The sequence below is a fragment of the Microbacterium oryzae genome, from assembly GCF_030406385.1.
GTDB lineage: Bacteria > Actinomycetota > Actinomycetes > Actinomycetales > Microbacteriaceae > Microbacterium > Microbacterium oryzae_A.
Genome location: NZ_JAUEPM010000006.1, coordinates 1 through 112,781, shown reverse-complemented (window position 1 = coordinate 112,781; position 112,781 = coordinate 1). Strand labels below are relative to the sequence as shown.

The following is a 112,781-nucleotide window of genomic DNA, read 5'->3' as shown; positions in this document are numbered from 1 at the left end:
GCGGGTCCCGGGTGTCGCCGTCGACTCGGCGGATCTCGAGGCCGCCGGCATTCCCGCGACCGTGAGCGACGCGCTGCTGCGGAAGTCCGCGCTGCCGGACGACCTCGGTGACGTCGAGGTGGTCGGCTCGCACCGCACCGGCGACGTCGTGGAGGTGACTGTCACATACCGTGCGGAGGGGGCGGACGGGCGCTCGACGTTCCGCGTCGAGCAGGACGGCTGGTCGGGGGTCGTGCCCGCCTGGCGCTTCGAGACCACGCCGCTCGCCGTCGTCGACGTCACCGTCCGCGGCTCCATGCGCTTCACGGTCAACCGCTTCGAGCTCGACAAGCGGCAGGTGTCGGCCGACGGGGTGGAAGCTCAGCCGCTGGATCCGGTGCCGCTGCTCGTCTTCACCCCCGGCGCCTACCAGGTGTCGGTGGACACGGCGGCTGCGGAGGCGGAGCCGGTGCGCGTGCTGGCCGAGGTGCCGCTGCGGCCGGTGCCCGTCGAGGTGCAGGCGAGCCCCACCCCCGAGTTCAACGACATCATCACGGAGCAGGTGCACGCGTTCCTCGACCGCTGCGCGGAGCAGCAGGTGCTGAAGCCCGCGGGATGCCCGTTCGGCTACGAGACGTACGAGCGCGTCCTCACGCCGCCGGTCTGGTCGATCGTGACCCAGCCGAACGTCTCGGTCGTGCCCCATGAGGCCTACTGGGCGATCGCGCCGGCCGGCGCGATCGCGCGCATCGAGATGGACGTGGCGTCGATCTACGACGGCTCGGTGTTCCACATCAGCCAGGACGTGACGTTCACCGTCGACGGGACGATCGACGTCCTCGCCGACGGGTCAGCGGCCATCCGCATCGGCTCGCCGGACCGCTGACCGACCTCAGAGGCCGCGGGCGCGGTCCCGCTCGGCGATCTTCGCGAGCCGCGCGTTGTACTGCTCGAGCTCCGCGTCGCCGGTGCGATCGGCGTGCCGATCCGCACGGCGCTGCGTGCGCTCGTCGCTGCGGCTCCACTGGATGGCGACGACCACGGCCGTGATGAGCGTGGGGATCTCGCCGATCGACCACGCGATGCCGCCGCCGGTGTACTGGTCGTCGAGGGGCGATGCGCCCCACGTGCGGCCGAGCGATCCGAACCACTCTGCGGCCATGAGCCCGGAGTGGCTCATGATCGAGATGCCGAAGAAGGCGTGCATCGCCATCGTCACGATGAGGATCACGAGCCGACCCGCGTACGGCAGTCGGTACGGAACCGGGTCGATGCCGACGAGGATCATCACGAACAGATACCCCGACAGCAGGAAGTGGACGATCATCCACTCGTGCCCCAGGTGGTCGTAGAGCGACCAGCGGAACAGGTCGGAGTAGTAGAACAGCCAGAGCGATCCGATGAAGATGCCCGCCGCGACGAGCGGGTGCGTGATCACGCGCGCGAAGGGGCTGTGGACGGCCCAGAGGATCCACTCGCGCCCGCCGCGGGTGCCGTCGTCGCGCTTGCGGATGGCCCGCGCGGCCAGGGTGACGGGGGCTCCCGGCACGAGAAGCAGCGGGATGGCCATGCTCAGCAGCATGTGGCCCAGCATGTGCATGCTGAAGAGGTAGTCGCCGTAAGCGGTGAGCGGCCCGCAGGTCACCCACACCAGGAGCAGCAGACCCACCACCCACAGGATCGTGCGATGGATCGGCCAGCTGTCGCCGCGGCGGCGCAGGCGCACCACGCCCGCGACGTAGAAGAAGATGCCGAACCCGGCCACGAAGACCCAGAGCAGGTCGATGTCCCATGCCGTGAACCAGCGGCCGATGGTGAGCTCGGGCGGCAGCGGCGCGTCGGTGAGGATCTCGGCCGGCGTCGTCTGCGGGGCCGCGAGCTCGCCCTCCGGCGGGGCGGTGCGGGCGAGGGCGGCGGCGGCTCCGCTGGCGATGCCCATGAAGACGAGCTCCACCGCGACCAGTCCCCAGAAGGCGCTCCGGCCATCCGACGCCTTCGCGAGAAGACGCCGCCGGTAGAGGGCGCCGAGCGCGCCCATCGCGACCAGCGCGACGATCTTCGCGGCGAGGATCGCGCCGTACGGGGTCAGCAGCTGATCCCACTGCCCGATGGAGGCGAGCGTGCGCGCGTAGCCCGACACGGCGACGACGATGAACGCCGCGAGTGCGAGCGACGAGTAGCGCAGCAGGAGCGCATGGAGGCGGTCCGCCGGCAGCGCGGGGCGGACCATCACGAGGAGGAGGAGCCCGCCCAGCCACACCGCGGCGCCGACGAGGTGCAGCAGGAGCGCGGTGACGGTCGCGTTGTGGTCGGCGAGGTCGCCGGAGTGACCCTGCGTCGCCATGGGCACGAGCGTCACGGCGGCCAGGACCGCCGTGAGCAGAGTGGGCGTCCATGAGCGGATGGCGAACGCCAGCACCGTGACGATGGCGGCGAGGACGGTGGTGAGGAGCCAGGCGCTGCCGAGCTCGGTGTCGACGAGGAAGCGGCCGAGTTGCGCGCCGAACTCCGCGCCGAGGCTCAGCTGCGGGTTGAATGACGACAGGAAGGTGAGGAAGCCGACCGTGCCGCTGGCGAGGGTCAGGACGGCCGCGCCGATCGACGCCATGTCGAGCGCGACGTCGAACTCCTTCTCCTGCGCGCGCAGGCCGAACAGCGCCAGGACGAGGGCGCCGAGCATGGCTGCGGCGGAGAGGTTCACGACGAGCTTCGCGACCGGGAGTCCCCAGCGGACGAAGGCGCCGGGGTCGGCGCTGAAGCGGGGGGCCGCACCGCCGCCGACGGCCAGGCCCACGATCACCGCGATGACGGCGGCGGCCATGAGGATGAGGGGCCCTGCGGCCCGCAGCGCGCGCGCGTTCACCCTTCAACCCTAGGCGCGCGGTGCTGGGTGCTTCCCCGACGCGGAGCAGGGAGCCCCATGTCTCACTCCGCGCGGCTAAACCCCGGCCTACCCCACAAGAAGTGAGACACCACCGAGCCCCATGTCTCACTCCGCGCGACTAAATCCCGGCCTATCCCACAAGAAGTGAGACACCACCGAGCCCCATGTCTCACTCCGCGCGGCTAAACCCCGGCCTATCCCACAAGAAGTGAGACACGGCCCGCCGGGCGGATGGCGGTGGCGCGAGACCGAGCCGAACGCCGAGAGGGGACCGCCCGGATGGACGGCCCCCTCTCACGGCAGGCGTCTTACTTGACGGCGGCCTTCAGCTTCGAGCCGGCGGTCACCTTGACGCGCTTGCCGGCGGGGATGGCGATCTCGTCGCCGGTCTGCGGGTTGCGGCCCGTGCGTGCGGCGGTGTCGACCTGCTCGAACGCGATCCAGCCGGGGATCGAGACCTTCGCGCCCTTGGCGACGGACTCGGAGACCGAGGTGAACAGGGCGTCGAGCACGCCGGAGACGGCGGACTGGCTCTGGCCCGTGGCGCTGGCGATGCTCGCGACGAGCTCGGTCTTGGTGATGGTCTTGTCGGCCATGTCATCCTCCAGCGGCGTGAGGACGCCGCGACGTTCATGTGGACCGGCGACGATTGCCTCCGGTGGTCTAGCGACCGTGTCGAATGTACCAACGACCCGCGTGATTCCGCGGATTCTCGGGCGGATGGGCCGGATCCCCGCGGCGTGTCGTGTGATCGGAGTGACGGATGGGGCGGATGTGACGGTTGCCGCGGCTCCGGCCCGTGCGCCACGCGGCGAAGCCCCGGGAGATGCGAAAGAGGGCGGAACTCCCGAAGGAGTCCCGCCCTCTTCTCGAAGCGAGTGCTTACCAGCTCGACTTGGTCACGCCAGGCAGCTCGCCCCGGTGCGCCATGTCGCGGAAGCGGACACGCGAGATGCCGAACTTCGTCAGCACGCCACGGGGGCGGCCGTCGATGACGTCGCGCGAACGCAGACGCACGGGCGACGCGTTGCGGGGCAGCTTCTGCAGGCCCACGCGCGCGGCCTCGCGGACCTCGTCCGACGCGTTCGGGTCGACGAGCTGCTTCTTCAGCTCGAGGCGCTTCGCCGCGTAGCGGTCGACGATCACCTTGCGCTGCTCGTTGCGAGCGATCTTGCTCTTCTTCGCCATGATTAACGCTCCTCGCGGAAGTCGACGTGCTTGCGCACGACCGGGTCGTACTTCTTCAGCACGAGGCGGTCGGGGTTGTTGCGGCGGTTCTTCTTGGTCACGTACGTGTAGCCCGTGCCCGCGGTCGAACGCAGCTTGATGATGGGACGGACGTCCTGAGCCTTCTTCGCCATTAGAGCTTCACACCCTTCGCGAGGAGGTCCTTCACGACCGATTCGATGCCACGGGCGTCGATGGTCTTGATGCCCTTGGCGGACACGTTCAGCGTGACCTTACGGCCCAGCGACGCGACGTAGTACGTCTTCTTCTGCACGTTCGGGTCGAAGCGACGCTTCGTCCGTCGGTGCGAGTGCGAGACATTGTGACCGAAGCCGGGAACGGCACCGGTCACCTGGCACACAGCAGCCATGGTTCACTCCTTCACTACCGTGGAGCCGGACGGCCCCACCCAAGATCTCTTGTCTGCGCGACCGTCATCCACCCGGAGACCGGGCTGTGTACGAATGGGGCCGCACGAACTGCACGCAGGAGTGCGCGCAGACAAACGACGAGCCTAGCACACCCGGGCGTGTCGGCCGAACCGGCTCAGGGGCGCAGCAGCACCTTGCCCGACCGGCCCGGCTGCGCGCTGGCTGCCGCGGCGTCCCGCGCATCGTCGAAGGAGAACACGGCCTCGACCGGCAGCTCGACCTCGCCCGAACCCGCGCGCTGGAGGAGCTCGCCCATGAGCGCGCGGCGCTTCTCCGGCGCCATGCTCGCGCTCACGCGGTTGCCCCAGAAACCGCGCACGGTGGCCTGCTTGAAGATGAGGTCCCCGGAGGAGAGCTCGAGCGACCCCGAGCCCATCGCGCCGAACGACACCAGCGTGCCGCCCTCGCCGAGCAGCGAGAGGAGGTCGTTCGCCGACGTGCCGCCCACCGAGTCGACGGCGGCCCTGGGCGTCGCACCGGCGAGGATGGCCTCCGCGCGCTCGCGCCATTCCTCGTCCTGCGTGGAGACGACATCGCGGATGCCGATGGCCGCGAGCTCGTCGACGCCCGCGTCACGCCGCACGAGACCCAGCACGCGCACGCCGCGTGCCTTCGCGAACTGCGCGACGAGGCGTCCGACGGCGCCGTTGGCGGTGTTCTGAGCGATCCAGTCGCCATCCTGCACCTCGAGGAAGTCCAGCAGGCTCAGGGCGCTGAACGGCATCGCCACGAGCTGCGCGGCGGTCTCGTCGGCGATCGCGTCCGGTACCGGGATCAGCCCGCCTGCGTCGGCGACGAAGGCCTCGGCCCAGACGCCGAAGGTCCCGCCTGTCACCACTCGCTGACCGACCGCGAGGGAGTCGACGCCCTCGCCGAGCGCGTCGACGACGCCGAGCGCCTCGGTGCCGGCGCGGGCGGGCAGCTCGGGCTTGAAGCCGTAGGTGCCGCGGATGGTCCACAGGTCGTGGTTGTGGATGGGTGAGAGCACGGTGCGCACGCGCACCTGCCCGGCGCCGGGCTCGGGGAGGGGAGCCTCGGTCACCTCGAGGACGTCGGTCGCCTCGCCGAAGGAGGAGTGGGTGAGTGCGCGCATGGTGGCACCTTTCTGCCGGGCGGGCGGATGGCCCGGATGGCTAGGACGTGAGGATGTCGGTGGTGAGGAGGGCGGATCGGAAGCGCTCGCCGTCGCGCGGAGGATCTCCTGCAGGCCCAGGCCGATGACGCCCTTGTCGCGCATGAGGTCCTCGCCGGCGCCGGTCGTCTAGAAGCGGTTCGAGCGCTCAGCATCCGCGGCGCCCCGCCCGAACCGGAAGGGCGAGACGGTGGGATCGCCGGGGATCCAGAACCGCCAGGGGAAGGCGCTCGAGCCGGCCATGCCCGCGACGCCGACGCGCGGACCCGCTTCGCAGGCCGGCGGGACGTCGAGGAGCCGCAGACGCGCGACTGCTCCCGCCTGCGGGGCGCCGCCGACGAGGTCGATGCCGTTGTGCACCGCATGACGCAGGCCGATCGCGTCGCCGAGGCGGCCGGGGCCGCGGGCGAGGTCGCGGTCGGTGCGCGCGACACCGCGCTCCTCCCGTCGACGTCGGGCGATGTCCGCCCCCCGCATGATCTCGCCTGCACGCAGCAGCACTCCGCCGGCGGTGCCCGCCGCGCCGCAGACGACATTGGCGCAGCTGTGGATCCCGTGGCTGAGGTAGACGTAGAGGTGCCCGGGCTCGCCCCACATCGCGGCGTTGCGGGCGGTCGGGCCCATCCGCGCATGCGATCCGGCGTCGGGGACGTCACCCGTGCCACGGCCGTGGTACGCCTCCACCTCGGTGATGCGCACCGTCACCTCGTCGCCGTCGACGACCGTGGTGAGCAGGCCCCCGAGGAGTCGCGGCGCGACCTCGACCGGCAGCGCGAGCAGCTCCTCGCGGCTCACGTCGTGGAAGTCGCTCATCCCATCGCCCCGTCCCACGGACCGACGTCGCACCAGCTGATGCCGAATCCGGAGAGCACGGAGACCTCCTCGCCCGTCGCGATCTCGACGATGTGCGTGCGCAGTTCGCCCGGCAACGGCTGCAGCGACTCACTGTCATACGGATTCGTCCGGAGATCCGGCGCCACGAGCGCCGCCGCATACCGGCCGCTCGGCGAGACGCACGTCTGCAGCAGGCCGTCGCTTCCCGTCGCCTCGAACAGGGGCGTCACACCGCCCTCGTCGTCGATGTGAGCCGCCCCCTGGGCCTCCGGCAGCTGGTCGTCGCCGAAGCGCACGTACTGCCGGAGGGTGCCTCCGCCCGGCACCGGAAGCACCCGTCCGAGCTGGCCGAGATCCTCATCCGGCGCGACGAGCGCCGTCTCCTCGCCCGTGGTGAGGTCGAGCTGAACGCCGCCGGCGGCGTCGAGGCGCTCGACGAACGCCGTGTACGTGCCGCGGCTCACCGCGTCGATCGCGAATGCCGTGCCGAGCGCGGTGGGTGCGGGCTCCGAGGCCGCAGGGTCGTAGACGATGAGGTCGCCGGCGAAGTCGACGAAGAGCAGCGCCGAGGCGTCGGGTACGAAGCGCCAGCTCGCGATGCTCGGCTGCTCGTCTCCGACGAGGAGCGGCTGCGGGTCGGCCTCCGGATCGCGGAGGTCCGCGGTGAAGAGCACGCTCGCGCGGCCCTCCGTCTCACTGAGCGCCAGGTCCGTGTAGGTGTAGCCGACGAGCTCGCCGCGCGTGGAGACCTGCAGGCCGGTGACAGTGCCCTCGCCCGGGAGAGCCATCTCACGCGCGTCCGTCCCGTCGCGGTCCGCGACATAGAGAGCCGACGCGTCGCCCTCGCGGACGGAGACGACGAGATGCTCTCCGGAGACGCGGAAGTCGTCGATCACGGGGGCGCTGTACACGGGCACGGCCTCGTCGCCCGACAGACCGCTGCGAAATACGGTGTCGTCGCCGTCGGGGTTCCGCTGCAGCAGGAAGATCTCGGCCGCGGGGGTCGTGAACGACGCCTCGAGCGTCGCCGCCGGGCCGCCGCCGATGCTCTCGGCGTCATCGATGGTCACGGTGTAGTCGGTGGCGTCGTCGAGGGGCACTGTGAACCGCACCCCGACCATCCGCCCCACCGCGTCGATCGTGAACGGCGTCTCCGGGGTGACGGTCACCTGCGCGGGGTCGATCTCCGACAGCGCCTGGTCTGCCGTGAGCACGAGGCGCGTGCCGGACGCCTCCACAGCGGCGTCCGGATCCACTTCGACGGAGGTCACGCGGGGTCCCTGCGTGAGGCTGACCGCGGCTCCGCCGGCGGCCAGGACCGCGAGGACGCCGATCACCGCGAGCAACGCGCCCGCGAAACGGCGGGAGTGGCGCCGAGGTGCGCGCTCGCGCCGGGGTCCATCAGTACTCATACGGGTCTTCCGGCGCGTCGATGGGCGTGATGGTGGTCGGCTCGACGGACAGCGCCCCTGCGGCGTCGGCTGTGATGGTCCCCTCGACCTCGATCCACTGCCCGACCTCGAGATCCGCCTCGTCCGCGCCGACTCCCGCCGCACCGGAGGCGACGGGGATCGAGGCTGGCTGCGCGTCGATGACGCAGTGCGTGATCACGAGCCGCCCCAGCCGCACGCCCGAGGTCTCGTCGTCGGGGGTGACGAAGCCGGTCAGCGTCACCTCCTGGCCCGTGTACGCGTCGGGGTTGGTGGCGGTGGCGAACACGGTCGCCCACTCGCCGATCCCGAAGGAGCCGGTGTCGCCGCTCGCGGCGAGGGTGACGGTGTCCGCGCCGCCGAAGAGCGGCGGTGTGCCGGTGTCGCGGTCCATCGCGAGGTCGACCGACAGCGATGCGGGCGGGAGGACGAGCGCGGCGACCGTGACCGCCGAGGCGATCACGCCGCCCGTCACGACCAGCGCGCCGCCCGCGAGACGGCGGGGCGCCCGCCGGCGCCCGCGCGTGGGGAGCGCGTGGCCGGCGGCGTCGTCGTGGTCGTGAGCCGCGCCGTGATCGTGGCCGTGGTCGTTCTCGGTGCCGAGGGGCAGCGTGCACGACCAGACCGCTCCCGCCAGCGCGAGCACGGCCATCCCGACCGCGAACCACGCCTGCGCGGGGTTGATGTAGAGCTGCAGGCGACCGGTGACGGCGAGGCCCAGCGTGACCACCGCGAGCACCGCCGCAAGGCCCACGCCCAGCCAGCGCGCTCCCGCCATCCGGGCCGTGGCCATCCGCTCGGTCGTCTCGTCAGGCAAGGAGGTTCACCCCGACTCCGATGACGAACGCCGACAGCAGGACGACGGCGACGATGCCCGCGAGCACACGACCGGTGAAGGTGGTGCGCATGAGCGCGAGCATCTTCACGTCGACGAGCGGGCCGACGAGGAGGAAGGCGACGAGCGAGCCCGAGGAGAACGTCGAGGCGAACGACAGCGCGAAGAACGAGTCGACGTTCGAGCAGATCGCCACCGTCATCGCCAGCAGCATCATCGCGACGATCGACAGCACCGGATTGGATCCGACGGCCACGAGCACGCTGCGCGGGATCAGCACCTGCACCGCCCCGGCGAGCGCGGAGCCGATGACGAGCGCCGGCATGACCGCGCGCAGCTCGACGACGAACTGCGCGAGGCTCCGCCGAGCCCGATCGCCCTGCTCGCCGGCGACGACCTCGCACGTCTCGCGGAAGCGGTCGGTGAGGATCCGCTCGGGATCGGGGTGGCGGCTGTAGAGCCAGCCGATGAGGTTCGCGACGAGGTAGCCGCCGAGCAGGCGGGCAACGAGGATGCCGCCGTCCCAGCCGAAGGCCTGGTGCGTGGTGAGGATGACGATCGGGTTCACGATCGGCGCGGCCACGAGGAAGGTCAGCGCGTCGGCCGGGGTCAGTCCGCGCATGAGGAGACCGCGCGCGAACGGCACATTCCCGCATTCGCATACAGGGATGAGCATGCCGAGCAGCGACAGCACGGCGCGCCGCGCCCACCCTCGCTGCGGCAGCACTCGCTCGATGACCCTCGCCGGCACCCACACCTGCACGGCGATGGACAGCAGCACGCCGAGCACGACGAACGGCAGCGACTCGATGAGCACGCTGAGCGCGAGGGTCAGGCCGTCCTGCGCACGGGTGGGGAGCGAGTCGGGGAAGAGCGCGGGTGCGAGGGCGTCGATGAGGAACAGCGCGACGACCGCTACGGCGCCCAGCGCGAGGCCGACCGCCATCCGGGGCGGTCGCTGCTGCGCGGTGCGCTCGCGGGCGGGGGCGGAGGTCACGCCGACGCGTCGTCCTTCGTCGCAGCGTGCGCGGAATCCTTCGCGGCGCACTCGGCGCAGACGCCGAAGATGTCGACCATGTGCTCGGCGTCGCGGAACCCGTGCTGCGCGGCCGTCTCCTGCGCCCAGCGCTCGACGGGCGGCGCCTCGATCTCGACGGCGCGGCCGCAGCGGCGGCAGATCAGGTGGTGGTGATGCCCCTGCGAGCAGGCGCGGTAGAGGGCCTCGCCGTCCGGGCTCTGCAGGGTGTCCGCCTCGCCCGTGGCGGTGAGTCCGGCGAGCGCGCGGTACACGGTGGCGAGGCCGATGCCGGTCTCCTCCGCGCGGAGGGAGGCATGCAGCGCCTGCGCGCTGACGAACCCCTCGGCGCCGCTGAGGGCATCGCGGACGCGCTCGCGCTGCCAGGTGTTCCGCTGAGCCATGTGTCGATTCTAGGCGGCGTGCCTATGCGGCGGCCGGGACCGGCCTGTCGACGTCCGCTTCCTCGACGCTCCGCAGCGCCCGGTCGCGCCGCCACGAGATGAGGCGGCAGACGCCCCAGATCGCGAACGAGATCGTCGTGATGTACGGGCTCACCGGGAGCGTGCCCGCGATGGCGAGGAGGATGCCCCCCACCGCGGAGACGAGGCCGAACAGCGCCGACAGCAGCGGCACCGCGAGCGGCCCGTGGCTGACGCGCATGGCGGCGGCCGCCGGCGTGACGAGCAGCGCCATGACGAGGAGCGCGCCGATGATGTGCACGGCCACGGCGACGATGAGCCCGAGGAGCAGCATGAACAGGATGCTCACGCCGCGGGTGGGGACGCCCCGCGCCTCCGCCGACTGCGGATCGAGCGAGTCGAACCGGAGCGGGTTCCAGATGAGGAGCAGCCCGAGGAACACGACCGAGCTGATGACGATGAGCCAGCCGAGGTCGGGGTTCGACACCGAGACGATCTGACCGGTCAGCAGGCTGAACCGGTTCGCGCTGCGGCCCTCGTAGAGCGACAGGAAGAGGATCCCGAGGCCCAGGCCGAAGGGCATGAGCACGCCGACGACGGAGTTGCGGTCGCGAGCACGCGACCCCAGCGCCCCGATGATCAGCGCCGCGGCGACCGCGCCGAGCAGGGACCCCACGACGACGCTGCCGCCGAAGAGGAGCGCCGCGGCGGCGCCGGCGAAGGAGAGCTCGCTCACGCCGTGCACGGCGAAGGCCATGTCGCGCTGCATGATGAAGACGCCGATCAGGCCGCCGACGATGCCGAGCGCGGCGGCGGCGATGACGGAGTTCGACACCAGCTGCAGCAGGGCGCCGTAGTCGTCAAACGAGAACACGTCGCTCCAGGCGAAGCCGGGCACCCTCATGCGCGCGCCTCCGCGTCGTCGTGGTGATCGTGGTCGTGGTGCTCGTGGGGATGGTGCGGCTCGGCGTCGGGGATCCCGACGACCACGAGTCGGCCGCCCGCGCGAAGCACCTCGACGGGGGCGCCGTACAGCTCGCTCAGCACCTCGGTGCGCAGCACCTCCGCGGGCGATCCGAATGTGAAGCGCCCGCCCGCGATGTAGAGGATGCGGTCGACGGATTCGAGGATCGGGTTCACGTCGTGCGTCACGAACAGCACCGCGGCGCCGTGCTCGCGCCGCTCTCGGTCGATGATCGCGGTCACCGCGCGCTGGTTGGCGAGGTCGAGGCTCGACAGCGGCTCATCGCACAGCAGCAGGCCGGGGGCGTCGGCGAGCGCCTGCCCGACCCGCAGCCGCTGCTGCTCGCCGCCGGAGAGGGACCCCACCGGGTCGTCGGCGTAGCGAGCGGCGCCGACCGCCTCGAGCAGCGCGTCCACGCGCGCGTGGTCGCCACGGCGCGGAATCGGGAAGCCGAAGCGCGCGCCGTTGACGCCGAGCGCGACGAGGTCGCGCGCGCGCAGGCTGGTCCCCGGCGTGAAGGGCCGCTGCTGCGGGATGTACCCGATGCGGCGGTTGCCCTTCCGCACCGGCTTCCCCTCGACGCGGATGGTGCCGGCGCTCAGTTCACGGAGACCTAGGATGGCGCGCAGCAGGGTCGTCTTGCCGGAGCCGCTGGGTCCCAGCACGGCGACGAACTCCCCGGGCTGGATGGCTAGGTCGAGTCCCGACCAGAGCTCGCGCCCGCGCAGACGCAGGGCCGCGCCGGAGATCTCGAGGACGGGTGCGGACATGCTCCTCACCCTATCCCCTACTGATAATCGTTCTCCGAGTTCGGGGCGAAGGTCGAGCGCCCTCACTCCGCTGACGTCAGCGCGTCCTGGAGCGCTGACACGTTCGACGCCATCCACGACACGTAGGTCTCGTCCTCGGGAAGCGTCTCCGCGTACTCCACCACGGGCACCCCCGCGCCCTCCGCGGTCTCGATGATGCGCGTGGTCTCGGCGCCGCCGGTCTGCGCGTTGGCGACGACCACGTCGACGTCGCCGCCCTCGATGGCCTCGGTGGCGGCGAGCAGGGTCGCGGGGGCGACGTCCTGGCCCTCCTCGACGGCCTCGGCGAATCCCTCGGTCGTCACGTCCTCGAGGCCGGCGGCCTCGGCGAGGTAGCCGCCAACCGGCTCCGTGAAGAACACGTGCGACCCCTGCGCCTCGTCCGCGACGGTCTGCAGCGACGCCTCGAGACCCTCGATGTCGGCGAGCAGCGCCTCCTCGTTGGCGGCGATGTCGTCGGCCGCGTCGGGGAGCAGCTCCTCGAGCTCGCCGGCGAGGCTCTCGACGAAGTGCGCGACCGTGTGCGGGTCGTACCAGACGTGCTCGTTGAAGCCCTCGATGTGATCGTGACCCTCGTGCGCGTCCGCCGACTCCTCGTGGTCGTGCTCGGCGTCGTCGCCCTCCTCGTGCCCTTCGTTCCCCGGGTACGCGTGGGAGAACTCGACGACGGTGAGCACGTGCTCGGTGCCGGCGGCCTCGACGAGCTCCTCCATGAAGTGGTCGTAGCCGCCGCCGTTGAGGATGGCCAGATCGGCGCCGTCCACGGCGAGCTGATCGCGGGCGGTCGCCTCGTAGGAGTGCGGGTCCTGGGTGGGCGAGTCGACGATCGCGCTCACGGCGGCCGCATCGCCGACCAGCTGCTCCGCGAGCGACGCGTAGACGCTCGTCGACGCGACGACGGTGACGCCGGCGTCCTCGCCCGAATCGCCCTCGCCCGCAGCGCCGCCCCCCGAGGCGCACCCCGCGAGCGCGAGGGCGGGGACGGCGAGGACGGCAGGAAGGAGCAGGCGGCGTGCGGTCATGACACCACCATATCTTGAATGAGAATCATTCTCGAATCGCGGAGGCGACCGCGGGCGACGAAGCGGGGCCCGGCGTCACCGGGCCCCGCTATGAGGTGGGGTGCGTCAGGCGAGCTCGGCGCGCAGAGCCGCAGCTGCCGCGCCGACGTCCGGGGCGCCGTAGATGGCACCCCCGACGACTGCGACGCGCGCGCCGGACTCGGCCACCGCGCCGATGGTGCTGACGTTCACGCCGCCTGCGACCGAGAAGGGCACGCCGGATGCCTTGCCGTCTTCGAGGAGCGTCGCGAAGGTGAAGCCCTCCTCCGCCTGCTCGTCGAGGCCCGCATGCATCTCGACGAACTCGGCGCCGAGTGCGACGACCTCCTTCGCGCGCGCCGGCTTGTCGGCGACGCCGATGAGGTCGACGACGACGCCCTTGCCGTGCTTCTTCGCGGCCGTGACGGCGCCCGCGATCGTGCTGTCGCCCGCCGTGCCGAGCACGGTGACGAGGTCGGCGCCCGCGGCGAAGGCGATGTCGGCCTCCAGCTCGCCGGCGTCCATCGTCTTGAGGTCGGCGAACACGATCTTGTCGGGGTGCGCCTCCTTCACGGCGGTGATGGCGGAGAGGCCGACGCTCTTGATGAGCGGGGTTCCGAGCTCGAGGATGTCGACGTGCGGCGCGGCGGCCGCGGCCAAGTCGAGAGCGGCCTCGGTGGTCAGGGTGTCCATGGCGAACTGCAGCTTCATCGTGTTCCTTCGGTGTTCATCGGTGGACGCGGCTCGGCGGAGCCGCGGACGTCATTCGAGATTCGCGTGGCGCGGCCAGATCTCGTCGGCCGTCGCGCCGGATCGCTGCCAGAGCGCGTGGAAGAGCGCATCGCCCAGCAGCACGACCGACTGCTCGAACAGGCTGCCCGCATACTGCGCGGAGGCGACGCCCGAGCGGTCGAGCTTCTCGGCCGCCGGCACGACGATCACGGCCTGAGCGAGGTCGGCGAGCGGCGAAGCGGCCGCCGTGGTGATCGCGGCGACCCGCGCGCCGACGGAGACCGCGGTCTGCGCGGCGCGGACGACGCCGCCGGTCGTCCCCGACCCGCTCGCGGTGAGCAGCAGGTCGCCGGGGCGGATGGCCGGGGCCGTCGTCTCCCCCACGACATGGACGTCGAGGCCGAGGTGCATCAGGCGCATGGCGACCATCCGCAGCGCGAGGCCGGAGCGGCCCGCCCCGTGCACGAACACGCGCTCCGCATCGGCGACGGCGCCGAGAAACGCCTCGAGCTCCTCGGCCGGGGCCTCGGACAGGCCGCCCAGGACGCCGTGCACCTCGTCGCGGATGCGGCGGATGGCCGGGCCCAGCGCGTCTGCTGTCGTCATGCTCTCCATCGTGCGCGGCTGCGCACGTCGTCGCGGCCCGCCGGTCGGGTGGTCCGCCTACCCGAAGGAGTAGGCGGGGAGCAGACGTATAGTCGCGGGGGTGACCGACCTCCTCCCCGACTCCGTCTCGCCGGCGTCGCGTCAGCGCCTGCTCGAGCAGGCCCGCGCGATCGCCGAGCAGTCCGACCGCCATGCCGTCACCCTCGAGTCGATCCTGGCCATCCTGCGCTCGTCGCGTCTCGACGACCGGGCGGCGCGCACGGCCGCGATCGACGTGGCCACCACCGCGCTCGTGCAGCTGCGGACGGCGGGCGACGAGCGGCAGGAGGCGCTGTTCGAGCCGGTGACCGGGGCCTTCGCGCGGGTGCGCGACGATCTCCGTCCGCTGGTGCGGCACAGCGATCTCGAGGTGCAGTTCGTCGAGCCGCCCGCCACCGGTCGCGCGCTGCCCGGCGACGTGGCTCATGCCGCGCGGGCGATCGTGCGCCGGGCCGTGCTGACCCTGGTCGATCAGGAGGACACCCGGCGCGTGCGGATCCAATGGGACTGCGATGGCCTCAACCTGCTCATCGCGATCCGCGACGACGGGCAGGGCACGCTGAGCGCCCACGATGACTCGCTGCGGCCGATGGTCGAGCGCGTGGCGGCGCTCGACGGGACCCTCTCGGTGTCGTCGACGCCGGGCTGGGGCTCCGAGCTCGCGGTGCGGCTGCCGCTCGACCCGCCGCCCCTCCCCGAGCCGCTGGATCAGGCGGTGCCGCTCAGCGCCCGCGAGCGGGAGGTGCTGAAGCTCGTCGCGGCGGGCGGCCGGAACCGGGCGATCGCGCGCGAGCTCGGCATCAGCGAGAACACCGTGAAGTTCCACGTCTCCAACCTCCTGAAGAAGGCCGGAGTCGACTCGCGGGCCGAACTCGCGGTCCTCGCCAAGGGCTGAGGCGGGGGCCCGCCGGCAGATCAGTCGAGCAGGAGCGCGGGCTCCTCGAGCACCGACGCGATGTCGGCGATGAAGCGGCTGATCTTGTCGCCGTCGATGATCCGGTGGTCGAATGACCCGGAGACGGTCGTCACCCAGCGCGGCCGCACCTCGCCATCCACCACCCACGGCTTCTGGCGGATGGCGCCCATCGCGATGATGCCGGCCTCTCCCGGATTGATGATCGGGGTGCCGGCATCCATCCCGAACACGCCGATGTTCGTGATCGTGATCGTGCCGGCGCGCTGGTCCTCGGGCGTCGTCTTGCCGTCGCGCGCGGTCACCGTGAGGTTCTCGAGCGCGCGGGCGAGGTCGCGCATGGAGAGGTCTTGCGCGTCTTTGATATTGGGGACGAGCAGCCCGCGGGGCGTCGCCGCCGCGATGCCGAGGTTGACGTAGTGCCGCACGTGGATCTTCGCGCCGTCCTCCTCCTCGACCCAGGCGGCGTTGATCATCGGCGTGCGGCGCACAGCCCAGATGACCGCGCGCGCCATGATGAGCAGCGGCGAGACCTTGACGTCGGCGAAATCGGGCGACGCCTTCAGCCGCTTGACGTACTCCATGGTCCGCGTGGCGTCGACGTCGGTCCAGACCGAGACGTGCGGGGCCGTGTAGGCGGAGCCGACCATCGCATTCGCGGTGGCCTTCCGCACGCCCTTCACGGGGATGGACTCCACGCGTGCGGGGTCCATCTCCCACAGGGCGTCGACCGCGGGAGCGGCCTCGGCGACGGGGATCTTCTCCTCGCGCACGGCCGGCCACTCGGGCGTCGAGACGTTGCGGAACACCGATGCCTGCTCCGCGTGCCGCACGACGTCGTCGCGGGTGACCTCGCCCGCGCTCCCCGTCGCGCGCACGTCGGCGAGCTCGACGCCGAGGTCCCGGGCGAGCTTGCGCACCGGCGGCTTCGCGAGGACGCCGCCGGGCTTGCCGCCCGCGGGCTCCGGGCGCTTGCGCCGACGGCGGGTGGCGGCGTCGCCGCCGGACCCGTAGCCCACGAGGACCGATCCGCTGCGCTCGGGCTCCGCCGGCTTGGCGGTGGCCTGCGCGGCGGGGGCGGATGGGGCTTCCGACGCCGCCTTCGGCTCGCCGGCGGGCTCCGTCTGGCCGGGCTGCGACACCGGCGCCGGCGCGTCGTCGGCGATGGTGATGATCGCCGTGCCGACATCCACCGTCTCGCCCTCGGTCACGAGGAGCTCGCCGACGACGCCCGCGTACGGCGACGGCAGCTCGACGACCGACTTCGCGGTCTCGATGTCGGCGACGACGTCGTTCACGGCGAGGGCGTCGCCGGGCTTCACGCGCCAGGCGACGAGCTCGGCCTCGGTGAGGCCCTCGCCGACGTCGGGGAGGTGGAAGGTCTGCATCGGTCGATCCTCTCAGTACGCGAGCGCGCGGTCGACGGCCTCGAGGACGCGGTCGGCGTCGGGGAGGTAGGCGCCCTCGAGCTTCGCGGGCGGGAAGGGCACGTCGAAGCCGGAGACCCGCAGCACGGGCGCCTCGAGCGAGTAGAAGGCGCGCTCGGCCACGGTCGCCGCGATCTCGCTGCCGACGCTCGTCGATCCGGGCGCCTCCTGGGCGTAGACCATCCGGCCCGTCGAGCGGACGGAGTCGAGGATCGGCCCGTAGTCGATAGGCGAGAGCGAGCGCACGTCGACGACCTCGCAGCTCACGCCCTCGGCCTCGGCGAGCGCCGCGGCCTGCAGCAGCGTCGTGACCATGGCGCCGTGGCCGACGAGCGTCACGTCGGAGCCGCGCCGGACGACGCGGCTGGCATGGAGCGGCGCGGACCGCGTCTCGCGGTCGAGCTCGCCCTTCGCCCAGTAGCGGCTCTTCGGCTCGAGGAAGATCACCGGGTCGTTCGACCGGATGGCATCCTGGATCATCCAGTACGCGTCACCCGGCGTCGAGGGGCTCACCACGCGGAGGCCGGCCGTGTGCGTGAAGTACGCCTCGGGGCTCTCCTGGTGGTGCTCGATCGCGCCGATGTGCCCGCCGTAGGGGATGCGGATGACGACGGGCAGCGAGAGCGCGCCCTCGTGGCGGTTCGTCAGCTTGGCGAGCTGCGTGGTGATCTGGTCGAAGGCCGGGAAGACGAAGCCGTCGAACTGGATCTCGACAACGGGCCGGAACCCGTTCATCGCGAGCCCGATCGCGGTGCCGACGATGCCCGACTCCGCCAGCGGGGTGTCGAGCACGCGCTGCTCGCCGAACTCGGCCAGCAGGCCCTCCGTGATGCGGAAGACGCCGCCGAGGCGGCCGATGTCCTCGCCCATCATCAGCACGCGGGGGTCGTCGGTCATCGCCTGGCGGAGGCCCGCGTTCAGCGCCTTCGCGAAGGTGGAGGTCTCGAGAGTCATGCCGTGCCCTCCTCGAACGAGGCCTCGTAGTCGGCGAGCCAGCGGCGCTGCTCGTCCATCATCGGGTGCGGATCCGCGTAGACGTGCGCGAACATGCCGTCCGACGTGGGCACGGGGAGCTCGACCGTGCGCTTGCGGACGTCGGCGGCGACATCCGCCCCCTCCGCGTCGACGTCCGCGAAGAACTCCTCCGAGGCGCCCCGCGCGGTGAGGTACGCGCGCATCCGGGCGATCGGGTCGCGCTGCGCCCAGAGCTCCTCCTCGTCCTTCGTGCGGTACTTCGTCGGGTCGTCGCTCGTCGTATGCGCACCGCGTCGATACGTGACGGCCTCGATGGCCTGCGGGCCTCGGCCATCCCGCGACTCGTCCATCGCGAGGCGCGTGACGGCGTAGCTCGCGAGCACGTCGTTGCCGTCGATCCGGACGGAATCGATGCCGTAACCGGCGGCGCGCGCCGCGAAGGACGCGCTCGCCTGCGTGGCGACGGGGACCGAGATGGCCCACTGGTTGTTCTGCAGGAAGAAGACCGTGGGGCTCCGGTAGGAGGCCGCGAACACCATCGCCTCGTGCACGTCGCCCTCACTGGAGGCACCGTCGCCGTAGTAGACGATGACGGCCTCGTCCTTCTCGGGGTCGCCCGACCCGGTCTTGCCGTCGAAGGCGAGACCCATGCCGAAGCCGGTCGCGTGCAGGGTCTGCGACGCGAGCACGAGGGTGTAGATGTGCGTGTTGCCGTTGCGCGGGTCGGTGGGATCCCAGCCGCCGTGGCTGAGGCCTCGCATCACGCGGATGATGTCGATGGAGTCCACCCCGCGGATACGCGTCACGGCGTGCTCGCGGTACGACGGGAAGATGTGATCCTGCGGGCGGGCGGCACGCGCCGAGCCGACCTGGGCGGCCTCCTGCCCGAAGGACGGCGGCCACAGCGCAAGCTGACCCTGCCGCTGCAGCAGCGTCGCCTGCTGGTCGAAGGCGCGCGTCACCGCCATATCGCGGTAGAGCTGCTCGAGCTCGGCGTCGCCGAGGGCCTCGATGAGGGGCAGGTACCGCTCGGCCGCCGGGGACGGCGCGAACGTGCCGTCCGGTGCGAGGACGCGCACCGTCGCCGGGTCGGTCAGGAAGTCGGGCGAAGTCACCACTCCACGCTAATCGCGTCGGCGTCCGAGCGGCGGGGAACACGGCGGACAACGGATCGCGGATTTCATGGTCCGGACCCCACAGTCGTATGCGCGCGGGCGGATGGACGGGGGTCGGCGGTCGCGCCGGACGGGTTCCCGGCCGCGAGACGATGTCGTCTCGCCGCCGGGACACGATGGGGCGGTTCCCTGGCCGCCAGGCGATGTCGTCTCGCCGCCGGGACACGATAATCTCCAGTCTTCCGTGTCGCGTCGATGAGACGACATCGTCTGGCGGGGGGGCGGATGGCCCGAGCCCGCGCGCCGAGGGACGTCGCGTCAGGCGGGAGAGGCGACGGCCGCCGCCACCTCGAGGATGCGCGCAATGGCCTCGGGCTCGCCCACCGAGATGCGGATGCCCTCGGGGAACGGGCGGACGATGATCCCCGCCTCCTCGAAGGCGTCGGCCGTCGTCTGGCCCGCGCCGTCCAGCCAGACGAAGTTCCCCTGGGCGTCGGGCACGCGCCATCCGAGTTCGCGCAGCGCGGCGGCGAGCGTGTCGCGCTGGGCGGCGATCTCCGCCACGCGCTCCGCCAGCTCGGGAGCGTGGTCGAGGCTCGCCAGCGCAGCGACCTCCGCATGCGCGGTCACCGAGAGCGGGATGGCCGTGCTGCGGGCCGCGTCGAGCACGCGCGGGTGCCCGATCCCGTACCCCACGCGCAGAGCGGCCAGCCCGTAGGCCTTGGAGAAGGTGCGCAGCACGACCACGTTCGGGTGCGCTTCGAAGACCCGCTCGCGCAGACCGTCCACGGCGCCGGAGGCGAACTCGACGTACGCCTCGTCGAGGAGGACCAGCACGTCGGCGGGCACCCGCGCGAGGAACGCGTGGAACTCCTCCGACGTGATGACCGGACCGGTGGGGTTGTTCGGCGTGCAGAGGAGGATCACGCGCGTGCGCTCGGTCACCGCCGCGGCCATCGCGTCGAGATCGTGTCGGCCGTCGGGCAGGAGCGGCACCTGCACGTTCTCCGCCCCCGCGACGAGCACGAGTCCGGGGTACGCCTCGAACGAGCGCCACGCGTACACGACCTCGTCGCCCGCGCCCGCCGCGGCCTGGATGAACGCGGCGAGGAGCGACACGCTGCCGGCGCCGACGATCACGGCGTCGGCGCTCACGCCGTAGCGCTCGCCGAGTCGCTCGCGCAGGCGCGCGGCGGTCGCGTCGGGGTACCGGTTCAGCTCGCCGGCCGCCTGCACGGCCTCGACGACCCCGGGAAGCGGGGGGAAGGGGTTCTCGTTGCTCGAGACCTTGAACCCGCCCGCACCGGCGGCCTTGCCCTGTCGATACGGCGGGAGGGCCGCGATCTCGGGGCGGATGCGCGGAAGGACGGGTTCGGGAGCGCTCACGGGACGAGTCTAGGACGGGCGATCTCGTGCCCTTTCCGGGCGAGGGTGCGAGACTGCCCGCATGCGCTTCCTCGTCCGCGTCGTCGTGAACGCGTTCGCGATCTGGGTCGTGAGCCTCATCTCCGCACTGCAGGTGACCATCACGCCGTTCGCCCCGGGCGGCGACCTGCAGGTCGTGCTGACGCTGCTGGCCGTCGCCGCCGTGTTCGCGGTCGTCAACGCCATCGTGGGCACCGCCATCCGGATCGTGGCCTTCCCCCTGTTCGTGCTGACGCTGGGGCTCGCCTCGCTCCTCCTCAACGGCATCCTGCTGTGGGTGACGTCGTGGGTGACGGGCTTCTGGGACTGGGGGCTGGAGCTCGGGGGCTTCTGGTCGGCAGTGCTCGCCGGCATCCTCATCAGCATCATCAACTGGGTGTTCGGAATCGTCCTGCGGCCCCAGCGCAGGAAGCGCCGCTGAACCGTCCTCAGAAGACACCGCCGCCCCTGCGGTCAGCGCGCTCGAGCGACTTCTCCGGCCGGAAGTCGAAGACCTCCACCGCGGACGCGTCCTGCAGCACGGCGAGGCGCTCCCGGATGCCGGCCACGCGCGGATCGCCGGACCCCTCGAACGTGCGCAGCGTCTCCTGGTACGCGGGCAGGCGGTGCGCGGGGATGACGAGGTCGCGCGGCGTGCTCATCGGGTGGAACGTGCCCTGCACGAGCACGCTCTCGTCCGACCCCAGCGAGTGGGGCGCCGCGCCGCCGACGAGGAGGGGCACCGGGTCGTCGTCGTGCCGCACGGTGACGACGAGGGTGCGGGGCCGCGCCTCCACCTCGGCGGGCGCCCCGAGGGTGACCAGGGTGCGCACGTCGTAGCGCCCTTCGGCGGCCAGCCAGCCGACGATCATGCCGCCCTGCGAGAACCCCACCGCGTGCAGCACGTCGCCGGGAGCCGCGCCCGCCTCGCGCAGCGCGAGCTCGACGGCCTCCGATGCCTGCGAGCGGCGGCCGCTGTACAGCCTGAGGTTCGACTCCCAGTCCAGCACCGTCGTGCCGCCGCCCTGCGTGCCCGCGACGTATACGGCGAACTCGCGCCGGCCATCCGCCATCGTGTACCGCTCGACGCGGATCGTCGCCTCGGCGCCGTCGGGCACCCGGTCCCCGAGGTCGCTCAGCGAGTCGGGCGAGCGCCCCGGCCCTCCCCGCACGCCGGGATGCAGCTCGGGCCGGTGCGCGCGGCCGCGCAGGTGCGCACCCTCGCGGATGCGCCCGGTGCCCGCGCGGCGCAGCCCCTCGACGAGGAAGGGCACGGGCGCGAGCATGAGCGGCGAGGACAGGCCGAACATCGCCAGCAGCCGCCCCGGCCCGCCCTGCAGCTGGCGCGCGAACTCGTCGCCGTGCTCGTCGCGCCACTCCGCGAGCAGGCGCTCGGCCTCGGCCCCGGCGCCCGGGCTCCGCTCCTCCAGCTGCCCGGCGCGCAGCCGCAGCATCTCGACGAGCGCGTCGTCCTGCTCGTCCATGAGCGCTCGAGCTCGCAGCTCGACCAGCTCGTACGCGTCGGCGGTGAAGCGCATCGCCCGCGCGAGGTCCGCCGCGCCCGACGCGTGAGCGGTGACGAGCACGGCGCACGCATACATCCCGTCGAGACCGACGACCGCGTCGCCCAGCTCGTGCGCGACCCGCCGGATGTCGCCGGCCAGGCCCTCGAGGCGCGCCGCGTCGCCATCGGCCACGGCCGCCAGCCGACGCAGCTCGCCCGGGTCGACCGCGACCGCGCCGCCCGATCCGACCTCCATCACGCCACCGGGAACATCATCGTGGCGGCCAGCGCGGGCAGCGCGCGGCCCTCCGCCTCGCAGCGGAACGCCGCCGCGTACAGCGCGGCCGCGAGCTCCCGCGCCGTCGCGCGGAACCGCTCCGCCGCCGCCGAGCGCCAGCTCGTCAGCAGCGCGAGCGCCTCGGCGGCGGCCGCCACCTCGCGCAGCTCGGCGACCACCTCGTCCATCCCGCGCTGGGCGAGATCGATCCGCTCGCGCAGCTCCTCCTCCGTCACCATGTCTCCACGGTCGTCCTCCTCGGGCGGGCGCCGGATGGCCGGGGCCGGGTTGGGGAGGGAGGTGCGGCGCGTCCGGGCGCTGTGGAGGAGGCGACGGGCGGAGGGTCGCTGAGTATGATCGGGGGGCCAGCTCGGCGCCATCCCGTCGCTTCCTTCGTCCGTGGGAGCGCGCGCCCGCCCGTCTCGACTCGGAGGCTCCCCGTGACCGCATTCCCCATCCAGCCCCTGAGCCCGCTCGACGGCCGCTACCAGCCCGTCGTGTCCCCGCTCGGCGACTACCTGTCGGAGGCGGGCCTCAACCGAGCCCGCGTCGAGGTCGAGGTCGAGTGGATCATCGCCCTCACCGACAACTCCCTCTTCGGCACGTCCGCGCTGTCGGAGGACGACAAGGCGCGCCTGCGTGCGCTGTACCTCACCTTCGGACAGGCGGAGATCGACTGGCTCGCCGAGCGCGAGGCCGTCACCCGCCACGATGTGAAGGCGGTGGAGTACCTCGTCCGCGACCGGCTCTCGCAGCTCGGCCTCGACGACATCGCCGAGCTCACCCACTTCGGCTGCACGAGCGAGGACATCAACTCCCTCTCCTACGCGCTCACCGTCAAGCGCGCGGTGACGGGGGTCTGGCTGCCCGCGCTGCGCGCCGTGGTGGAGCGCCTCCGCGCCCTCGCTCTCGAGCACGCCGACGCCGCGATGCTCTCGCGGACCCACGGGCAGCCCGCGACGCCGACGACCATGGGCAAGGAGCTCGGGGTGTTCGTCTGGCGCCTCGAGCGCGTCATCACCCAGCTCGAGAGCACCGAGTACCTCGGCAAGTTCTCCGGCGCCACCGGCACCTGGTCGGCGCACCTCGCGGCCGCCCCCGTCGTGGCCTGGCCGAACATCGCGCGCGAGTTCGTGGAGTCGCTGGGCCTCACCTTCAACCCGGTCACGACGCAGATCGAGTCGCACGACTGGCAGGTCGAGCTGTACGACCGCGCTCGTCACGCGGGCGGCATCCTCCACAACCTCGCGAGCGACATCTGGACCTACATCTCGATGGGGTACTTCGCGCAGATCCCGGTCGCCGGCGCCACGGGCTCCTCGACCATGCCGCACAAGATCAATCCCATCCGCTTCGAGAACGCGGAGGCGAACCTCGAGATCGCCGGCGGCCTGTTCACGACCCTCGCGCAGACGCTCGTCACCTCGCGACTGCAGCGCGACCTCACCGACTCGACCACGCAGCGCAACATCGGCGTCGCCTTCGGGCACTCGCTGCTCGCGCTCGACAACCTCCGCCGGGGCCTCGGCGAGATCTCGCTCTCGCGCGACGTGCTCCTCGCCGACCTCGACGTCAACTGGGAGGTCCTCGGCGAGGCCATCCAGACCGTCGTCCGCGCGGAGGTCGTCGCCGGCCGCTCGCAGATCACCGACCCGTACGCGCTGCTGAAGGAGCTCACGCGCGGTCGCCGGGTCGGCGCCGCCGAGCTCGCGGAGTTCGTGCAGGGCCTCGACATCGGCGACGAGGCGAAGCAGCGCCTGCTCGCGCTGACGCCGGCGACCTACACGGGCCTCGCGGAGCGCCTCACCCGCACCTACCTCTGAGGCCTCAGGCCCTGCCGCGCCGGACGGGGTCGCGGCAGTGCTGGCCGAGTGACTACCGTGACGAAGACGACGAGGAGCAGGGGGATCCGATGGATGCGACTTCGCGAGCGAGAGGCCTGATGCGGGCCGCCGGCGTCGGCGCCGCGGCGGGACTGGCGGGAGGGGCGGCCATGATCCTGACCGAGAAGGTCGAGCAGGGCGTCACGCGGCGTCCGAACTCGTACGTGCCCGCACGTGCGCTGCTGACCCTGCTCGGCCGCCGCCCCGACGACACGGCGAAGCCGTTCCTGTCGAACCGGCTGATGCACTACGGCACCGCCGCCGCCCTCGGCGCGCTGCGCGGCCTATGGGCGGTGACCGGCATCCGCGGCGTCTACGCGAACGCGTGGCACACCGCGGTGCGGCTGGGCTTCGATCAGACGGTCGAGAACGCCACCGGGGCGGGCGCGCCGCCGCACACGTGGCCGCGACGTGAGCTGGTCGTCGACGTGCTGCACAAGGCCGCGTTCTCCGTCGTCACCGGGATGGTGGCCGACCGGCTGATCCGCCCGCGCCTGGTCTCACACAGGGGCCGCACGAGCCACTGACTCCCCGGCGCTGTCTCCCGCCGTACGGCTACGTGGCCGAGTCGTCCTCGTCGTCGGGCAGGAGGATCGGACGGTCGATGGTCTTCGTCACGTCGGCGGGGTCGACGACGAGCAGGAGCATGGCGACGAACAGCAGCACGACGATGAAGACGATGCCGGCGATGATCGCGGCCACCGTCCACGCCTGCGCGATGACCTCGACGGGCTGCTGCGTGAATGCGCCCATCGACATGGCGCCCACGAGCAGCGCGAACACGGCAGAGCCGAAGGCGATCGCGAGGAGCTGGACGGGACGCATGAGCGCGCGCCTGGTGGGTTTGTCGGTCACGGACGGTCCTCCGGAGTGCGGGTGTCGGGCCCGCTGGTCGATGCTGCGGTCGTCGGCTCGAGCTCCGACGAGGCCGGCGAGAGGCCGGCGATGGCGAGGAACACGGCGACGATGGCCGCGTACCCGCCGAACAGGCCGACGGCGATGATCTCGCCGGTGAGGGTGAAGGTGCGCCCGGCGTCCTCGATGAAGTAGTCCAGCGCGTAGCCCGAGGGCACGAGGAGCGTCGCCACCCCGATGACGAGCGTGAGCACGCCGATCGTGAGGGTGTCGCGCGCGACGACGCGGTCGCCGCGCCGACGCTGGGACACGCCCATGCCGGTCTCCAGCGCGCCGGCGATGACGGCCCAGATCGGGATCACGGCGAAGTAGAGCGCCGCCCCGCGCGCACCCGTGATGCCCGCGGCCATCCCCGCGAAGATGTATGCCAGCGCGAGGAGGGTCGGCACGGTGCGGTGCCCGGCGCGCGTCACCATCCAGGCGCCGAGGCCCAGGACGACGCCCGTGGCGATGGCCCAGCCGCTGAAGACGGAGAGCCCGACGGACGCGGAGTGGTCGGGCGAGAAGGTCACCATGAGCGCGGCGAACGCGGCCAGGAGCGCGCGGAGCAGCTGGACATGGCGAGTGCTCGGTGCGAACGGCTTGCGTGCGGGCATGACAGGACCTCGTGCGTGCGAAGGGACACCCCCAGTCTAGAGAACGCGGCCCTGTGAGGGTCCCGTCACGGGCGCCCTCCCGATCGCGAGAGAATGAGGCCATGACGCCCCAGAGGGAAGACCTGATCGATCACGCCTGCCTCATCGTCGACGGACCCGACCAGTCGGGAGTCGTCGCCGCGATCGCCGCGCTCATCGCGCGCAACCAGGGCAACATCGTCTCCCTCGACCAGCACTCCACCGACCCCTCCGGCGGGCGCTTCTTCCAGCGCGTGGTCTTCCACCGCGCGAACTTCGCCCTCGTGAGGGACGAGATCGAGGCGGACCTCGCCACGACGCTCGAGCCGTTCGGCATGAGCTGGACGCTCAACGACCTCTCGATCCCCAAGCGGATGGCCATCCTCGCCTCGAAGGACGACCACTGCCTGCTCGACCTGCTCTGGCGCCACCGTCGAGGCGAGCTGCCGGTGAGCATCCCCATGGTGATCGCCAACCACACCACCACCGCGGAGGACGTGCGCTCGTTCGGCGTGCCCTTCTTCCACGTGCCCTCGCAGGCCGGACCCGACAAGTCGCAGTCGGAGGCCGAGATCGTGAAGCTGCTGAAGGGCAACGTCGACTTCGTCGTGCTCGCCCGGTACATGCAGATCCTCTCGAGCGACTTCCTCGCTCAGGTGGGGGTGCCCGTCATCAACATCCACCACTCCTTCCTGCCCGCGTTCATCGGCGCGAACCCGTACCGCAAGGCGAAGGAGCGCGGCGTGAAGCTCATCGGCGCGACCAGCCACTACGTCACGGAGGACCTCGACGAGGGCCCGATCATCGAGCAGGACGTCGTGCGCGTCACGCACGCCGACTCGGCCGACGACCTGCGCCGCCGCGGGGCGGACGTCGAGCGCGCCGTGCTCTCCCGCGCGGTGCTGTGGCACGCGCAGGACCGGGTGCTGCGTCACGGGAACCACACCATCGTGTTCTGATCCGCGTAGCATCGAGCGCGTTCGAAGGAGATCCATGCGCGCGCTCATCGCCACCGGGACCGGCCGCTACGCCGACCCCTGGCACCCCTATGCGAAGACCAGCCCGCTCATCGCCGACGTCCTGACCGAGGCCGGCTTCCACGCCGACATCGATCACGACGTCGATCACGCCATGACCCGCCTCGAGGGCGTGGATCTCCTCGTCGTCAACGCCGGCGACCCGTGGCGCTCGGAGACGACCGAGCCCCTCGAGCCCGCCGCGCTCGCGGGCTTCCGCACGGGGCTCGAGCGCGGCATCGGCGTGATCGCCGTGCATGCCGCGCTGTCGTCGCTGCGCGACTATCCCGACTGGCCGGTGGCGATCGGCGGGATGTGGGTGCCGGGCCTGTCATGGCACCCGCCCCTCGACACCGTGCACGTCACGGGCGGCGCGCTCCCCGACGGCACGGCCATCGCGAGCTTCGACGTCGTGGACGAGCGCTACTCGCGCCTGCAGGCCTTCGGCGAGCGGATGGTCGTTGCCGAGCACGAGACGGAGGGCGAGCGGATGCCGACGGCGTGGGTGCGCGAGCACGGCGCCGCGCGCGTGGGCGTCGACGCGCTCGGACACGACGAGCGGTCGTGGGCGTCGGATGGCCATCGCGCGCTGTTCGCTCGGATGGCGGACTGGGTGACGCGCCGCGGGTGAGGTCGGGATCGGGGCGGGGGCAGGCTTTCGGCGGCTACGCATGCGCCCGTCATAGGAGCTGCATAGGCTGCCCTCGCAGGGTGGAGGCATGAACAACACCGACTCCCTCGGCAAGTCGCGCCGGGTCGCACGCTCCAAGCCCCTCTGGATGGCGTCGATGCTGCTCGTCGGCGGGCTCGCGCTCGCCGGGTGTGCCACGTCGACGACCGACACCGCCTCGAGTGAATCGTCGTCGTCCACGTCGCCCACATCGACGGCATCGACGGTCGACTCCCCCATCGCCACCACGTCCTCCGGAAGCGAGGACGCGACGACCACCGCCGAGACGATCGCCGACACGAATGAAGCCGTCGAGGCGTTCCTCGCGACACTGTCGGAGGAGCAGGTCGAGGCCGTCACCTACGACTACGACGACGAGACGAAGACCACCTCCTGGTCGAACTACCCGGTCACGTTCGTCGAGCGCGCCGGGCTGAACCTGGCGGATCTGACCGAGGAGCAGCAGACCGCGGCCATGGCCGTGCTCGAGGCGCTGCTGAGCGACGAGGCCTACGAGACCGTGACGAACATCATGGGGGGCGATCAGTACCTGCTGGAGAACAGCGACACCACCGAGACCTCCCTCGGCCAGTACTACCTCGCGTTCTTCGGCGACGCCTCCGACACCGACGCCTACGCCGTGCAGTTCGGCGGCCACCACCTCGGCATCAACGCCGACCTGAACGGCGCGGAGGACACCATCACCTTCGCGCCCACGCACCTCGGCGTGCAGCCCGCCGTCTACACGGACGAGGACGGCGACGAGGTCCAGCCCTTCGACGGCATCTACACCGACGCGTTCGCGTTCTTCGACAGCCTCACCCCCGAGCAGCAGGAGACCCTCACCTCCGGGGACGTCACGATGTGCGCGCCGGGTGACACCTGCGACTTCGAATCCGGCTCGGGCCTGACCGGCGCCGACCTCACCGACGAGCAGAAGCAGCTCCTGCTCGAGCTCATCGCCAACTGGGCCGGCATGGCCGACGAGGAGACGACCGCGAGCACCCTGGCGGAGATCGAGGCGACCCTCGATGAGACCGTCATCGCCTGGTCGGGCGAGACCACCTACGACATGAGCACCGGCGACGGCATCAACTTCTCCATCTCCGGCCCGGACGTCTACATCGCCTTCCAGGCGCAGAGCGGATCGGCCGGCGCCGACGTCGAGGGCGTCAGCACGAGCGGCTGGGGCCACGTCCACACGATCTACCGCGATCCGTCCAACGACTACGCGAACAGCGTGGAGCAGCAGGCGGCGACCGGCGGCATGGGCGGCGGAGCGCCCGACGGCGGAGCTCGCGGCGACGGACAGATGCCATCGGGCGAGCCGCCGGCAGACGCGCCTTCGAGCTGAGCGCCGCCTTGTCAAGACCGCACCTCCGCCGCGAAGCCGCGACTACCGTGGAGCGCATGACGTCACCGTACGACTCCCGCCCCTGGCTCGCGGCGTACCAGCCCGACGTGCCGCATGAGATCGGCCCCGTCACCGAGACCCTCAGCGACATGATGGACGCGAGCGTCAAGGCGTACGGCCGGAAGCCCGCGTTGGAGTTCTTCGGCGCGCAGACGACGTACGCCGAACTCGGGGATCAGATCGCCCGCGCGGCGGAGGGCCTGCGGCGCATCGGCGTCGAGCGCGGCGACCGCGTGGCGCTGATCCTGCCGAACTGCCCGCAGCACGTGGTGGCGTTCTACGCGCTGCTGCGCCTCGGCGCGATCGTCGTCGAGCACAACCCGCTCTACACTCCGCGGGAGCTGCGCCACCAGTTCGAGGATCACGGCGCGCGCTTCGCGATCGTGTGGGACAAGGTCCACGACACGGTGGCGGCCTTCCCGGAGGACCTGCGCGTGACGGGCATCGTCAGCGTCGACATCACCCGGGCACTGCCGCTCCCGCAGCGGATGGCCCTGCGCCTGCCGATCCGGAAGGCACGCGAGACGCGCAAGCGCCTCACGCAACGGCCGTCCGCTCGCCGTGTGCTCACGTGGGAGACCCTCGTCGACGGCCGCCGCCTCTCACGGAAGACCCCTCGACCGGCGCTCGACGACGTCGCGCTGCTGCAGTACACCAGCGGCACGACCGGGTCGCCCAAGGGGGCGATGCTCACCCACCGCAACCTGCGCGCGAACGCGCAGCAGGGCGAGGCGTGGGTTCCGGGGCTGCGGGAGGGCGAGGAGACGTTCTACGGGGTCCTGCCGCTCTTCCACGCGTACGGGATGACGCTCTGCCTGACGTTCGCGATGAGCATCGGGGCGAAGCTCGTGCTCTTCCCGACCTTCGACCCCGATCTCGTCGCCCGCGCGGCGCGCAAGAGCCCGCCGACCTTCCTCCCCGCGGTGCCGCCCATCTACGACCGGCTCGCGCGGGCCGCCCAGCAGGGCGCCATCGACCTGAGCTCGATCCGCTTCGCGATCTCCGGCGCCATGAGCCTGCCGACCTCGACGGTGCGGAAGTGGGAGTACGTCAGCGGCGGCCTTCTCGTCGAGGGTTACGGCATGACGGAGACCTCCCCCGTCGCCCTCGGCAACCCGATCGGCCCCAGCCGCCGCCCGGGAACAGTGGGCGTGCCCTTCCCCAGCACCGACATCCGCGTCGTCGACCCCGAGGACCCCGACCGCGACCTGCCGCCGGGAGAGGCCGGCGAGCTGCTCATCCGCGGGCCGCAGGTGTTCTCCGGCTACTGGCAGCGCCCCGACGAGACGCACGCGGTCCTCCTCGACGACGGATGGCTGCGCACCGGCGACATCGCGGCGGTGTCGGAGGACGGGTTCGTCACGATCGTCGACCGCCTGAAGGAGCTCATCATCACGGGCGGCTTCAACGTGTCGCCGAGCGAGGTCGAGGAGACGCTCGTCTCGCACCCGGACGTCGACGAGGCCGCCGTCGTCTCCCTTCCGCGCGCGGAGGGCGGCGAGTCGGTGGCCGCCGTCGTCGTGCTGCGGGCGGACGCCGAGCAGGAGGCCGAGGCGCTGCGCGACTTCTGCCGCACGCACCTGGCCGCCTACAAGGTGCCGCGTCGGATCGAGTTCGCCAACGAGCTGCCGCGGTCTCTCGTGGGCAAGGTGCTGCGCCGTGAGGTGCGCGAGCGCCTCATGGCGCAGGACTGACACCGGATCGACGACGCCCCCGCCCACGAGGGGCGGGGGCGTCGCCCTGCGGGCAGAGGCGGTCAGTCTCCGAGCTCGCGCGGCTTCTCGCGCTCGCGCGACTCCTCCTCGGGGAGGCGGTCGCCGCCCGGCGCGGCCGAGCCGCCGAGATCGGGCTCCGTCTCGTCGAGGATGGGGTGCGCCTCCGTCTTCGCGTACAGCTCGGTGAACGCCTCGTCGACGACCGGCTCGACCCATGCGAGGTCGTCCGTGGAGTGGTCGTAGGGTGCCGGGACGAGCGCGAAGTCGTCGCCGTACTCCTCGAGGCCCGCGCGCACGCTGTGGCGCACCGCCCGCTCCGCGTACTCGTCGCGCAGGATGAGCGGGTCGCGGTTGAGGTCCTTGAGGAACGCCACCATCATGAACGCCAGGATCACTGCGAACGGCAGCGCGGCGATGATCGTGACGTTCTGCAGCGCGGTGAGGCCGCTCCCCTCCTCACCGCCGGCGGCGAGGAGCACCGCCGCGATCACGCCGACGAGCGAACCCCAGATCACCGTCACCCAGCGGGTCGGCTCCGGGTTGCCGCGCTGAGACAGCGTGCCCATCACGAGCGACGCGGAGTCGGCGCCGGTGACGAAGAAGATCGCCACGAGGATCGCGAGGATGACGGTGGTGACCCCCGCCAGCGGGAGGTTCGCCAGCACGCCGAACAGCACGCTCTCAGGCGGGTCGACGGTCAGGCCCGCGCCGTTCATCTGCTGATCGATCGCGGTGGTGCCGAAGATCGCGAACCAGATGAACGAGATGACCGACGGCACGACGACGACGACCGACACGAACTGACGCAGGGTGCGCCCGCGCGAGATCTTCGCGATGAACATGCCGACGAAGGGCGACCAGGAGATCCACCACGCCCAGTAGAAGATCGTCCACCCCGACAGGAAGGTCTGGACCTCCTCGCCCTGCGACCCGGAGCGGGCGGCCATCGTCGTGAAGTCCGTCAGGAACTGCGCGGCGACCGACGGGATGATGTTGATGATGAGCATCGTCGGGCCGACGAAGAACACGAAGAACGCCAGCAGGAGCGCCACGACCGCGTTGATGTTCGACAGGGCGCGGATGCCGCGCGAGACTCCCGAGGCCGCGGACGCGATGAACGCGGCGGTGAGCACCGCGATCACGCCGATGAGGAGGCCGTTGCCGACCGCGCCGATGCCCGTGATCAGCTCCACGCCGTGGCCGATCTGCAGGGCACCGAGGCCCAGCGACGCGGCGGTGCCGAACAGCGTCACGATGATCGAGAAGACGTCGATGGTGCGGCCGACGGGGCCGTTGGTCCGTCGCTCGCCGAGGAGCGGCGCGAAGATCGAGGAGATGAGCGGCGTGCGTCCGCGCCGATAGGCCCCGTACGCGATCGCGCCGCCGACGAGGGCGTAGAACGACCACGCCTGCGGACCCCAGTGGTAGAGCACCTGGGTGAGGGCGGTGTGCATCGCCTCGACGGTCGCGGCCTCCGCGGTGTTCGGCGGCGGGCTCTCGAAGAATGTGAGCGGCTCGGCGGCGCCCCAGAAGACGAGGCCGATGCCCATGCCCGCGGCGAAGAGCATCGAGATCCAGGAGAACACCGAGAACTCCGGCGACTCGTCGTCGCGCCCGAGCCGGATGCGGCCGAAGCGGCCGAACCCGACGTAGAGCATGAAGACGAGCACGACCGTCGCGATCACGGTGAAGAACACCCCGAGGTACTCGATCACCCAGCCCAGCACGCCGGTCGCCGTGCTGGCGAGGTTCTCGGGCGCCGCGATGCCCCAGCCGATGAAGGCCACGGTGGCGGCGATGGCGATGCCGAAGACCAGCCGGTCGGTGCGGAAGTCGCGGCCGGTCTGCTCGACCCCGATGCCGGGGATCAGTGCGGGGTGCACACCCTGCGGCGCCGGGTCTGCGATGTCGCGGACGATTCTCTTCGCAGCGTCGGCGGCCCCTGATGGCCTGCCACTGCGATGCTTCTCAGTTCCGGTCATTCTCGCCATCCTGCCAAAGTCGTATGTACAGCGCATGAATGCGCTGAGCGGTCATGCGGTGTGCTCCATGAGCTCCCGCCCGAGCACCCGGAACGCCTCGTGGGCGCGATCCCGATGCAGAACGCCGACGTCGTCGAACTCGACGATGAGAGCGTACGCGGCTCCGCCACTCGGGCCGGTGAGCGCGCCGGCCTCCGCGCGCACTCCCTGCGCCCTGCCCGTGCGGTTGACGAGCAGCAGCCCGTGCCGGTCGTCGAAGGAGAGGGGGTCGACCCCCGTTGCCGCGCCGACGAGGCCCAGGTCTCGATGCAGGCCCAGCCACTCCGCCACCTGCGCGCTCGCACCGGCGTGACCCGCGCGCCCGGTGGCGAGGGCGCGGAAGAGCCCCGCGAACTCGCGGGCGGTGCCGATCGCGACGTGCGGCGCGTCGTCGGGCCCGCGATGCACGCGGAACCGGTCCAGCAGCGCCGAGCGGGGCATCCCGAGCGCCGCGAAGCGCCGCGTCACGCGCTCGGGCCCCACGCGGGCGAGCAGCGCATTGGCCGCATCCGCATCCGCGGGGGCGAGCGCGGCGAGGTCGCCGAGCGGCAGCCGGTCGGTGCGGAGCCGGCGCCAGATGCCCGGCAGGCCCGAGAGCTCCTCCCGCGCGACGAGCTCGAGCGGATCGAGCTCGCCCGCGCCGAACTGCACCGCCGCCTCCACGAGGAGCGGCACGACGCCGAGACCGCCCACCGGCATCGGGTCGTGATCGCCCTCTTGCGCGAGCACCGCCGCGCGGTCGAGGGTCTCGACGTGCAGCGCGACGCGGGCGCCGGCGGCAGTCAGCGCCTCGAGCGCGGCGAGCGTACCGGCGAAGGGTCCGATCCGGCGACGGGATCGCCGACTCTCCCCCGGCGACGACATCTCCCCGATCGACATCGCTCCTCCGCCGTCAGCTCACCAGATGGTGACGCGCTCGTCCTCGGGGAGCCACAGCGCGTCGTCGGGCTGCACGTCGAACGCCGTGTAGAACGCGTCGACGTTGCGGACGATCTGGTTGCACCGGAACTCGTTCGGCGAGTGCGGGTCGATCGTCAGCAGGCGGACGGTCTCCGCCTCGCGCGACTTCTGCTGCCAGACCTGAGCCCACGACAGCAGCAGGCGCTGCACGCCGGTGTATCCGTCGATGACCGGCGCCTCCTCGCCGTCGAGCGAGAGCTCGTAGGCCTTGAGGGCGATCCCGAGGCCGCCGAGGTCGCCGATGTTCTCGCCGATCGTGAGCGCGCCGTTCACCGTGTGCGACTCGTCGAGACCCCGCGGGACGAGGGCGTCGTACTGGGCGATGAGCGAGCGCGTGCGCTCCTCGAACGCCGCACGGTCGGCCTCGGTCCACCAGTCGTTGAGGGCGCCGGTGCCGTCGTAGCGGCTGCCCTGGTCGTCGAATCCGTGGCCGATCTCGTGGCCGATCACGCCGCCGATTCCGCCGTAGTTCGCCGCCGGGTCCCGGTCCGCGTCGAAGAACGGATACTGCAGGATGGCCGCAGGGAAGACGATCTCGTTCATCAGCGGGTTGTAGTAGGCGTTCACCGTCATCGGCGTCATGAACCACTCGTCGCGGTCGATGGGCTGGCCGACCTTGCCGAGCTGCCGGTCGTGCTCCGCGATGTTCGCGCGCCGCACGTTGCCGACGAGGTCGGTGGCGTCGATCTCGACGGCGTCGTAGCCGCGCCAGGTCACGGGGTAGCCGATCTTCGGCGTGAAGGTGTCGAGCTTCTCGAGCGCCTTCTCCCGCGTCTGGGGGCTCATCCACTCGAGCGTGGAGATGCTCTCGCGGTATGCCGCGATGAGGTTCGCGACGAGCTCGTCCATGGCGGTCTTCGCCGCCGGCGGGAAGTGGCGCTCGACGTACACGCGGCCGATCGCGTCGCCCAGGGCGCCCTCGGCGAGCGCGACGCCGCGCTTCCACCGCTCGCGCAGCGTGGGAACGCCGGTGAGCTCGGTGCCGTAGAACGCGAAGTTCTCGTCGACGAACGGGTCGGCGAGGTACGGCGCGAGGGCGTGCACGACCTGGAAGCGCAGCCACGCCTTCCAGTCCTCGAGCCGGTCCGCCACGAGGAGGGAGCCGAGACCCTCGAGGGCGGACGGCTGGTAGACCACGGCCTCCGCGAACGTCTCGGGGCGACCGGGAGCCACGGCGTCTCGCCACGGCGCGAGGTCGACGCCGGCGAGCTGCTGGATCTCGTCCCACGTCTTCAGGTTGTAGGTGGCGACGGCGTCGCGGCTGCGGACGTTGTCCCAGTGGTGCGAGGCGATGTCCTGCTGCAGCGAGAAGACGCGCGCGGCCTGACCCGCGCCATCCGCCACTCCCGCGAGGGTCAGCATGCGCTCGATGTGCCCGCGGAACTCGTCGCGCGTGCCCGCGAAGTTCTCCAGGCGGAAGTAGCTCTCGTCGGGAAGGGAGATGCCCGACTGCACGAGGAACGGCACGTAGCGGGTCGGGTCGCCCGGATCGGGCTCGACGAAGACGCCGATCGGGCTGCCGAGGCCCTCGCGGTCGAACTCGCCCGCCGTCCGCAGCAGCGAGGCGACATCGGAGACGGCATCGACGCGCTCGAGGAGCGGGGCGAGGGGCGCCGCTCCCTGTGCGTCGACGCGCGCGGTGTCCATGAAGCTCGCGTAGAGGTCGCCGACCTTGCGCGTCTCGGTGCCGGGCTGGGCGCCCTGCGCCTCCTCGACGATCGCGCGCACGTCCTTCTCGGCCTGCTCGGCCAGCTGGTGGAAGGCGCCCCACCGCGCCTTATCGCCGGGGATCTCGGTGCGATCGATCCACGCGCCGTTGACGTGGCGGTAGAGGTCGTCCTGCGGCCGGATCCCCTCGCTGAGCTCGTCGAGGGCGATACCGGAGGGGAGCGATTCAGCCGTCATGCGCTCCATCGTAGGCACAATGCCGGCATCCGCGGCGGGCCCTAGGCTCGGACGGTGACCGTCCGCCGCGCCCTCGACCGCGACATCCTGCGCCTGGCGGTCCCGGCGCTCGGCTCGCTCATCGCCGAGCCGATCTTCCTCGCCGTCGACGCCGCCATGGTCGGCCATCTCGGGGTGGCCGAGCTCGCGGGCCTCGGCATCGCGTCGGCCGTGATCTCGACGGTCGTCGGGCTCATGGTCTTCCTCGCGTACTCCACCACGCCGGCCGTCGCCCGGCGCTTCGGCGCAGGCGACCTGCGCGGCGCTGTGTCGGTCGGCATCGACGGGCTGTGGCTGGCCCTCGCGCTCGGCACCGTGCTGGGGGTGGCGGGGTTCCTCGCGGCGCCCGCGCTCGTCGCGGCCTTCGCGCCGACGGCCGACGTCGGCCCGCACGCCCAGGCCTACCTCGCCGTCTCGATGGCGGGCCTGCCGGCCATGCTGCTCGTGTTCGCCGCGACCGGCCTCCTCCGCGGACTCCAGGACACCGTCACCCCGCTCCGGGTCGCCGTCGTCGGATTCACCGCGAACGCGCTCCTCAACGCCCTGTTCATCTACGGGCTCGGGTGGGGGGTGGCGGGCTCCGCGGCCGGCACCGTCGTCGTGCAGTGGGGGATGGTCGCGGCGTACGCGCTCCTCATCGGGCGCCTTGCGCGGCGTCATGGGGCATCGCTCCGCCCGCACCGGGCCGGACTGCGCGGCTCCGCGCGCTCGGGCGGGTGGATGTTCCTCCGCACCGCGAGTCTGCGCCTGGCCACCCTCGCCACCGTCTGGGTCGCGACCGGCCTCGGCACGCGCGAGCTCGCGGGCTGGCAGGTCGTCTTCACCATCTTCACGACCGCGGCCTTCGCCCTCGACGCGCTCGCGATCGCCGCGCAGGCGCTCGTGGGCAAGGCGCTCGGCGAGGGCGACCCCGACGCCGTGCGGGCGGTCACCGGCCGCACGATGCGCTGGGGCGTGGGGGCGGGCTTCGTCGCGGGGGCTGCCATCGCCGCGCTCTCCGGGGTCATCGGGCTGCTCTTCACGGGCGACCGCGCGATGGCCGACTTCGTGCAGCCCGCGCTCCTCGTGCTGGCGGTGTCGCAGCCGATCGCCGCCTTCGTGTTCGTGCTCGACGGCGTGCTCATGGGCGCCGACGACGCGCGCTACCTCGCGCTGGCGGGAGGCGCGAACCTCCTCCCCTACCTGCCGGCCCTCTTCGCGCTCGCCTGGCTCTCGCCATCCGGCCCGGGCGCGCTCACCTGGCTCTCGGCCGCGTTCGGCGGCGTGTTCATGATCGCGCGCGGCCTCACGCTCGGCCTGCGGGTGCGCGGACGGGCGTGGCTGGGGCACGTGTGACGCTCAGGCGCTCTCGAGCTCGGCGATGACGATCTTCTTCTGCTGCATCATCACCTGGATGGCCGCGGGCGTCTTCATGAGGGCGCTCATGTCGCGCGGGATGATCTGCCAGCTCACCCCGAAGCGGTCCTTGCACCATCCGCACTGCTCGGCCTCAGGCACGTGCGAGAGCGCCGCCCAGTAGCGGTCGATCTCCGCCTGGTCCGCGCAGGTGATGACGAATGAGATCGCCTCGTTGAAGCGGAACAGCGGTCCGCCGTCGAAGCAGACGAAGTCGAGGCCGTTGAGCGTCACCTGGCCGTTGATGACCTTGCCGCTCATGTTCGCGAAGTGCTCGTCGAGCTTCTCGTCCGGATACTCCTCGATGCTGCGGATGCGGGAGTTCGGGAACACGCTGACGTAGTACTCCATCGCCTCGCGCGCGTCGTCGTCGAACCACAGACACGGCTGAATGGGTGGGAGATCGGCCATGACTCCTCCTCGAATCGGCTGCCTCGCCGCTCACCGTACGCCTGCCGGCATCGCCGGTCGACCCTCAGGCGTGGCGGCGCACCCACTCGTACATGACGATGGCGCCCGCGGCCGAGGCGTTGATGGAGCGGGTGGAGCCGTACTGCGTGATCTCGATGTGCGCGGACGCCGCGGCGAGCGCCTCGTCGGTCAGCCCCGGTCCCTCCTGCCCGAAGAGCAGCACGCATCGCTCGGGCAGATCCGCACGGTCGACGGGAACCGCGTCTCCCACGTTGTCGACGGCGATGATCGGCAGGTCCGCCGCCGCCGCCCACGCGGCGAAGGCGGCGACATCCGGATGGTGCACGACGTGCTGGTAGCGGTCGGTCACCATGGCGCCGCGCCGGTTCCAGCGCTTGCGGCCGATGATGTGCACGGTGTCGGCGAGGAACGCGTTCGCGCTGCGCACGATCGAGCCGATGTTCATGTCGTGCTGCCAGTTCTCGATGGCGACATGGAACGGATGCCGCCGGGTGTCGAGATCGGCGACGATCGCCTCCATGCGCCAGTACCGGTAGCCGTCGACGACGTTACGGGAGTCGCCGTTCGCGAGGAGCTCCGGGTCGTAGTGGTCGCCCTCCGGCCATTCCCCCGGCCAGGGCCCGACGCCGTGGGTGGACGCCTCGCGGCTGGGCTCTGGCTGCGGGTCGCTCACCGCTCGAGCGTAACGTCAGGCCCCCTTCACGTTGCCGGTGTGCCCCTCGACGACCGGGGTCGCCACCCACTGGCCCGACGCGGCCGACTCCTCCGCCGCCGTCAGGACCTGCGCCGATGCGAGGGCGTCGTGGATGGTCGAGTTGTCGGACGCCTGCCCCGTCGCGGCGAGGAGGAACTTCTTCGCCTCGATGGTCTTGAGGTCGTCGTAGCCCATCGGCGTCCCCGATCCCGGCTGGAAGCGCGAGTACTCCGGGAAGGTGTCGTCGGCGAACACGCGCGTGTATCCGAGGCTCTGCCCGGGGCGACGGATCGCCAGCTCGAGCTCGTTCATGCGCTCGAAGTCCCAGCGCAGCGACCCCTCCGTGCCGAAGATCTCGATCGCGTACTCGGCCTTCGGGCCGACGGCGAGCCACGAGGCGTCGAGCGTGCCGAGTGCCCCGGCCGCCACGGCGGAGTCGTCGAAGCGGAGGAGCATGTTCGCGTAGTCCTCGTTCTCGACGGGCAGCATGCGCCCCTCGTCGGGCGTGCCCGGGAGCCCCGGTCGCTCGGTGATGTACGTGCCGGTCGAGGCGGTCACCGACGCCACCGGCCCGAGCAGGAAGTGCACGAGGTCGACGAGGTGCCCCATCAGATCGCCGAGGACGCCCGAGCCGCTCAGCTCGCGGACGAAGCGCCACGCGCGTGGGGACTGCGGGTCGGCGCTGAAGCCGCCGAAGAAGCGCCCGCGGACGTTGGTGATCTGCCCGAGCGCGCCCTCGCTGATGAGCTGCCGGGCCCGCTGGATGGCCGGCGGCTGCCGGTAGTTGAACCCGATGCTCGAGGCCACGCCGGCGGCGAGGACGGCATCGCGGATGGCGGCGGTCTCGCGCGCGCCTCGCCCGACCGGCTTCTCGATCCAGATGTGCTTGCCCGCCTGTGCGGCGGCGATGCCGACCTCGGCGTGCAGGAAGTTGGGTGCGCAGATCGACACGACGTCGACCTCGGGGTTCGCGAGCACTTCCCGGTAGTCGGAGACGGCGGAGTCGTAGCCGAGCACGTCGGTGGCGTATGCGCGGCCGGCCTCCGCGGTGTCGGCCGCCTGCACGAGGCGCGGTGCGACGCCGAGCTCGGGGTAGACGAGCGGGAGATTGGCGTACGCGCGGCTGTGGAGACGGCCCATCCAGCCGACGCTGACGAGACCGACGCCGAGGGGGCGCGAGGGGGTGGTGGCCATGACGGGCTCCTGGACGACAGGGCAGCGCGTCTGATCCTGCGCGACGCTGCGCCGAGTGGGTTCTGGACCGGTCCAAACTAGCGCGGTCCGATGCGCATGTCAAGACATGCGCTCCAGAGCGGACGGCGGGTCAGCGCGGCGACGGCGTGGAGGTCCGCACCACCAGCCGCGGGGCGATCAGCGTCTCGGGTCGGCGCGGCGCGGCGCCGCTCTCCACGTCGATGACGCATCCGGCCGCCGCCGCGCCGATCTCCGCATTGCGGGGGTCGACGCTCGTGAGCCCGATCTGCGGCAGGCGCGCCACCTGCGAGTCGTCGTACCCGGTCACGGCCATGGCCGTTCCCTCGGCCGCAGCTGCGGCGAGCGCCCCCACGGCGGCCAGGTCGTTCACCGCCACGATCCCGGTGGGCCGGCCCTGGCCATCCGTCTCGAGCAGCTCTCGAGTCGCGGTGTACCCGGCGCGCTCCGTGAAGTCGCCGGACGCCACCCGCGGCTCGAGTCCGTGCTCGCGCATGACGTCGAGGTAGGTCTCGAGGCGCCGCTCGGCGACGACGCCGCCCCGCCCGCCGACGTGCGCGATGCGCCGGTGCCCCCGCTTCAGGAGGTGCTCGACGGCGAGGCGGATGCCGGCGGCGTCGTCGGAGCGGACGGTCGCGGCGACGGGGACGTGCTCGCCGATGGCACTCGCGATGACGAGCGGCGTGCCCGCGATGATCTCGGTGAGGGCGGCGAGGTCGGGAATCGAGCCGACCACGAGGATGCTCCGGGGGCGGAGGTCGTGGAAGACCGCGAGGGCGCGCTCATCGAGGCGCGGGACGCCGCTCGGGTCGGGCATCATCGCCGAGGTCAGCAGCGCGCTGCGTCCGTGTCGGGCGAGCTCGGCACGTGCGGCATCGACGACCTCCGCGAACACCGAGTTGTGCAGATCGGCCACCAGGACTCCGGTGAAGCCGCCATCCGCCGACGACAGCGCCCGTGCGGTGAGATTCGGGCGGAACCCCAGCCGATCAGCCGCAGCGAGGATGCGCTCGCGGCGCTCGGGCCCGACGCTTCCGCCGGCGTAGAGAAGCGACACGAGGGATTTCGACACTCCGGCCGCCGCCGCGACGTCGCGGATCGTCGGCCGCCGGCCCGCGCCATCCTCCATCTCCTCATTCTGCCCGGGGTCCGGACAGCTCGGTGTGATCTCCTGCCGGCATGGACCAGGTCGGCGAGCTTCTTCACACCCTCGGACGGGCCGTCTCCGTCATCTGGGAGAGCGCGACGTCCCCGGTTGCCCCGCTTCCCCTCCCGATCACGCTCATCACAGGAGCTGTGGCCCTCCTCGTCGTCCTGTGGGGTGCGACCTGGCGGGTGGCACGTCACGCCATCACGATCGCGCACGAGGGATTCCATGGCGTGGCAGCGGTGACGACCGGGCGCAGCCTGCGCGGCATCCGCCTGCACTCCGACACGTCGGGCCTCACCCTGTCGCGCGGCAGGCCCCGCGGCATCGGCATGGTCGTCACCCTGCTCGCCGGGTATCCGGGGCCGGCCCTCGCCGGCCTCTGCTCCGCCTGGCTCGTGCACCGCGGCTACCCGATGGCGATGCTGTGGCTCTTCGTCGCGCTCCTCTGCCTGCTGCTGCTGCAGATCCGCAACCTGTTCGGCCTGTGGTCCGTCGCCGTCTCGACGGCGGTGCTGGTCACGGTGTCATGGTGGGCGCCGGCAGACGTCCGCGGTGCGGTCGCCGCCACGGTCGCGTGGTTCCTCCTCCTCGGGGCGGTGCGTCCGGTCCTGGAGCTGCAGCGCAGCCGGAGAAGGGGCGCGGCGCGCACGTCCGACGCCGATCAGCTCGCCGCGCTCACGCACCTCCCCGGAATCCTGTGGGTCGGGGTCTTCCTCGCCTTCTGCCTCGCCGCCCTCGCGATCGGCGGGTTCTGGCTCCTCGGCGACCCTCGGGACCTCGCCCTAGGCTGATGCCGTGGCTTCACCCGCGGCAGATGACTACCTGAAGACGGTGTACTCGCACACCGAATGGCAGGACGACCCCATCACGCCGTCGGTGCTCGCCGGCAAGCTCGGCGTCGCGCCGTCGAGCGTCACCGAGATGGTGAAGAAGCTCGCCGCTGCGGGCCTCGTCACGCACGTCCCCTACGGGGCCGTGCGTCTCACGCCGGAGGGCGAACGGCGCGCGGTGGGCATCGTGCGGCGGCATCGGCTCATCGAGACCTGGCTCGTCCGCGAGATGGGCTACGGGTGGCACGAGGTGCATGACGAGGCGGAGATCCTCGAGCACGCACTGAGCGACCGGCTCCTGGCCCGGATCGACGAGCGGCTGGGCCATCCGACCGCAGACCCGCACGGCGACGTGATCCCCGACGCGGACGGCGCGCGAGAGCGCGAGCCGTTCGTGCTGCTCGCCGACGCACCTGCCGGTCACGCCGGACGGGTGCTGCGAGTCCGCGACCGCGACCCCGAGCTCCTCCGCGAGATCGAGGCCGCCGGCATCGACGTGGGCCACGAGGTCGCGGTCACGGTCGCCGGCGTGCAGGTCGACGGCGCGGACATCGCGCTGCCCGCGGGGGCGGCCGAGGTGATCTGGCTCACGGCGTAGTACCGCGGTACGAACCGGGCTCCGGATCTCCGCCCTGGTGCCGATGCGCGACCTGCCACCGCGTCCGTAGCGTCGAAGGCATGATCACGGCAGAGAACCTCACGAAGCGCTTCGGCGCCAAGACGGCGGTCGACGGCATCTCGTTCGAGGTGCGACCGGGGCAGGTGACCGGCTTCCTCGGCCCGAACGGCGCCGGCAAGTCGACCACGATGCGGATGATCGTGGGCCTCGACCGCCCGGATGCCGGCTCGGTCTCGGTGAACGGACGCCGCTTCGCGGAGCACGCCGCTCCGATGACGGAGGTCGGCGCGCTCCTCGACGCGAAGGCGGTCCATCCGGGCCGAACCGCCGAGGCGCACCTCGGCATGCTGGCCGCGACCCACGGCATCGGGAAGGCGCGTGTGGCGGAGGTCATGGAGCTCACCGGCATCACCGAGGTCGCGCGCCGTCGCATCGGCGGCTTCTCGCTCGGCATGCATCAGCGCCTCGGCATCGCGGCGACCATGCTGGGCGACCCGCACACGCTCCTCCTCGACGAGCCGGTGAACGGTCTCGATCCCGAGGGCGTGCACTGGGTGCGCGGCTTCGTCCGCTCCCTGGCGGCCGAGGGGCGCGCGATCTTCCTCTCCTCGCACCTGATGAGCGAGATGGCGCAGACCGCCGACCACATCATCGTGCTCGGGAAGGGGCGCGTCCTCGCCGATGCGCCGGTGAGCGACTTCCTGCAGGGCGCGGGCCGCGAGCGCACGCGCGTGCGGGCGTCCGACGCGCGCGCGCTCGGCTCCCTCCTCGCGGCCGACGGCGTGTCCATCACGCAGGTGTCGTCCGACGTCCTCGAGGTCGAGGGCGTTCCCGCGGCGCGCATCACGCGCGTCGCGGTCGGGGCCGACCTCGACGTGCACGAGCTCGTCCCCCTGCGCGGCTCCCTGGAAGACGCGTATCTCGCCCTCACCGGCGACGCCGTCGAGTACCGCAGCGACCCGGCCGCCCTCGCGGCCTGAGCGGAGACCCTCATGACCACCACCGCCACTGCGGCGCCGCGTCGCGCCGCCTCGCTCGGCGCCCCGCGCCTGTCCTTCTCGCACCTCATGCGCGCGGAGTGGATCAGCCTGCGCAGCCTGCGCGCCACGATCATCTCGCTCCTCATCGGCGGGGTCCTCGCGCTTCTCATCGCCGTGGGCTTCTCGGTCATGATCGCCGCCATGACCCATGACCAGGGTGCGGGGCTCGCCGTCATGCCCGCGGCGGACAGCATGGGGACGAACGCGATCCTCATCACGCAGCTGGTCGCCGTCGTCATCGGCGTCGCCGCCTACGCGAAGGAGCATGCGACGGGATCGCTCCGCACGCAGCTCGCCGCCGCTCCCCGGCGGATCGCGATGCTCGGCGCGAAGGCCGCGGTCGTCGCCCTCGCGATGTTCGTCTGGAGCGCGCTCGTCCTCGCGCTGTCGTTCGTCGGGGTGGCGATCGTGTACTCCGCCTTCGACTTCCCGATCGAACTCTCGGCGGCACGGGTCGTCGTCCCGATCCTCGGCGGCGCGGCGCTCGTCGCGCTCTCCGGCGTCCTCGGCCTCGGCGTCGGCGCGCTGCTGCGGTCGGAGAACTGGTCGGTGACGGTCGTGCTGGTGTTCCTGCTCTTCGTGCCGACCGTCCTGATGACGCTCCCGTTCGAGTGGGCTCCCCAGATCGCCGACCTGCTCATGGGCGAGACCGGCTCGGCGCTCTACACGGTGCCCGACGCGCTCGACGCCGACGTCGTCCGCGACATCCTGCTGACGATCGCCTGGCCGGCCGCGGCTCTCCTCTCGGGGATGGCCGTGGTGCGGCGCCGGGACGCGTGATCGGACGAACCCGTCGGATGGCCCCCTCCGCAGCCGGAGGGGGCCATCCGCGTAGGGTCGTGACCGTGACGCGTACACGACCCTGGGGAGGGCCGGCATGAGCGACGCCGACCTCGCGCTCCCGCGTCCGCCCGGCAGGCTTCGACGCTGGCTCGACGCGCACCCCCGCACGGTGGATCTGCTCCTCGCGACCGCCTGCGAGGCGCCGTTCGTCGTGGCGATCGTCGCGCTGCTCGCCATGGGCCGGCTGTCGCGGGCCGAGACGCTCCTCGGCCTCGCGGCGCTCGTCGCGGGCGGCATAGCGGTGGGCCTGCGACGACGGCACCCGTTCACCGCCACGCTCGCCTGCGCGCTGCTGGTGGCGCTTCCGGTGCGCTACTCCGCCGGTGGAGCCATCGATATCCTCGTGCTGCTGTACTCGCTCGCGCTGTACGGCACCGCCGTGAGCCTCTGGACCGGGTTCGCCATCGCCTCTGCTCTCGCCATCGGCGCCGGGCTGCTGTACGGGCTCTCCGGCCAGGTGACCGCCGCGAGCACGCTGGGCGTCTCCACTGCCGTCGTCTACCTCGTCCCCGTCCTCATCGGACTGCAGATCCGCGGCCGTCGACGCTATATCGAGGCCATCATCGATCGAGCGCGTGATCTCGCCCGCGAACGCGATCAGCGCGCGCAGCTCGCGGTGGCCGACGAGCGCGCGCGCATCGCCCGCGAGATGCATGACATCGTCTCGCACAGCCTCACCGTGATGATCACCCTCTCCGAGGGCGCCGCGGCTCAGGCGGAAGCGGGCCGGGCGGGTGCGCCGGCGGCCATGCGCACCGTCGCGGAGACGGGGCGCGCCTCGCTCGCCGAGATGCGCCGCCTGCTCGGCGTGCTGCGCTCCCCCGACGAGGCCGCCGCCGTCGCGCCGCTGCCGAGCTCCGACGACCTGGACGCCCTGGTCGAGCGCTTCCGGGGAGCGGGTCTCGCGGTCCGACTCACCAGGGATGGCGCGCCGATCGCGGACGCAGCGCTCGCGCTCACGGTGTTCCGCATCGTGCAGGAGGGCCTGACGAACGTGCTCCGCCACGCACCCGGGGCGCGACGGGTCGAGGTGGTCGTCGGCCGCGCGGATGGCCGCGTCGTCGTCGAGATCGCGAACGGGCCGGGCACGCGCCCGGGCAGCGGACCATCGGGCCGCGGCACGGGCATCATCGGCCTGCGCGAGCGCGCCGCGCTCTACGCCGGCACGATCGAGGCGGGCGCGGCGGCGGATGGCGGATGGCTGCTCCGAGCGGAGCTGAGGGAGGGACAGGGATGACGAGCGAGCCGATCAGAGTCGCGATCGCCGACGACCAGCAGCTCGTGCGGCTGGGGCTGCGGATGGTCCTCGATGCACAGCCCGACATCGAGGTGGTCGCCGAGGCCGAGGACGGCGAGGAGGCGGTGGCCATCGCCCGCTCGACCGAACTCGACGTGCTCCTCATGGACGTGCGCATGCCGCGGCTCGACGGCATCGGCGCCACCGAGCGCATCGTGTCGCAGGGGCCGCGGCCCGGCATCCTCGTGCTCACGACGTTCGACCTCGACGAGTACGCGTTCGCCGCGCTTCGCGCCGGGGCGAGCGGCTTCCTCCTGAAGGACGCGCTGCCATCCGACCTGCTCACGGCCATCCGCGCCGTGCACGCCGGCGATGCCGTGCTCGCACCGAGCGTCACGCGGCGGATGATCGCGCAGTTCGCGGCGCCCGCGCCCGCCGCACGGCCGCCATCCGCCGCGCTCGCGACGCTCACCCCGCGCGAGCGCGAGGTCTTCGCGGCCATCGCCGAGGGCCTCACGAACGACGAGATCGCCGAGCGCTTCTTCCTCGCGCCCTCGACGGTCAAGACGCACATCGGGCGCCTGCTGCAGAAGCTCGGCGCGCGCGATCGCGTGCAGCTCGTGATCCTCGCCTACGAGACCGGGGTGGTCGGCGGCTGACGGGCCGGCGGCTGACGGGCCGGGTCAGCGGCCGGCGAGGCGCGCCGCGCGGGCGAACGGCCACTCCATGCCGGAGAGCCGCTCGCACGTCTCCCAGATGCGCTGACGCACCTCGGGGTCGGCGGAGGTCTTCGAGGGCTGCTGCAGCGTCGGCAGCCCTCGGGTGAGATGGCGCGGGCCCCAGTACTCCCCGCCGGAGACCTCGGGATCGACCAGCGCGCGGACGAGGGAGGCCGCGCCGTCCTCCTTGGACTGCGAGACGGGCGCCTGCAGCGTGTCCTTCACGCGCTTCCACAGGCCGGGCTCGTTGACGCCCGTCACGCGCGGCGTGCGACCGCCGATCGAGTAGCCGGGGTGGGCGACGACGCTCTCCACGGGAACGCCGGCGGCCTGCAGGCGCGCGTCGGCCTCCATCCCGAGCGCCTGCACGACGACCTTCGACTGCACGTACGCGCGCCAGGCCCGGTACCCGCGCTCGAGCTGGATGTCGACGGGGTCGTAGGCGCCCATCCGCGTCGACATGCTGCCGAGCCAGACCATGCGGGGCGTCCACGTGCGGCTGGCCGACTTGGACAGGGTGGTGAGCAGCTCCGCGGCCAGCACGAAGTGCCCGAGCGCGTTCGTCGCCAGCACCAGCTCCCGGCCATCCCGCGTCGTCTTCCGCTCGCGCGGCGTGTGCACGATGCCCGCGTTCAGCAGCACGCCGTCGAGCCGCTGCCGCTTGAAGAGTCCGCCGCGGACGCTGGCGGCGGCCGCGCGGATGGAGCCGCTGTTGCTCACGTCGAGCAGCAGCGTCTGCACGGAGGCGCCGGGCACACGGGCCTCGAGCGCATCGCGGGCGGCGGTCAGGCGGTGCGGGCTGCGACCGCTCAGGATGACGTGAGCACGGGCCCTGGCGAGCTGCTCGCTGGCGAAGTATCCGAGGCCGGCGTTGGCGCCGGTGATGAGGAACGTGCGGCCGGACTGGTCGGGAAGGCGCGACGGATCCCAGCTCCGGGGCGCGCGTTGGGTCACGTCATGAAGATACGCGTGAAAGCATGCCTTCGGGAGCATGGCCGCGGAACCTAGGCTGACACCATGGCGCGACGCGATGAGATCGAGTGCTGGCTGACCGACATGGACGGCGTCCTCGTGCACGAGGAGAAGCCGATCCCCGGGGCCCCGGAGCTGCTCGCGCAGTGGCGCGACACCGGGACGCCCTTCCTCGTGCTGACGAACAACTCGATCTTCACACCACGGGATCTCGCTGCGCGGCTGCGCGGCTCGGGCATCGACGTGCCCGAGGAGAACATCTGGACGAGCGCCCTGGCGACAGCGGCATTCCTCAAGCAGCAGAGCCCGGGTGGATCGGCCTTCGTGATCGGCGAGGCCGGCATCCTCACCGCCATGCACGAGGCGGGGTTCATCATGACCGAGACGAACCCGGACTACGTCGTCGTCGGGGAGACGCGCAACTACTCCTTCGAGGCGCTGACGAAGGCGGTGCGGCTCATCAACCGGGGGGCGCGCTTCATCTCCACCAATCCGGATGCCACCGGTCCGAGCGCGGAGGGCGTGCTGCCCGCGACCGGAGCGATCAACGCGCTCATCACGAAGGCGACCGGCAAGGAGCCCTACATCGTCGGCAAGCCGAACCCGATGATGTTCCGCTCGGCGCTCAACCGCATCGGCGCGCACAGCGAGAACACCGGGATGATCGGCGATCGCATGGACACCGACATCGTCGCCGGCATCGAAGCGGGTCTCCACACCGTGCTCGTGATGACCGGCATCAGCTCGCGGACCTCGATCGAGCAGTACCCGTTCCGCCCCGACGAGATCGTGGCGTCCGTCGCCGACCTGCTGGACCCTCGTGCCGAGGGAGAGGGCGGCGGCGAGCTCGTCGCCGGGGTCTGACCGGCGCGAGGGCGGAGCGCCGTCTCGCCGCCCTCCGAGCGGGCCCGAGTACGATCTCCGGCGTGAGTCTGAACGAGGTGCTGCTGCGCGTCGACCGTCTCGCCGCCGGGCGCCAGCGCGACGTGCGGGTCCCCGCCATCGCCGACCCCACGCTGCGCCGCGACTGGCTCGTCGTGCGGGTGCTCCTGGGCATCGCCATGATGCTGGGCGTGAGCGCGATCGGCATCGCGTTCTGGCTCACCATGCAGGGGATGGCCGAGCCGCTTCCCGTCTGGATGCGCAGCGTGGTCGTGCTGGGGCTGACCGGCGGACTGGGCTACTTCTCGTTCCGGGCCGAGCAGGGCTGGTACTGGGCGTACGCGCGGATGCGCGTGTTCGCGTTCGTCTTCCCCTGCGTGACCCTCGTCTTCGCCGCCATCCCAGGGCTCTACCCCGCGTGGATGACCCTCGAGCAGCTGGCGTTCGCCGCGCTCATGCTGACGGTCGGCCTCCTGCTGACGACACCGCGGATGCGCGCCGCCTACCGCCGTGACGCCTGAGCGGACCGGATCAGGCGTCGCGCAGGACGAGCGCGCCGGCGCCGATGATCGGCCCGTCACCGCCGAGAGCGCTGCGGACGACGCGCGTGCGCTGGGCGTAGGGCAGCCCCGCCCAGTCGCGCAGGGCCGCGCCGACGAGGTCGACGTAGTCGTCCGCGACGTTGGAGAACCCGCCCGAGATCGCGATCACCTCGAGGTCGAGCAGCGACGACGCGTCTGCCAGCGCCTGCCCGACCGTCTTCGCCGACCGCTCGATCGCCGCGCGCGCCACGCGGTCGCCCGCGGCGGCCGACGTGGCGAGATCCTCGCCCGTCTCCCCCTGCCATCCCTGCAGCTGCGCCCAGCGGACGCTGGCGGGGCCCGCCGCGATCTCCTCGACCGTCAGCTCGCCGACGTGCATCTGCCCGAGGTGCCCGGCATTGCCGGACGCCCCGCCCACGGGGATGCCGCCCATCACCACGCCGCCGCCGACTCCCGTCGATACGACGAGCGAGAGCGACGCCCGGGCGCCCGCCGCCGCACCCAGCCACGACTCCGCGAGCGCGAGGCACCCGCCGTCGTGCCGCAGCCGCACGACCGGATCGAACTCCCCGGTCGAGGCGATGACGGCGTCTCGCACGGCTTCCAGAAGCTCGAACCCGCGCACGTTCGGCATGTTGACCGGGTGGATGGCCCCCGCCCGCAGGTCGATCGGCCCGGCGCTGCCGATGCCGGCGCCGACGAACTGCGCGTCGCCCGGCAGGTGCGCGAGCGCGTGCGACACCACCTCGGTGACCGCCCGGTGGAGTCCGCCGGGCGTGATCTCCGGGCCGGTGGGGCGGCGGTTGCGGCCCTCGGCGAGGACCCGCCCGTCGGCGTCGACGAGCGCGGCGTCGATCTTCGTGCCGCCGAGGTCGATGGCGAGGGCGATGCGGGTCATCGAGGTCTACTGCGCTTCCAGGCCGAGATCGTCGAGGTCGATCGCGGCGAGCCACTGCAGGCCCTCCGCCTCGATGCGCTCCTGCGCGCCGGTCTTGCGGTCGACGATCGTGGCGACGGCGACGACCTCAGCACCGGCCTTCCGCAGCACCTCGACGGCCTTCAGCGGCGAGCCGCCCGTGGTTACCGTGTCGTCGAGCACGACGACGCGCTTGCCGGCGACCTCGGCACCCTCGATCTGACGGCCGCGGCCGTGGTCCTTGGGCTCCTTGCGCACGACGAAGGCGTCGACCGGACGGCCGGCGGCCACCGAGGCGTGGACCATCGCGTTGGCGATGGGGTCGGCTCCGAGCGTGAGGCCGCCCACCGCGGCGACGCCGTCGATGTCGCGGACGAGGTCGAGCATGATGCGCCCGATGGCGGGAGCGGCACGGTGATCGAGCGTGAGCTTGCGCATGTCGACGTAGTACGTGGCCTGCTTGCCGCTCGAGAGCGTGAAATCGCCGTGGAAGACGGCGTCCTTCTTGACGAGGCGGATGAGCTCCTGCCGGTCGGCTTCGAGTTCGGGCGTGGATGCGATGGCCATGCGACCAGCTTAGAGAGCGCCGGACGGAGACCCCACCCGCGAGCGGCGTCAGCGGATCGAAATAGGCTGGAGTCATGCGCCTCGCCACCTGGAACGTGAACTCGATCCGCGCCCGCGTCGACCGCATCGTGTCGTTCGCCGAGCGGGAGAGCATCGACGTGCTCGCGATGCAGGAGATCAAGTGCAAGCCGGAGCAGTTCCCGTATGAGCGCTTCGAGGCCGCGGGGTACCACGTCGAGGCGCACGGACTCAATCAGTGGAACGGCGTCGCGATCGCCAGCCGCGAGCCGCTCGAGGACGTGCAGCATGCGTTCGCCGGCATGCCCGGATTCCAGAAGGGGCATGTGGGCGACGACGCACCCCACGAGGCGCGCGCGATCTCCGCTCTCGTCGGCGGTGTGCGCGTCTGGAGCCTCTACGTGCCGAACGGCCGCTCGCTGAACGACCCGCACTACCAGTACAAGCTGCGGTGGCTCGAGGCGCTGCGCGAGGCGACGCGTGCGGAGCTCGCCGTCCAGCCCGACCTGCCGCTCGCGCTCGTGGGCGACTTCAACATCATCCCGTTCGACGAGGACAACGGCGACCCCGACATCGTCGAGGGCGTGTCCACGCACGTGTCGCAGCCCGAGCGCGACGCCTTCTTCGCGCTGGAGACGGCGGGCGTCTCCGACGTCGTGCGACCCCTCATCCCCTCCGGCTTCACGTACTGGGACTACCAGCGACTGAAGTTCCCGCGCAATCAGGGCATCCGCATCGATTTCGTCCTGGGATCGCGAGCGCTGGCCGACGCCATGACCGGGGCTTCCATCGCGCGCGACGAGCGCAAGGGCGAGTCGCCGAGCGATCATGTGCCGGTCGTCGTCGACCTCGACCTCTCTCCGGAGGACGATGACGACGTGCCGATGATCTTCGGCTGATCAGCCGATCCCCTCCTCGGCGCGCACCTCAGAACGAGCCGGTGCGGGGCTCCAGGTCGACGGGCGCGTAGCGCAGCAGCACCGCGCCGCTCTCCCCCACCACCGGAGCGGACGTGAGCCGGAGATTCGCCGGCGACGCGCCATCCGGGAAGACCTTCTTCCCCTGACCGAGGACCACCGGGTACACCCACAGGCACAGCTCGTCGTAGAGCTGGTGCGCGAGCAGCGTATGCACGAGGTCCACGCTGCCGATGACTGCCGTGAGACGGTGCCGGGCGCGGATGGCCGCGATCTCGGCGGCGAGGTCGTCTCCCACCCGCTCGCTGCCGCGCCAGGAGAGGTCCGGCTCGCCGCGGCTGGCCACGTACTTGGGGACCGCACCGAACTTCACGCCGATCTCGCCGTCCTCGCCGCTCTCATGCTGCGGCCAGTACCCCGCAAAGATGTCGTACGTGCGGCGGCCGAGGAGCAGCGCGTCGATCTCGTCGATGGCCCGGCCCACCTCGCGGCCGACCGTCTCGTCGAAGAGCGGCGCCTGCCATCCGCCATAGGGGAAGCCGCCGGAGGTGTCCTCCTCCGGGCCACCTGGCGCCTGCGCGACGCCGTCCAGCGTCGTGAAGAGATCGATCCGGATGCGGCCCTGCTCGCTCATCTCGTCAGCTGCCCTGCTGATCGAGGAACGCCTCGGGGCCGTCCTGCGCCGCGACCGGGTCCATCCACATGAACTCGATGATGTTGCCGTCGGGGTCGGCCATGCTGACGGAGTACATGAAGCCGTAGTCCTGCGGCTCCTTGTTCTCCGATCCGCCGGCGGCGAGGATCCGCTCGCGGATGGCGTCGACCTCCTCCCGGGAGTCGCGGCTGAGCGCGGTGATGACCTGGGCGCCCTCCGTGCCGAGCACGACAGGTCGCGTCGTGAAGGTCGCGAAGTACTCCCGCGTCAGCACCATGAAGAAGACGTTCTCGTCCCACCGGACGCACGCGGCGTTCTCATCGGTGAAGGCGGGCACGATCGTCGCGCCCAGGGTCTCGTAGAACGCCTTCGACCGGTCGAGGTCGACGGTGGGCAGGTTGACGAAGATCTGGGTGGGCATGGGGGCGCTCCTCGCATCGCGGCGGCTGATGGCGCCCATGCTCGTCAGGGGCCGGGCGGCTGTCAAGATCACCTCCGCCGCGCGACGGAGGTCGACGGCGCCGGATCTGTCTACGGTGGACGGATGACCGCTGTGACCGCCCCTCCCCTGCGGCGCGCCACCGAGCCCGTGGCCGTGCTGCGACCGACGTCGCGCCGCGACCTGCGCAACGACGCCCTGCTGGCGGCGGCCCTGTTCGGGGCGGCCGTGATCAGCATCGCCCTGACCGTGGTGTCGGGCGCCTTCCTCACGCAGCCGGAGGACGCCGGGTGGTCGCTCCTCGCGAGCGCGTTCATGACGCTGCCGCTCGCGCTGCGCCGGCGGTACCCCGTCATCGTCGCCGTCGTCATCTGCTCGGCGTACTTCATCGCCGCATCGCTGCAGTTCCCCGAGATGTACGTGAGCCAGGTGACGATGTTCGTCGCGATCTTCACGATCGGCGCCTGGGTGGAGGATCGGCGGCGGGCGGCGCTCGCGCGCACGCTGATCATCGTCGGGATGTTCGTCTGGCTCCTCATCTCGACGTTCATCGGCGCGACCGACACCGAGGCGCTCGAGGAGAGCTTCGCCGGCGGTCTCACTCCCTACATCGCCTACATGCTCGTGATGTGGCTCATCAACGCTGCCTACTTCGGCGGCGCGTACTACATGGGGAATCGGGCATATGCCGCCGCCCGCGACCGCGCGGTGCTGCAGCGGCGCACGCGCGAGCTGGAGGAGGAGCGCGAGATCACCGCTGCACAGGCCGTCGCGCTCGATCGGGTGCGCATCGCCCGCGAGCTGCACGACGTGGTCGCGCACCATGTGTCGGCGATGGGAGTGCAGGCCGGCGCGGCGCGCACCGTGATCGAACGCGACCCCGAGGCGGCGCGCCGAGCGCTCACGGTCGTCGAGGAGTCCGCGCGATCCGCGATCGCCGAGCTGCGGCACCTCCTCGACACCCTGCGCTCTGCGGACGGCGACCCCGACTTCGCCGCCGGCGCCCCCTCCACGCTCAGTCTCCAGAGCCTCCCCGCACTCGCGGAGACGATGACGGCATCGGGAACGCCGACGCGTCACGTCGTCATCGGAGAGCCGGTTCCCGTCCCCGACATCGTGCAGGTGAACCTGTACCGCATCGCGCAGGAGGCGCTCACCAACGCGCGCCGACACGGCGGGCCGGAGGTGCGCGCCGAGGTGCGGCTGCGCTACCTCGCGGACGCGGTCGAGCTCGAGGTCACGAACTCCGGCCGAGTCGCCCTCGGCGCGCGTCCGGGTCTCGGTCAGCTCGGAATGCGCGAGCGCGCCATCGCCTCGGGCGGGGTGCTCGAGCTGCATCCGCGTGAGCAGGGCGGCTACCGCGTGCGGGTGACCGTCCCCCTCCCCTCGACGAAAGCAGCCTCCTCATGACAGCGCCCATCCGCGTCCTCCTCGTGGACGACCATGCGACCATGCGCGCGGGTTTCCGCATGATCCTGGAGGCGTCGGACATCGAGGTCGTCGGAGAAGCCGCCACGGGCCGGGAGGCGGTCGCGCGCGCCGCCGAGCTGCGTCCTGATGTCGTGTGCATGGACGTGCAGATGCCCGACATGGACGGGATCGAAGCCACCCGCCGCATCGTCGCGGATGGCACCGCCGCGCAGGTGGTGATCGTGACGACCTTCGACCGCGACGACTACCTGTTCTCAGCGCTCGACGCCGGCGCGAGCGGGTTCCTGCTCAAGAACGCCGGGCCCGAGGAGCTCGTGAACGCCGTGCGCGTGGTGGCCGCCGGCGACGCCCTGCTGGCGCCCGAGGTGACCCGGCGCGTGATCGAGCGTCATGTCGCGCCCGTCTCCGCGACCCCATCGACCCCGGAGCCGGCTCCCGAGGCGGCGATCCTCACCGAGCGGGAGCGCGACGTGCTGCGCCTGCTCGCACAGGCGATGAGCAACGCGGAGATCGCGCACGCGCTCTTCATCGGCGAGGCGACGGTGAAGACGCATGTCTCGAACCTGCTGCTGAAGCTCGGCGCGCGGGATCGCGTCGGCGCGGTCGTCTACGCGCATCGGCACGGCCTCGCGTGAGACGACGCTGGCCGGCGTCGCGCGCGGGGTCAGGCGTACGCCTTCTCCACCCGCGCGATGAGCGCGACGAAGGCGGCGAGGTAGCCGGCGAGGAACTCGCGGGTGCCCTCGTTGGTGATCTCGCGGTCCTCGGTGATGAGACCGGGCGCCGCCTGGATCATGCCCTCCGGCTGGCCCATGACGATGGCGTTGAAGTGGCCCATGATCGCGCGGAGGTGCTGCTGCGCGGCGGCGGTCGAGATCGGTCCGCCGGAAGCGCCGATGATGGCGACGGGCTTGCCGCTGAACGACATCTCGCCGTACGGGCGCGTGGACCAGTCGAACGCGTTCTTCAGCACACCGGGGATCGAGCGGCTGTACTCGGGCGTCGCGATGAGCACGCCGTCGACATCGGCGATGGCCTGCTTGAAGTCCCGCGCGGCCTGGGGGAAGTCGGCCTCGAGGTCCTGCGAGTAGAACGGCAGGTCCTTGATCGGGATCTCCACGAGTTCGACGCCCTCGGGAGCGAGTCGGGTCATCGCCTCGACGAGGGCGCGGTTGATGGACGTGCTCGACAGGCTGCCGACGATGTAGCCGATCTTCGTCACGGGCTTCTCCTCAGGGGTGGGGAACGGACGTGCCGATACACGTCCATTCAAGAGAAAGCACGCGGGGCCATCCGCTATTCCCTCCCGCGGTCTCCCCCCTGAGGCGGATGGTGCGGGTGCGGTCGTTCGGAGAATCCGTCGGGAGGCGGAAGCGGCGGGGGCGCGCGGATCAATAGCGTGTGAGCACACACCGAGAAGGAAGGCGACGCGGATGCTCAGACTGCGTGGGATCAGCAAGCGGTACGGCGAGCGGCAGGTGCTCGACGACGTCTCGTTCGACGTCGCCCCGGGGCGCCTCACGGGCTTCGTGGGAGGCAACGGCGCGGGCAAGACGACGACCATGCGCATCGTGCTCGGCCTCCTCGCCCGCGACGCCGGCGAGGTGACGCTCGGCGGCGCGCCCCTCAGCCCCGAGGAGCGTCACCACTTCGGGTACATGCCCGAGGAGCGCGGCCTCTACCCGAAGATGAAGGTGCTCGAGCACATCGTGTACCTCGCACGGCTCCACGGGTTCGACAAGGCGGAAGCCACGCGGCGCGCCACCGAGCTCCTCGAGGAGCTCGGCCTCGGCGAGCGCCTCGGCGACAACATCGAGTCGCTCTCGCTGGGCAATCAGCAGCGCGCGCAGATCGCGGCCTCGCTGGTCCACGGCCCGAACGTGCTCATCCTCGACGAGCCGTTCTCCGGACTCGACCCGCTCGCGGTCGAGGTCGTCGCGAACGTCCTCCAGCAGCGCGCGGCCGACGGCGTCGCTGTGCTCTTCTCGTCGCATCAGCTCGACGTCGTCGAGCGGCTCTGCGACGACCTCGTCATCATCGCCGACGGCACCATCCGCGCGGCGGGCGCGCGCGACGCGCTGCGCGAGCAGCACTCGTCGCATCGCTACGAGCTGGTGACGGATGGTGACGCCGGCTGGCTGCGGGCGGAGCCGGGCGTGCAGGTGATCGACTTCGAGGGCGGCTTCGCCCGCTTCGACGTCGACTCCGACACGACCGCTCAGCGGGTCCTCCGCCGCGCCGTCGACCTCGGCGCGGTCGCGAGCTTCGCCCCTCAGCACCCCTCCCTCTCGCAGATCTTCAAGGAGGTCATCCGATGAACACGCCGGCCGCGGTCCGCACCACGCACCGCACTCCCACGCTGACCACGCCGCAGAGCATCTGGCTGGTCGCCGAACGCGAGCTCGGCGCGAAGCTGCGCAGCAAGGCGTTCCTCATCTCCACCGCGATCCTCGTGATCGGCGCCCTCGCCGCCGTCATCTGGCTGGGCTTCACCGCTTCGAACTCGGGAGCCACGCCCGTGGCAGCGACGCCCGGCGTCGTCTCGCAGCTGGACGGGGCCGTCGGATACGAGGTCACCGAGGTCGCCGACCGCGCGGAAGCGGAGGAGCTCGTCGCCTCGGGCGAGGTCGACGCCGCGGTCGTGGCCGACGACGCCTCGCCGACCGGCGTGACCGTCGTCGCCGAGAGCGAGGCGCCGTCATCGCTCGTAGCCGCGCTCTCCGTCTCGCCGACCGTCGACCTGCTCGATCCCCAGGGCGAGAGCGAGGAGGGCATGCGCTACATCCTCGGCATCATCTTCGGCCTGGTGTTCATGATGGCCGCCATGACGTTCGGCACGCCGATCACGCAGAGCGTCATCGAGGAGAAGCAGACGCGCGTCGTCGAGATCCTCATCTCGGCCATCCCCGCTCGCGTGCTCCTGGCCGGGAAGGTGCTCGGCAACACGATCCTCGCGATCGGACAGATCCTGCTGCTCATCGCGGTCGCCGTCGTCGGGATGATCGTGACCGGTCAGACCGAGTTCCTGCGGGGGCTCGGGGCGCCGATGGTGTGGTTCGCGGTCTTCTTCCTGTTCGGGTTCATCCTGCTCGCGGCGATGTTCGCCGCCGCCGGATCGCTCGTCTCGCGACAGGAGGACTCGGGGCCGACCCTGACCCCGCTCATCTACATCACGATGATCCCGTACTTCCTCGTGATCTTCTTCGGCGACAACCCGCTGGTGATGGGGATCCTCTCGTACGTGCCCTTCTCCGCGGCCGTGGCCATGCCCATCCGTCTGTTCTTCAACGAGGCCGGATGGTGGGAGCCGCTGCTGTCGCTCGTCGTGCTGCTGGCATCGTGCGTCGTCGTGATCATCCTCGGCGCGAAGATCTACGAGAACTCGCTGCTGCGCATGGGGGCCAGGGTGAAGCTGAAGGACGCGCTGAAGAGCTGACGTCCTCCCCCTGCGGTCGAGGGTGGGGGATCATGCACGGGAATACACTTGGTCTGCCGGAGGTTGATCCGTCCGACAGGGCAACGGCGCCCGAGAAGATCCCCCTGAACAGAAGGAGCACAGACATGGGCGCCACCACCCTCGACCGCACCGCGGCCACCGACCACCCCGTCCTCGATGTCCTCGCGGAGCGCTGGAGCCCCCGCGCTTACGACGCCGTCGCTCCGATCGACGAGCAGAAGCTCGCGAGCGCCCTCGAGGCCGCACGCTGGACCCCGTCGGCCAACAACACGCAGCCGTGGCGCTTCATCGTCGCGCGCCGCGGCACCGCCGAGCACGCCGCCATCGCCGAGTCGCTCGCCGGCTTCAACGCGCTGTGGGCGCCGTCGGCCGCCGTGCTCATCGTCGCCGTCGCGGAGACCGCCACCGAGGACGGCGCTCTCTACACGCACGCGGGCTACGACCTGGGTCAGGCCGTCGCGCACCTCTCGGTGCAGGCTCACCACGACGGGCTCGTCGTGCACCAGATGAGCGGCTTCGACCCCGCCGCCGTCCGCGAGCGCTTCGAGCTGCCGGAGCGCTTCGTCCCGACGACCGTCATCGCCCTCGGCGAGCTCGGCGACATCGACGCCCTCCCCGACGCGCTGCGTGCGCGCGAGCTCGCTCCCCGCGTGCGTCGTGCGGTCGCCGATTCGGTCATCGTCGACGCCTGAGGCCTCTCCTGCAGAAAGAGCCGGCCCCGGAATCGCTTCCGAGGCCGGCTCTTCTCATCCGCGCAGCAGCTGGTGGATGTGCTCCTCCAGCTCGCCCACGCGGGCATCGCGGAGGAAGCCCTCCTTGCGCGGGATGTCCCGCGTGACCGCGACCTCGCCCACCACCCGACCAGGGCTCGCGGCGAGCACGAGCACGCGGTCCGACATCCGCATCGCCTCGCGGATGTCGTGGGTGATGAGGAGGATGCTCCAGCGGCTGCCCTCCCACATCCCGATCAGCCAGCGCTGCAGCTCGTCGCGGGTGATCGCGTCGAGCGCGCCGAACGGTTCGTCCAGCAGCAGCGTGCGCTTGCCCTGCACGACGGTGCGGAGGAACGAGACGCGCTGCCGCATCCCTCCCGAGAGCTGGCGCGGGAGCATCCGCTCTGTCCCGGCGAGACCGAACGGGGCGAACAGGCGAGCCGCGCGCTCTCGAGCCTCACGCCGACGGAGACCGGCGACCTCGAGCCCGACGCCGGCGTTGTCGAGGATGGAGCGCCACGGCAGGAGCACGTCCCGCTGCGGCATGTAGGCGAAGGGCCGCTCGCCCCCGTCGGCGAACGAGACCGCACCCGCGTCCGGTGCGAGCGAGCCGGTCAGGATGTCGAGGAGCGTGGATTTGCCGCTCCCGCTCGGCCCGACGATCGAGACGACCTCGCCCGCGCCGACCTGCAGCGACACGTCGCGCAGCACGGTGCGCCCCGCGAAGCTCCGGCTGAGCTGGGAGACCTCCAGCGCCGGCCTCACCGCGCCGCTTCCGGAGTCGGCTGTCGGTCCCGGCCCTGCTCCACGCGCAGCCAGGGAATCGCGGCACGCTCGAGGAGCGCGACGCCGGCGTACAGCAGCAGCGTGAGCACGGAGCTGACGACGACCGCCGCGAGCACCAGGTCGGTGCGGAAGACGTTCTTCGCCGAGAGCATGTACACGCCGAGACCTGCGACCGCGCCGGCGTACTCGGCGAAGATCGCGCCGACGACGGCGTAGGTGATGGAGACGCGCAGCGCGGAGAAGAAGGACGGCAGCGACGAGGGCAGTCGGACGAGCCGGAACACCGTCCCGCGCGCGGCGCCCATCGAACGGAGCAGGTGCTCCCCATCGGGGTCGGCTGCGGCGAACCCGCGCAGCAGACCCACCACCATCGGGAAGAAGGTCACGAACGCCACGAGCAGCACCTTCGGCAGCATCCCGAAGCCGAACCACAGCACGACCAGCGGGGCCAGCGCGATCATCGGCAGGGTCTGGCTCACCACGAGCAGGGGCAGGATGGCCCCGCGCAGGACTCGAGAGAAGTCCAGCGCCGTCGCGACGACGAAGGCGGTGGACACCGACAGCGCGAAGCCCGCGAGCGTCGCGAGAAGGGTCGGCCCGGCGTTCCGCAGGAGGTCTGCGCCGTCGGCCGTTCCCGCGGCGGCGACCCGCGTCGGCGCCGGCAGCACCGCCGACGGCAGCAGACCGCTTGCGACGGCCCCCTGCCAGAGCGCGAGCAGGACGAGCAGCGTGACGACCGGCGGCAGCGCCGCACGCAGCGCGGCCGGCGCCCTCACGAGAGGAGGTCGCGGTGGTAACGGGACCAGTCGGGCGCGTCTGTCACGCGCTCACCCGCCTCGTCGACGAGGAAGCCGCCGTCGAGAAGGAACTCCCCGAACTCGTCCCACAGCCGCGGGTCGATCTCGCCGACTGCGCGGCCGTCCGCGAGAAGGTACCCGTCGTCGGCGAGCATCCGCGCGCTGCGGTGCACGAGCTCCTCGGCGCCGCCCAGGCTGTCGGGGTTGGCCTCGATGAGGAGGTCGGCCGCCTCGTCGGGGTGCTCGGCGGCATACGCGTACCCGCGCTGCAGCGCCCGTGTGAAGGCCTCGGCGGTGCCGGGGTGGGCGTCGAGGTACGCGTCGCTCGAGATGACGCCGATCGACTGCTGCTCCGGAACGCCGTAGTCCTGATACCGGAACGACGTGTACGGATGACCGTCGAGTTCGGCCTGGATGTTCTCCCACGTGGCGACGGAGAGGGTGAAGTCGATCCGCCCCTGGTGCAGCGCCTCGTAGGCGCCGGTGTCGAGGACGACCTCCTCGAACTCCCCCGTGCCGCCGTCACCACGGAGCACCGTCTGAGCCGTGGCCGTGTACAGGGGTGACCCGAAGCCGCCGAAGACGCCGCCGTCGAGTTCGGCAGGGCCGGAGATGTCCTCGTCCGTCACCAGTCGACCCACGTCCTTCTGCGTGACGGCGAAAACGGAGGTGACGTCCAGTCCGGCTGTGCGGCCCAGCTGGACGGTCGCCTGGCCGCCGATACCGAAGTCGGCCTCGCCCGCCGCGACGAGCTGGGAGGCCGCGGCGGACCCGTACGGCAGAATGTCCACCTCGACGCCGGCGTCGGCGAAGTAGCCGAGTTCGTCCGCGACGTAGAGCCCGATGTGATTGGTGTTCGGCGCCCAGTCGAGCGCGAAGGTGACGATCTCGCTGTCCGCCGTCTCCTCGGCGGAGCTGGCCGCCGCACAGGAGGTGAGGGCGAGCGCTCCCGTCAGGAGCAGAGCGGATGTCGCGAGGCGCGACGGAGCGGGTGGGTGCAGACGCATGATGCGTGCCCTTTCGTTCTCGAGGGGCACGGGTGTGATGAGATGCCTCCCTGCGCTGGCATGACCCAGATCAGGTTCGACGGTCGAAGGTTGGGGACCTTCCTCTCAGCCCGGCCTACCGGACTCCCGTGTGTGCGCCATGGTAGCGCGACGCGTGGCGCCGCCCGACGCGGCTAGGGTGGTCGCCGTGACGATGACCCCTCAGCAGTACGGCGTCGGCGCCCGCTTCACGGTCTCGGTGTCCGACTCGGACTACGTGGCGATCCTGCTCGGCGCCCTGGCGGAGGTCGACACGACCGGTCTGGAGACGGAGACGAACGACATCTCGACGTTCACGACCGGATCCGAGCAGCGGGTGCTCGAGTACATCCGCGACGTCATGGCCGCCGTGGCGAGAAGCGGCGTTCACGTCTCCTCGACCATCCTGCTCTCACGCGGCTGCCCCGGCGAGCTGCAGTGCGAGCTGCCGCCGGGCGTGCACGCTCTCGCGTCGGCTCCCGTTGCTCTGGCGCCCGCCGGCATCCGGGCGCGAGCGCACTGGTCGCTCTACCCGCTGCTCGACGGCGGCGACCAGGGTGAGCACATGACGGAGATCCACCGCGCGATCGAGCACGCGAGGACCGCGGGCGTGTACTCGGGATCCGACCACTACGCCACACGCCTCGACGGCGATCTCTCGGCCGTGCTCGAGACCGCCGCCAACGCGTGGATCACGGTCGGGCGCACGGTGCAGCACGTGACAACGCACCTCACCGTGTCGCTGAACAGCCCGACCGCGATCGCCGACTGACGCTCCCGATCTCGCCTACTCCGCGGGCTGGCCCTCGCTTGCGAGAGCCAGACGGTCGCCCGTGGCCTCGACGTCCACCTTCACGAGGTCGCCGTCATGCACGCCGCCCGACAGGATGGCCCGGGCCAGGCGGTCCTGGATCTCCTGCTGAATGAGACGACGCAGCGGACGCGCGCCGTACACCGGGTCATAGCCGCGCTCGGCGAGCCAGGCCCGCGCGTCGGGCGTGACCGCGAGGGTGAGGCGGCGGTCGCCGAGGCGCCGCTGGAGCGCGTCGACCTGGAGCTCGACGATCTGCGCGAGGTCGTCCTGGCTGAGGGCCTGGAACATCACGATGTCGTCGAGGCGGTTCACGAACTCCGGCTTGAACGCCTGGCGGACGAGCATCATGACCTGCTCCCGCTTCGCGTCGGGCGAGGTGGTCGGGTCGATGAGGATGGGCGAGCCGAGGTTCGAGGTGAGAATGAGGATGACGTTCTTGAAGTCGACCGTCCGGCCCTGGCCATCCGTCAGTCGCCCGTCGTCCATCACCTGCAGGAGCACGTCGAACACCTCGGGGTGGGCCTTCTCGACCTCGTCGAGCAGCACGACGCTGTAGGGGCGCCGGCGCACGGCCTCGGTGAGCTGGCCGCCCTGCTCGTACCCGATGTACCCGGGAGGGGCGCCGACGAGGCGCGAGACGGAGTGCTTCTCGCCGTACTCCGACATGTCGATGCGGACCATCGCGTGCTCGTCGTCGAAGAGGAACTCCGCGAGCGCCTTCGCCAGCTCGGTCTTGCCGACGCCGGTGGGGCCGAGGAACAGGAACGAGCCGGTCGGACGGTTGGGGTCGCTGATGCCCGCGCGCGAGCGGCGCACGGCGTCGGAGACGGCTCCCACGGCCTCGCGCTGGCCGATGAGGCGCTTGCCGAGCTCGGCCTCGAGGTGCAGGAGCTTCTCCGACTCGCCCTGCAGCAGGCGGCCGACGGGGATGCCGGTCCAGGCGGCGATGACCGACGCGATGTCGGCCTCGGTGACCTGATCCCCGACCATCCGCTCGTCGCTGTGCTCGGCCTGCTCGGCCGCGGTGAGCTCGCGCTCGAGGCCTGGGATCTCGCCGTAGAGCAGACGAGACGCGCGCTCGAGGTTGCCCTCGCGCTGGGCCCGCTCGGCCTCGCTGCGGGCGGCGTCGAGGCGGGTCTTCAGGTCGCCGACGCGGTTGAGCGACGCGCGCTCGGACTCCCACTTCGCCTGGAGTTCGGCGAGGTTGCCCTCCTCCTCGGCGAGTGTCTCGCGCAGCTTCGCGAGGCGCTCCTTGGAGGCGTCGTCCTTCTCCTTTTTGAGGGCGAGCTCCTCGAGCTTGAGGCGGTCGACATAGCGGCGCAGCTCGTCGATCTCGAGCGGGGCGGAATCGATCTCCATGCGCAGGCGCGATGCAGCCTCGTCGATCAGGTCGATGGCCTTGTCGGGAAGCTGACGGCTGGGGATGTAGCGGTGCGACAGCGCGGCGGCCGCGACGAGAGCACCATCCGAGATGGCGACCTTGTGGTGGGCCTCGTAGCGCTCCTTGAGCCCGCGGAGGATGGCCACGGTGTCCTCGACGCTCGGCTCACCCACGAAGACCTGCTGGAATCGGCGTTCGAGGGCGGCATCCTTCTCGATGAACTCGCGGTACTCGTTGAGGGTGGTCGCGCCGATCATGCGCAACTCGCCGCGCGCGAGCATGGGCTTCAGCATGTTCGCCGCCGCGACCGAACCCTCGCCGCCGCCCGCGCCCATGAGCACGTGCAGCTCGTCGATGAACGTGATGACGCGGCCCTCGGACTCGGTGATCTCCTGGAGCACGTTCTTCAAGCGCTCCTCGAACTGGCCGCGGTACATCGCGCCCGCGACGAGCGCGGAGATGTCGAGGGTGATGACGTCCTTGCCCTTCAGGCTCTCGGCGACGTCGCCCGCGACGATGCGCTGAGCGAGGCCCTCGACGACGGCGGTCTTGCCGACGCCCGGCTCGCCGATCAGCACGGGATTGTTCTTGGTGCGTCGCGTCAGCACCTGACTCACGCGACGGATCTCGCCATCCCGCCCGATCACGGGGTCGAGCTTGCCTTGGCGCGCACGCTCGGTGAGGTTGATGCCGAACTGCTCGAGGGCGCTCTTCTGCTCGTCCTGCTGGGGCGCCTGGTTCGCCTGCATGTGTCCTCCTGGTGAAAGGCCGTTGCTCAAACCTGAGTCTGTCTGACTCAACTTTAGCATTGGAGCGGGTTGCGGGGAAGGGGGCGGCCGAGGGTCAGCTGTCCTTCCCGTCGCTCTTCTCGTCGTCGCGCTTTCTCTTGTCATCGCGCTTGCTCTGCGCCGCCGCCGATGCGGCGTTGCTGGCGCTGTTGACGATGCCGAAGCGGACCTGTGGGAGGGGGTGGTCGACGTATCGTCGACCGGCGGGGCTGGTCCATTCGAGGACGCCGGGGCGGATCTGCCGGACGGTCCAGGGGGTGTGGTGCTTGTCCTGGTGGCATCCCGGGCAGAGGGCCTCGAGGTTGGACACATGGGTGTTCCCGCCTTGGGAGTACGGGATGGTGTGGTCCAGGTCGGCGTGGGCGGCGAGGTTCTCACACCCGGGCGTGCGGCACACCTCGTCCCGCGCCCGGAGGAACCGCTTCTGGGCAGGGGTGGGGGTGTACCTGTCCACGGTCTCCAGCGCCCCGGTGTCGGGGTGGAGGAACAGCCGATCCCACCCGGGTTCCTCCCGGGCGAGGCGTCTCGCGGTGTCGGGGTCGACGGGCCCGTTCCCGGTGAGGAACGCGGTGGTGTCGTCCACCCCGGCGAGGGTGGTGGCGGGGACGGTGACCTGGATGCTCCCGTGAATGGCGCCGAGGGCGAGGTCTTCCCCGTTCATCCGGGAATGCGCATCGACGGTTCCGGTGAGGAGCAGCTCCAACGCCATGTCCGATGCGACCTGCGCCCGGTTGCGCTCATCCGCCCACGCCTCCGCCCGCTGCCTGTAGACCGCGACCCTCTCGAGCTCAGCAGGCTCCGACACCGCCCTCGCCAACCGCTCATCAGCGCCGGGGACGGGACCGGCTCCCACGCCGAGATCACGTTCGTCCGAGGCGTCCCAGGTGTGCCCGCCCGCGGATTGGCGCCACAGGTCCTCCGCCATCCCCGCGATCACATCGGACTCGTCGGGGTCGTCGGGGTCGTCGTGATCGACGTCCGCGGGGTCGATGTCGTCGGGCGGCCAAGATCGCCCGTCGGCGAATTCTTCGAGCGGTCGGTCCTGGGCCGATCGCAACCACTCCTCCAACTCCGCAAGCCCGCCGATGACATCCGCGGCTTCCAAGAACGGCGGTCCATCGTCCGGCCACGCTTCCGACGGCGCCCCGTCGGACGGTCCGCCGACGAAGGGGGCGGGAGGGTGGGTGCCGTTCATGCCTCCCAAGGAATCCGCTCCGTCGCCCCGACGGGATCCCATGCCGTACCGGGTATCGGGTTGAGTGGCCGTTCCGCGGAGCCTTCCGCCGTTGCCGGCGCACGACGCTTCGAGGAGCTCGCCGAACAGCTTCTCGTCCTCCTCCGACACGTTCAACCACCACCGATCCACCCCCGGCCCAGCCCCGTTCCCCGCATCCGCCGGGCCCGAGGGCTCGGAGGTGTCCGAGGAACCCCAGGGCCCCGACGAAGCCGACGAGTTCGCACCCTGCGGGTCCCGCCCGGCCGAGCGCTGCGCCTCGGACGAGGGCGATCCCGCCTGCGCCCCACCGGATCCCGCCTGCTCGGACGCCCCTCGCTCCGGCTCCTCGCGCTCGAAGGACTCGCGTTCCTCGCGCTCCTGTTCCGACTGCTCATGCTCGGCTTCCGCGCGTTCAGCGGGCTGTTGCGCTGCCCGCTCGCCATCCGACCGCTCGGGCTCGCCCTGCTCGGGCTCACGCTCGGCCTGACCCTGCTCGCGTTCGGCCTGCTCGCGCTCGGCGCGTTCCCGCTCGGCCTGCTCGCGCTCGGCGCGTTCCCGCTCGGACTGCTCGCGCTCGGCGCGTTCGCGTTCGGCGCGTTCGCGTTGGGTTTGTTCCCCCTCGCGCTGCTCCCGGTCGGCGTGTTCCTGCTGGGCGGCCTGTTCGCGCTCCCGTTGACGTTCCTGCGCGCGCACGTACCGGGTGTACGCCCGCGCCATCCGCTGCAACCGGTCCCGGACGGCGTGGATCTTCACCGCATCCCCCACCACGTGCAGCTCCGCGAGCCCGTCGGGGAGGTCCTCCGACCACACCGTCCGCCGCTTCAACGCATCCTGGTGCCGCTCCCGGAACGACCGCGGATGCAGCTCCTCCGCCACCCGGGTCGCGAAATCCCGCAACACCCCCGGCGACACCTCCTCCGCCACCGGAAGAAGAGCCCCCTCGAACAACCCCCACACCTCCGCGGGCAGGTCCTCCCCGACCCGGCGGATCACATCCGCATGCCGCAACGTGATCCGCCCCTCCCGCAACGCCTCCACAGTGGCGGGGAACCGCTCGGCGAGGACATACGCGTCCGACATCCGCGCCTGGGTGCGGCCCTTCGACTCATGCACCGCCGCGGCGATCTCCCCCGCCATCGACCGCATCGGGAACACGAACCGCGAATCCGACTCCGCCCGCCCCACCTGCGCCCACGCGATCCGCGACGCCTCAGCCAGAGCATCCACCTCCATCGCATCCGCCACCGCCCGCAACCGCCGCGCCTCCTGCAGCTTGTCGAGGAGGTGCAGGGTCGCGGAGATCTCAGCGTCCGTGGGCTCCCACGGAACCCCCGACACCACACCCCGCTCAGTCCCCTTCGACATACCCCCACGCTAAAAGCCACCACCGACATTCCCGCAAGTTATCCACAGGCCAGAACGCGAGAAATCCAGAACGCTGCCGGTCATGCCCGGATCGCTCAGTGACCACGCTGCTACTTACGATGTCGGGCTTCAGTCCAGCGAATAAGCACCGCCGCGGCGATGCCAGAGGTCCCAGCAGCCACGAAGCCGATCGTCAGGAAGAGGCCTAACCCGGAGGTCCAGGGTGCCGAGAGCGCTGTCACGACGACCCAGACCGCCAGCGCTCCCGCCGCTGCGCCCCATCCGCCAGCCTTGACCCGCTCCGCTGTTGGTGTGCGGGGGAGAGAGCGGCCTGTCAGAGCGAGGGTGATGATTGCCTCGAGGACGGCCGGCAGAGCCGTAACCACTCCGAATCCTGCCCCGAGGGCAACCCAGTATCCGAACGTTCCCCAGCCACCGTGTGAGCGATACTCGGAGTTGCCGAAGAGATACATTGCTACCCCGAGCAACGCTCCGATAGCCGCGGCAACGGGGATAGACGTCAAGATCGTGCGCCCGTACCGCCACAGCATGGCGCTCAGGCTATCGGCTGAAATGTCCCGGTGAAGGATCGCCTATCGGGACGGTGGTAGGCCGCTTCGTCAGAGGTCTGCGGTGCCTGACTAGCCTGTGGTGGTGAGATCTAAGCGCCGCATGATCGCCCTGGCGGGCGCCGTCGGTCTGCTGTGCGCAGTGGCGGGGTGCGCTGGCGGCCGCGGAGTCAATGTTCCCCTCGGATCTGAAGAGCTTGATCAGTGCCCTCCTCGATCCATCGCCGTCGAAGATCTGCACCAGATCGGCGAGCCAGGCTGCAATCTCGTCGGATCATCCCTGATCTTCCCCGACGGCCAGACGCTGTCCATCTATGGCGTCGGTGAGACGTTCTCGTCGTCGTACTCGGGAGCTGGTGAACACGACAACGTCGTCGTGAACTGGGGAATTCTCGGCGTCGGCGCCTACACGCAGCTCGGGGACGAGCTATTAGATCTCTGGGCGACCGGTGACGAGGCTGAGCGTTTGCAGCGGGAACTTGCCGAGGTCAGCGACCTGCGCTCGGAATGAGAGCGTCCGGTGAAGGATCCTTTCACCGGGACACATTCGTCGAGGCTGGCCGCGCTCGCGTCCGCGTTCCGATGGCGAACCAGGCAGCAGGCCCGAGCACTGGTACGAGTATCGAAAGGACCGACCAACACAGCGCCTGCCCAGCCGTCAGTCGCCGCGCGCCCCGGGCGATGGACACCAGCGCGGCGACCATGAGCGCGATCGACAACACGAAGGAGACGGACCACAGGATGTCGCTCGGGGCTGGCAGCAGGGGATCGGTCATGCCAGGAGGCTAAACGCATGGGCTACCGGACGCCGTCGGCGAGGAGCTGTCTTGATAGCCGATCCTTCACCAGGACACATCACGCTAGGAGAGTACGGATCTCTATCGGTCGCGCTGATTTCGCTCGGAACGCCGTGCACGTTCCTGCTCCCGAATAGCGCGAGGCCCCATCACGAGGAGGGTCGCGCCGCTGATCGTCGCAGCGACCGAAGCTGCGAGCAAGGGTGGCCAGGGTAGAAAGCCCGTCGTCGCGGCGATGACGGTTAGGGCGAACAACGCGATAGCGGTCGGGCCGAGGATCGACCCCACCCAAAGTCGGTACTTGCGCATGTTCATCGGCCGATGCTACCTAGAGACCGTCCTGACAGAGGATTCCTCACCGACAGAGCGCTCGCACGCTCGTCGTCATGAGCCGCGACGAGACGCGACAAACTCCGGAAAATCAGAAGGACCAATTCCGTCGGGTGAAAAGAAGGCCCGCACAAACAGGCGTGCCTCGTCCTCGATCTCCGTTTGCGAAAGATCGTTCGGAGTTGCTTGGCCCGTTGACGTCAATCCGAGGATGAAGCCGTACGAGGATTCGCTCGGCCCGTTAAGCCAGGTGAAGTCGTAGGCGCGTTGGCCCGGTTGTACGCGCGTCTCGACCTCGAATCGTTCCCCTTCTACCTCGATCAGCACGCTCACCCTCACAAGCTACGCGGTGGGCATCTTGGTCGGGAAGATGAGCTTGTCAGGCCGGAGGCCGGTCTGCGCTGTCTCAATAGACGGTGGTTCATCGCGACAGGCCGAACGAGCTCATCGACCGTCTCAGCTCCGCTTCTCCCGCCTGACCAGCTCGATTCCCGTATACCTGTCCCGCAAAAATGCCCGGTGAGGGTGCCTCAAACGCTACAGCCGTACGCTCTCACACCCTCATATGAGCCGGGGTGCGCGAGGGGCGCTCCCCTCGCAGCTCAAGGCGTGACTCAGTCCTCCTCGCGCGCCACGAAGTCGCTGTGATCCTGCACTTCGCCCTCCCTCCCGTCCTGCGACAGGATGACGAGCCGCTGAACGCCGCTCGGCGCCGTGGAAGGGATGGTGCGGAGGATCGTGCCGCGGTGGAGGCACGATCCCTTGCCGTCGATCCACCTCGCGACCTCACCCGCGAGCCCCCGCCTCGCCTCAGCTCCGCAGCACCCGCTCGTAGATCGTGATCATGGCGGCCGTGCGCGACGACTGCAGGAACTCCTCCGAGACGCGAGCGGATGGCACGGGTGCGGTTCCCGACGAGATCTCACGGGCCGCCTGCTGCAGGACCGCGGCGAGCGCGGCCATCCGCTCGGGCTCGCCCGATGCCGCGGCAACGGGCCAGATGCCGCCGTCGAACTCGCCGGCGACATCGGGGTCGCTGATGATCGCCGGCGTGCCGAGGGTTGCGGCCTCGAACGGCGTCATGCCCTGGGTCTCGAATCCGATCGAGGTCTGCACTAGGGCGTCGGCGGCCGCGATGCGCGACAGCGTCTCCTCGTACGGGAGCCGACCAGCGAATCGCACGCGGTCGCCGAGCCCGCGCTGCGCGACAAGACGTCGCGCCTTCTCCCGCTCTCCCCCGCCGCCGACGATCTCGAGGTCGGCGTCGACGCCCGAGGCCGTGAAGGCCTCCAGCATCGGCAGGAGCCGCTTCTCGGGCGACATGCGTCCGAGCCAGATGAAGCGCGGCCGTCCCGGCACGCGCCCCGCGGGAGCAGCCGCGAGCACGCGCTCGCGCACCTCGTCATCGATCCCGTTCCACACGACATCCACCGTCGGGAAGACCCCGTGCTCTTCGAGGCGTCGCGCGAAGTGGTGGGATGGCGCGGTGACGGCGGACGCCTCCCGCGCGAATCCGCGGAGATAGTCCCACCCTGTGGACCCCGCCCCGGAGCCCGGGAGCGCACGGCTGCGCCAGAGGTTCAAAGCCCGCAGCACGAGGTGCGGGAACGGCACGGTCGCCTCGATGCCGACATCCACGCGGTTGTGCATCGTGTGGACGACGGGCACCCGCAGCCGCCGGGCGAGGCGATACCCGAGGACTGCGCCCCAGAAGTCCGCCTGCACGTGCACGAGATCGGGCACCGGCGCCCCGGAGGCGACACGACGGGCGAGCGCGCGGTCGATGAAAGCGTCGGACGATCGCCCCGGCCATCCGAACGAGTACTCGCGATCGAGGGTGACCGGAACGGAGGGGACGTCGAGGTACCCGGCATCGTCGGCGTGAGGGCGCTCGCGCGACCAGCGCCTCGGGGCGACGACCGTGACGACGTGCCCGGCCCGCTCGAGGTGCTGCCGCTGCAGCCGGGCGGAGACCTGGGCGCCCCCGAGGGTCTCCAGGTGCTGGTCTCCGAAGAAGACGACGTGCACGGCGCCTACGCCGGGATCGGCTCGCCGCGGTACAGCGCCTCGAAGGTGTCGAGGGTGCGCGTGATGTCGTGCGCCTCGACCATCTGCAGCGATGTCCGCTGCATGCGCACGCGGTCCTCGTCCGACGCCGTCAGCACCGTCGTGAGCCGCTCGGCGAGCCCGTCGACGTCGCCCGGCGTGAAGAGGTAGCCGTTCTCGCCGTCGTGCACGAGGTGCGGCAGCGCGACCGCGTCGGCCGCGACGATCGGAAGCCCCGACGCCATCGCCTCCATGGTCGCGATGGACTGCAGCTCCGCGATCGAGGCGATCGCGAACACCGAGGCGCGCGTGAGCGCCCCGCGCAGCACCTCGTCGGTCGTGTGCCCGTGGAAGGTGATGCGATCGCGGATGGCCAGCTCGTCCGCGAGCTTCTCCAGCGACGGTCGCTGGTCGCCATCCCCCACCAGGTCGAGGTGGACGTCGAGCGCAGGGTCGAGCTTCGCGACCGCTCGCAGGATGACGTCCACCTGCTTCTCGCTCGTGAGGCGCCCGACGAAGACGACCCGGTTCTCCGTGCGAGGCTCGAGATCGGGCGTGTACTGCGACATGTCGATGCCGCAGCTCACCGGCAGGACCCCCGCGACGTCGATCATCTTCTCGAGGAAGTCGGCGGCCTTCCGCGTGGGCGTCGTGACCGCCGCCGTCAGCTGGAAGGTGCGACGGGCATCCGCCCATGCCAGCTTCACGAAGATGCGGTTGAGCGCATCCGGCAGCTTGGTGAAGTCGAGGATGTTCTCCGGCATCACGTGATTGGTGGCGATCACGGGGATGCCGCGCTTGCGGGCGATCCGCGCGAGCCCACGGCCGATGACGATGTGCGACTGGATGTGCACGACGTCGGGGCGCACCTCGTCGAGCACGCGTCGTGCCCAGTGCTTCGCGCGCCACGGCCACACGAAGCGCAGCCACTCGTGCCACCAGAGCTTCACAGAGGGCAGCCGGTGCATGATGAGCGGTTCCCCCTCGACGATCTCGGTGCGCGCCGGGGTGCGCCGCCAGAGGCTGTTCGGGGCGCTCACGTGCACCTCGTGGCCTCGCTGGACGAGGCCCGCCGCCAGACGCTCCGCGAAGCGGGCAGCGCCGTTGATGTCGGGCGAGAACGTGTCGCAGCCCAGCAGGATGGTGAGCGCGCCGGGCGCCCGTTCGATGTCGGGCTCGGTAGGTGTCACGGATGCCTCGCAGTGCAGTTCGTGGCGGCGCCATGCAGCCGGGGACGTCGTCTCGAGCCTATGCCACCACCTTGGAGGAGCCCGAGAGGCGTGCCGCCAGCTCAGGGCTCGTCAGCTCAGCCCTGCTCGGCCCACCAGGCGCGCAGGCGCCGCGTCGCCTCCTCCGACCCCAGGGCGCCCTCGTCGAGCCGCAGGTCGAGGAGGAATCGATAGGCCTTGCCGACGAGGGGGCCGGGGGCGATCCCGAGGATCTGCTGGATCTCGTTGCCGTCGAGGTCCGGGCGGATGGCGTCGAGCTCCTCCTGCTCGCGGAGGGTCGCGATGCGCGCCTCGATGTCGTCGTACGCGCCGGCGAGACGCGCGGCCTTGCGGCGGTTGCGGGTGGTGACGTCGGCGCGCGTGAGGATGTGGAGCCGGTCGAGCTCCTCCCCCGCGTCGCGCACGTAGCGCCGCACCGCCGAATCGGTCCAGGCGCCCTCCGCGTAGCCGAAGAAGCGCAGGTGCAGCTCGATGAGCTTCGTCACCGAGCCCATCGTGTCGCCGTCGTAACGCAGCGCCTGGAGCCGCTTTCTGGCCATCCGCGCCCCCACGAGATCGTGGTGGTGGAACGAGACCGCGCCGCCCGGCTCCAGCTTGCGGGTGCGCGGCTTGCCGATGTCGTGCAGCAGCGCGGCCAGTCGCAGGGGCACGTCGGGCTCGGCGTCCGGATGGCGGAGCTTCTCGTGCTCGATGGCCTGCGTCAGGACGGTGAGGGAGTGCTCGTAGACGTCCTTGTGGTGGTGATGCTCGTCGACCTCGAGCCGCAGGGCGGGGATCTCCGGCAGGAACTGCTCGATGAGCTGCGTCTCGACGAGGGCGCGGAGGCCCCGCACCGGGTCGTCGGTCTGCAGCAGACGCGTGAGCTCGGCCTGGACGCGCTCGGGGCTGACGATCGAGAGGGTCTCGCGCAGGTCGCCGATCGCCTGAAGCGTGCCGGCCTCGATCTCGAACTCGAGCTGCGAGGAGAAGCGGGCCGCCCGCAGCATCCGCAGCGGATCGTCGCCGAAGCTCACGCGCGGGTCGACCGGCGTGCGCAAGACACCGGCGACGAGGTCCTCCACGCCGCCCGTGGGGTCGACGAGCGTGACCGCGGGAACGCGCAGGGCCATCGCGTTGACGGTGAAGTCGCGCCGGGTGAGGTCGTCCTCGAGGGTGTCGCCGAACTCCACGGTCGGCTTCCGCGTCTCCCCGTCGTAGCTGTCCGCGCGGTATGTCGTGATCTCGACCTGCTCGCCCCTGACGCGCGCGCCGATCGTGCCGAACGCCCGTCCGATGTCCCACTGCGCCGAGGAGATCGGCGTGACGATGCGCAGGATGTCGTCCGGGCGGGCGTCGGTGGTGAAGTCGAGGTCGTGCGTGCGGCGCCCGAGCAGCGCGTCGCGCACGGGGCCGCCGACCACGGCGAGGTCGAATCCGGCGTCGGCGAAGGCCCGCGCGAGCGAGGCGACGACGGGCGATGCCGCGAGGTCGCCCAGGCGTGCGAGACCGGCGGCCATGTTGAGCATGGCTTCCAGGGTATCCGGTGCGCTCAGGCGGGAGCGAGGAAGCCGTCCAGTACGAGCTCGCGCACCGAGGGAAGGAGCGCGGCGCGGAGCGCACCCTCGTCGACCTCCAGCAGCTGCGCGAGCGCGGCGACGATCTGCCCCAATGACAGCTCCCCATCGCTCGCGCCCACGAGCGCCGCCAGCGCGGGATCGGCCTGAACCGAGCGGCCGAAGCCGCCGCCCTGCCGCAGCTCGATCACGCTCGGGTCGGCCGCGCCCGGCAGATGGTGCCGCGACTCCGTCACGTCCGCCGCCGTCTTCAGGTGCAGGGCGAGCAGCGCGTCGTCATCGAGTGCGGCCACGCGGTCGTGCGCGGCCAGGACCGCGGCCAGGTGCGAGCCGAGCGCGCCCTCGGACGGGATCGAGTGCGTCACCTCCTCGTAGCGCGCGAGGGTCGGCGCGCTCTCGGCACGCCGCAGCAGGACGTAGCCGAAGCCGATGGCGCTCACCTGCCGCTCGGCGAAGTCCTCGAGCCACGTGTCGAGCAGGCGGTCGTGCTCGGGCGAGCCCGGAACGGTGCCGCCGTCTCTGATCCACATCTCGGCATACGCGATGGGGTCGAGCTCCTCGCGCTCGACCACCCATGCGTCGAGCGGAACACCGGCGGACTCCACCCAGCCGCGCAGTCGGTCGAGTCCGTCGACGCCGTCACGCGTCTCCCAGTTGCCCAGGAACTGCGCGACTCCGCCGGGAGCGAGGTGGGAGCCCACGCCCTCGACCACACTCTGCATGAGCGCATCGCCGACCAGTCCGCCGTCGCGGTACTCGTACTCGGGAACGCCCTGCACGCGCGGCGTGATGACGAACGGCGGGTTCGAGACGATGCGCTCGAAGGTCTCCCCGGCCACCGGCTCGAAGAGCGATCCGCGACGCGTCTCGATCGCGTCCGTTCCCGCGAGCGCCGCGTTCAGATCCGTGAAGCGGAGTGCGCGCGCGGAGATGTCGGTGGCGACGACGCGATCGGCGTAGCGGCAGGCGCGCAGAGCCTGCACGCCGCAGCCGGTGCCGAGGTCGAGCACGGAGGCAGCGGGGGTGGGCAGCTGCAGCCCCGCCAGGGTGAGCGATGCTCCGCCCGCGCCGAGCACGTGGTCCTCGGCGAGCGCGCCGCCGCCCAGGGCGATCTCGTCGAGGTCGCTGGCGAGCAGCCACTCGCCGGGCCCCCGGTCGTCGTGGAACGACTGCGGGCGGAGGACGGCACGCGGCGTGACGATGTCGCCGTCCAGGGCGGCGAGGCCGAGGTCCACCAGCCCGCGCGCTCCGACCCGCGGGAGCGCGCGGTCGACGTCGGCGGTCGGCTGCGCGACGCCGAAGATGAGCACCCGTGCGAGCACGGCGAGCGCATCATCGCGATCTCGGATGGCGCGCAGGGCCGGGGCGCGCAGGCTGCGGCCGATCGCGTCATCCGCGGCCACCCCCCACATCGCGCGCAGCGCCTCCGAGCGGAAGCGCGCAGACGCGAGGTCGGCGGCGAGATCGCGGGCGAGGTCGAGGTCGGGATGCGAGGTCACCCGCCCATTCAACCGCCTCGACCCCCAAGCGATCTCGAAGCGAGCTCTCAGCGCACTTTTAGCACTCTCGCCACCAGAGTGCTAAAACTGAAGTTGAGTCACCAAGACTCAAGAAGCAACCGGACACCGCCGAGCAGAGGGAGGACGATCACCATGGCGATGTTCTTCGATCCGTTCCGGGAGTTCGACCGCATGGCCGACCAGCTCATGGACCGTCAGGCGCCGCGGCTCATGCCGATGGACCTGTACCGGGAAGGCGACCACTACGTCCTGAGCGCCGACCTGCCGGGCATCGACCCTGGGAGCGTGGACATCGATGTCGACGGGCAGCTCCTGACCATCCGCGCGCAGCGCACCGGCCGGGGCGGCGAGGGCGTGAAGTGGATCACGCGCGAGCGCTCCACCGGCTCGTTCCTGCGACAGCTGAACCTCGGTCAGGGCATCGACACGGAGGGCATCACGGCGACGTATGAGAACGGCGTGATGAGCGTGCTCATCCCGATCAGCGAGAAGGCGAAGCCGCGCAAGATCGAGGTGCAGCAGTCGGGCGAGGGCGCGCAGACGCTCACGCAGATCACCTCCTGATCCGTCCAGACCGACGAGGGCCGATGCCGGTGGCATCGGCCCTCGTCCCGCTTCCGGGTCAGGCGTCGCGGCGAGCGCCCTCCGACGGCGTCACCGTGAACGTGTGCGGCGCGGTGAAGCCGCACGCGGCGAACGCCTCCTCGACCGCTCGCGAGACGACACCGAGGCTGTCCGCCTCGACGAGCGCGATCGCCGCGCCGCCGAAGCCGCCGCCGGTCATACGCGCACCGAGCGCGCCGGCGCCGAGAGCCGTGTCGACCGCGGTGTCGAGCTCGGCGACCGAGATCTCGAAGTCGTCGCGCATCGAGGCGTGCGACGCGACGAGGAGCTCGCCGATCGCGAGCGGCCCGGCGGCGCGCAGGGTCTCGACGGTGTCGAGCACGCGCTGGTTCTCCGTGATGATGTGGCGCACGCGCCGGAACGTCACCTCGTCGAGCATCTCCTCCGCGCGTGGCAGGTCCGCCACGGACAGATCCCGCAGCGACGAGACGCCCATCTCGGCTGCGCCCTTCTCGCAGGACGCGCGCCGCTCCCGGTAGCCGCCGGTCGAGTGCGCGTGCTTCACACGCGTGTCGATGACGAGGAGCGCGAGGCCGGTCGCGGTGAAGCCGAGGTCGACCGACGCGGTCTCGAGTGTCCGGCAGTCGAGGAACGTCGCGGCATCCACCCTGCCGAGAGTCGACGACACCTGGTCCATGATCCCGGTCGGCGCTCCGACCGCCTCGTTCTCGGCGGTGCGGCCGATCTTCGCGATCGACAGGCCATCGAGGCCGAGCTCCCACAGGTCGTTCAGCGCCGAGGCCGTGGCCCCTTCGATCGCAGCGGAGGACGACAGGCCGGCGCCCACCGGCACATCGGACGCGAGCGCGATATCGAGGCCGGCCACGTCGCTCGCCGCCCGACCCGTCGTCGCCAGGGCCGCCCACGCGACGCCCAGCGGATACGCCGCCCACTCGGGCACCGAGCCTTCTGTCACCGCGTGCCCTGCCGGTCCGTCGAAGGTCGCCGCCAGCGCGTCCAGCGACAGCTCGAAGGGCTCGCGATCCAGCGTGGAGATCACGCGCAGGGTGCGGTCCGCGCGGATGCCGACGGCGGCATACGTCCGATGCTCGATCGCGAAGGGCAGCACGAAGCCCTCGTTGTAGTCGGTGTGCTCGCCGATGAGGTTCGCCCGGCCCGGAGCCGACCAGATGCCATCCGGTCGGCCGCGGCCGAACTCGCCGAAGAGCTGCTCGGCCTGCTCTCGCGCCCCGCTCATGCGTTCACCGCCTCGCGCAGGCGCTGTGCGGCCTGCTCCGGCGGCACGTCGCCGATCCACGCACCCATGGCGGCCTCCGATCCGGCGAGGTACTTCAGCTTGTCCGCTGCACGTCGCGGCGACGTGAGCTGCAGGTGCAGGCGCACGGTGTCGCGCGCGACGTCGACGGGCGCCTGATGCCAGGCGGCGATGTACGGCGTCGGGGTGTCGTAGAGACGGTCGACGCCGCGGAGGAGCTTCAGGTAGACGTCGGCGAGCTCGTCGCGCTCGACCTCATCGAGCGCGACGAAGTCGGGAGCGTGCCGGCGAGGGGCGAGATGCACCTCGACGGGCCAGCGTGCGGCAAACGGCACATAGGCGATCCAGTGCTCGGCCTCGAGCACCACGCGCGAGCCCTCCTGCTCGAAGGCGATGATCCGCTCGAACAGGTCAGCGCCCTCGCGCTCGATCGCCGCGAGCAGCAGCTTCGTGCGCGGCGTGATGTAGGGATAGGCGTAGATCTGGCCGTGCGGATGGTGCAGGGTCACGCCGATCTGCTCGCCCCGGTTCTCGAAGGGGAAGACCTGCCGGATGCCCGGCAGGGCCGACAGCGCAGCGGTGCGGTCGGCCCACGCCTCGATGACGGTGCGGGCGCGCGTGACCGTCTGCGTGCCGAACGAGCCCTCGCGCTCGGGACTGAAGCAGACGACCTCGCAGCGGCCGACCGAGGTGCGGCTGCGTCCGAGGCCGGGGGCGTCGAGGTCCTCCAGGCCCTGCGGCGGATCGACGGCGACGGGAGCGTCTCCGGTGGCGACGTCGAGCGCGGGACCGAACGACGGCGACTTGTTCTCGAAGACCGCGACGTCGTAGAGGTCGGGCACCTCCGAGGGGTTCGCGGGGGTCTGGGGCGCGAGCGGGTCGAGTTCGGCGGGCGGCAGGAACGCGCGGTTCTGCCGTGCGGCGGCGACCGAGATCCAGTCGCCCGTGAGCACGTCGCGGCGCATGGTGGCGGTCTCGGGGCGGCCGCCGAGCTCGCGCTCGTCCAGGCGCCGCACCGCGGGCAGCGTCGTGCCGGGGTCGTCGTAGTAGATGAGCTCGCGCCCGTCCGCGAGGCGCGACGCGCGCTTCACGACTCCGGCGCCCAGCGCGGTGGCCGGTGCCTCCATGGCTTCTCCTTACCGCGCGAAGCCGCGCGTGTTGACGTCAACATGAGGGTAGTGCAAAGTGGGTCGAAGGAGAAGGGAGCGCCATGCCTCAGGTCTCGGCGGCCGATGTCGCCCGGCTCGCGGGCGTCTCCGGACAGACCGTCTCACGCGTGGCCAACGGCTCCCCCCGTGTGGATCCGACGACGCGGGCGCGGGTCGAGGCGGCCATGACCCAGCTCGGCTACCGCCCCAACCGCTCGGCTCGCGCGCTGCGGACGGGCCGCAGCGGCACCATCGGCGTCGTGGTGCGCACCCTCGCCTCCGTTGGCAACACCCGCATGCTCGAGGCGGTGACGGCCGCGGCGTCCGCGCGTGACCACGCGGTGCTCGTCGTCACGCTGTCCGAGACCGACGACCGGGTCGCAGCAGATGCCGCCTTCGCGGCCCTGCGCGACCACGGCGTCGACGGCGCCGTGGTCCTCAACGAGGCGACCCCGACCATCCACGACGCCGCCGAGCCGGGCTTCCCGGTGGTCGCCGTCGACGCCGACGCGAGCGACCGGTTCGCCGCCATCGCGTCCGACCACGCCGGCGGGGCGGCGAGCGCGACCGCGCATCTCCTCGCGCTGGGGCATCGCACCGTTCACCACATCGCCGGGCCGCACGGCTCGCTCGCCGCGCGCGAGCGCGAGCGCGGATGGCGGGAGGCGCTCGATGCGGCAGGGGCGCCGGTTCCCGAGGTGCTGCGGGGTGACTGGACAGCGCAGACCGCGCGCCGACTCGCCGACGGGCTCGTCGCGGACCCCGCCGTGACCGCCGTCTTCGCCGCCAACGACCAGATGGCACTCGGGGCGCTGCACGCCGCGCATGCGGCCGGCCAGCATGATCTCGCCGTCGCCGGCTTCGACGACGTGGTGGACGCGGCTCACTACTGGCCGCCGCTCACCACCGTCGCGCAGGATTTCGAGGAGCTCGGGTCCACGGCCATCCGACTGCTGCTGGGACTGCTGGACGGCGAGCCCGCGGCACCGCACACGGTGGTGCCGACGCGGCTGGTCGTGCGGGAGAGCTCCCTCCCGCCGCGCTGAGGCGATCGCCCACTCGGCACGCCTCGCAGGGCGCGCACAGCCGTGTTCGTAGGATTGAACGGTTCCGTGCGCCCCGAGCACGACCCGACGAGCAGGAAGCCCATGACGCGACGCGGCACGGCCGAGGCCCCCAGATGCCTGCGGCTTCTCGGCGCACCCATCGCGGTCGCGCTGGCCCTGCTCGGCGCGGTGTCCCCCCAGCCGCCCGCCGCGGCCGCCTCCGTCGCCCCCGATCCCCCCGCGCGCTCGTTCGGCACGGCCGACACCGACAAGAGCGGTGACGACCGGGTCGGCATGCTCGCGGAGGCCGACGACGGCGCCGAAGAGCCCGTGCTGTCGCTGCTGCCCGATCAGGACGGCGTGGTGCGCTCGCCCGATCAGCTCGCGGCGACCGCCACGATCGACAACCGCGGCGACGAGGCGCTGCCCGCGGGCACCCTGACGCTCGACATCGGCGACGACCCGCTGCCCGACCGGGCGGCCCTGGACCAGTGGGTGTCAGAGGGACGCACCGACATCTCCTTCGTCACCGCGCAGACCACGCGCGTGGATGAGCTCGGCGCCGGCGACACCGCGACCGTGGAGCTCTCACCCGACGAGCTCGACGAGCTCGACGAGCTGCGACCCGGCGTGTACCCGCTGCGCGCCACTCGAGAGGCGGCCGGGTCGTCGCTGGGAGGCCGGAGCGTCGTCGTGGTGTCGGGCGACGACCGGGCGCCCGTCTCGGTCGTCGTCCCGATCACGGCGCCGCCCACCGCGGAGGGTCTGCTCTCCGCGGAGCAGGTCGCGCAGCTCACCGAGCCGGGCGGCGCGCTCGCGCAGACGCTCGACGCCGTGACCGGCACGTCCGCAGTGCTCGCGGTGGATCCGGCGATCCCGGCGGCGATCCGGGTGCTGGGCACCGCGGCGCCCGCCTCGGCCCTCGACTGGCTGGAGCGCCTGGAGCAGCTGCCGAACGAGCGCTTCGCCCTGCAGTTCGGCGATGCGGATGCGGCCGCGCAGGTGCAGGCCGGGTTGCCGACCCCCCTCGCGCCGACGAGCCTGCGTGCCTTCGAGAGCGGGCAGAACTTCGAGGCGACGGTGCCGACACCGTCGGCCGCCCCGATCGACGAGGCCACCCCCGAGCCGGCGGCCGAGCCGGAGTACCCGTCCCTCGAGGAGCTGCTCTCCATCGGCGAGGAAGCCGCCCGCCTGTACTGGCCGGCCGAGGGAACCGCCGGGCCGGACGTCGTCGAGGCGCTGTCGGCAGACGGCGCGCTCACGATGCTCCCCTCCACGGCCACGAGCGAGGGGGCGGATGGCACGGGGGTGCCGTCTCGAGCGGAGGGCGCGCTCGTCTACGACGACGGGGTCTCCGACGTGCTCACCGCCGCCGCGCTCGACGACGACGCCCACGAGCAGGCGCTCGTGGCATCCTCCGCCGACCTGTGGTTCGCCGCCCGCGAGACGGGCGACACCCCCCTCCTCGTCGCCCTCGACCGCCCGTCGTACGCGCCCACCGAGACCGACGCGGTCCCGGCCATCCGCACCGAGGACAGCCTGCGCGACGCCATCGAGAGCGTCACGCGCAACCCGTCGGTCGCCCCGGCCGGGCTGACCGACGTGCTCGACGCGACGCCGCGCGCCGTGACGATCGAAGACGGCGCGCGTGCCGACGAGCGGATCGACGCGGTGACGGCGTTCACATCGGCCGAGCCGCAGCTCGCGCACATCGCCGCTGCCCTCGACGAGCCCGAGCTCCTGACGGGACAGGCGAGGGCGGAAGCGCTCCAGCTCCTCGCGGTCGGATGGCGCGACGACGAGGACGCGTGGCGCGCGGCGATCGGCGCTCACGCCGAGAAGACCGCGCAGCGCATCGACGGCGTCGGCGTGACGGTGTCGGAGCAGGTGCAGCTGCTGAGCGCGGAGGCCCCCCTGCCCGTCTGGGTGCGCAACAGCCTCGCGTGGCCGATCACGGTCGTGCTCGACGTCTCACGCGACAGCGTGCGCCTCGACGTCCAGGAGCGCATCGAGGTCGAGGTGCCGCCCGGCAGCAACCCCCGGGTGGAGATCCCCGTCGAGGCGCGCGTCGGCAGCGGGGAGGTGCAGCTGGCGGTCTCGCTCTTCACGCCGTCGGGCGAGCAGATCGGGCCCGTGCAGAGCATGAACGTCACGGTGCGCGCCGAGTGGGAGCGCATCGGCATCGTCGTGCTGTTCGGCCTCGTCGCGATCCTCCTCGTCGGCGGCGTCATCCGCACGGTGCTGAAGACGCGACGTCGGCGGCGCGAGCGAGCGGATGGTGACGGTGCTGACGGCGCGGATGGCTCGGGCGCGGATGGCGTGAGCGAGTCGGAGGGCGCGAGCGCCGGAAAGAAGGACGCACCGGATGAGTAGTCTCGGCCGCTCCAGTGCCATGATCGCGGCCGGAACGCTCGCCTCGCGCGTGCTGGGCCTCGTGCGCTCGATCGTGCTCGTCGCGGCGATGGGCTCCTTCGGCCACGCCGCCGACGCGTTCACGGCGGCGAACCAGCTGCCCAACAACATCTTCATGATCATCTCGACCGGCGTCCTCACCGCCGTGATCGTTCCGCAGATCGTGAAGTGGAGCGCCCGCGACGACGGCGGCGCGTCGCACATCTCGAAGTTCATGACCCTCGGCGCCGTGCTTCTGGCCGCGGCGACCGTCCTCGCGATGGTCCTCGTCTGGCCGCTGATCTGGCTGTACGGCGCGAACTACTCCCCCGAGACGCGGGCTCTCGCGGTGGCCTTCGCCTACTGGTGCCTGCCGCAGATCTTCTTCTACGGCATGTTCGCGCTGCTCGGCGAGACCCTGAACGCACGTCGTGTCTTCGGGCCCTACGCGTGGGCGCCGATCGTCAACAACATCGTCTCGATCGCCGGGTTCGGCGTCTTCATCGCCGTCTTCGGCGGCCACCAGTCCGATCTCGACCAGTGGACGTCGAGCGACGGCGGGTGGCTCCTGCCCAAGGTCGCCCTGCTGGGCGCTGTGGCGACCTTCGGGATCGTCGCGCAGCTGATCGTTCTCCTGCTGTTCTGGCGGCGCACCGGACTCAGCATCCGACCGGACTTCCGGTGGCGCGGCATGGGGCTGCGCGAGGTCGGGAATCTCGCCAGCTGGACGTTCCTCATGATGGTCGTCGGCCAGCTGGTGTCGATGTACCAGCAGAGCATGATCTCCGGTGCTTCCGGCGACGCGTCCACGACCGTGTGGTTCACCTCGTGGCTGGTCTTCATGCTCCCGTACTCCGTGATCGTCCTCTCGATCGGGACGCCGTACTTCACGCAGCTCAGCGAGCACGCGGCCGCAGGACGCGACGACGATGTCCGCGCGGACATCGGCCGCGCCATCCGCACGCTGGGCCTGCTGTGCGTCCTCGCGACAGCGGCGGTGATGGTGGCCTCCGCGCCCATCATGCGCATCTTCACGGCGACGCCCGCACAGGCGGCCGAGGCCGCTGTCGTGCTCATCGGGTTCCTCATCGGGCTGGTGCCGCTGGCCGTGCAGTTCGTCGTCCAGCGCACGTTCTACGCGTACGGGGACACCCGCACGCCGTTCTGGTTCACGGTGTTCCAGGGCGTGCTGTCCGTGATCGCCGCCACCATCGCCATCGCCGTCTTCTCCACCGACGAGCTGCGTCCGTATCTCACCGCCGCCGTCGCGACCGGGCAGTCGCTCTCGAGCACCGCGCAGGTGCTCCTCGCTTCGTGGCTGCTGCGCCGTCGACTCGGCCCGCTCGGTCTCGGATCAGCGCTGCGGGCCCTCGTCCGCTTCGCGATCGCCGCCGTGCCGGCCGCCGCCGTCGGCATCGGGATCTACCTGCTGAGCGGCGGTCCGGAGGGATGGATGCTCGCCGGCTTGGTGCCGGCAGTGGTCGGCGGCATCGTCCTCGGCGCCGTCGTGACGCTGGTCTATGTGCTGGGCCTCGCCCTGCTGCGGGCTCCCGAGCTGAAGACGATCACACAGCTCATCCGCTCGCGCCTGCGCCGCTGATCCGCGCTTGCGTTCGCCAGTGCGGGGGAGCCGGAAACCGGCTCGAAAACGCGTCGCCCGCACTGGCGAACCCACCATCGGGCGCGCTCAGCCCTCCTGCCGGAACACGGCCACCCCGCGCGGCGGCAGCACCGTGCCGCCGATGAGCGGCTCACCGGCCACGCCGTCGAGGGGCAGCTCCTCATCGGTGCGGTTCAGCACGAAGGCGAAGCGCGCATCCGCGGTGCCGCGCACCGTGAGGGCCGCACGCCCCCGGAGCGCCTCGGGCAGCTCCGACGCCACGCCCGCGCCCGACAGCAGCTCCGGCACGATCGACCCGAGGCCATCCGCCCCCAGCCGCGTCGAGACGTACGCCGCCGAGCCCTCGCCGACGCGGCGGCGGGTGACCGCCGCACCGCCCGCGAGCTCGTCCTCGGCATAGCGCGCGAGCACCTCGACCGCCGGGTCGACGACGTCCACGGGCTCGCTCCACAGCGTGCCCTGGACCCCCGAGTCGAGTGCGATCGGCTCCCCCGCGTACAGCGGACGGAACTCCTCCACCCGCACGCCCAGCAGGTCGCGGAAGGCGCCGGGGTAGCCGCCGAGCCAGGCCCGGTCGTCCTCGTTCACGACACCCGAGAAGTACGTCGTGACGAGGTGTCCGCCGGCCTCCGCGTACCGCGAGAGCCGGGCGGCGAGCGCCTCCGGAACCGCATAGAGGACCGGGGCGACGACCATCCGGTAGCCGGACAGGTCGACATCGGCCGGCACGACGTCCGCGCGGACGCCCGCGTCGCGCAGCGCCGTCCACCAGTCGAGCGCCTCCTGCCGGTAGCGCAGCAGCTCGGTCGGGTGCGAGTCGAGCTCGCTCCCCCACCACGAGTCCCAGTCGAAGAGGATGGCCACGGGCGCGGCCACCGCATGGGAGCCCGCGACCGCGTCGAGGTCGCGCAGCAGGCCGCCGAGCTCGACCACGGAGCGGAAGATGCGGCTGTCCGCACCCGCGTGCGGGACCATCGCGGAGTGGTATTTCTCGGCGCCGGCCGCGGACTGCCGCCACTGGAAGAAGCAGACCGCGTCGGCGCCGTGCGCGACGTGCGTGAGCGAGTCGCGCACGAGCTCGCCGTCGCGCTTCGGGCGATTGACGCTCTGCCAGTTCACCGCGCTCGTGGAGTGCTCCATGAGGAACCACGGCCGCCGGTGCGAGATGCCCGACACCAGCGCGGCCGAGAAGGCCAGCTCGTCGTACGACTGCGGCCCGGGGTGCCGGTAGTGGTCGTTGGAGACGAAGTCGAGCTCGTGCGCCCAGTCCGCGTAGTCCGCGTGCTGCGTCTCGCCCATGACCATGAAGTTCGTGGTGACCGGGATGTCCGGCGTGATCCGGCGCAGGATCTCGCGCTCGGCGACGTAGTGGTGCTTGAGCGCGTCGGAGGAGAAGCGCTTGAAGTCGAGCTGCTGCGTCGGGTTGGGGTGGGAGTCCACCATGCGGGGCGGGAGGATCTCGTCGAAGCTCCCGTACTGCTGCGACCAGAAGGCGGTGCCCCACGCGTGGTTCAGGCGCTCGATCGACCCGTACCGCCGCTCGAGCCAGCCGCGGAACGCGCGGGCGGCGTCATCCGAGTAGTCCCACGCGTTGTGGCAGCCGAGCTCGTTGTTGACGTGCCACGCCACGAGGGCCGGATGGTCGCGGTACCGCTCGGCGATCGTCTCGACGAGCGTCAGCGCGTAGTCGCGGAAGATCGGGGAGGTGGGTCGCCAGTGCTGGCGGGCGCCCGGGGAGAGGATGCGCCCGTCGTGCGTGACGGGCAGCACCTCGGGGTGCTTGCTGGTGAGCCACGGCGGCGGCGATGCGGTCGCGGTGGCGAGGTCGACGCCGATGCCGTTGGCGTGGAGGAGGTCGATGACGTCGTCGAGCCATTCGAAGTCCCAGCGGTCCTCAGCGGGCTGGAGCTTCGCCCACGAGAAGATCCCCACCGAGACGACGTCGACGCCGGCCTCGCGCATGAGGCGCACGTCCTCGTCCCACACCTCGCGCGGCCACTGCTCGGGGTTGTAGTCCGCGCCGTACGAGATGCGTGGGGTGGTGCCGTCGGGGGTGCGCAGCCAGCGGTGAGTCTGCATGGGGTGTCCTTCTCTGCGGATGGTCGTGGGCAGGAAGCGGGGCGCGTCGCATCACGACGCGCCCCGCTGCCGTGGGATCAGTCGGTCGTGAAGCCCTGGTCGGCGCCGTACTTCTTGAGCGTCTCCTCCCAGTCGGCGAGGCCGTCGGCAACGGTGGTGTCACCGAGGAAGGCCTGGCCGACGGAGTCGCCGAAGACGGTGTTCGCGTAGACCTGGAAGGGCAGGTACTGCCAGCCCTCCACGACCGCGGCCGACGAGTCGGCGAACACCTGGTTGGCCTGCTGGCCGCCGAAGTAGTCGAACTCGGCGTTGAGGAACTCCTCGGACTCCAGCTCCGCGACGGTCGCGGGGAAGGCGCCGCCGTCGATGCGGGTCTGCACGCCGTCGCCGGCGTTCGCGTACTCGATGAAGGCGTACGCGAGCTCCTTGTTCTCCGCGTCAGCGGGGATCGCGAGCGAGCTGCCGCCGTTCTCGGACGATGTGACCTCGCCCTCCTCCCACTGCGGCATCGGGGCGACGCGCCAGGCGCCAGCGCCGTCGGGCGCGCTGCCCTCGAGGTTCGCGGGCATCCAGGCGCCGATGGGGAGCGTGGCGATGGTGCCGTCGGCGAGACCCGCGAACCACTCGTCGCTCCATCCTGCGATCGGCGAGACGAGCTCCTCGTCCAGCATGGTCTGCCACAGGTCCGAGTAGCGCTTCGCGCCCTCGTCGCCGGTGAGGTCGAGGGTCACGTTGGTGCCGTCGACCGTCCAGGGCTTGCCGCCTGCCTGCCACATGATCGAGCTCGCGAGGCCGGCGTCGCCCGAGTCGTTCGTGATGTACATGTCGGGGTTCGCCTCGTGCAGCGTGCGGGCGGCCTCGAGGTACTCGTCCCACGTCGTCGGCACCTCGATGCCGTACTCGTCGAACACGTCCTTGTTGTAGAACAGCGCCATGGGGCCCGAGTCCATCGGCAGGCCCACGATCGCGTCGCCCGACTGCACCGACGACCAGGGGCCGGGCGCGTAGGTGCCGTCGAGGTCCGACGCCCCGTAGTCGCTGAGGTCCTGCAGGGAGTCCTGCAAGGCGAACTGCGGCAGCGCGTAGTACTCGACCTGCGCGACGTCGGGGAGGCCGTTGCCGGCGGTGATCGCGTTCTGCAGCGCGGTGTACGAGTCGATGCCCGTGCCCACATTGACGAGATCGACGGTGACCCCGGGGTTCTCGGCCTCGAAGTCCTCGACGACCTGGTCGAGGGTGGGCTCCCACGCCCAGACGGTGATGGTGCCGCCATCCTCGACGACGGCCTCGGTGTCGACCTCCGCGTCTCCTCCCGAGCAGCCCGCGAGGGCGAGGGCGGCGACGCCGGTGAATGCGGTGCCGATCAGGACGCGGCGGCCCGTACGGCGGATGGTGGTGGTCATCTGGATCTCACTCCGTTGTGTGTAGGGGGTTGGCGGAAGGGACGAGGGTCATTCCTTGACGGAGCCGGCAGCCAGACCCGACTGCCAGAACCGCTGGAGGAACAGGAACGCGATGATGAGCGGCACGATCGTGAGGAGCGAGCCGGTGAGGACGAGGTCGAAGATCGCCGTGCCGCCGGCCGTGGCCGCCTGCGCGTTCCACTGGTTGAGGCCGATGATGAGCGGGTACCAGTCGGGGTCGCGCAGCATGATCAGCGGCAGGAAGTAGTTGTTCCAGGTCGCGACCATCGTGAACAGCAGCACCGTGACCATCCCCGGTGCCAGCAGGCGGATGGCGACCTGCCAGAAGATGCGGAACTCGCTCGCGCCGTCGATCCTCGCCGCCTCCATGAGCTCGGTCGGCACGGCCTCGGCGGCGAACGTCCACATGAGGTAGAGGCCGAAGGGCGAGATGAGCGACGGGATGATCACCGACCAGGGCGTGTTCGTCAGGCCCATCGAGCTGAACATGAGGAACGTCGGCACAGCCAGCGCGGTGCCGGGCACGGCGACCGCGCCGATGATGACCGCGAACACGGCCTTCCGCCCCGGGAAGTCGTACTTCGCGAGCGCGTAGCCGCCCAGGACGGCCAGCAGCGTCGCGCCGCCCGCGCCGACGACGACGTAGAGGAGCGTGTTCGCGAACCAGCGGAGGAAGATGCCATCGTCGTACGTGAGCGCCCGCGCGATGTTGTCGAAGAGGGCGAAGTCGCGCCCGAACCACAGGCCGAACGTCGAGAAGAGGTCGGACTGCGTCTTGGTGGCGTTGATGACGAGCCACACGAGCGGGATCAGCGAGTAGATGAGGATGATGCCGGTCAGCACCGTGAGGAGCACGCTGCGGCGCGGGCGGTCGATGGAGCCCGCCGACGAGCGGCGGGCTCCCGCGCGGGCGGCGCCGGGGCGGACGGTGACGAGACGGGTGGTGGTGCTCATGTCAGTCGGCCTTCCGCATTCCGCGCAGCTGCACCACATAGGCGATGACCATCGTGATGAGGCCCATGATGATCGCGACCGTCGCGGAGTAGTTGAGCTGCTGCCCCGCGAAGGCGAGGTTGTAGGCATAGAGGTTGGGCGTGAACGAGGTCGTGATGGCGTTCGGCGCCAGCGATGACATGATGCTCGGCTCATTGAAGAGCTGGAAGCTGCCGATGATCGAGAAGATCGTGGCGACGACGAGCGAGCCGCGGATGGCCGGGATCTTGATCGCGCGGATGATCCGGAACTGGCTGGCCCCGTCGATGGCCGCAGCCTCGTAGAGCGACGTCGGGACCACGCGCAGCGCCGAGTAGAAGATGAGCATGTTGTAGCCGACGAACTCCCACGTCACGACGTTGCCGATCGACGCGAGGATGAGGTCGGGCGAGAGCAGATCCGGCAGCTGGATGCCGAGGAAGTCCTCGAGGTTTCGGACGAGGCCGAATCGGTTGCCGTACATGAAGCCCCACATGAAGGAGGCGACGACGGCCGGCACGGCGTACGGCAGGAAGATCGCGATGCGGAAGAAGTTCCGCCCGTAGAGGCGGCCGCTGTCGATCGCGAGCGCGGCGATCAGCGAGATCGCCAGCATGATCGGCACCTGGATGGCGAGGAACAGGACGACGCGGCCCAGCCCCTGCCAGAACGCGCCGTCGCCGAAGGCGCGGAGGTAGTTGTCGAAGCCGACGAAGGCGGTGCCGCCGACGAGCTGCGAGCGGAAGAGGCTGAGGTAGATCGAGTACACGATCGGAGCGAGGAACACCAGCGCGAACACGATCATGAACGGCGCGAGGAAGCCCCATCCGGTCCAGCGACCGCGGGCGTGCCGCGCCGCTCGCATCTGGGTCCGTCCCGGTGGCTTGACCGGAACGACAGGCGACCCTGTTGTCATCCTGAGATCCTCCGCTGCATCGACAGGAGTGGTGCGAACCACTATGTTTGCGTAAACATAGCATCCTCTCCGGATGGCGGCGCAAGTCGTCCGGGTCACGATACGGTTTCAGGACATGGCAGAAGACCCAGTTCCCGCGCGGACGCGGCGTCGGCGTTCGACGGAGAACCGGCCGGTCTCGATGGCCGACGTCGCCCAGCGCGCGGGGGTGTCGGCGCAGACCGTCTCGCGGGTGGCGAACGGGTTCGGCGGAGTGCTCGACGAGACGCGTGCGGCCGTGATCGCGGCCATGGAGGAGCTCGGGTACCGGCCGAACAGCGCCGCTCGCGCGCTGAAGCTCGGTTCGTTCCGCACCATCGGCGTCATCTCCAGCACGCTGTCGACGATCGGCGACGTGCGCACCATCGAGGCGATCGCGCATTCGGCGGCGCTCGAGGGGTACACGACCACCCTCATCCCGCTGCGCGCGCAGGGGGAAGGCGGCGTGAAGCGGGTGTACTCCCGCCTGCAGGAGCTCGCCGTCGACGCGCTGATCCTCAACATCGAGAAGCAGCTGCTCGACCGCGCCGAGGTCCTCGTGCCGCCCGGGGTGCCGATCGTGCTGATGGACACGAGCCCAGACGGCATGCACGTCGTCGTCGACACCGACCAGTTCGACGGCGCGCGGCAGGCCACCGGGCACCTCCTGAGCCTCGGCCACGAGACGGTGCGGCACCTCGCCGGTCCTGAGGAGTCCCATCCGGCGCAGCGCCGTCTCGAAGGGTGGCAGCGCACGCTCGAGGACGCCGGCCGGCCGGTGCCGGAGCCGCTGCGCGGCGACTGGACCGCGCAGTCGGGATACGAGCTGGGGCGCATTCTCGCCGACGACCCGTCCTGCACCGCGGTGTTCTGCGCGAACGATCAGATGGCGCTCGGCCTGTATCGCGCCCTCCGCGAGGCGGGGCGGCGGGTGCCGCAGGACGTCAGCGTGGTGGGCTTCGATGACACCGCTGACGCGATCGCATACGACCCGCCGCTGACATCGGTTCATCAGGACTTCGCCGACGCGGGACGACGGGCCGTCAGCGCGGCGCTGGCCCAGCTCCGTGCGGGCGAGGAGAGCACTCCCCGCATCGACGTGGTGCCCACCGGCCTCATCGTGCGCGCGAGCACCGCAGCGCTCTCGGGCGTCTCGCCCACGGCCATCCGCCCAGCCCGCGAGGAATAGGCGGGACGTACCATGGGTTGACCCATGCAGACACCTCAGGAGGCGTGCGTGCGACAGCTCATCATCATCGGTTCCGGCCCCGCTGGATTCACCGCGGCGATCTATGCGGCGCGGGCGAACCTGCAGCCGCTCGTGATCGCCAGCTCCGTGGAGGTCGGCGGTGAGCTCATGAACACCACCGAGGTCGAGAACTTCCCCGGCTTCCCCGAGGGCGTCATGGGTCCGGACCTCATGCAGAAGATGCAGGAGCAGGCCGAGAAGTTCGGCGCCGAGATCCGCTACGACGATGTCACCGAGCTCGATCTCGCGGGCGCCGTGAAGAAGGTCACGCTCGGCAGCGGCGGCGTCGAGGAGGCCGAGGCGGTCGTCTTCGCCACCGGCTCCGCCTACCGCAAGCTGAACGTGCTCGGCGAGGACCGCCTCTCCGGCCACGGCGTCTCGTGGTGCGCGACCTGTGACGGCTTCTTCTTCCGCGAGAAGGAGATCGCGGTCGTCGGCGGCGGCGACTCCGCTATGGAGGAGGCCACCTTCCTCACGAAGTTCGCTTCGAAGGTGTACGTCATCCACCGTCGCGACAGCCTCAAGGCGTCGAAGATCATGCAGGACCGGGCCCGTGCGAACGACAAGATCGAGTTCGTCTGGAACGCGGAGATCGCCGAGGTCCTCGGCGAATCCGAGGTCGAGGGCGTCACGCTTCGCGACACGGTGACCGGTCAGACGCGCGACCTCGCGCTGCAGGGGCTCTTCATCGCGATCGGCAACGATCCCCGCACGCACCTCGTGCACGGTCAGCTGGACCTCGCTCCCGAGGGCACGATCGCGGTCGACGGGCGCTCCTCGCGCACCTCGATCCGCGGCGTGTTCGCCGCCGGCGACGTCATCGACCCCTCCTACCGCCAGGCCGTCACGGCCGCGGCGTCGGGAACGGTCGCGGCGCTCGACGCCGAGCACTACCTCGCGTCGCTCGCCGACGCCGGGCAGCCCGAGCCCGCCGAGGACCAGCTCGTCGAAGCCTGACCCGGGAACAGCGGAGCGCCATCCGCTGTTCTACCCGATAGCACTGCTGAAGAAGGAGATCTCATGAGCAACGTCAAGGCCACCACCTCGGCCACTTTCGAGCAGGATGTGCTTCAGGCCGACGGCCCGGTGCTCGTCGACTTCTGGGCGGCCTGGTGCGGTCCGTGCCGGATGGTCGCGCCCGTTCTCGACGAGATCCAGTCGGAGAACCCCGACAAGATCACGATCGTCAAGCTGAACGTGGACGAGAACCCCGACCTGGCCATGAAGTACCAGATCACCTCGATCCCGGCGATGAAGGTCTTCCAGAACGGCGAGGTCGCATCGACCATCATCGGCGCCAAGCCGAAGTTCGCCCTCGAGCAGGACCTCGCGCCCTACCTCGCGTAAGACGCCCTGCATCTCCCGTGGAGCCTCGGACCTCGGTCCGGGGCTTCACGGCGTCTCAGGCCGGGCTCAAGGCGCTCAGCCGCGGTCGACGACCCGCACCACTGCGTCCCAGCGGCGGTGGGTGTTCTCCTGGCCGACGAGGCGCCAGACGGCCTTCGTGAGCTCGGGGTACTCCGCGGCGATCAGCCGCAGCACGCGCTGATTGCGGGCGTGCGTGGGCCGCACCCCGCCATCCGCCTCGATGTGCTCGGCGCGAAGCGTGAAGACGACGAGCTCATCGACGGTGGGCAGGTCCTCCATGAAATCCCACGGATCCTCGCCCTCGCGCAGCCGTTCGTGGATGAGTGCCGCGATCTCGTCCTTCGCCTCCGCGCGCAGGACCTCGACGCTGGCGCGTCGACGGGGAAGCGAACGGTCGGGAAGGTCCACCCATCCAGGGTACGCGTGTGCGCCCGGCCGAGGGCCGGGCGCGCACGTCGAGCAGCTGCTCTCAGTGGTTCTGCAGTCGGTCGATCAGCTCGCCTTTGCGCAGCTTGGAGTAACCGGTCATGCCCAGCTCCTTGGCCCGCTTGCGGAGCTCCGGAACGGTCCGGTCCTCGTAGCTCTCCGCGTCGCCGCCGCGCTTCCCGACAGCGCTCCGGCCATCCCGCGCGGCCGCGTTGGCGATGCGAGCGGCCTTCTCGGCCGACGCGCCGTCGTCGCGGAGCTTCTCGTAGAGCTCCTCGTCCTTGATCCTCGGATTCGGCATGTCGCGTCCGCTCTCAGAAGGGGCGGCCTCCCGTCACCGGGATGACCGCGCCGGTGACATAGGTCGACTCGTCGCTCGCGAGGTAGACGTACGCGCCGGCGAGCTCCGCCGGCTGCCCCGCTCGCCCGAGCGGCGTGTCGGAGCCGAAGGTCTCCACCTTCTCCGAGGGGAACCCGGTCGCGGGGATGAGCGGCGTCCAGATCGGCCCGGGAGCGACGGCGTTGACGCGGATGCCCTTCTCCGCCAGCTCCTGCGCGAGCGCCTGCGTGTACGCCACCAGCGCTGCCTTGCTCATCGCGTAGTCGAGCAGGCCGGGCGACGGCTCGGACGCCTGGATGGACGTCGTCACGATGATCGAGCCGCCGGCGGGCATCTGCGGCACCGTCTCGCGCGCTAGGACGATCGCCGAGATGAGGTTCGTTCGGAAGACCTTCTCGACCTCCGCGACCTGCATCGATTCGATGCCGTCGCGCTGCCGCTGGTACGCGGCATTGGGGATGAGGATGTCGACGCCGCCGAGCGCCTCACGTGCTGCCCGAGCGAGCTCCACGGTCTCCTGCTCGGAGGTGAGGTCGACGGGGAACGTCGCGCAGACGCGCCCCTCGGCCTCGACGAGCCGTCGCGTCTCCTCGGCGTCCTCGTTCTCCTCCGGGAGATAGGCGATCGCCACATCGGCCCCCTCCCGGGCGTAGGCGATCGCCACGGCGCGCCCGATGCCGGAGTCGCCGCCGGTGATGAGCGCCTTTCGACCGGTGAGCCTCCCCCGGCCCACCCAGCTGCTCTCGCCGTGATCCGGCTCGGGCGTCATCTCCTCGGTCAGGCCGGGCTGATCCGGCTGCTCCTGCTCGGGGAAGGGTCCCCCCGCCTTGGCGTCGCGCGGGTCCTCGCCACCCTGCGCTGCGCTGTTTCCTGCGTTCTCGGTCGTGCTCATGCGGCTTCGTCCCCCCGGCTCGGATTCGACAGGTCGTGCGCAGTCGACGCTACGAAGCGCGGGAGGACGGCCACACCCCCTTGACGAGGCCGTGACGGATGGCGTACTTGCGCGGCGAGCCGTCGCGATCAATCCTGGTAGGCGGTCTCGCCGATCTCCTCGAGCATGCGATTCAGGTCCTGGATCGACGCGAAATCGATCGTGACCTGGCCTTTTCGCGCCGTCAGCTTGATCTTGACCTTCGTGCTCAGCCGGTCGCCCAGCCGGTTGGCCACTTCGTCGAGGTATGCGCGCCGTGCGCCCCCCTGCGGGCGAGCGGTGCGAGCCGGCGAGAGCGAGCCGGCTGCCGTGATCTGCTTGGCGGCGGCCTCCGCAGCCCGCACGGACAGATCCTCGTTCACGATCTTGTCTGCGAGCTGCTGCATCTGCTCCTCGGTCTCGAGGGAGAGGATGGCTCGCGCGTGCCCTGCGGACAGGACACCGGCCGCGACGCGCTGCTGCACCGGGACGGGGAGGCGCAGCAGGCGGATCGTGTTGCTGATCTGCGGCCGAGAGCGGCCGATGCGCTGCGCCAGCTGCTCCTGCGTGATGCCGAAGTCCTCGAGCAGCTGCTGGTAGGCCGATGCCTCCTCCAGGGGATTCAGCTGCGAGCGGTGGAGGTTCTCGAGGAGCGCGTCGCGCAGGAGGTCCTCGTCCGCGGTATCGCGGATGATCGCCGGGATCTCCGTGAGGCCGGCGTCGCGCGACGCGCGGGTTCGCCGCTCGCCCATGATGAGCTCGTACGTGCCGTCGCCCTTGTCGCGCACGACGACGGGCTGCAGCACGCCGAACTGCTTGACGCTGTGGACGAGCTCGGCGAGATCGTCGGGGTCGAAGTTCGTGCGCGGCTGACGGGGATTCGGCACGATGGAGGTCGGGTCGATATGCACGAGCCGGGCTCCGGGCACCTCGATGAGGTCGTCAGCTGCGGGGGCTGTGTGGGTCTGCTCAGCCTCACTCCCCTGCTTCTTCGAGCGCGAGACCGGCGCCTTGGTGTCAGTTGGCGCGGATGACGAGAAGAAGACGTCGACCGGACGCTCGTCGCTCAGCTCGGACGTGGGGATCAGCGCACCGATGCCGCGCCCCAGACCAGTTCGTTTCGCCATCAGGCTCTTCCTTCCTCGGCACCGGCGACGCCACGTCGCACGATCTCCAGCGCTGCTTCGCGGTACGCGATCGCGCCCGCGGAATTGCCGTCATATGAGATGACCGTCTTCCCGAAGCTCGGCGCTTCGGACACCCGCACGGATCGAGGGATGACCGTCTCCAGCACCTCTCCCGAGAAGTGCCCGCGCACCTCGTCGGCGACCTGCTGCGAGAGGCGCGTGCGCGCGTCGAACATCGTGAGCAGAATGGTCGTCAGTTGCAGGCGCGGATTCAGGTGCTTCTGGATGAGCTGGACGTTGCCCAGCAGCTGACTCAGACCCTCCAGCGCGTAGTACTCGCACTGAATGGGGAGGAAGACCTCTGTCGCGGCAGTGAATGCGTTGATCGTGAGCAGCCCGAGCGACGGCGGGCAGTCGATGAGCACGAAGTCGAGGGGCTCGTCGCGCTGCTCCAGATACTCCCCGAGGGCGGTCTTCAGGCGCTGCTCGCGCGCCACCTGCGTCACGAGCTCGATCTCCGCCCCGGCAAGGTGGATGGTGCTGGGCGCACACAGCAGGCGCTCGTTCTCCGGACTCGGCTGGATGACGTCCGCGAGCGGGACGTCCTCGATGAGGACGTCATACACGCTGGGCGTCTCTGCCGCGTGAGGGATGCCGAGTGCCGTGGAGGCGTTGCCCTGTGGATCCAAGTCGATCACCAGGACCTGCCCACCGAGCGACGCGAGGGCCGCAGCGATATTGACCGTCGTCGTAGTCTTCCCCACTCCGCCCTTCTGGTTCGAGATCGTCATGATTCTCGTGGCACCGGAGAATGTGGCCTGCGTGTTCTCGAGCGCCCGGCGGCGTGCGGACAGATTCGCCAGCTCCCGCGCGATCGGGCTGTCATCGGGCTGTGACACGTTCCCGGACTGTTTCACGTGAAACACTCATCCCTTCGCTGCGGTAAGGCTTCCTCTACTCTAACCGTCGGATCGAGGGCGCCCGACATTGCAGGGCCGTCCCTCAGAGCGGAAGGGGCACGAGCGAACTGCTAGTCCCATCGCCGCGGTAGCCGAGACACTGCATGGCGGCGTTTCACGTGAAACATGTCGCTCTGCGCGGCTCATGCGGTTGAGCCACGAATGAGACACGCCTGGTCGCGCGGGCCGCGAGCCCAGCCCAGCTCACACCAGCTGAGGGACTTTTGAGCTCACCCGCGCTGGGTTGCGGGATACCCGATCTCTTCGCCACGGAACGAGGGACGCCCGGACCAATATATTGGCCGCGCCGCAGCCGAGCGGGGGTCTGCTTCATGTGCGGAGGTGTGCGACTACGCGGCTGGGCCGTAGAGACGGGCGCCGCTCCCCTGACTGCGGCAGTGTTTCACGTGAAACACGCGCGTAGCGGCAGAGGCAGCAGGGCGTGTGACACGACGATCGCATACCCCTCATAGGCGCGAGCTACTCTGGGCTCCTCTCGCCTCTACTTCGGCCGACGAGCCTCTCGTCGCGAGGGACGGTTGGTTCTTGCGTGCTGCAGCCCTCGGCATAGGCGGCCGGCGCTATGCCGCCTCCAAGAGCGGGCACCTCCGTCTCCTCTCCGCCCGGACAGGACGCAAGCGTTTCACGTGAAACGGCCCGTGCATTTTGCGGTCGCGGAGGCAGAGTCGCGCGTGTCGATACCGCGGTGCTTGTCGCCCTGTCACGAGCGGCTTCGGCGGTGACAGGGCGAGCAGGCGTGACCAGGTGCGCAACAGCGTCGCGATCGACGCGCGGATGCCCCGTGCGGTCGCGTCTCATCGAGCGGTTCGCTGATGATCATGACGTTACACGAAGTCATCCCCACCAGCGCCGTGTCGCACGTTCCGATGCAGCTCGGATCGCCAACGTACCTGCGGAATCCTCAGACACCGTTTCACGTGAAACGGTCGCTATCCCGCCTTGCCACGATCTCGGCCTGTCCAAGCCGCCTTGCTTTGATCCTGCTTCGTCCCTAGGAAGCCGTCCTCCGTCCAGAAAACGTCCACCTCGGGATCCCTCACGTCCATCACCAGATCAGGATCGGTAGCGCCGAGACTCCGCGCTCGGTCGATACCTACATACCTACCCAAGGCTGAGCCTCCACGGCCCCTCGGCCGCGAAGTCGAGCCGGAAGCCGCGCGATCGGCGAGCGTTTCACGTGAAACGACCGCGACGGCGAAACATCGATCGCTGTCCGGCGTCGGAAGCCGCCCTTGGCGACCTCTGCTGCCGCCGTCGGAATCAGCTTGAGCGCGATGCCCGCACGGGACCAGGAGTAGTCTCAGCAGCTTGGGGAGTCACGGGCGGCCGCACCGATCGAATAGGAGGACCTGCCCAAGTCGACTAATTCACCCGGCGCCTCAGCGGCACACCTTGGGAGACAGCTCCTCCCGCGGCCGATCGTCGACTGCGCCCCGCGGTGCCCCCGCAGCACACCGATATACTGGTATCGCACGCGCGGGTGGAGCGACCGCTCAGCGCACGGTGGCGCGCACCACCCGCGTGGGCTCGGACACGACGCCCTCGCCGATGACCTCCACGCGGACATCCGACAGCTTGTACTTGCGGATGGCCTTAGCTGCGGCACCGACCTCGGCCGAAGCGTTCTGTCCCTTGAGCAGAATGAGCTCACCGCCGTCGCGCACCAGCGGAGCGGTCCACGGAATGAGTGTGCGCAGCGCCGAGACCGCTCGCGCGGTCACCGCGTCGAGCATGCCCTCGTAGCGTCCGGACTCCTCAGCGCGTGCGCGCTCGACGACGACGTTCTCGAGACCGAGTGCGTCCACCTGTTCGTTCAGCCAGATCGTCCGACGCTCCATGGGCTCGATGAGCACCCACTGCACATCCGGCCGCGCGATCGCCAGCACGATGCCTGGAAGGCCGGCGCCCGAGCCGACATCGCCGACGCGTCCACCGGCAGGGAACAGCGGAGCGGCGACAGCCGAGTTGAGGATGTGCCGCGACCACAGCCGCGGAACCTCCTGCGGGCCGATCAGGCCGCGCTCCTCGCCATGCTCCGCCAGCGTCCGGGCGAATGCGCGCGCACGGGCGAAGCCCTCGCCGAAGAGCGCTGCAGCCTCTGCCGGCTCCGGCTCGAGAGCGTCGAGTGCCGACATCAGGCGCGACGGATGACGGTGTGGCGATCCGGGCCTTCGCCGTACGACTCCGACACGAGGCCGCGGTCGGCAGCGATGTCGTGGATGAGCTTGCGCTCGTAAGACGACATCGACGGCAGGGAAGCCTGCGACGCGCCTTCCTCGAGCTTCGCCATGGCGGCGTCGACGAGGGTCTCCAGCTGGCGTCGACGCACGTCGCGCGAGCCCCCGACGTCGAGGATCAGACGGGAGAACGAGCCCGTCTCGTTCTGCACAGCGAGGCGTGTGAGCTCCTGAAGCGCCTGAACCGTGTCGGGGTGCGAGATCACGCGCAGCGAGGCGTCTTCGGACTCCACAGACACGTAGGCGCGCCCCTGCCGCACATCCAGCGTCAGGTCGCCGTCGATGTCGGCGATGTCCAGCAGGCCCTCGAGGAAGTCGGCCGCGACGTCGCCTTCGCGCTCGAGCTCCGCGTCGGAGGGGGCGTCGGTCTCAGGTGCGGTAGGGGAGTTCATGGCGTCCAATCTCGGGTGATGCGGGCGGGCGAGACGGCGTCAGCTCGCGCTGCCGTCGTCGCCGACGGGCCGCTGCTGCTTCTTGGCGCGCTTCGCGCTCATCGGCTGCTGACGCTTCGGCTGCTTGGCGCGAGCCTCCTCAGCCCGACGCAGCAGCTCCTGCTGCTCCGCCTCGTACTCTGCGATCGTGACGACCTTGCCCTGGCTGTTGACCGCCTTGCCCTTACGCGCAAGACGCTCTTCTCGCGCCTTCGCCGCCTCCGAGCCCGGGGTGGGCAGCTCGCGGATGACGAGGAACTGCTGGCACATCGTCCAGAGGTTGTTGAAGAACCAGTACGAGACGACACCCAGCGGGAAGAAGACGCCGGAGAAGATCATCGCGAACGGGATGATGTAGAGCATGATGCGCTGCATCTGGTAGGCCTGACCGCTCTTGGCCTCGGCGGACATGTTCTTCGAGACGATCTGCAGCTGCGTGAAGAACTGTGTGCCGATCATCAGCGCGACCATGATGACGAGGATGACCGTGGTGCCGACCCAGCCGTCGGGGCGGGTCACGAAGGCGTCGCGCAGGGTCTCGGACAGCGGCGCGATGTCGAACAGGCTCGCGTTGTTGAACTGCCGCGTGAGGTCCGCGGACAGCAGGCCGACACCGCCGATGCCCTCGTTGGCATGTGCCTTGACGTCGAGCAGCGTGTAGTAGAGCGACAGGAAGACCGGCATCTGCACGAGCAGCGGCAGGCAGCTGGAGACGGGGGAGGTGCCGTGCTTCTTGTACAGGGCCATCGTCTCGCGGCTCATCGCCTCACGAGAGAGCTGGTCCCGCTTGCCTCGATACTTCTCCTGGATCTTCTTCATCTCAGGAGCGATTTCCATCATCTTGCGCTGGCTCTTGATCTGCTTCACGAAGAGCGGGATCAGGATCGCGCGGACGACGACGACCACGCCGGCGATGGAGAGGACCCAGGTGAGTCCGCCGTCGACCTGCATGCCGAGGAACGTCAGGAGCGAGTGCCAGCCGACGAGGATCATTTCGATGACCCAGCGGATGGGCCAGAGGATGATTCCGAGGAAGTCCACGGAGGTCAGTCCTTTCGTAGCGGCACGACGAAGCCGTGACGGGTGAGGTCGTAGCGGAAGTGCGGGTGCGGCGTGACGTCGTCTTCGCCGCCCGCGGCCCAGGGATGGCACCGCGCCAGGCGTGCCGCCGTCAGGCCCGATCCTCTCACGAGCCCGTGCTGCTGCACGGCCGTGACCGCGTACGCGGAGCAGGACGGGTAGTACTTGCAGACATCCCCGTAGAGATGCGAGATCGTCGCTCGGTATCCGTGCAGGAGCATGAGCCCCGCGTTGCGCGGAACCAGAGGAACCGATCGCACGGCGTCGGATACGCGAAACCGCGCCGACCCTGTGGCCGACGCGGGAAGCACGCTCATGCCGCGGCCTTGCGCGCGAGACAGCGCGTCACCTCGGAGCGCAGCTCCTGGAACGTCGCCTGAGATGCCGAAGGCAGCGCGCGGATGACGACATCGGCCCCCGGGCGCACGCCCGGCAGCGCCTCGGCGCACACCGCCTTGAGGCGACGTCGCACGGTGTTGCGCGTGACGGCGTTGCCGACGGCTTTGCTGACGATGAATCCGAATCGCGGCGCGCGTTCCTCATGGGAATGCACGACGTGCGTCACAGTCGACGCACCGGCGCATCGAGAGCCTCGGCGCACGACCATCCGATAGTCGGCGCCGAGGACCAGGCGATGCGGCCTCGCGAGCACGGACTCGTCGGCGGGATTACGCCGAGAGCTCGACGCGCCCCTTGCCGCGACGAGCGGCGAGGATGGCGCGGCCGGCGCGGGTGCGCATGCGTGCGCGGAAGCCGTGCTTCTTGGCGCGGCGACGGTTGTTGGGCTGGAACGTGCGCTTGCTCATGGAATCACTCCGAAGGGACGGTCACCGGAATCGTGTGACCGGAGACGAGAGTTGTGGGAGCCCCGAAGGGCATAAGTCAACCGATTCAGCGTACGCCGAACGACGACGATCCGGCAAATGAGCCAGACAACCTGACAGTATCTCCACAGCGACGCCCCTCGCTGGCGAAGGACACGCAGAGGAGGGCGAAGAGAGAGTTTGCCGTTCAGGATCCATCCACTAGCGTGTCACGGAGTTATCCACAGGCTAGGAGAGGCATGAGCGCGCACGACATCCCAGACGTCCCCGTCTGGCGAACGGTGCTGGCGGAGCTGGCCGGAGACGGTCGGATCACCCCTCTTCTGGAGGGATACCTGAGCCTCGCCGTCCCGCAGGGAGTCATGGGCGGCACCCTCTACATCGACGTCCCGAATGATCTCACCGCGGCGCAGATCAACAAGCGCATGCGCGAGCCGATCATGGAGGCGCTCGAGCGGATCGGCGCCGATGCCAAGTCGTTCCGCGTCTCGGTCAACCCCGAGCTCACCGAGGCCGCGATCGATGCGCCGGCTCCTGCAGCTCCCGCGGAGACGGCTCCGCAGCGGCCAGTGGCTCAGACCTCCGCCCCGGCGACCCGCTCCCGCGATGACACCCGGCTCAATCCCAAGTACACGTTCGACAACTTCGTCATCGGGCAGTCGAACCGCTTCGCCCACGCGGCCGCGGTCGCCGTCGCCGAGGCGCCCGCGAAGGCGTACAACCCGCTCTTCATCTACGGTGACTCTGGCCTCGGCAAGACGCACCTCCTCCACGCGATCGGCGACTACGCGCTCAACCTCTATCCGGGTGTCCGGGTGCGCTACGTCTCGAGCGAGGAGTTCACGAACGACTTCATCAACTCGATCGCGAACAACCGCGGAGCGGCCTTCAACGCGCGCTATCGCGAGGTCGACATCCTGCTGATCGACGACATCCAGTTCCTGCAGGGCAAAGCTGAGACGCAGGAGACGTTCTTCCACACGTTCAACACCCTGCACGACCACGACAAGCAGGTCGTGATCACCAGCGACGTCGCCCCGAAGCTCCTCACCGGCTTCGAGGACCGCATGCGCAGCCGGTTCGAGTGGGGCCTCATCACCGACGTGCAGGCGCCCGATCTCGAGACCCGCGTCGCCATCCTCCGGAAGAAGGGGCAGGCCGAGCGCCTGGACATCCCCGACGACGTCATCGAGTACATCGCGTCCAACGTGTCGACGAACATCCGCGAGCTCGAGGGGGCGCTCATACGCGTCTCCGCCTTCGCGAGCCTGAACCGCTCGTCCGTCTCGCTCGAGCTGGCGCAGACGGTGCTGCGCGACATCGTGGATCAGGCGGAGGACACCGTCGTCTCGCCGAACGACATCATCAGCGTGACCGCGAGCTACTTCAAGCTCACCGCCGACGACCTGCACGGCTCCAGCCGCGCGCAGTCGGTGGCGCAGGCTCGGCAGATCGCCATGTACCTCTGTCGCGAGCGGACGAGTCTCTCGCTGCCGAAGATCGGGCAGCTCTTCGGCGGACGCGACCACACGACGGTGATGTACGCGTACCGGAAGATCAACGAGCTCATGAAGGAGAAGCGCTCGGTCTACAACCAGGTGCAGGAGATCACCACGCAGCTCGGACGCCGCTGAGCGCACGTTCTCCATGAAGGGCCCGGAACCGAGCGTTCCGGGCCCTTCATGCGTCCTCCGAGCCTCAACAGCGCACTTGACGCGCGCTGGGAGAAGCCCCTATAAGGAGTTCTCCCCATGTGAAAACTCCTGTGGATAACTGGGGAGACACGCCTCGGAAGCTGTGTAGGACACGCCCTCCGCGTGTGGAACGGCCTGTGACAGCGACTCCGGTGCCCTTCCCGGTCTCCACGGAGCGTCCTCACGCCATCCACAACTCACACACATGTCGTTCCCTACTCCCGTCTCGCATCCACAGAGTTATCCACACTCTCCACAGCGGTTAACACGGTTAAGAGATCTCTTTCTCTGAAGGGCCTCCGATGACCTTCTCGACGGACCGCGACACCCGGGGCACTAGCATGGGAGACCCGTGGGCGGTCCGCGCCCGTTTCGTCATCCGAGGGGAGCGACCCGTGAAGTTCCACGTGAACCGCGACGTGTTCAGCGAGGCCGTCTCGTTCGTCGTCAAGCTGCTGCCCCAGCGCAACCCTCAGCCGATCCTCGCCGGCGTCCTCATCGAGGCGACCGAGGACGGGAACCTCGCACTCTCGGCTTTCGACTACGAGGCCTCCGCGCGCACGACGATCGAGGCCACGGTCGACGAGCCGGGCACGATCCTCGTCCACGGGCGGCTGCTCTCCGACATCGCCAGCCGGCTGCCCAACCAGCCGATCCAGATCTCCACCGAGGACGACGGCAACATCTCCCTCACCTGCGGCTCCGCCAGCTTCGCGCTCGCGTCGATGCCGGTCGAGGAATACCCCGCGATCCCCGAGGTCACCGGCGAATCCGGTCTCGTCCCCGGCGACGACTTCGCCACCGCGATCTCGCAGGTCGCGTTCGCTGCTTCCCGTGACGACGTCACCCCGGTGCTCACGGGCGTGCAGCTCGAGGTCTCGGGTCTCGGGCTCAGCCTCGTCGCCACCGATCGCTACCGCGTCGCGGTGCGCGACATCGAGTGGGATGGCAGCGAGCAGCAGGCGGCCGCGCTCGTCCCCGCGCGCACGCTCCAGGAGGTCGGCAAGACGTTCTCGCACGGCGGCAACATCTCGATCGCCTTCTCCGGCTCGGGCGACCGCGAGATCATCGCCTTCACCGCGGGCAACAAGACCGTGACCTCGCTGCTCATCAAGGGCAACTTCCCGCCCGTGCGTCGCCTCTTCCCCGCGCAGACCGAGCACTACGCGGTCGTCAGCACGGCCGACCTGGCCGAGGCCGTCCGTCGTGTCTCGCTGGTGCTCGACCGCTCGGCGCCGCTGCGCTTCACGTTCTCCACCTCGCAGGTGACGATGGACGCCTCCGGCGGCGAGCAGGCGCGCGCCTCCGAGTCCGTGGACGCGCACCTCACGGGCGGCGACGAGGTCACGCTCGGCCTCAATCCGCAGTACCTCCTCGAGGCGCTCGGCGCCGTGAAGAGCGAGTTCGTGCGGGTGACGTTCACGTCGAGCGACAACGCCAACAAGCTGAGCCCGATCCTCATCACGAGCCAGACGTCGGTGGATCAGGCGGGCCAGGACTCGTTCAAGTACCTGCTGCAGCCGAACCTGCTGCTGCGCTGAGCCCCGGTTCTTCCGCCCGACCCCACCGTCAAACGATGTCGTCTCATCGAGGCGACACGGGATTCCGTGAGATCGCGTGTGCGTTCGGTGAGACGACATCGTCTGGTGGCAAGGCCGACCCGCACCGCATCGGGGCAACGTCAGACGTCGATGAGAGGGTGATTCGATGATCGTCGAGCACCTCAGCCTCGTCGACTTCCGCAACTACGCCCATGCGGAACTCGCGCTGCAGCCCGGGCCCAACGTGCTCGTCGGGCGCAACGGGCAGGGGAAGACGAACCTCGCCGAGGCCATCGCGTACCTCGCGACACTGGGCTCCCATCGGGTCTCGTCGGACGCTCCGCTCGTCCGGGAGGGCAAGGACGCCGCTTTCGTGCGCGCGCGCCTCGCCCACGGTCAGCGCCGGGTCACCCTGGAGCTGCAGATCAACAAGCAGGGATCCAACCGCGCGCGCGTGAGCGGGTCGCCCGTGCGCACGTCCGAGCTGCCGCGCTATGCGCAGGCCGTGCTGTTCGCACCGGAGGACCTGCAGATCGTGCGCGGCGATCCCTCCCAGCGTCGGCGGTTCGCCGATCAGCTCCTCATCCAGCGCACCCCGCGGATGGCCGGGGTCATCGCCGACTACGACCGCACGCTCCGCCAGCGCACCGCGCTGCTGAAATCGGCTCGTGCGCGGGGGATGAAGGGCAGCCAGCTGACGACTCTCGACGTCTGGGACGACAAGCTCGTCGCACTCGGGTCGGAGCTCATCGACGCCCGCGTCCGGCTCGCACAGGATCTCGCCGACCCCGTCGCGCAGGCCTATGCGGGCGTCGCGGGCGAGGATCACCGCCCCGAGCTCAGCTGGGTGCTGTCGGTGCGCGGCGCCGACCCCGAGGAGGGCGAGGAGCTGCCTGCCGGCGAGGGCGGGTCGACGCCCGAGCTCTTCCGCTCGGCACTCGCCGCCCGTCGCTCGCAGGAGCTCGAGCGCGGCCTGAGCCTCGTCGGGCCCCATCGCGACGACCTCCTCCTCACCGTGCGCGGGCTCCCCGTGAAGGGGTACGCGTCGCACGGCGAATCCTGGTCGGTCGCCCTCGCGCTCCGGCTGGCCTCCGCCGGGCTCCTCCGCGCGGAGTCGCAGGGCGGCGACCCGATCCTCATCCTCGACGACGTCTTCGCCGAGCTCGACGCTGACCGGCGGCGGCGTCTCGCCGACGTGGTGGCCGACTTCGAGCAGGTGCTCGTGACGGCGGCCGTGGCCGCCGACGTGCCGGCGCCGCTGCGGGCGAACGCGGTGCGCATCGAGGCCGGCGCCGTCCTCGGGCCGCTCTCCGACCATCCGCTCACGTCGGAGGCGACGGATGGCTGAGCCGGAGGTTCCCGAGACGATCGCCACGTACCTGCGACTGCGGGGCCTCGAGCCGAGCAAGCGGTACAAGAAGAAGCGGCGCGTCGTCGACGACGACGACGAGAACGCGCCGTTCGCTCCCGGCCGCGATCCGAAGCCGCTGGGCGAGGCGATCGACGTGCTCACCCGCTCGAGCGGGTGGGAGCCGCATCTGCAGCGGGAGGACCTCGCCCTCAACTGGGAGGAGATCGCCGGCGCCGAGAACGCCGCGCACTCCCACATCGAGACGTTCTCGCGCGGCGTGGTGGTGGTGCGATGCGATTCCACCCCCCGCAGCAAGCAGATGCACATGATGCGCTCGCACTTCCTCACGCGGGTGATCCAGCTGTACCCCGAGGCCGGCGTCACCGAGATCCGCTTCTTCGGGCCGGACGTGCCCTCCTGGAATCACGGCATCAGGCGCGTTCCAGGGCGCGGCCCGCGCGATACCTACGGCTAGGACGGGTCGGATCTTAGGCCCGTCGATTTTCTCCCGGCAGAAGGGCCTGTGGAGGGGGCGTCGGGGCGCCGTGCACGATAGAATGGGAAGGCTGCCGATCCCAGATGTGGAGCACTTCTTCCTATGACGAGCGAAACCCCTCAGAACGAGTCCGAGCCGATCGACGACGGTCGGGACGACGAGAGGGGCGACGCCGCACCGGGCCCCCGAAAGGTCGAGAACGAGTACGGCGCGGATGCCATCCAGGTTCTCGAGGGACTGGAGGCCGTCCGCAAGCGCCCGGGCATGTACATCGGCTCGACGGGACCGCGCGGTCTGCACCATCTCGTCTACGAGATCGTCGACAACTCCGTCGATGAGGCGCTCGCGGGGTACTGCGACACGATCGCCGTGACGCTGCTCGCGGATGGCGGACTGCGCGTCGTCGACAACGGCCGCGGCATCCCGGTCGGGATGCACAAGACCGAGGGCAAGTCGACCCTCGAGGTCGTGCTGACGGTCCTGCACGCGGGCGGCAAGTTCGGCGGCGGCGGGTACGCCGTCTCCGGCGGTCTCCACGGTGTCGGCTCGTCGGTGGTGAACGCACTCTCCACGCGACTGGATGCGGTCGTCATGCGCGACGGATACGTCTGGCGCCAGTCGTTCTCGGGCGGCGGCGTGCCGATGGCCCCCATCGAGCAGGGGGAGGAGACCGAGGAGACCGGGACGACGATCACGTTCTGGCCCGACGCCGAGATCTTCGTCGAGGGCGTCGAGTTCGACTACGAGACGCTCCGCACCCGCTTCCAGCAGACCGCGTTCCTCAACAAGGGCCTCCGCATCGAGCTGACCGACGAGCGCGAGTCGTCTGCGGAGGAGGTCGAGACCGCCGACGGCTCGACCGAGATCGTCAAGCGCCACAACGTCTTCCACTACGAGCGCGGCCTCGTCGACTACGTCGAGTACCTCAACAAGGTGCGCAAGGCAGAGCGCGTCAACGAGGACATCGTCGTGCTCGAGCAGGAGCAGCCCGACGGGCGGATGGCCGTCGAGATCGCGATGCAGTGGACGACGAGCTACACCGAGAACGTCTTCACCTACGCGAACATGATCAACACGCACGAGGGCGGCACGCACGAGGAGGGCTTCCGCGCGGCGCTCACCTCGCTCGTGAACCGGTACGCGCGGGCGAACGGCATCCTCAAGGACAAGGACGACAACCTCACCGGCGACGACGTCCGCGAGGGCCTCACCGCCGTCATCTCCGTCAAGCTCTCCGAGCCGCAGTTCGAGGGCCAGACGAAGACGAAGCTCGGCAACACCGAGGCCAAGGCGTTCGTGCAGAAGGTCGTGGGCGACCAGCTCGCCGACTGGTTCGAGCGCAACCCGCAGCAGGCCAAGAACGTCATCCGCAAGGCGATCGACGCGGCGTCGGCGCGGATGGCCGCGCGCAAGGCCCGTGAGACGGCTCGCCGCAAGAGCGTGTTCGAGTCCGCCGCGATGCCCGACAAGCTCAAGGACTGCACCTCGAAGGACCCCTCGATCAGCGAGGTGTTCCTCGTCGAGGGAGACTCCGCCGGCGGCTCGGCCGTGGGCGGGCGCGACCCGCGCACGCAGGCGATCCTCGCCCTCCGCGGCAAGATCCTCAACGTCGAGCGCGCGCGCATCGACAAGGCGCTGGGCAACCGCGAGGTCCAGGCGATGATCCAGGCCTTCGGCACGGGCATCGGGCCGGAGTTCGACCTCGCCAAGGCGCGGTACCACAAGATCGTCCTGATGACAGACGCCGACGTCGACGGCCAGCACATCACCACGCTGCTGCTGACGCTGCTCTTCCGCTACATGCGCGGGCTCATCGAGGCCGGTTACGTCTACCTCGCGATGCCGCCGCTCTACCGCCTGAAGTGGACGAACGCGCCGCACGAGTATGTGTACAGCGACCGTGAGCGTGACGCGCTGCTCAAGGAGGGCGCCGCTGCGGGCAAGCGCATCCCCAAGGACGCCGGCATCCAGCGGTACAAGGGTCTCGGCGAGATGAACGACTCCGAGCTGTGGGACACCACCATGAACCCGGAGACGCGCACCCTGCGGCAGGTCACGATCGACGACGCGGCAGCGGCAGACGAGATCTTCTCCGTGCTGATGGGGGAGGACGTCGAGTCCCGCCGCGGGTTCATCCAGCGCAATGCGAAGGACGTCCGCTTCCTGGACATATGACGCTCCGCGAGCGCAGCGAGCCGCCCGCGGCCGTTGCGCGAGCGAAGCGAGTCGAAACGCGGTGACCAGACGTCCTCGACGCGACCGCACAAGTGAGATAAAGAGAAGATGACTGACGAAGTCCGCCCCGACATCGACGACGCGCACAACCACGGCCGGATCGACCAGGTCGACCTGCAGTCGGAGATGCAGCGCAGCTACCTCGACTACGCGATGAGCGTGATCGTCGGGCGCGCGCTGCCCGACGTGCGTGACGGGCTGAAGCCCGTGCACCGTCGCGTCGTGTACGCGATGTACGACGGCGGCTACCGTCCCGACAAGAAGTTCTCGAAGTGCGCCCGCGTCGTCGGCGAGGTGATGGGTCAGTACCACCCGCACGGCGACACCGCGATCTACGACGCCCTCGTGCGTCTGGTCCAGCCGTGGTCGCTGCGCTACCCGCTGGCGCTCGGCCAGGGCAATTTCGGCTCGCCCGGCAACCAGGGCGCCGCGGCGCCCCGGTACACCGAGACGAAGATGGCCGCGCTCGCCCTCGAGATGGTGCGCGACATCGAGCAGGAGACCGTCGACTTCCAGGACAACTACGACGGCGAGACGCAGGAGCCCACGGTCCTGCCGGCGCGGTTCCCGAACCTGCTCGTCAACGGCTCGGTCGGCATCGCGGTTGGCATGGCCACGAACATCCCGCCGCACAACCTGCGCGAGGTGGCCGACGGCGCGCTCTGGGCGCTGGACCACCCCGACCTGCCGCGCGAGGAGCTGCTGGGTGGTCTCATGCAGCGGATCCCGGGGCCGGACTTCCCCACCGGGGCGCAGATCCTCGGCAGCAAGGGCATCCACGAGGCGTACCGCACCGGGCGCGGCTCGATCACGATGCGCGCGGTCGTGGAGATCGAGGAGATCCAGGGGCGCACGTGCCTGGTCATCACCGAGCTGCCGTACCAGGTGAACCCCGACAACCTCGCCGTGAAGATCGGCGAGCTCGCCCGCGAGGGCAAGGTCACCGGCATCGCCGACATCCGCGACGAGACCTCCGGCCGCACCGGCCAGCGCCTCGTCGTCGTGCTCAAGCGCGACGCGGTCGCCAAGGTCGTGCTGAACAACCTCTACAAGCACACCGAGCTGCAGACGAACTTCGGCGCGAACATGCTCGCCATCGTCGACGGCGTGCCGCGCACGCTTCCGCTCGACGGCTTCATCCAGTACTGGATCGCGCACCAGCTCGACGTCATCGTGCGCCGCACCCGCTTCCGCCTGCGGAAGGCGGAGGAGCGGATGCACATCCTGCGCGGCTACCTCAAGGCGCTCGACGCCCTCGACGAGGTGATCGCGCTCATCCGCCGCTCGCCGACCGTCGACGATGCACGCGAGGGTCTGAAGGACCTGCTGGAGATCGACGACATCCAGGCCGATGCCATCCTCTCGATGCAGCTGCGCCGCCTCGCGGCGCTCGAGCGTCAGAAGATCATCGACGAGGCGAACGAGCTCGAGGCGCAGATCGCGGAGTTCCGCGCGATCATCGCCGACGAGATGCGTCAGCGCGCCATCGTGCGCACCGAGCTGACCGAGATCGTCGACCGCTTCGGCGACGAGCGGCGCACGCACATCCTCCACGGCTTCGACGGCGATGTGTCCATCGAGGACCTCATCGCCGAGGAGGAGATGGTCGTCACCATCACCCGCGAGGGCTACATCAAGCGCACCCGCAGCGACAACTACCGCTCGCAGCACCGCGGCGGCAAGGGCGTGAAGGGTGCGCAGCTGCGCGCGGACGACGTCGTCGAGCACTTCTTCGTGACCACGACGCACCACTGGCTGCTCTTCTTCACGACGAAGGGCCGCGTCTACCGCACCAAGACGTACGAGGTGCCCGAGGCCGGCCGCGACGCCAAGGGCCTGCACGTGGCGAACCTCCTCGCACTGCAGCCCGACGAGCAGATCGCCCAGGTCATCGAGCTCAAGTCGTACGACGACGCCGAGTACCTCGTGCTCGCGACGCGCGCCGGCCTCGTGAAGAAGACGCGCCTGACCGAGTACGACTCGAACCGCCAGGGCGGCATCATCGCGATCAATCTACGCGAGGGCGATGAGCTCGTGAGCGCGCTCACCGCGAACGCCGACGACGACATCCTCCTCATCAGCCACCGCGGCATGTCGCTGCGCTTCTCGGCGACCGACGAGGCGCTGCGTCCGATGGGCCGCTCGACGAGCGGTGTGAAGGGCATGTCGTTCCGGGAGGACGACGACCTGCTCTCGGCGTCGCTCGTCTGGCCGGACTCGTTCGTCTTCGTCGTCACGGACGGCGGCTACGCCAAGCGGACGGCCGTGGATGAGTACCGAGTGCAGGGGCGCGGCGGCCTCGGCATCAAGGTCGCGAAGCTCAACGACGATCGCGGCGTGCTGGCCGGCGGTCTCATCGTCCAGGCGGATGACGAGGTCCTCGTGGTTCTCGAAAAGGGCAAGGTGGTACGCTCTGCCGTGGCCGAGGTGCCCGCCAAGGGGCGCGACACCATGGGAGTCGTCTTCGCACGGCCCGACAAGAACGACCGGATCCTCGCGATCGCTCGCAATGCCGAGCGGCGGATCAGCGAGGAGATCGGGGAAGAGCCCGAAGAGGCCGCCCCGGCAACCGACATCTCCGAAGGAACGACTGACGCATGAGCACCGTAGCGGACAAGCTCGCCCAGAAGCAGGCGCATAAGACCAGCGCCAAGCAGGTGCGGCTGCGCCTGGTCTACATCGACTTCTGGTCGGCCGTGAAGCTGTCGTTCCTGGCGGCCGTGGCGCTGGCCGTCGTGACGATCGTGTCGTTCTTCCTCATCTACATGGTCGTGCAGACGACCGGGCTCATCGGCCAGGCCGACGAGTTCTTCACGATGTTCTCCGACGGCGAGCTGTCGCTGTCGTCGTTCCTCGGTCTGCCCCAGGTGATGGCGTTCGCCGCCGTGGTGGCGATCCTCAACCTCGTCGTCGTGACGGTGCTCGGCGCCGTCGTCGCCGGCATCTACAACCTCGCGGTGAAGATCACCGGCGGCCTGCTCGTGGGCTTCACCTCGAGCTGACCCCGGCTCCACCTCTCCTCGAAGCGCTCCGGCCCACCGGTCGGGGCGCTTCGTCGTCTCCCGTCGCGGGCACCGGTCTGCGGAAGGACTACGCGCTCGCCTGCAGACGACCGGCCTCGATGCGGATGACCCGATCGGCCACCGCCATCGACGTCTCGTCGTGCGTGACGCAGGCGACAGCCGCCCCGCGCCGCGCCTCCTCGGCGAGGATCGTCCGCGTGCGGTCGCGACTGCGGGAATCGAGACCGGCCGCGGGCTCGTCGAGGAGCAGGATGGACGGCCGCCGGACGATGCCCTGAGCGAGCAGCGCGCGCTGCCGCTGACCACCCGAGAGCGCGGACAGGGGCCGGTCCTCGTATCCCGTGAGCTCGACCCGGGCGATGGCCTCGGCGACGGCTGTGCGCGCACGCGCGCGGGGCATCCTGCGGCCTCCTGCCCACGTCCCCATCGCCACTGCGTCGCGCACCGTGACGGGCAGGGACGGCGGCGCGTCGGGGCGCTGCACGACGAGGGCGACGTCGCCGGCGCGCGTGACCGCTCCGCTGCGCGGACGCAGCACACCGGCGAGGATCTCCACGAGTGTCGACTTGCCCGACCCGTTGGGGCCGGCGACGGCGGCCACCTCGCCGAACGCCAGATGCACCGTGACGTCGTGGAGGACGTCTTCCGCGTCGTAGGCGTAGCAGAGCGAGCGGCCGAGGATGGCGGGACGGTGAGAGGACATGTGCACCCACTATAGCGAGCGATAATCGTTCTCATTATGGGCTAGGCTCGTCCCTCGTGTCCTGGCTCATCGATCCCCTCAGCGCGGACTTCTTCGTGCGCGCCCTCCTCGGCGGCGTCCTCGTCGCCGTCATCTGCGGCGTCGTCGGAACCTGGGTGGTCATCCGCGGGATGGCCTTCCTCGGCGAGGCGATCGGTCACGGGATGCTGCCGGGGGTCGCGCTGGCCACCGTGCTGGGCGCGCCGGTGCTCCTCGGCGGGGCCGTGAGCGCGGTGGCGATGAGCGCCGCCATCGGCGCCCTCCAGCGTCGCGGACGGCTCTCCTACGACACGAGCATCGGCCTGCTGTTCGTGGGCATGCTGTCCCTGGGCGTGATCATCGTCTCGCACTCGCGCAGTTTCGCGACGGACGCGACCGTGATGCTCTTCGGCGACGTCCTCGCCATCGACACCGGAGATCTCGTGCTCCTCGCGGTCGCCCTCGTCATCACGATCGTCGTGGCGACGACCTTCCACCGTGGCTTCGTCGCGTCGGCATTCGACCGGCGGATCGCGCAGACGCTCGGATTGCGACCCCAGATGGCGCAGGTCGCCCTGGTGGGGCTCGTGACGCTGGCGGTCGTGTCGTCATATCAGGCGGTCGGGTCGCTCCTCGTCGTGGGGCTCCTGATCGCACCCGCGGTGGCCGCGAGATCGTGGGCGACGCGCATCCCCGCGACGATGGTCGTCGCGAGCCTCGTCGGGATGCTCGCGGTCGCCGTCGGCCTGCTCGCGTCGTGGAACGCCGGCACCGCGGCGGGCGCGTCGATCGCGTGCGCCGCGATCCTGCTCGCGGCCGTCTCGGCCGCGCTGCGCGGAGCGCTCGACCGCGCGCGCCGCTCCCGCGCTCCTCATCTCACGTCCGATGCACACACCGGCGATCGCGTGGGTGCACCCTCTTGATCCCTCGAAAGGAACCGATGCGTCTTCGCCGCCCCCTCCTCGCCCTCTCCGCAGCCGCCGTGCTGCTGTTGGCCTCCTGCGCGTCGCCGGATGCGGCGGAGGTGGCCGCCTCTCCCGCCGCGACGGAGGAGGCCTCCGGATCGGACAGCGGTCACGGTGCCGTCGCCGGAGCCGCCGAGGTGGCCGAGCCGCCGTTGCAGCTCGTCTCCGTGGATGCGGGGGGCGGGCTGGGGATCCTCGACCTGCTCGACGGCTCCACGACGGAGCTGGCGACGATCGGCGCTCCCGAGTCGACCGCGACCGACGGACGCTACGTGTTCGCGACGACCGATGACGGCCTGGAGATCGTCGACAGCGGCGTCTGGACGTGGGATCACGTCGACCACTTCCATTACTACCGCTCCGAGCCGTCGCTCGTCGGAACGCTCGAGGGTGAGGGGCAGGTCGTCGTGACCACCGGTCCGCTTGCGACGGCGGGAGGAACCGGAGTGTTCTTCTCGGGCTCCGGTGACGCGGTGCTGCTCGACAACGACGCTCTCTCGAACGGCGAGATCGTGGAATCCTTCCGCATCGAGACCGGAGCGGATCAGGGCCTCGTCGCACCGCTCGGAACGGGAGCGCTGGTGAGCGTGAGCGACGACACGGGTCGCATCCAGAGCCTGCGCTTCCATGACGTCGACGGGACGGCGTCGGGGAGCGCCGACATCGGGTGCGTCGACGCGGAGGGCGCGATGGTGTCGCGCGTGGGACTCGTCGTGGGGTGCGCGGATGGCGCGCTGCTCGCAACCATGGACGGCGGGGAGCCCGTTTTCGAGCGGATCGCCTATCCCGAGTCCTCGGCGGAGCGCGCGACCGCGTTCGACGGGCGCAAGGGGCGTCCGACGGTGGCCGCACTCGCCGGCGGGAGCGGCTTCTGGCTTCTCGACACGCGCGAGCGCGCCTGGCAGCTCGTCGAGACAGGAGAGCGGCTCCTGCGCGTCAGCGCCGTCGACGACGCCGACGGACACGTCGTGGGTCTCCACGAGGACGGCAGCGTGCGCGTCTACCTCGCCGAGACCGGCGAGGAGATCGCCGCTACCGAGTCGCTGCTGCCCGAGACGCTCGAGGACGCGGCGCTGCTCGAGCACGTATCCGTCTTCGTCGACGCTCAGCGCGCCTACGTGAACGCCCCCGCTGAGGGAGTCGTCTACGAGATCGCCTACGCGGACGGTGCCCGCATCGCCCGCACGCTCGAGACGCCGACCGAGCCGGTGCACCTCGCCGAGGTCGGCCGATGAGGCGGCGGACCGCGGTCGCCGCGCTCCTCGTCGTCGTCGGGCTCAGCGGATGCGCGACGACGCAGGCTTCCGGCGACGCGCCGCAGGTCGTCGTCACGACGAACATCCTCGGTGACGTCGTGGAGAACATCGCGGGCGAGGAGCTCGAGGTGACGACCCTCATGAAGCGCAACGCCGATCCGCACTCCTTCGAGATCTCGGCGCAGGAGGCCGCGGCGATGGGCGCGGCCGACCTCGTCGTCGCCAACGGCCTCGGTCTCGAGGAGGGGCTGCAGCAGCACCTCGACCGTGCCGTGGCGGACGGGGGAGCGATGCTCGTCGCGGGGGACGTGATCGACGTGCTCGCCTACAGCGAGGAGGAGGCCGACGGCGCTCCCGATCCGCACTTCTGGACCGATCCGGCGCGGATGGTCGACGTCGTCACCGCGCTCGAAGAGGCGCTCCTCGCCGTGGACGGCGTCGACGAGCAGGCGATCCAGGACAACGCCGACGGCTATCGCGCGGAGCTCGCCGAGCTCGACACCGAGATGACGGCGGCGTTCTCGGCGATCGACGACGCTGATCGGGCGCTCGTGACGAACCATCACGTCTTCGGCTACCTCGCCGAGCGGTTCGACTTCCGCGTCGTCGGGGCCGTCATCCCCGGGGGCACGACGCTCGCCGCGCCGAGCGCCGCCGATCTGCGCGACCTCGCCGCCGCGATCGAGGAGGCGGGCGTGCCCACGATCTTCGCCGAGTCGTCGCAACCCGACCGCCTCGTCCAGGTGCTCGCGAGCGAGGTCGGCATCGATGTCGACGTCGTCGAGCTCTTCACCGAATCGCTGACGGAGCCCGACGAGGGCGCCGACACCTACCTCACGATGATGCGCGCGAACACCGAGCGCATCGCCGACGGCCTGACGCACTGAGGCCATCCATGGAAAGGGAAACAATGAAACGACACACGCGACTGGCGACAGCAGCCGCCGCGCTCGCCGGCATCTCGCTCCTCGCGACGGCGTGCGCGAGCACGTCGGGCGACGCCTCCGGCGCCGGAGCGGAGCCCGCCGCCGAGGAGACCACGACCGCGCCGGGCACGGGATCAGCCGAAGGACGGGTGGCGGTCGCCTACGAGAACGGCATCGCCGTGCTCGACGGCGAGACGCTCGAGATCATCGAGGAGTTCGAGTCGGAGGAGTTCACGCGCCTGAACGCCTTCGGGGACGGCAGCAACATCATGGTGACGATGTCGCAGGGCTTCCAGGTGCTCGACACGGCCGCACCCGAGCTGACCGATCTCGTGTTCGACGCTACGACGCCCGGCCACGTCGTCGTCCACCACGACAAGACGGTGCTGTTCGACGACGGCACCGGAGTGACGACGATCCTCGACACCGACTCGCTGCTCTCGGCCGACGGCACGCTGCCCGAGGGCGAGACGTACACGGCCGACGCCCCTCACCACGGGGTGTCGATCGCCCTCGAGGACGGCACTCTCGTGACGACCGTCGGAGACGACACCGGACGCACCGGCGCGATGGCCCTGCACGCGCATGACGACCACTGGGACGTCGAGGCGTCGAGCGACCAGTGCCCGGGTATCCACGGCGAGGGGACCGCAGCCGACGAGGCGGTCATCTTCGGCTGCGAGGACGGCGCGCTGATGTATCAGGACGGCGAGTTCGTGAAGTTCACGGCTCCCGACACCTACGGGCGGATGGGCAACGCGTTCGTATCCGAGACGAGCCCGATCGTCGTGGGCGACTACAACGCCGATCCCGACGCCGAGGGCTACCTCCTCAGCGCCGTCACGCTGATCGACACGGCGGAGGGGGCTTACGAGGTCGTCGACCTCCCCGATGAGGTGCAGTACACCTACCGGGGCGTCGCGCGCGGCTCCGAGGACCTCGCGTACATCGTGGGGACCGACGGGCAGATCCATGTAGCCTCGGCCTCGTGCGACCGGGCCGCCGGCGCGGACGCCGACCTCGCGACCCTGGTGCAGGTCTCGGGCTCGAGCGACGCGGCCCCCGCGGTCGACATGCCGACCCCGTTCCACGTCGACGAGACCG

The 112,781-nt window shown here is 70.6% G+C and carries 111 protein-coding genes and 1 riboswitch (1 of these 112 running past the window's edge); of the genes, 44 read left to right on the top strand and 67 right to left on the bottom strand.

Features of this window, described 5'->3' with window-relative positions:
- A protein-coding gene (locus QWJ90_RS10475; protein ID WP_290107758.1) for a hypothetical protein crosses the window boundary here: on the top strand, positions 1–865 show its 3' portion. 254 nt of this gene lie to the left of the window's left edge; 865 of the gene's 1,119 nt are visible here — the last part of the coding sequence; its start codon lies off the left edge, out of view; its stop codon occupies positions 863–865.
- A 6-nt stretch (positions 866–871) separates the two neighbouring features.
- Here QWJ90_RS10475 and QWJ90_RS10470 read toward each other — a convergent pair whose 3' ends face one another.
- The 16 genes from QWJ90_RS10470 to hxlB form a co-directional block, all read right to left on the bottom strand.
- Positions 872–2,842 carry a cytochrome c oxidase assembly protein gene (locus QWJ90_RS10470; RefSeq protein WP_290107757.1) on the bottom strand — a complete coding sequence of 657 codons (1,971 nt, stop codon included), beginning with the start codon at positions 2,840–2,842 and terminating at the stop codon, positions 872–874.
- A 329-nt stretch (positions 2,843–3,171) separates the two neighbouring features.
- A complete protein-coding gene (locus QWJ90_RS10465) occupies positions 3,172–3,459 on the bottom strand; it encodes an HU family DNA-binding protein (RefSeq protein WP_156242460.1) in 288 nt (95 codons plus the stop codon).
- Positions 3,460–3,745: 286 nt separating this feature from the next.
- Positions 3,746–4,051, bottom strand: a complete 306-nt coding sequence (gene rpsN, locus QWJ90_RS10460) for a 30S ribosomal protein S14 (protein ID WP_156242461.1) — start codon at positions 4,049–4,051, stop codon at positions 3,746–3,748.
- Between the two features lie 2 nt (positions 4,052–4,053).
- Complete coding sequence (rpmG, locus tag QWJ90_RS10455; RefSeq protein ID WP_155049151.1) at positions 4,054–4,224, bottom strand: 50S ribosomal protein L33; 171 nt, start codon at positions 4,222–4,224, stop codon at positions 4,054–4,056.
- Positions 4,224–4,460, bottom strand: coding sequence for a 50S ribosomal protein L28 (gene rpmB, locus QWJ90_RS10450; RefSeq protein WP_156242462.1), 237 nt, complete (start codon positions 4,458–4,460; stop codon positions 4,224–4,226). The genes rpmG and rpmB overlap by 1 nt, the downstream gene beginning before the upstream one ends.
- Before the next feature lie 176 nt (positions 4,461–4,636).
- Positions 4,637–5,614: a zinc-binding dehydrogenase gene (locus QWJ90_RS10445; RefSeq protein WP_290107753.1), complete on the bottom strand. Its 978-nt coding sequence runs from the start codon at positions 5,612–5,614 to the stop codon at positions 4,637–4,639.
- 168 nt (positions 5,615–5,782) lie between these two features.
- On the bottom strand, positions 5,783–6,466 hold the full coding sequence (locus tag QWJ90_RS10440) for a DNA-3-methyladenine glycosylase (protein WP_290107751.1): 684 nt from the start codon (positions 6,464–6,466) through the stop codon (positions 5,783–5,785).
- Positions 6,463–7,758: an Ig-like domain-containing protein gene (locus QWJ90_RS10435; RefSeq protein ID WP_290107750.1), complete on the bottom strand. Its 1,296-nt coding sequence runs from the start codon at positions 7,756–7,758 to the stop codon at positions 6,463–6,465. The genes QWJ90_RS10440 and QWJ90_RS10435 overlap by 4 nt, the downstream gene beginning before the upstream one ends.
- A 130-nt stretch (positions 7,759–7,888) precedes the next feature.
- Complete coding sequence (locus QWJ90_RS10430; RefSeq protein WP_436836700.1) at positions 7,889–8,710, bottom strand: TIGR03943 family putative permease subunit; 822 nt, start codon at positions 8,708–8,710, stop codon at positions 7,889–7,891.
- Between the two features lie 16 nt (positions 8,711–8,726).
- On the bottom strand, positions 8,727–9,698 hold the full coding sequence (locus tag QWJ90_RS10425) for a permease (RefSeq protein ID WP_290107873.1): 972 nt from the start codon (positions 9,696–9,698) through the stop codon (positions 8,727–8,729).
- A 47-nt stretch (positions 9,699–9,745) separates the two neighbouring features.
- On the bottom strand, positions 9,746–10,171 hold the full coding sequence (locus QWJ90_RS10420) for a Fur family transcriptional regulator (protein WP_290107749.1): 426 nt from the start codon (positions 10,169–10,171) through the stop codon (positions 9,746–9,748).
- A 22-nt stretch (positions 10,172–10,193) separates the two neighbouring features.
- On the bottom strand, positions 10,194–11,093 hold the full coding sequence (locus QWJ90_RS10415; protein WP_290107748.1) for a metal ABC transporter permease: 900 nt from the start codon (positions 11,091–11,093) through the stop codon (positions 10,194–10,196).
- Positions 11,090–11,923, bottom strand: coding sequence for a metal ABC transporter ATP-binding protein (locus QWJ90_RS10410; protein ID WP_290107747.1), 834 nt, complete (start codon positions 11,921–11,923; stop codon positions 11,090–11,092). Before QWJ90_RS10410 ends, QWJ90_RS10415 begins: the two co-directional genes overlap by 4 nt.
- A gap of 62 nt (positions 11,924–11,985) precedes the next feature.
- Positions 11,986–12,984: a metal ABC transporter solute-binding protein, Zn/Mn family gene (locus tag QWJ90_RS10405; protein ID WP_290107746.1), complete on the bottom strand. Its 999-nt coding sequence runs from the start codon at positions 12,982–12,984 to the stop codon at positions 11,986–11,988.
- 105 nt (positions 12,985–13,089) lie between these two features.
- Positions 13,090–13,713, bottom strand: a complete 624-nt coding sequence (gene hxlA, locus QWJ90_RS10400) for a 3-hexulose-6-phosphate synthase (protein WP_290107745.1) — start codon at positions 13,711–13,713, stop codon at positions 13,090–13,092.
- A 51-nt stretch (positions 13,714–13,764) separates the two neighbouring features.
- Positions 13,765–14,340 (bottom strand): 6-phospho-3-hexuloisomerase, encoded by a 576-nt coding sequence (gene hxlB, locus QWJ90_RS10395; RefSeq protein ID WP_290107744.1) that lies wholly within the window; start codon positions 14,338–14,340, stop codon positions 13,765–13,767.
- Between the two features lie 100 nt (positions 14,341–14,440).
- Here hxlB and QWJ90_RS10390 point away from each other — a divergent pair, with 100 nt between their 5' ends.
- The gene (locus tag QWJ90_RS10390) at positions 14,441–15,274 is read left to right on the top strand and encodes a helix-turn-helix transcriptional regulator (RefSeq protein ID WP_290107742.1); all 834 of its coding nucleotides are present in this window, start codon (positions 14,441–14,443) and stop codon (positions 15,272–15,274) included.
- A 20-nt stretch (positions 15,275–15,294) separates the two neighbouring features.
- On the opposite strand, the gene QWJ90_RS10385 is transcribed toward QWJ90_RS10390, so the two are convergent.
- The 4 genes from QWJ90_RS10385 to QWJ90_RS10370 all read right to left on the bottom strand — a co-directional run bounded on the left by QWJ90_RS10385 (position 15,295) and on the right by QWJ90_RS10370 (position 20,195).
- Positions 15,295–16,680 (bottom strand): dihydrolipoamide acetyltransferase family protein, encoded by a 1,386-nt coding sequence (locus QWJ90_RS10385; RefSeq protein WP_290107741.1) that lies wholly within the window; start codon positions 16,678–16,680, stop codon positions 15,295–15,297.
- A 12-nt stretch (positions 16,681–16,692) separates the two neighbouring features.
- The gene (locus tag QWJ90_RS10380; RefSeq protein ID WP_290107740.1) at positions 16,693–17,673 is read right to left on the bottom strand and encodes an alpha-ketoacid dehydrogenase subunit beta; all 981 of its coding nucleotides are present in this window, start codon (positions 17,671–17,673) and stop codon (positions 16,693–16,695) included.
- The gene (locus tag QWJ90_RS10375; protein WP_290107738.1) at positions 17,670–18,809 is read right to left on the bottom strand and encodes a thiamine pyrophosphate-dependent enzyme; all 1,140 of its coding nucleotides are present in this window, start codon (positions 18,807–18,809) and stop codon (positions 17,670–17,672) included. Before QWJ90_RS10375 ends, QWJ90_RS10380 begins: the two co-directional genes overlap by 4 nt.
- 318 nt (positions 18,810–19,127) lie before the next feature.
- The gene (locus tag QWJ90_RS10370; RefSeq protein ID WP_290107737.1) at positions 19,128–20,195 is read right to left on the bottom strand and encodes a histidinol-phosphate transaminase; all 1,068 of its coding nucleotides are present in this window, start codon (positions 20,193–20,195) and stop codon (positions 19,128–19,130) included.
- A gap of 61 nt (positions 20,196–20,256) precedes the next feature.
- Here QWJ90_RS10370 and QWJ90_RS10365 point away from each other — a divergent pair, with 61 nt between their 5' ends.
- Positions 20,257–20,655: a phage holin family protein gene (locus QWJ90_RS10365; protein ID WP_290107736.1), complete on the top strand. Its 399-nt coding sequence runs from the start codon at positions 20,257–20,259 to the stop codon at positions 20,653–20,655.
- Between the two features lie 7 nt (positions 20,656–20,662).
- Here the strand turns inward: QWJ90_RS10365 and QWJ90_RS10360 are convergent, their stop codons facing one another.
- Positions 20,663–21,973: a hypothetical protein gene (locus QWJ90_RS10360; protein ID WP_290107735.1), complete on the bottom strand. Its 1,311-nt coding sequence runs from the start codon at positions 21,971–21,973 to the stop codon at positions 20,663–20,665.
- Positions 21,973–22,233 (bottom strand): hypothetical protein, encoded by a 261-nt coding sequence (locus tag QWJ90_RS10355; protein ID WP_290107734.1) that lies wholly within the window; start codon positions 22,231–22,233, stop codon positions 21,973–21,975. The genes QWJ90_RS10360 and QWJ90_RS10355 overlap by 1 nt, the downstream gene beginning before the upstream one ends.
- Before the next feature lie 201 nt (positions 22,234–22,434).
- Here QWJ90_RS10355 and purB point away from each other — a divergent pair, with 201 nt between their 5' ends.
- Entirely contained in the window at positions 22,435–23,817 is a 1,383-nt protein-coding gene (gene purB / locus QWJ90_RS10350) for an adenylosuccinate lyase (RefSeq protein ID WP_290107732.1), read from the top strand.
- A gap of 170 nt (positions 23,818–23,987) precedes the next feature.
- Positions 23,988–24,404: a hypothetical protein gene (locus tag QWJ90_RS10345; RefSeq protein ID WP_290107731.1), complete on the top strand. Its 417-nt coding sequence runs from the start codon at positions 23,988–23,990 to the stop codon at positions 24,402–24,404.
- Positions 24,405–24,432: 28 nt separating this feature from the next.
- Here QWJ90_RS10345 and QWJ90_RS10340 read toward each other — a convergent pair whose 3' ends face one another.
- Both QWJ90_RS10340 and QWJ90_RS10335 read right to left on the bottom strand, forming a co-directional pair.
- On the bottom strand, positions 24,433–24,732 hold the full coding sequence (locus QWJ90_RS10340; protein ID WP_290107729.1) for an amino acid transporter: 300 nt from the start codon (positions 24,730–24,732) through the stop codon (positions 24,433–24,435).
- On the bottom strand, positions 24,729–25,388 hold the full coding sequence (locus tag QWJ90_RS10335) for an acyl-CoA synthetase (protein ID WP_290107728.1): 660 nt from the start codon (positions 25,386–25,388) through the stop codon (positions 24,729–24,731). The genes QWJ90_RS10340 and QWJ90_RS10335 overlap by 4 nt, the downstream gene beginning before the upstream one ends.
- Before the next feature lie 101 nt (positions 25,389–25,489).
- Here QWJ90_RS10335 and purU point away from each other — a divergent pair, with 101 nt between their 5' ends.
- From purU to QWJ90_RS10315, 4 genes are all read left to right on the top strand, one after another.
- On the top strand, positions 25,490–26,365 hold the full coding sequence (purU, locus tag QWJ90_RS10330) for a formyltetrahydrofolate deformylase (RefSeq protein WP_290107727.1): 876 nt from the start codon (positions 25,490–25,492) through the stop codon (positions 26,363–26,365).
- Positions 26,366–26,399: 34 nt separating this feature from the next.
- Positions 26,400–27,053 carry a ThuA domain-containing protein gene (locus tag QWJ90_RS10325; RefSeq protein WP_290107726.1) on the top strand — a complete coding sequence of 218 codons (654 nt, stop codon included), beginning with the start codon at positions 26,400–26,402 and terminating at the stop codon, positions 27,051–27,053.
- A gap of 88 nt (positions 27,054–27,141) precedes the next feature.
- Positions 27,142–28,446 (top strand): DUF3500 domain-containing protein, encoded by a 1,305-nt coding sequence (locus QWJ90_RS10320; protein ID WP_290107725.1) that lies wholly within the window; start codon positions 27,142–27,144, stop codon positions 28,444–28,446.
- 56 nt (positions 28,447–28,502) lie between these two features.
- Positions 28,503–30,200: a long-chain-fatty-acid--CoA ligase gene (locus tag QWJ90_RS10315; RefSeq protein WP_290107724.1), complete on the top strand. Its 1,698-nt coding sequence runs from the start codon at positions 28,503–28,505 to the stop codon at positions 30,198–30,200.
- Positions 30,201–30,262: 62 nt separating this feature from the next.
- Here QWJ90_RS10315 and QWJ90_RS10310 read toward each other — a convergent pair whose 3' ends face one another.
- From QWJ90_RS10310 to QWJ90_RS10300, 3 genes are read right to left on the bottom strand one after another with little or no spacing between them, the layout of a single operon-like run.
- Positions 30,263–32,203: a BCCT family transporter gene (locus QWJ90_RS10310; RefSeq protein WP_290107723.1), complete on the bottom strand. Its 1,941-nt coding sequence runs from the start codon at positions 32,201–32,203 to the stop codon at positions 30,263–30,265.
- 51 nt (positions 32,204–32,254) lie between these two features.
- Entirely contained in the window at positions 32,255–33,121 is an 867-nt protein-coding gene (locus tag QWJ90_RS10305) for a serine hydrolase (RefSeq protein WP_290107722.1), read from the bottom strand.
- A gap of 18 nt (positions 33,122–33,139) precedes the next feature.
- A complete protein-coding gene (locus QWJ90_RS10300; RefSeq protein WP_290107721.1) occupies positions 33,140–35,107 on the bottom strand; it encodes a M13 family metallopeptidase in 1,968 nt (655 codons plus the stop codon).
- A 54-nt stretch (positions 35,108–35,161) separates the two neighbouring features.
- Between QWJ90_RS10300 and QWJ90_RS10295 the strand changes: the two genes are divergently transcribed.
- Positions 35,162–36,481, top strand: coding sequence for an MATE family efflux transporter (locus QWJ90_RS10295; protein WP_290107720.1), 1,320 nt, complete (start codon positions 35,162–35,164; stop codon positions 36,479–36,481).
- Between the two features lie 3 nt (positions 36,482–36,484).
- On the opposite strand, the gene QWJ90_RS10290 is transcribed toward QWJ90_RS10295, so the two are convergent.
- The 4 genes from QWJ90_RS10290 to QWJ90_RS10275 all read right to left on the bottom strand — a co-directional run bounded on the left by QWJ90_RS10290 (position 36,485) and on the right by QWJ90_RS10275 (position 40,008).
- Complete coding sequence (locus QWJ90_RS10290; protein WP_290107719.1) at positions 36,485–36,952, bottom strand: VOC family protein; 468 nt, start codon at positions 36,950–36,952, stop codon at positions 36,485–36,487.
- 64 nt (positions 36,953–37,016) lie between these two features.
- Positions 37,017–37,646: a TrmH family RNA methyltransferase gene (locus tag QWJ90_RS10285; RefSeq protein WP_290107718.1), complete on the bottom strand. Its 630-nt coding sequence runs from the start codon at positions 37,644–37,646 to the stop codon at positions 37,017–37,019.
- A 15-nt stretch (positions 37,647–37,661) separates the two neighbouring features.
- A complete protein-coding gene (locus QWJ90_RS10280) occupies positions 37,662–38,861 on the bottom strand; it encodes a Gfo/Idh/MocA family protein (protein ID WP_290107716.1) in 1,200 nt (399 codons plus the stop codon).
- Positions 38,862–38,991: 130 nt separating this feature from the next.
- On the bottom strand, positions 38,992–40,008 hold the full coding sequence (locus QWJ90_RS10275) for a LacI family DNA-binding transcriptional regulator (RefSeq protein ID WP_290107715.1): 1,017 nt from the start codon (positions 40,006–40,008) through the stop codon (positions 38,992–38,994).
- Positions 40,009–40,058: 50 nt separating this feature from the next.
- Here QWJ90_RS10275 and QWJ90_RS10270 point away from each other — a divergent pair, with 50 nt between their 5' ends.
- From QWJ90_RS10270 to QWJ90_RS10245, 6 genes are all read left to right on the top strand, one after another.
- Complete coding sequence (locus tag QWJ90_RS10270) at positions 40,059–40,820, top strand: M50 family metallopeptidase (protein ID WP_290107713.1); 762 nt, start codon at positions 40,059–40,061, stop codon at positions 40,818–40,820.
- A gap of 4 nt (positions 40,821–40,824) precedes the next feature.
- Positions 40,825–41,457, top strand: coding sequence for a metal-dependent transcriptional regulator (locus QWJ90_RS10265; RefSeq protein WP_290107711.1), 633 nt, complete (start codon positions 40,825–40,827; stop codon positions 41,455–41,457).
- Positions 41,458–41,537: 80 nt separating this feature from the next.
- Entirely contained in the window at positions 41,538–42,458 is a 921-nt protein-coding gene (locus QWJ90_RS10260; RefSeq protein WP_290107709.1) for an ABC transporter ATP-binding protein, read from the top strand.
- Between the two features lie 12 nt (positions 42,459–42,470).
- Positions 42,471–43,298: a hypothetical protein gene (locus QWJ90_RS10255; protein WP_290107708.1), complete on the top strand. Its 828-nt coding sequence runs from the start codon at positions 42,471–42,473 to the stop codon at positions 43,296–43,298.
- A 97-nt stretch (positions 43,299–43,395) separates the two neighbouring features.
- Positions 43,396–44,598: a sensor histidine kinase gene (locus QWJ90_RS10250; protein WP_290107706.1), complete on the top strand. Its 1,203-nt coding sequence runs from the start codon at positions 43,396–43,398 to the stop codon at positions 44,596–44,598.
- Positions 44,595–45,257, top strand: a complete 663-nt coding sequence (locus tag QWJ90_RS10245) for a response regulator transcription factor (protein WP_290107705.1) — start codon at positions 44,595–44,597, stop codon at positions 45,255–45,257. Before QWJ90_RS10250 ends, QWJ90_RS10245 begins: the two co-directional genes overlap by 4 nt.
- 24 nt (positions 45,258–45,281) lie before the next feature.
- Here the strand turns inward: QWJ90_RS10245 and QWJ90_RS10240 are convergent, their stop codons facing one another.
- Positions 45,282–46,271 (bottom strand): SDR family NAD(P)-dependent oxidoreductase, encoded by a 990-nt coding sequence (locus QWJ90_RS10240; protein ID WP_290107704.1) that lies wholly within the window; start codon positions 46,269–46,271, stop codon positions 45,282–45,284.
- Between the two features lie 63 nt (positions 46,272–46,334).
- Between QWJ90_RS10240 and QWJ90_RS10235 the strand changes: the two genes are divergently transcribed.
- Together QWJ90_RS10235 and QWJ90_RS10230 are read left to right on the top strand one after the other, a co-directional pair.
- Positions 46,335–47,153, top strand: coding sequence for an HAD-IIA family hydrolase (locus tag QWJ90_RS10235; protein ID WP_290107703.1), 819 nt, complete (start codon positions 46,335–46,337; stop codon positions 47,151–47,153).
- Positions 47,154–47,215: 62 nt separating this feature from the next.
- Complete coding sequence (locus tag QWJ90_RS10230; protein WP_290107701.1) at positions 47,216–47,692, top strand: hypothetical protein; 477 nt, start codon at positions 47,216–47,218, stop codon at positions 47,690–47,692.
- Between the two features lie 10 nt (positions 47,693–47,702).
- On the opposite strand, the gene QWJ90_RS10225 is transcribed toward QWJ90_RS10230, so the two are convergent.
- Positions 47,703–48,611: an ROK family protein gene (locus tag QWJ90_RS10225; RefSeq protein WP_290107700.1), complete on the bottom strand. Its 909-nt coding sequence runs from the start codon at positions 48,609–48,611 to the stop codon at positions 47,703–47,705.
- A gap of 6 nt (positions 48,612–48,617) precedes the next feature.
- Positions 48,618–49,196, bottom strand: coding sequence for an orotate phosphoribosyltransferase (gene pyrE, locus QWJ90_RS10220; RefSeq protein WP_290107698.1), 579 nt, complete (start codon positions 49,194–49,196; stop codon positions 48,618–48,620).
- A 74-nt stretch (positions 49,197–49,270) separates the two neighbouring features.
- Here pyrE and QWJ90_RS10215 point away from each other — a divergent pair, with 74 nt between their 5' ends.
- Positions 49,271–50,113: an exodeoxyribonuclease III gene (locus QWJ90_RS10215; RefSeq protein ID WP_290107697.1), complete on the top strand. Its 843-nt coding sequence runs from the start codon at positions 49,271–49,273 to the stop codon at positions 50,111–50,113.
- Between the two features lie 28 nt (positions 50,114–50,141).
- Here the strand turns inward: QWJ90_RS10215 and QWJ90_RS10210 are convergent, their stop codons facing one another.
- Positions 50,142–50,765: a dihydrofolate reductase family protein gene (locus QWJ90_RS10210; RefSeq protein ID WP_290107696.1), complete on the bottom strand. Its 624-nt coding sequence runs from the start codon at positions 50,763–50,765 to the stop codon at positions 50,142–50,144.
- Between the two features lie 4 nt (positions 50,766–50,769).
- On the bottom strand, positions 50,770–51,207 hold the full coding sequence (locus QWJ90_RS10205; protein WP_290107694.1) for a VOC family protein: 438 nt from the start codon (positions 51,205–51,207) through the stop codon (positions 50,770–50,772).
- Between the two features lie 123 nt (positions 51,208–51,330).
- On the opposite strand from QWJ90_RS10205, the gene QWJ90_RS10200 reads away from it, so the two are divergent.
- Both QWJ90_RS10200 and QWJ90_RS10195 read left to right on the top strand, forming a co-directional pair.
- Positions 51,331–52,635 (top strand): sensor histidine kinase, encoded by a 1,305-nt coding sequence (locus QWJ90_RS10200; protein ID WP_290107693.1) that lies wholly within the window; start codon positions 51,331–51,333, stop codon positions 52,633–52,635.
- Complete coding sequence (locus QWJ90_RS10195; protein WP_290107692.1) at positions 52,632–53,291, top strand: response regulator; 660 nt, start codon at positions 52,632–52,634, stop codon at positions 53,289–53,291. The genes QWJ90_RS10200 and QWJ90_RS10195 overlap by 4 nt, the downstream gene beginning before the upstream one ends.
- Before the next feature lie 29 nt (positions 53,292–53,320).
- On the opposite strand, the gene QWJ90_RS10190 is transcribed toward QWJ90_RS10195, so the two are convergent.
- Positions 53,321–53,878 carry an NADPH-dependent FMN reductase gene (locus tag QWJ90_RS10190; RefSeq protein WP_290107690.1) on the bottom strand — a complete coding sequence of 186 codons (558 nt, stop codon included), beginning with the start codon at positions 53,876–53,878 and terminating at the stop codon, positions 53,321–53,323.
- A 211-nt stretch (positions 53,879–54,089) separates the two neighbouring features.
- On the opposite strand from QWJ90_RS10190, the gene QWJ90_RS10185 reads away from it, so the two are divergent.
- From QWJ90_RS10185 to QWJ90_RS10175, 3 genes are all read left to right on the top strand, one after another.
- A complete protein-coding gene (locus QWJ90_RS10185; RefSeq protein WP_290107688.1) occupies positions 54,090–54,974 on the top strand; it encodes an ABC transporter ATP-binding protein in 885 nt (294 codons plus the stop codon).
- A complete protein-coding gene (locus tag QWJ90_RS10180) occupies positions 54,971–56,092 on the top strand; it encodes an ABC transporter permease (RefSeq protein ID WP_290107686.1) in 1,122 nt (373 codons plus the stop codon). Before QWJ90_RS10185 ends, QWJ90_RS10180 begins: the two co-directional genes overlap by 4 nt.
- Before the next feature lie 125 nt (positions 56,093–56,217).
- Positions 56,218–56,805: a nitroreductase family protein gene (locus QWJ90_RS10175; protein WP_290107685.1), complete on the top strand. Its 588-nt coding sequence runs from the start codon at positions 56,218–56,220 to the stop codon at positions 56,803–56,805.
- A gap of 54 nt (positions 56,806–56,859) precedes the next feature.
- On the opposite strand, the gene QWJ90_RS10170 is transcribed toward QWJ90_RS10175, so the two are convergent.
- From QWJ90_RS10170 to QWJ90_RS10160, 3 genes are read right to left on the bottom strand one after another with little or no spacing between them, the layout of a single operon-like run.
- A complete protein-coding gene (locus tag QWJ90_RS10170; protein WP_290107684.1) occupies positions 56,860–57,591 on the bottom strand; it encodes an ABC transporter ATP-binding protein in 732 nt (243 codons plus the stop codon).
- Positions 57,588–58,388 (bottom strand): ABC transporter permease, encoded by an 801-nt coding sequence (locus QWJ90_RS10165; RefSeq protein ID WP_290107683.1) that lies wholly within the window; start codon positions 58,386–58,388, stop codon positions 57,588–57,590. The genes QWJ90_RS10170 and QWJ90_RS10165 overlap by 4 nt, the downstream gene beginning before the upstream one ends.
- On the bottom strand, positions 58,385–59,416 hold the full coding sequence (locus QWJ90_RS10160; protein ID WP_290107682.1) for an ABC transporter substrate-binding protein: 1,032 nt from the start codon (positions 59,414–59,416) through the stop codon (positions 58,385–58,387). Before QWJ90_RS10160 ends, QWJ90_RS10165 begins: the two co-directional genes overlap by 4 nt.
- 29 nt (positions 59,417–59,445) lie before the next feature.
- Positions 59,446–59,556, bottom strand: a riboswitch (TPP riboswitch).
- A 53-nt stretch (positions 59,557–59,609) separates the two neighbouring features.
- Between QWJ90_RS10160 and QWJ90_RS10155 the strand changes: the two genes are divergently transcribed.
- Positions 59,610–60,206, top strand: a complete 597-nt coding sequence (locus tag QWJ90_RS10155; protein ID WP_290107872.1) for a YkoF family thiamine/hydroxymethylpyrimidine-binding protein — start codon at positions 59,610–59,612, stop codon at positions 60,204–60,206.
- A gap of 15 nt (positions 60,207–60,221) precedes the next feature.
- Here QWJ90_RS10155 and QWJ90_RS10150 read toward each other — a convergent pair whose 3' ends face one another.
- Complete coding sequence (locus tag QWJ90_RS10150; RefSeq protein ID WP_290107681.1) at positions 60,222–62,378, bottom strand: ATP-dependent Clp protease ATP-binding subunit; 2,157 nt, start codon at positions 62,376–62,378, stop codon at positions 60,222–60,224.
- A gap of 94 nt (positions 62,379–62,472) precedes the next feature.
- The gene (locus tag QWJ90_RS10145; protein ID WP_290107680.1) at positions 62,473–64,998 is read right to left on the bottom strand and encodes an HNH endonuclease signature motif containing protein; all 2,526 of its coding nucleotides are present in this window, start codon (positions 64,996–64,998) and stop codon (positions 62,473–62,475) included.
- Between the two features lie 654 nt (positions 64,999–65,652).
- On the opposite strand from QWJ90_RS10145, the gene QWJ90_RS10140 reads away from it, so the two are divergent.
- Positions 65,653–66,078, top strand: a complete 426-nt coding sequence (locus QWJ90_RS10140; RefSeq protein ID WP_290107678.1) for a hypothetical protein — start codon at positions 65,653–65,655, stop codon at positions 66,076–66,078.
- A gap of 22 nt (positions 66,079–66,100) precedes the next feature.
- On the opposite strand, the gene QWJ90_RS10135 is transcribed toward QWJ90_RS10140, so the two are convergent.
- The 7 genes from QWJ90_RS10135 to QWJ90_RS10105 all read right to left on the bottom strand — a co-directional run bounded on the left by QWJ90_RS10135 (position 66,101) and on the right by QWJ90_RS10105 (position 73,021).
- Entirely contained in the window at positions 66,101–66,343 is a 243-nt protein-coding gene (locus QWJ90_RS10135; RefSeq protein ID WP_290107677.1) for a PLDc N-terminal domain-containing protein, read from the bottom strand.
- A gap of 102 nt (positions 66,344–66,445) precedes the next feature.
- Positions 66,446–66,679, bottom strand: a complete 234-nt coding sequence (locus QWJ90_RS10130; RefSeq protein WP_290107676.1) for a hypothetical protein — start codon at positions 66,677–66,679, stop codon at positions 66,446–66,448.
- A 69-nt stretch (positions 66,680–66,748) separates the two neighbouring features.
- Complete coding sequence (locus QWJ90_RS10125; RefSeq protein WP_290107675.1) at positions 66,749–67,027, bottom strand: hypothetical protein; 279 nt, start codon at positions 67,025–67,027, stop codon at positions 66,749–66,751.
- A gap of 477 nt (positions 67,028–67,504) precedes the next feature.
- Positions 67,505–68,722 carry a glycosyltransferase gene (locus QWJ90_RS10120; protein ID WP_290107674.1) on the bottom strand — a complete coding sequence of 406 codons (1,218 nt, stop codon included), beginning with the start codon at positions 68,720–68,722 and terminating at the stop codon, positions 67,505–67,507.
- Positions 68,723–68,727: 5 nt separating this feature from the next.
- Positions 68,728–69,930, bottom strand: a complete 1,203-nt coding sequence (locus QWJ90_RS10115) for a glycosyltransferase (RefSeq protein WP_290107673.1) — start codon at positions 69,928–69,930, stop codon at positions 68,728–68,730.
- Between the two features lie 116 nt (positions 69,931–70,046).
- Entirely contained in the window at positions 70,047–71,474 is a 1,428-nt protein-coding gene (locus QWJ90_RS10110; RefSeq protein ID WP_290107672.1) for a CCA tRNA nucleotidyltransferase, read from the bottom strand.
- A 23-nt stretch (positions 71,475–71,497) separates the two neighbouring features.
- The gene (locus QWJ90_RS10105; RefSeq protein WP_290107671.1) at positions 71,498–73,021 is read right to left on the bottom strand and encodes a DUF7059 domain-containing protein; all 1,524 of its coding nucleotides are present in this window, start codon (positions 73,019–73,021) and stop codon (positions 71,498–71,500) included.
- Positions 73,022–73,174: 153 nt separating this feature from the next.
- Between QWJ90_RS10105 and QWJ90_RS10100 the strand changes: the two genes are divergently transcribed.
- On the top strand, positions 73,175–73,606 hold the full coding sequence (locus tag QWJ90_RS10100; protein WP_156242548.1) for an Hsp20/alpha crystallin family protein: 432 nt from the start codon (positions 73,175–73,177) through the stop codon (positions 73,604–73,606).
- 58 nt (positions 73,607–73,664) lie between these two features.
- Here the strand turns inward: QWJ90_RS10100 and galK are convergent, their stop codons facing one another.
- The gene (gene galK / locus QWJ90_RS10095; RefSeq protein WP_290107670.1) at positions 73,665–74,864 is read right to left on the bottom strand and encodes a galactokinase; all 1,200 of its coding nucleotides are present in this window, start codon (positions 74,862–74,864) and stop codon (positions 73,665–73,667) included.
- Positions 74,861–76,009 carry a galactose-1-phosphate uridylyltransferase gene (galT, locus tag QWJ90_RS10090; RefSeq protein WP_290107669.1) on the bottom strand — a complete coding sequence of 383 codons (1,149 nt, stop codon included), beginning with the start codon at positions 76,007–76,009 and terminating at the stop codon, positions 74,861–74,863. The genes galK and galT overlap by 4 nt, the downstream gene beginning before the upstream one ends.
- A gap of 83 nt (positions 76,010–76,092) precedes the next feature.
- Between galT and QWJ90_RS10085 the strand changes: the two genes are divergently transcribed.
- The 3 genes from QWJ90_RS10085 (at position 76,093) to murJ (ending at position 81,067) form a co-directional block, all read left to right on the top strand.
- The gene (locus QWJ90_RS10085) at positions 76,093–77,076 is read left to right on the top strand and encodes a LacI family DNA-binding transcriptional regulator (protein WP_290107667.1); all 984 of its coding nucleotides are present in this window, start codon (positions 76,093–76,095) and stop codon (positions 77,074–77,076) included.
- A 102-nt stretch (positions 77,077–77,178) separates the two neighbouring features.
- Positions 77,179–79,449 carry a DUF6049 family protein gene (locus tag QWJ90_RS10080; protein WP_290107666.1) on the top strand — a complete coding sequence of 757 codons (2,271 nt, stop codon included), beginning with the start codon at positions 77,179–77,181 and terminating at the stop codon, positions 79,447–79,449.
- A complete protein-coding gene (gene murJ, locus QWJ90_RS10075) occupies positions 79,442–81,067 on the top strand; it encodes a murein biosynthesis integral membrane protein MurJ (protein WP_290107664.1) in 1,626 nt (541 codons plus the stop codon). The genes QWJ90_RS10080 and murJ overlap by 8 nt, the downstream gene beginning before the upstream one ends.
- Positions 81,068–81,154: 87 nt before the next feature.
- Here the strand turns inward: murJ and QWJ90_RS10070 are convergent, their stop codons facing one another.
- The 4 genes from QWJ90_RS10070 to QWJ90_RS10055 all read right to left on the bottom strand — a co-directional run bounded on the left by QWJ90_RS10070 (position 81,155) and on the right by QWJ90_RS10055 (position 86,479).
- Positions 81,155–83,167, bottom strand: a complete 2,013-nt coding sequence (locus tag QWJ90_RS10070) for a beta-galactosidase (RefSeq protein ID WP_290107663.1) — start codon at positions 83,165–83,167, stop codon at positions 81,155–81,157.
- A 77-nt stretch (positions 83,168–83,244) separates the two neighbouring features.
- The gene (locus QWJ90_RS10065) at positions 83,245–84,570 is read right to left on the bottom strand and encodes an ABC transporter substrate-binding protein (protein WP_290107661.1); all 1,326 of its coding nucleotides are present in this window, start codon (positions 84,568–84,570) and stop codon (positions 83,245–83,247) included.
- A 48-nt stretch (positions 84,571–84,618) separates the two neighbouring features.
- Positions 84,619–85,545 carry a carbohydrate ABC transporter permease gene (locus tag QWJ90_RS10060; protein ID WP_290107659.1) on the bottom strand — a complete coding sequence of 309 codons (927 nt, stop codon included), beginning with the start codon at positions 85,543–85,545 and terminating at the stop codon, positions 84,619–84,621.
- A gap of 1 nt (position 85,546) precedes the next feature.
- Positions 85,547–86,479 carry a carbohydrate ABC transporter permease gene (locus QWJ90_RS10055; RefSeq protein WP_436836698.1) on the bottom strand — a complete coding sequence of 311 codons (933 nt, stop codon included), beginning with the start codon at positions 86,477–86,479 and terminating at the stop codon, positions 85,547–85,549.
- 115 nt (positions 86,480–86,594) lie between these two features.
- Here QWJ90_RS10055 and QWJ90_RS10050 point away from each other — a divergent pair, with 115 nt between their 5' ends.
- The 3 genes from QWJ90_RS10050 (at position 86,595) to trxA (ending at position 89,093) form a co-directional block, all read left to right on the top strand.
- Complete coding sequence (locus QWJ90_RS10050) at positions 86,595–87,686, top strand: LacI family DNA-binding transcriptional regulator (RefSeq protein WP_290107658.1); 1,092 nt, start codon at positions 86,595–86,597, stop codon at positions 87,684–87,686.
- Positions 87,687–87,734: 48 nt separating this feature from the next.
- On the top strand, positions 87,735–88,703 hold the full coding sequence (gene trxB, locus QWJ90_RS10045) for a thioredoxin-disulfide reductase (RefSeq protein ID WP_290107870.1): 969 nt from the start codon (positions 87,735–87,737) through the stop codon (positions 88,701–88,703).
- Between the two features lie 63 nt (positions 88,704–88,766).
- Positions 88,767–89,093, top strand: a complete 327-nt coding sequence (trxA, locus tag QWJ90_RS10040) for a thioredoxin (protein ID WP_156242559.1) — start codon at positions 88,767–88,769, stop codon at positions 89,091–89,093.
- 75 nt (positions 89,094–89,168) lie between these two features.
- On the opposite strand, the gene QWJ90_RS10035 is transcribed toward trxA, so the two are convergent.
- From QWJ90_RS10035 to rpmH, 11 genes are all read right to left on the bottom strand, one after another.
- A complete protein-coding gene (locus QWJ90_RS10035; RefSeq protein ID WP_290107655.1) occupies positions 89,169–89,522 on the bottom strand; it encodes a tryptophan synthase subunit alpha in 354 nt (117 codons plus the stop codon).
- A 61-nt stretch (positions 89,523–89,583) separates the two neighbouring features.
- Entirely contained in the window at positions 89,584–89,841 is a 258-nt protein-coding gene (locus QWJ90_RS10030; RefSeq protein WP_290107653.1) for a DUF7218 family protein, read from the bottom strand.
- Positions 89,842–89,854: 13 nt separating this feature from the next.
- Complete coding sequence (locus QWJ90_RS10025) at positions 89,855–90,772, bottom strand: SDR family oxidoreductase (RefSeq protein WP_290107652.1); 918 nt, start codon at positions 90,770–90,772, stop codon at positions 89,855–89,857.
- A 128-nt stretch (positions 90,773–90,900) separates the two neighbouring features.
- Complete coding sequence (locus QWJ90_RS10020) at positions 90,901–91,917, bottom strand: ParB/RepB/Spo0J family partition protein (protein ID WP_290107651.1); 1,017 nt, start codon at positions 91,915–91,917, stop codon at positions 90,901–90,903.
- Positions 91,917–92,816, bottom strand: coding sequence for a ParA family protein (locus QWJ90_RS10015; RefSeq protein WP_290107650.1), 900 nt, complete (start codon positions 92,814–92,816; stop codon positions 91,917–91,919). Before QWJ90_RS10015 ends, QWJ90_RS10020 begins: the two co-directional genes overlap by 1 nt.
- 1,574 nt (positions 92,817–94,390) lie before the next feature.
- Entirely contained in the window at positions 94,391–95,032 is a 642-nt protein-coding gene (rsmG, locus tag QWJ90_RS10010; protein ID WP_290107648.1) for a 16S rRNA (guanine(527)-N(7))-methyltransferase RsmG, read from the bottom strand.
- Complete coding sequence (locus QWJ90_RS10005) at positions 95,032–95,526, bottom strand: protein jag (protein ID WP_290107646.1); 495 nt, start codon at positions 95,524–95,526, stop codon at positions 95,032–95,034. The genes rsmG and QWJ90_RS10005 overlap by 1 nt, the downstream gene beginning before the upstream one ends.
- A 39-nt stretch (positions 95,527–95,565) precedes the next feature.
- Positions 95,566–96,606: a membrane protein insertase YidC gene (yidC, locus tag QWJ90_RS10000; protein ID WP_290107644.1), complete on the bottom strand. Its 1,041-nt coding sequence runs from the start codon at positions 96,604–96,606 to the stop codon at positions 95,566–95,568.
- Positions 96,607–96,611: 5 nt separating this feature from the next.
- Positions 96,612–96,962 (bottom strand): membrane protein insertion efficiency factor YidD, encoded by a 351-nt coding sequence (yidD, locus tag QWJ90_RS09995; protein ID WP_290107643.1) that lies wholly within the window; start codon positions 96,960–96,962, stop codon positions 96,612–96,614.
- Positions 96,959–97,297, bottom strand: a complete 339-nt coding sequence (rnpA, locus tag QWJ90_RS09990) for a ribonuclease P protein component (RefSeq protein ID WP_290107642.1) — start codon at positions 97,295–97,297, stop codon at positions 96,959–96,961. Before rnpA ends, yidD begins: the two co-directional genes overlap by 4 nt.
- A 16-nt stretch (positions 97,298–97,313) precedes the next feature.
- Positions 97,314–97,451, bottom strand: coding sequence for a 50S ribosomal protein L34 (gene rpmH / locus QWJ90_RS09985; RefSeq protein WP_156242570.1), 138 nt, complete (start codon positions 97,449–97,451; stop codon positions 97,314–97,316).
- A gap of 257 nt (positions 97,452–97,708) precedes the next feature.
- Here rpmH and dnaA point away from each other — a divergent pair, with 257 nt between their 5' ends.
- The 7 genes from dnaA to QWJ90_RS09950 all read left to right on the top strand — a co-directional run bounded on the left by dnaA (position 97,709) and on the right by QWJ90_RS09950 (position 107,788).
- Positions 97,709–99,103 carry a chromosomal replication initiator protein DnaA gene (dnaA, locus tag QWJ90_RS09980; RefSeq protein WP_290107639.1) on the top strand — a complete coding sequence of 465 codons (1,395 nt, stop codon included), beginning with the start codon at positions 97,709–97,711 and terminating at the stop codon, positions 99,101–99,103.
- Positions 99,104–99,558: 455 nt separating this feature from the next.
- Positions 99,559–100,704, top strand: a complete 1,146-nt coding sequence (gene dnaN, locus QWJ90_RS09975) for a DNA polymerase III subunit beta (protein ID WP_290107638.1) — start codon at positions 99,559–99,561, stop codon at positions 100,702–100,704.
- Between the two features lie 166 nt (positions 100,705–100,870).
- Positions 100,871–102,052, top strand: coding sequence for a DNA replication/repair protein RecF (gene recF, locus QWJ90_RS09970; RefSeq protein ID WP_290107637.1), 1,182 nt, complete (start codon positions 100,871–100,873; stop codon positions 102,050–102,052).
- Entirely contained in the window at positions 102,045–102,530 is a 486-nt protein-coding gene (locus QWJ90_RS09965) for a DUF721 domain-containing protein (protein ID WP_156242574.1), read from the top strand. Before recF ends, QWJ90_RS09965 begins: the two co-directional genes overlap by 8 nt.
- 123 nt (positions 102,531–102,653) lie before the next feature.
- A complete protein-coding gene (gene gyrB, locus QWJ90_RS09960; protein WP_290107634.1) occupies positions 102,654–104,726 on the top strand; it encodes a DNA topoisomerase (ATP-hydrolyzing) subunit B in 2,073 nt (690 codons plus the stop codon).
- A 108-nt stretch (positions 104,727–104,834) separates the two neighbouring features.
- On the top strand, positions 104,835–107,387 hold the full coding sequence (gene gyrA / locus QWJ90_RS09955; RefSeq protein WP_290107632.1) for a DNA gyrase subunit A: 2,553 nt from the start codon (positions 104,835–104,837) through the stop codon (positions 107,385–107,387).
- Positions 107,384–107,788, top strand: a complete 405-nt coding sequence (locus QWJ90_RS09950) for a DUF3566 domain-containing protein (protein ID WP_290107631.1) — start codon at positions 107,384–107,386, stop codon at positions 107,786–107,788. Before gyrA ends, QWJ90_RS09950 begins: the two co-directional genes overlap by 4 nt.
- Positions 107,789–107,876: 88 nt before the next feature.
- Here QWJ90_RS09950 and aztA read toward each other — a convergent pair whose 3' ends face one another.
- The gene (gene aztA / locus QWJ90_RS09945; RefSeq protein ID WP_290107629.1) at positions 107,877–108,512 is read right to left on the bottom strand and encodes a zinc ABC transporter ATP-binding protein AztA; all 636 of its coding nucleotides are present in this window, start codon (positions 108,510–108,512) and stop codon (positions 107,877–107,879) included.
- Between the two features lie 56 nt (positions 108,513–108,568).
- On the opposite strand from aztA, the gene aztB reads away from it, so the two are divergent.
- From aztB to QWJ90_RS09925, 4 genes are all read left to right on the top strand, one after another.
- On the top strand, positions 108,569–109,453 hold the full coding sequence (aztB, locus tag QWJ90_RS09940; protein ID WP_290107628.1) for a zinc ABC transporter permease AztB: 885 nt from the start codon (positions 108,569–108,571) through the stop codon (positions 109,451–109,453).
- 17 nt (positions 109,454–109,470) lie between these two features.
- The gene (locus QWJ90_RS09935) at positions 109,471–110,730 is read left to right on the top strand and encodes an ABC transporter (RefSeq protein ID WP_290107627.1); all 1,260 of its coding nucleotides are present in this window, start codon (positions 109,471–109,473) and stop codon (positions 110,728–110,730) included.
- Positions 110,727–111,638: a zinc ABC transporter substrate-binding protein AztC gene (aztC, locus tag QWJ90_RS09930; RefSeq protein WP_290107625.1), complete on the top strand. Its 912-nt coding sequence runs from the start codon at positions 110,727–110,729 to the stop codon at positions 111,636–111,638. Before QWJ90_RS09935 ends, aztC begins: the two co-directional genes overlap by 4 nt.
- Positions 111,639–111,661: 23 nt before the next feature.
- The coding region (locus QWJ90_RS09925) for a hypothetical protein (protein ID WP_290107624.1) at positions 111,662–112,781 on the top strand (1,120 nt) is incomplete at its 3' end.

Coding starts and splice junctions, on each gene's coding strand:
- aztC (WP_290107625.1), top strand. CDS start 110,727: ATGAGGCGGCGGACCGCGGTCGCCGCGCTCCTCGTCGTCGTCGGGCTC.
- QWJ90_RS10030 (WP_290107653.1), bottom strand. CDS start 89,841: ATGCCGAATCCGAGGATCAAGGACGAGGAGCTCTACGAGAAGCTCCGC.
- QWJ90_RS09935 (WP_290107627.1), top strand. CDS start 109,471: ATGCGTCTTCGCCGCCCCCTCCTCGCCCTCTCCGCAGCCGCCGTGCTG.
- QWJ90_RS10020 (WP_290107651.1), bottom strand. CDS start 91,917: ATGGCGAAACGAACTGGTCTGGGGCGCGGCATCGGTGCGCTGATCCCC.
- QWJ90_RS10150 (WP_290107681.1), bottom strand. CDS start 62,378: ATGCAGGCGAACCAGGCGCCCCAGCAGGACGAGCAGAAGAGCGCCCTC.
- QWJ90_RS10290 (WP_290107719.1), bottom strand. CDS start 36,952: ATGGCCGATCTCCCACCCATTCAGCCGTGTCTGTGGTTCGACGACGAC.
- QWJ90_RS10355 (WP_290107734.1), bottom strand. CDS start 22,233: ATGGTGACGGAGGAGGAGCTGCGCGAGCGGATCGATCTCGCCCAGCGC.
- QWJ90_RS10315 (WP_290107724.1), top strand. CDS start 28,503: ATGACGTCACCGTACGACTCCCGCCCCTGGCTCGCGGCGTACCAGCCC.
- QWJ90_RS10405 (WP_290107746.1), bottom strand. CDS start 12,984: ATGACCGCACGCCGCCTGCTCCTTCCTGCCGTCCTCGCCGTCCCCGCC.
- QWJ90_RS10060 (WP_290107659.1), bottom strand. CDS start 85,545: ATGAGCACCACCACCCGTCTCGTCACCGTCCGCCCCGGCGCCGCCCGC.
- QWJ90_RS10255 (WP_290107708.1), top strand. CDS start 42,471: ATGACCACCACCGCCACTGCGGCGCCGCGTCGCGCCGCCTCGCTCGGC.
- QWJ90_RS10250 (WP_290107706.1), top strand. CDS start 43,396: ATGAGCGACGCCGACCTCGCGCTCCCGCGTCCGCCCGGCAGGCTTCGA.
- rpmH (WP_156242570.1), bottom strand. CDS start 97,451: ATGAGCAAGCGCACGTTCCAGCCCAACAACCGTCGCCGCGCCAAGAAG.
- QWJ90_RS10215 (WP_290107697.1), top strand. CDS start 49,271: ATGCGCCTCGCCACCTGGAACGTGAACTCGATCCGCGCCCGCGTCGAC.
- hxlB (WP_290107744.1), bottom strand. CDS start 14,340: ATGACGACAGCAGACGCGCTGGGCCCGGCCATCCGCCGCATCCGCGAC.
- QWJ90_RS10195 (WP_290107692.1), top strand. CDS start 52,632: ATGACAGCGCCCATCCGCGTCCTCCTCGTGGACGACCATGCGACCATG.
- QWJ90_RS09950 (WP_290107631.1), top strand. CDS start 107,384: ATGAGCACCGTAGCGGACAAGCTCGCCCAGAAGCAGGCGCATAAGACC.
- pyrE (WP_290107698.1), bottom strand. CDS start 49,196: ATGGCCATCGCATCCACGCCCGAACTCGAAGCCGACCGGCAGGAGCTC.
- galT (WP_290107669.1), bottom strand. CDS start 76,009: ATGGAGGCACCGGCCACCGCGCTGGGCGCCGGAGTCGTGAAGCGCGCG.
- QWJ90_RS10430 (WP_436836700.1), bottom strand. CDS start 8,710: ATGGCCACGGCCCGGATGGCGGGAGCGCGCTGGCTGGGCGTGGGCCTT.
- QWJ90_RS10335 (WP_290107728.1), bottom strand. CDS start 25,388: ATGCCCGCACGCAAGCCGTTCGCACCGAGCACTCGCCATGTCCAGCTG.
- rsmG (WP_290107648.1), bottom strand. CDS start 95,032: ATGTCGGCACTCGACGCTCTCGAGCCGGAGCCGGCAGAGGCTGCAGCG.
- QWJ90_RS10345 (WP_290107731.1), top strand. CDS start 23,988: ATGATCCTGACCGAGAAGGTCGAGCAGGGCGTCACGCGGCGTCCGAAC.
- murJ (WP_290107664.1), top strand. CDS start 79,442: ATGAGTAGTCTCGGCCGCTCCAGTGCCATGATCGCGGCCGGAACGCTC.
- dnaA (WP_290107639.1), top strand. CDS start 97,709: ATGAGCGCGCACGACATCCCAGACGTCCCCGTCTGGCGAACGGTGCTG.
- QWJ90_RS10080 (WP_290107666.1), top strand. CDS start 77,179: ATGACGCGACGCGGCACGGCCGAGGCCCCCAGATGCCTGCGGCTTCTC.
- aztA (WP_290107629.1), bottom strand. CDS start 108,512: ATGTCCTCTCACCGTCCCGCCATCCTCGGCCGCTCGCTCTGCTACGCC.
- QWJ90_RS10280 (WP_290107716.1), bottom strand. CDS start 38,861: ATGGCCACCACCCCCTCGCGCCCCCTCGGCGTCGGTCTCGTCAGCGTC.
- QWJ90_RS10175 (WP_290107685.1), top strand. CDS start 56,218: ATGGGCGCCACCACCCTCGACCGCACCGCGGCCACCGACCACCCCGTC.
- rpmB (WP_156242462.1), bottom strand. CDS start 4,460: ATGGCTGCTGTGTGCCAGGTGACCGGTGCCGTTCCCGGCTTCGGTCAC.
- QWJ90_RS10310 (WP_290107723.1), bottom strand. CDS start 32,203: ATGACCGGAACTGAGAAGCATCGCAGTGGCAGGCCATCAGGGGCCGCC.
- QWJ90_RS10025 (WP_290107652.1), bottom strand. CDS start 90,772: ATGAGCACGACCGAGAACGCAGGAAACAGCGCAGCGCAGGGTGGCGAG.
- QWJ90_RS09965 (WP_156242574.1), top strand. CDS start 102,045: ATGGCTGAGCCGGAGGTTCCCGAGACGATCGCCACGTACCTGCGACTG.
- QWJ90_RS10180 (WP_290107686.1), top strand. CDS start 54,971: ATGAACACGCCGGCCGCGGTCCGCACCACGCACCGCACTCCCACGCTG.
- QWJ90_RS10200 (WP_290107693.1), top strand. CDS start 51,331: ATGACCGCTGTGACCGCCCCTCCCCTGCGGCGCGCCACCGAGCCCGTG.
- yidD (WP_290107643.1), bottom strand. CDS start 96,962: ATGAGCGTGCTTCCCGCGTCGGCCACAGGGTCGGCGCGGTTTCGCGTA.
- purU (WP_290107727.1), top strand. CDS start 25,490: ATGACGCCCCAGAGGGAAGACCTGATCGATCACGCCTGCCTCATCGTC.
- QWJ90_RS10365 (WP_290107736.1), top strand. CDS start 20,257: ATGCGCTTCCTCGTCCGCGTCGTCGTGAACGCGTTCGCGATCTGGGTC.
- QWJ90_RS10260 (WP_290107709.1), top strand. CDS start 41,538: ATGATCACGGCAGAGAACCTCACGAAGCGCTTCGGCGCCAAGACGGCG.
- QWJ90_RS10160 (WP_290107682.1), bottom strand. CDS start 59,416: ATGCGTCTGCACCCACCCGCTCCGTCGCGCCTCGCGACATCCGCTCTG.
- QWJ90_RS10445 (WP_290107753.1), bottom strand. CDS start 5,614: ATGCGCGCACTCACCCACTCCTCCTTCGGCGAGGCGACCGACGTCCTC.
- hxlA (WP_290107745.1), bottom strand. CDS start 13,713: ATGAAGCTGCAGTTCGCCATGGACACCCTGACCACCGAGGCCGCTCTC.
- QWJ90_RS10110 (WP_290107672.1), bottom strand. CDS start 71,474: ATGCTCAACATGGCCGCCGGTCTCGCACGCCTGGGCGACCTCGCGGCA.
- rpmG (WP_155049151.1), bottom strand. CDS start 4,224: ATGGCGAAGAAGGCTCAGGACGTCCGTCCCATCATCAAGCTGCGTTCG.
- QWJ90_RS10100 (WP_156242548.1), top strand. CDS start 73,175: ATGGCGATGTTCTTCGATCCGTTCCGGGAGTTCGACCGCATGGCCGAC.
- QWJ90_RS10410 (WP_290107747.1), bottom strand. CDS start 11,923: ATGTCCGCACCCGTCCTCGAGATCTCCGGCGCGGCCCTGCGTCTGCGC.
- QWJ90_RS10235 (WP_290107703.1), top strand. CDS start 46,335: ATGGCGCGACGCGATGAGATCGAGTGCTGGCTGACCGACATGGACGGC.
- QWJ90_RS10385 (WP_290107741.1), bottom strand. CDS start 16,680: ATGCAGACCTTCCACCTCCCCGACGTCGGCGAGGGCCTCACCGAGGCC.
- QWJ90_RS10300 (WP_290107721.1), bottom strand. CDS start 35,107: ATGACGGCTGAATCGCTCCCCTCCGGTATCGCCCTCGACGAGCTCAGC.
- QWJ90_RS10050 (WP_290107658.1), top strand. CDS start 86,595: ATGGCAGAAGACCCAGTTCCCGCGCGGACGCGGCGTCGGCGTTCGACG.
- gyrA (WP_290107632.1), top strand. CDS start 104,835: ATGACTGACGAAGTCCGCCCCGACATCGACGACGCGCACAACCACGGC.
- QWJ90_RS10305 (WP_290107722.1), bottom strand. CDS start 33,121: ATGTCGATCGGGGAGATGTCGTCGCCGGGGGAGAGTCGGCGATCCCGT.
- QWJ90_RS10005 (WP_290107646.1), bottom strand. CDS start 95,526: ATGAACTCCCCTACCGCACCTGAGACCGACGCCCCCTCCGACGCGGAG.
- QWJ90_RS10070 (WP_290107663.1), bottom strand. CDS start 83,167: ATGCAGACTCACCGCTGGCTGCGCACCCCCGACGGCACCACCCCACGC.
- QWJ90_RS10155 (WP_290107872.1), top strand. CDS start 59,610: ATGACCCCTCAGCAGTACGGCGTCGGCGCCCGCTTCACGGTCTCGGTG.
- QWJ90_RS10145 (WP_290107680.1), bottom strand. CDS start 64,998: ATGTCGAAGGGGACTGAGCGGGGTGTGGTGTCGGGGGTTCCGTGGGAG.
- QWJ90_RS10415 (WP_290107748.1), bottom strand. CDS start 11,093: ATGAGGGTGCCCGGCTTCGCCTGGAGCGACGTGTTCTCGTTTGACGAC.
- QWJ90_RS10210 (WP_290107696.1), bottom strand. CDS start 50,765: ATGAGCGAGCAGGGCCGCATCCGGATCGATCTCTTCACGACGCTGGAC.
- recF (WP_290107637.1), top strand. CDS start 100,871: ATGATCGTCGAGCACCTCAGCCTCGTCGACTTCCGCAACTACGCCCAT.
- QWJ90_RS10320 (WP_290107725.1), top strand. CDS start 27,142: ATGAACAACACCGACTCCCTCGGCAAGTCGCGCCGGGTCGCACGCTCC.
- QWJ90_RS10135 (WP_290107677.1), bottom strand. CDS start 66,343: ATGACCGATCCCCTGCTGCCAGCCCCGAGCGACATCCTGTGGTCCGTC.
- QWJ90_RS10420 (WP_290107749.1), bottom strand. CDS start 10,171: ATGGCTCAGCGGAACACCTGGCAGCGCGAGCGCGTCCGCGATGCCCTC.
- trxA (WP_156242559.1), top strand. CDS start 88,767: ATGAGCAACGTCAAGGCCACCACCTCGGCCACTTTCGAGCAGGATGTG.
- QWJ90_RS10055 (WP_436836698.1), bottom strand. CDS start 86,479: ATGACAACAGGGTCGCCTGTCGTTCCGGTCAAGCCACCGGGACGGACC.
- QWJ90_RS10325 (WP_290107726.1), top strand. CDS start 26,400: ATGCGCGCGCTCATCGCCACCGGGACCGGCCGCTACGCCGACCCCTGG.
- galK (WP_290107670.1), bottom strand. CDS start 74,864: ATGAGCGGGGCGCGAGAGCAGGCCGAGCAGCTCTTCGGCGAGTTCGGC.
- QWJ90_RS10270 (WP_290107713.1), top strand. CDS start 40,059: ATGGACCAGGTCGGCGAGCTTCTTCACACCCTCGGACGGGCCGTCTCC.
- QWJ90_RS10440 (WP_290107751.1), bottom strand. CDS start 6,466: ATGAGCGACTTCCACGACGTGAGCCGCGAGGAGCTGCTCGCGCTGCCG.
- QWJ90_RS10205 (WP_290107694.1), bottom strand. CDS start 51,207: ATGCCCACCCAGATCTTCGTCAACCTGCCCACCGTCGACCTCGACCGG.
- QWJ90_RS10130 (WP_290107676.1), bottom strand. CDS start 66,679: ATGAACATGCGCAAGTACCGACTTTGGGTGGGGTCGATCCTCGGCCCG.
- QWJ90_RS10185 (WP_290107688.1), top strand. CDS start 54,090: ATGCTCAGACTGCGTGGGATCAGCAAGCGGTACGGCGAGCGGCAGGTG.
- rpsN (WP_156242461.1), bottom strand. CDS start 4,051: ATGGCGAAGAAGAGCAAGATCGCTCGCAACGAGCAGCGCAAGGTGATC.
- QWJ90_RS10360 (WP_290107735.1), bottom strand. CDS start 21,973: ATGGAGGTCGGATCGGGCGGCGCGGTCGCGGTCGACCCGGGCGAGCTG.
- QWJ90_RS10275 (WP_290107715.1), bottom strand. CDS start 40,008: ATGGAGGATGGCGCGGGCCGGCGGCCGACGATCCGCGACGTCGCGGCG.
- QWJ90_RS10225 (WP_290107700.1), bottom strand. CDS start 48,611: ATGACCCGCATCGCCCTCGCCATCGACCTCGGCGGCACGAAGATCGAC.
- QWJ90_RS10085 (WP_290107667.1), top strand. CDS start 76,093: ATGCCTCAGGTCTCGGCGGCCGATGTCGCCCGGCTCGCGGGCGTCTCC.
- QWJ90_RS10425 (WP_290107873.1), bottom strand. CDS start 9,698: ATGGCGGTCGGCCTCGCGCTGGGCGCCGTAGCGGTCGTCGCGCTGTTC.
- QWJ90_RS10245 (WP_290107705.1), top strand. CDS start 44,595: ATGACGAGCGAGCCGATCAGAGTCGCGATCGCCGACGACCAGCAGCTC.
- gyrB (WP_290107634.1), top strand. CDS start 102,654: ATGACGAGCGAAACCCCTCAGAACGAGTCCGAGCCGATCGACGACGGT.
- QWJ90_RS10380 (WP_290107740.1), bottom strand. CDS start 17,673: ATGACTCTCGAGACCTCCACCTTCGCGAAGGCGCTGAACGCGGGCCTC.
- QWJ90_RS10465 (WP_156242460.1), bottom strand. CDS start 3,459: ATGGCCGACAAGACCATCACCAAGACCGAGCTCGTCGCGAGCATCGCC.
- QWJ90_RS10065 (WP_290107661.1), bottom strand. CDS start 84,570: ATGACCACCACCATCCGCCGTACGGGCCGCCGCGTCCTGATCGGCACC.